The sequence below is a fragment of the Leptospira noguchii serovar Panama str. CZ214 genome, from assembly GCF_000306255.2.
Taxonomy (GTDB): Bacteria; Spirochaetota; Leptospiria; order Leptospirales; family Leptospiraceae; genus Leptospira; species Leptospira noguchii.
This window is the reverse complement of sequence record NZ_AKWY02000021.1, coordinates 205,343-320,685: the sequence shown is the minus strand read 5'-3', so window position 1 is coordinate 320,685 and position 115,343 is coordinate 205,343. Positions and strand designations below refer to the sequence as shown.

The window sequence follows — 115,343 nt, the reverse complement described above, 5'->3', positions numbered from 1 at the left end:
TGAAACACTTCGTTTAACAATAGATCCTTTCTTCCCGGTTGAATAGGAATTCTGGGACCGCCCGATTTTTCGATCGCAACCGCACCTGCGAGAGCTACAAAGTCAGCAAAGGAAAAAGAGTTTTGAAATTGTTCGTTAAACGTATCTTTGATTTGATAAAAATTTTGAACCAAATCTCCGTTTTCCGAAAGTTTGGAAAACTTTTGAAAAGAGTTTGCTGCAGAAAGTCCGATCCAGTTTTGATTTTCGTCAAAAAGGCAAGAAAGGTGATAAACAAGTTTCAGCCAACTTCCTACTTCTCGAACGAGTATAATTCTTCGGAGAGAATTTTTAGCTTGTTCCCAGAGATTTGTGTCTACTTTTTCCAGAATTTCTTGAATCTCGTAGAGTTTATGGTTCCCAGTTTTTCCTTTGAGTTGCGTGGAAAAAACTCTACCTTTGACTACTTTTTCTTTTACCTGTTTGTAGATAGATTCAGAAATCAAAACCGAAGCGCCCGATTTTTTAGTTTTAGATTCAATCCTACTCGCCATGTTTACGGAATCACCGATAGCCGTGTAAGACATGTTAGCGGGATGACCTAATTGTCCTAATATACAATTTCCATAATGTACTCCTACGCCGATACGAAACGAAGTATGAAAATGAGACTTTAGATATTCGTTAAGAGAATAAAGTTCTAACTCCATTTCCTTGGCGGCACGCAGAGCGGAGATACAGATTTCTTGAGGAGAGCCGCCGTCAACGCCGAATAGAGCCATAAGTCCGTCTCCGATGTATTTATCTATCTTACCTCCGTGTTTTAAAACTACGTCTCCCATTTTATAAAAATATCGGTTGAGTATATGAATGACATCGTAGGGAAGATGTGATTCGGAAAATAGAGTAAAGTCTCGAATATCGCTGAAAAGGATCGCGATTTCTTTTTCTTCTCCCGAAATTGTAACTGATCCTGGAATTGTAAGATTATAGTCTTCTTCGTCTAAAACGATTCTACGAATTCGAACGTCGCCTAAAACTTTTGCCTGGCACGCAAGTCGAACTGATTTAGGAAAACCTTTTTTTTGAGAGAGTTCTTTTTCTTTTTGCTCTGGAGGAGATAGATGAGAAGGGTTTTCCAAAACCAAAACTCGACAAGTGGAACATCGAGCGTTTCCGCCACAGGCGTGTGTATGTGGAATACCGTTGTTTAGACTGATTTCTAACAGGTTCTGAGGTTTGGGTAAACTAATTTCTTTTTCGTTTTCAAAATTTACAAGAATCATTAAAACCTACCGGATTTGATGGAGATATAAAAAAATAATTGGCGTCCTATATGGAATGGTAGAGAATTACAGACTTGGTTGTCAATAGAAGAACTCGGGTAGGTCAGGTTCTTAAAAAACGATTCGCTTGAACGAATCGTAAAAGTAACGTTAAACGAATTACCGTTTTAGGAAAATCGAATGGACGGAAATATAAATTCTCAGGAAGAAAATAAGGATTCTAGACCAATCATCTTATTGGTAGATGATGAGCCAATTATCTTGAGAGGACTCAAAGAACAACTCAAACTTGCGTTCGGTAAGGACTACGACATTGAAATCGCTGAAGACGCTGAAGCCGCCTGGGAAATTTTAGAAGAATACGTAGAGAAAGGGATCGATATTCCGGTTGTAGTATGTGATCAAGTGATGCCCGGAGTAAAAGGAGACGAGTTACTCATTCGGATTCACAATAAAAAACCGGACATACGAAAGATTATGCTTACTGGGCAGGCTTCTGCGGACGCGGTAGGTAACGCCTTAAATAACGCAAATTTATACAGATATTTATCCAAACCTTGGGATTCCAACGATTTGATCCTTACGATCAGAGAGGCGTTAAAATCGTATTTTTCAGATCTTTCCCTTGTAGAACTCAATCGAAAATTAGAAACTACTTTACTTTATAACCGGGAAACGGGTCGTCCTAATTTCGAAAGTTTAAGAAGAATGTTAGAAGAAAGAGAGGCTCAAGGAGCCCAGTCTACTCTTGCCGTAATTAGAATCGAATCCTCTACTGCTACAACTCATCATTTTGGAGTAGGAGTATATCATAAAGTACTAAATCAGCTTCTAGCGGCGCTTTCTTCATTTATGGGAGACTCTGGCAGTTTATTTCATCTTTATCAGGACGAGGTGGCCGTACTTTCCAACGTAGACGAGGATAGATTTCATTCTCTTTTGGTGGCGTTTAGAATACTTCTCAGATCGGAATATATTCAGGCGGACGGGGTTGCTTTTAGAGTAAACGTATCAATAGGAGTGGCGACCCATCAACATTCTCTCTATTATAAGGCCAGGATAGCGATGATGCACGCGGCTCAAAATGCCGAACTTGAACTGATGAATTATTCGCAGACAATGGAAGAGGGGGATCAGTATCAGATCAATCTTATTTTAGGAAGGAAGTTAAACGACGCCATACACGTAGGCAACGTAGTGCCTTATTTCCAGGGAATCTACGACAATCAATTGGAGAAGATTACAAAATTTGAATGTCTTGCGAGAATTCAGGACGGGGATAGGGTATATTCTCCGGCGAGTTTTATATCGATCGCAAGATCTACAGGGATCATTCGTCTTTTGACTCCGATTATGATCGAAAAATCGATCCGGTATTTTGCGCAATATCCTGAATATTCTTTTTCGGTGAATATATCGGAGTCGGATCTGGAAAAAAAAGGTTTTGCGTCTTGGGTTATTGGTCGTTTAGAACACTATGAGATTGTGCCGGAAAGATTTACTTTAGAAATTTTAGAAACGGACCGTTTACGGGGAGGGGAGAGAGGGCTTGAAACCTTAAAGGAATTGAAGGAATCCGGTTGTAAGATTGCGATAGATGACTTTGGAGTAGACCAATCTAATTTTGAGAGATTGATGGAAATCGATCCAGACTTTATCAAGATAGACGGTAAATTTATACAAGGAATTCATTTGAGTAGAACTCCTTATCTGCTTACTTCTGCGATGACGGAGATGGCACATCGTATCGGAGCAAAAGTAATTGCCGAATTTGTAGCTGGAAAAGGAGAATTTGACACGGTTCGTTCCTTAGGTGTAGAATATTGTCAGGGGTATTATATTATGCAACCTGCGCCTGAAATTTTTCCGGTTCCTCAGGTTTCTGTTTAAAGGATGAAAATGTTTTTTCTAAAATTCGCTTGTTATTATTTTTTTTCTAAATAATCTAATGCTTTGCGATTTTTGACGATTTGATGAGTCGAATGAATTAGGTGAGGGTGAGTACTTCAATTGGATAAAGCAATTCTTTTTGTAGATGATGAGGCTCTGATCCTAATGAGCATGAAGTCTCAGGTGAAACGTCACTTTGGAGAAGGTTATAGATATGAAACCGCGCTTGATGCAGGCGAGGCGTGGCAGATTATCGAAGAATTGGTTCATGAAGACGTTAGAATTTTAATTATCATCTCTGATTGGTTGATGCCTAACGTTAAAGGAGATGAATTTTTAAGACAGGTTCATCACAAGTATCCTGACATCCAAAAGGTGATCGTTACCGGTCATGCGGATGATTCTTCTATCGAAGCTCTTAAAAAAGAAATTAATCTCCGTTCTTATCTGAAAAAACCCTGGGACGAAAGAGAGTTGGTTTCCACGATTACCACGGCTTTGAGTAATTAAAACTTGAGACGTCAAAACATTACATTCATAAAATATTATATTTTATGAATGTAGATGGCTTTGTTTTTGTGGAACTAAAATATTTGCCCGGCTCTTCTTTTATTCAAAATTAACAACGATTTCATTTTTAGTAATAGAGTTTTTAAAAAATTAATATCCCCATCTGTTTTCATTACATTGAAATGGAAAATTGAAGTATTATTCCTAATCTCCATTTCCATTATGGATTTTTCAACAACTCTTTTATACGACTTAACCTGTGGGAACTACTGCAAATTGTGGATTTACCAGTTAAACTCTGAAAATTGTGGGAACTACTGCAAATTGTGGATTTACCAGTTAAACTCTGAAAATTGTGGGAACTATTACAAAAAGAGTCCATCGCCCATCCGATTTTTACATAAAATCGCTGTTTTGCGGCATCATCAAAATTTAAATCTCATTTTAACGTGAGTTCTGATTGAGAAAAATTTTCTAAAAGTATGAGTTCCTACAATTTTAGAATTTGTTTGTAAAATCGCGATCTGAGGTAGTTCCCACAGATTAAGTCACATTACAAATTTTTAAACAGTATGAGTTCCCACATTTTAGGAATTGATTCAGAAAGTTTAAGATCACAGCTTTTTTCAGAAAAATGAATTCTTTACGCTGAACTCACGTTATATAAATCCGCGTTCAGTTTCAGTTTACTTCCTCTAACAAGAAGAAGGAACAAAAATCAACTGAGGAATTTCCTCAGTTGATCCCACTTCCTCTAAAGTAAGAAGAAGAAACTCAAAGTTTTTAATTTCAGTTCTTTTTTTCCGTGTTTCAATCCACTTCCTCTAAAGTAAGAAGAAGAAACAAGCGGAGCGTTTGATCTCAGAGTCTGTTACGTTGTTTCAATCCACTCCTTCTAAAGTAAGAAGAAGAAACGACAATTTACAAAAAAATATTCTTACGATTGTCAAGTTTCAATCCACTTCCTCTAAAGTAAGAAGAAGAAACAGAACGGATGGCCGTATCTATGGGCGCGATGATGGTTTCAATCCACTTCCTCTAAAGTAAGAAGAAGAAACTTTAAAGTGAGGCGCATAAATCGAGATCCACTCACGGTTTCAATCCACTTCCTCTAAAGTAAGAAGAAGAAACGAGTTACGATATACATATATCCCTAGCCAAAAGAGTTTCAATCCACTTCCTCTAAAGTAAGAAGAAGAAACAATCTTCAAATTGAAATTAAGAATCTTGCAATTATTGTTTCAATCCACTTCCTCTAAAGTAAGAAGAAGAAACGCAAGAGGATAGATGTTTGTGGGGGATTTATAAAGGTTTCAATCCACTTCCTCTAAAGTAAGAAGAAGAAACAGCGGCTTAATAAGGTTGAAAATTATGTATTATAAAAAGCTCTATTAGGCTTTCTAGACATAATAATTGCGAACCTATTTTTAGCATGCTGAACAAATGCTAAGCAAAGCTGTCAAATCGCCAAACAACGAATCAATACAAGGGCGCGAAAGGTCTGCAAAGAATCGGGAGAAACAGGTTCGCAAAAAGCATTTCATTGTAAAGGATCGGCTACTCAAAGGAAAACTTATAGCAGGATTTAAAGAGTATATAAAATTTTTTTAAAATTGTATGAATTTAGAGATTTTGAATAATCTTGTAGTTGAACTTGACATTTAATAGAAAACTAAATTTTATATAAAAAATATAGAAACTACCACAAATTACGATTTAACAAATCAATTCTGAGAAACAACATACAAAAATTCGAAATATAGTTTTTAGCAGTTATTATAAGTGTATAGAGAAGCTACTACTTTTTATTAACTGATGTTAGGCGAAAAACTATATTTTTTCTTTGCTCTTTTAAGATAGATTTATTCCGATTAACTTACGACCAGCTTAAATTTTGTTTTAAAAGCAAAATTATACTATGGTTCTATTATATTTACAATCTATTGAAAAAAGGACTATAAAATCAAAAGATAAGATTTAAATTTTTCGTAAAACTACTATTAGGTGATTACAGCCAATAAAAATTTATTTTATAAAGATTCTCTCAAAGATGAACAAATTAGGTTTTCTGAAATTGATTCTAGGAACTACTACTATTCCTAAAAATTAAAAATAAAAACTATGGGCATTCTGTCTATAAGCCGGATTCTGTCCTCTCCGAAGAGATGGATGATCATTTATCTTGCTTCGAAAGTTACCGATCGAAGTCCTTGCTCTCTACCCGCAGCCCTGCGGAAACTACAAATAGGCTGCCTATTTGAGATTGCACCCGGGAGGGTTTGCCATTCCCGATTTCTCTCGAAACCGTAGGTGGGCTCTTACCCCACCATTTCACCCTTACCTTGAATCAAGGCGGTATCCTTTCTGTTGCACTTTCCATATTCTTTACCCCGAGATCACTCTCAAGATAAAGAATTCCGAGAATTACCCGGTCCCGCGTTTCCAGGTGTCCGGACTTTCCTCACCCTTTTTGTTTTCAAAAAGAAGCGCGATCATCCGACAGAATGCTTGATTTTAACTATTTTTTAAAAGCCCAAACAAAACGAGAAAAAAAGAAAGGATCTTTATAAATTTTGGCACGGGGTTTGCATATATTTATACAAGAACACTGGGATTGAGGTGATAAGATGAACAAGTTTGCGGCAATTGCTCTTTTTTTAAGCATTTTTACCGGACTTTATGCTACTCCAGAAGCCCTTAGGGTTGAGGAAGAGCTTAATAAGTTTGCACCTGAGAATGAAATCCAACTTGCAAATAAACTCAGCGCCTTGGGAACTTTGAAACAAAAAGTAAGAGATTATCATTCCGCAATCGATCTTTATAACCAATCCCTCCAGGTTCGTGAACAGATGGGAGAAAAAGAATCTTCCGGTTACGCCTTGGTACTCTATCTCAAATCTATTTCAGAGTTCCGCCAAGGAAAGTTTTGTCTCGCACTTGAGAATATCAAAAACGTAATTTCTATCTATCAAAAAATTGGAGACATCGATTCTGCTCTGAATGCTGAAGAAGAAGCTTATAAAAAATACCAAGAAGCGTGTTCTATCCACATGGAGAATGTCGCAAAAGCAGAATAATTTTAAGTCTCGAATTCATCCCATCTCTAGTTCTAACTGACTTGACCCGCCCTGAAAGGGGCGGGATTTTTTTTGATTTGACTCTCTTCATTTCAAGACTAACCTGAAATTCCAGATGCTGTTATTTCAATAGATCTAAATACAAAAATAATTCGGAGCAGCGTATGAAAATAAATTATAATTGGAAAAACGTAGATCATTCTAAAGCCGCAGAAAAATACGCAAATGACAAACTAGATCGAGTTTCAAAATATCTTCATACGGTTCAGTCCTTCGAAATTTCATTCGAAATGATTCACGGAGAAGTCACCGCAAACCTGAATCTACAAGGAGACGGTAATAAATTTAACGCACAAAATTCAGACAAGGATATATATGCTTGTATTGACGGTTTAGAAGATAAGATCGTTAAACAAGTTAGTAAACATCACGATAAAAAATCGAATCACTGATCCGTAGTTCGGCGAAACTTTCGCCGAACTCTAAGTTAAAAAATCCGAAGTTCAATGTCGTTTTCCAGAAAACTCGAAGAAGCCAATCAATATCTATTGGATGGAGATTTTAATAAGGCCAAAAAAGTTTTCGATTTACTTCTGGGAGAAGACCCAGAACACCCAGAAACGATCGCTGGTTATTTTATATCTTCCTATTGGGACAATCGTTTGGATCGGATTCATAACACAAAAGAAGGAAGAGATAGAAGTTATATTCTTGTTCAATATTTTTCGGAATTTCAAAACACGTTCGAATTAAAAAAATTCACTGGAACTTCTTCTTTTCGTGCGGTTTCAGAATCGGTTTTATCCGAAGCGGTAGATCAATTAAAAATATCGGTTCAAAGAGAAGGTCTTCACTTTCAAGATCCTTCCGCATTGTTGGGTTTGATACGAGAACTCATTCGTTTTAGAGATTATAAAAATGCGCTCGAAATCTTAAACTATTCTACTTCGGTAGAAAAAAATTCTCCTGAGTTTCTTTATTTAAGGGCAGAATCTCTTTTTCAAACCGGCGAAGAAAGAAAAGCACTCATTCTTTTTAGAGAAGCCTTTTTAAAAGATCCTTCCGTTGCCCCTCTGGCAGTTTTGAAATCTGGCCCGATTTCTTTTTGGGTCGAAAAACTAAAAGGTTCTTATCAGGATGAATCGGATCTAAAAGAGGTTTTGCCGGTCGTTTTGGCGGAGCGCGGAATTTTCGAGGAAACTAGAAACTATTCCGAAAAAGAAATTTTAGTATATTATAATAATTTAATTCGCTTGAAGGATACGCTAAACTCCAGAAAGGATTTATACGATTTTAAAATCCGCTGTAGAATCTTACAACACGCCTGTTTGGTTCTGGACGTATGTAGAGGAATGCAGTATGGAGAAATCTATCAGGAATCCAAAAGAATTTTGGATTCCGTGGATCCTGGTTTTTTTCAAAGGAGACAAAACGGAACTTAGGATTAAACTGAGTTCTTGTTGTTTCTTGAATATTCTTAAATCTTAAACTGATTGATAAGGCGTAACAATCCTTCCGATTGGGTATGCATGTTTTTGGAAAACCCGGTTAAATCGTCTGCACCGCTTGCGATCTCCTGAGTTCCTTCTGAAATGCTTAGGATCGTTTTTGCGATTTCGTCCGAAGCGCGTCTTTGTTCTTGTACGGCTTCTTCAATTTGAAGACTAAAACTCATAAGAGAACTAGCACTGCTATGAATTTTTTCAGTATTTTTTTCTTGAGTGTTTACCGAATCCAAAACGGTTTTTGCTGAAACTCCGAACATATCTACGGAACTTCTAAGTTTTGCAAGAATTTCAGAAGCTTCTTTTACTTTTCCGGTTCCGTTCATTACGGCCCGATTTGTGGATTCTACAAGTTGTCCGATTTCTTGAACACTATTGGAGGTTTGAGAGGCGAGTTTGGAAATTTCTTCCGCAACTACCGCAAAACCTTTTCCGGCTTCTCCCGCTCTGGCCGCTTCGATTGCGGCGTTTAACGCGAGTAAGTTGGTTTTTTCGGATATATCTGTAATGATCGATAAGATTTCGTTGATCCTAGAGGCGCTGTCTCCTATTTCGTCCATCGCTTTTGTGGATTGATTCATAGAACTTTCGCCCGTAACCGCTTGTTGTTGCGATTCGCTTGCGAGAAAGGAAAGTGATTTCATCTCTTCGTTGATTTTCGCGATTTGTTCTTTCAAAAGAATTACGTTTCCGTCTATATCTTTCATGTGAGAAATCGCTTTTTCCATAGAACTACCTACGTTTTCTGCGGAAGAGGCCAATTCTTCGATTGCTGCTGAAGATTCTTCCGACGCGGAAGCTTGCTCCTGGGCTACGTCATAAAAACTTTTAGAAGATTCCGCCATTTTATCTGAGGTAGAATTGAGGGATTCAGAAGAATCTTTGATTTCGAAAATGATTTTTTTGATATTATTCTTCATCTGATTGAGAGAAAGAAGAAGTTTTCCGATTTCGTCCTTACGTTCATATTGATTGGCTACCACTAAGTTTCCGGAAGAAATTTCTTCGGAAAAAGAGATTGCAGTGTTGATTCCATTTGTAATCAATTTTTGGAATATTACATTTAATACAAATAGGATCAAGATCATTGTAATTAATGAAGTAGTTATCGTTTCCAGAATGATCATAGATAGATTTTTCCAAAAAATACCATAAGGCACGCTTACTTCTAAAATCCATTTTTTATCGTAATTGCCCAAGTAAAAGGAATAGAAGAAATGTGTGGATTTATCTTTTTCGTAGATTTGGATTTCTTTTTTTTGACTACCTTCTAAGATTATTTTTTTCCATTCTGGGTCTTGAATTTCCTTTCCAACGAGTTCTGGTTGTAACCCGTTTGCCGCGTAGATTCCTCCCGGAGAAATTAAAGTTAAATAACCTTGTCCTTGATAAGGATGAATTGTAGCCAACATTTCTTGCATGTTTTTCATAGCAATATCCATGCCCACAACTCCTGCGAATTCTCCGTTTCTACGTAATGGTTTTGCCACCGAAATCATTAGAACTTCTTTTCCGGATACCGGATAGGCAAACGGTTCTGCAATATAATCCTTTCCTGTTTTTTTAGGAATATTATAAAAATACCCACTCATGTCTTGATTTTCGTAGTAGACTACCGGTTCCAATACGAGAGGTCGATCTGGTCCAGACGATTTATTTAAATAAGGTATAAATCTTCCTGTGGTATCGTAACCTTGTTTGTTTATATACTGCGAATCGTTAGAGTCATATTTTCCTGGTTCAAACACGGACCAGGCTCCAAAATAATTTGGATCTGAGTCTGCAAGGTCTTTTAGTGTTTCTATCGTTTCTTCTCGGCTTGGCTTTGAATGACTAAGTTGGAATTCTAATCCTCTCAATCCTCCCAGCGCTTTGTCAAAAAAGTCTTGGATTTCAAATGCGTATCTGGACGCTATTAAAGAGGAAGAATCATTAATATCCTGCGTAAGTTTAAAATAAGCTGATACTGCGTTGATGGATGTGATTGCGATGCTTCCTGCCATAAGTACAAGGGCAAGATACAGGGATATTCTAAATCGGATACTCATGAATTTCCTCCTCTCTTTGTGTATCTTAAAAACTGTGGGAAAAACCGATGCTAAACCAAAATAAATGTGCCGGTATTTTCTGCAATAAATACGATTCTCGAACCATCTGTCTGAGTGAACCGTCTCCTGCGTCCGGAATTAAAGGGCTACTCGCTATTTGATCCAATACAAATTGATTGAGAGGACCATTTACTTTAGAAGGATCTACGATCAATCCGTCTTTTGTATTTCGGTTAACGTATCCTCCTGTGGCTCCGTAATAGTTATCCGTATCGTACATATACAGATTGGGTCTATAAACGTGGTTCCCTTTGATGAAGAATTTTCCAAAATAAAAAGTTAAACTGCTAGTGATGTCCTGAATTCCGTATCGGTTATCTACGATATTATTGGACATTGCGTATCCTACATTTACCGCAGGAGTGATTCTAAAAAAATTCTCTTTAAAATATTCGTGGCTTATATAAAGAGAAAGATAATTTTTCCCCGCTGCCAAACCAGAGTTTTCCTGACTCATTTGAGTATAAAAAGAAATGGTAGGAGTTAAATAAGCAATAAAAGGAAGAAATGAAATTTCTGGGAGTTGCCAAAAGATATAGTATTCTTGCCAAGCGAGTCTTGTTATCTGATTAGAAGTATTGTTAGAACTTGTAATTCCCTGTGCGGCAAGAGAATTAAAACCTCCTAATGGAGTCGAAACATAAGCTGGGTTTTTGTGAAACGTATTGTAGAACCAAGTTCCGACGGTAAATTTTCCCCAACTCGTTTTTTCGAAAGTATAATAAAACGCATAGAATAAACCGTCTGCTCGTTTCATTCCGTTTTGTTCTTTATAAGGTTTTGGAGTTAATCCTCCGCAGGTTTGCCCAGTAGATACGTTTCCATTCATTAAATTATTTTGGGTATCATATACACAACTTTGATTGAGAAGATCTGGTCCGGTGCCGTAAATGGATTTCCTTGTCCAGGATAAGCAGGCCCCGGCCCGCCCGGAAACAATTGAATACGCCCGTCGTTATCTTTATCGTTTCTGTCTGTTAACTGAAAGTTACCCCAAAATTGAATCATAAATCCTTTGAGAGGTGTGTTGATATTGATGGTAGGTTGATAAGAAGGAATCACTGTCGTAGAAGGATAATTTTCGTTTCTACGACGATTGGCCATCTCACCTGAAAAACTGAGTCCTCTCCAAATGAAGTCTGTGACGATTTCGTGAGTAACGTCTATGGTTGTATCGGTTCCTTGAGGGTGCGAATGAGGTGGTTCTCTTTCTATTGGGGCAGCAATTCCAGAATACTGATTAGAACGTTCGGGTTTTGAAGTTGTCGTTGAAGATTTTTCTTTGTCGGAAGTGAAAATTGTATTTTTGTTTTTATCTTGCGGTTTCTCATACGTTACGTTTACTACATTTTCTTTGTTGATATAACGGATGAAATCGTCGTTCTCCGCTAAAAGCACTTTTTCTTCGTCTTCTAAAAGCACTTTACCTCGATAGATTAAACCATTTTTTAAACGTACTATGTCGGCTGCAATTAAGTGAGACTCAAAACAAAAGAACAAATAGAATAAAAATAGAATATAGGATTTAAGCTTCATACGTTAACCACTTTGTAAATTTTTTATTTCCTAATTTTTCGAATTTCAAGCAGAATTGAATATTTCCGAGTTTATGATTTTTTGACTCTCAATTCAAAACGACCCCGGAAAAAATAACAAAATAAAAGAGAAAGTTAGGAATCAACTCAGAAAAACTTTTTATTTTTTTGAATTGGATTGATAAAGTAAATCTTAAGAAACCTATTTTCTTTGAGCGTAAAGTATATCTTGACTTGGCTTTAAAACGTTTTTAATTTTTTTATTTTTGAAAATTTTTCGAAAATCTGAAGAGAAACGTTAAGTTTTAAATCGGCATTCCCTAGTAGTTTTTATAAAAAACAAATTTTGTAATCAAAGAATAGAATCTTTTCGATTTAACTTGTTTGGATGATGTATCTAAAAACCGAATTGAGACAAATTTGCGTTTTTTAAGAGGAGAGCCCATTTTGAAATTAGCTGCACTCTGTATAAGAAGACGATTTTTTTAATTTCTTAGAGTTTTTAATACTTATAAAAAAGTAAAATTTATAGTCTAAAAAAATCTTAGTATTGTTCAAAAGATCGTTTCTAAAAATATAAGTTATGTCTCTGGAATCGCTTTTAGAAATTAAGAATAAAATTATATTTGAGTATCCTTTTTTATAATTGCAAAATGAAATCCAAGAAAGGTTTTGAACGGACGTTTAAGTTTTGTTGTGAATTTTTAACCTAACGTGAATTTGGTGAAAAAACTAAAATCTTTTCATAAAAAAATTAAATGCAGTAGTTCCTAGAGATTCAACATTTATGAGTTTGAAACTATATTTTATTGTTAAACTCATAAATGAGTTCGTAACATTTTCAAAGTCTTTCCGAAAAAATATTGTCTAAATATTCTTTTTGTATTTTGCATCTGGGCTCTTGGATTCCGTTTTTCATCGTAAAAATTCTTTTTTTGTTTTGAAAGATTTCTAAGTTCCAGGTCTTCTTTTGTAACTTTGTATGAATGTAAGATACAAATGAGTCCGCAAAAAAATCATCAGCATTTGTAGCAGAATAAAGAGTAGGAAAAGGAGTTTGTTCTAATATAGGATAAATACGATCCCAGTTTTTAGAAAGTTCAATCGGTTTGGATGTATAAAATTTAATTTCTTTTCGAATTGGAAAAAACCAATCTAAGTAAGAAATGTCTTCGGTTTCCCAGATTCCTTTTGAAAATTCAAATTTGCTAAAGTCTCTATATTGTTCTCTAAAATCAGGCACGATTTTGTCTTGAACGGAGATGATATGCCCAACTTCGTGTAACAGTATGTATTCGATCGCTGTTTCAATTTTGTTTTTTGTGTCTGATTCAATTCTTACCTTAATTTGAATATTTTCGGAAGTAAAAGGTGAGTTTTCTTTTTGAGTGATCCATTCGTTTGCGGTTTGGTTCAATAGTCTTGTATCCAAAAAGACTACTCCACCTCTGGGTCCGGTGTTATCATAAACAAAGGAGCTAAGACCGCTACTTCCTAAATTTTTACAAAGGACCACTTTAAAAAGAGAACGATCGAGCAATGTATTTACCGAATTTGGAAGAGATTTTCTAACGGTGTTTAGGCGCTCTTTCCAAAGATTCAATTCGTTTTCAGCTTCCGGTAAATCGGAAATACCGTCGATTCGATTCATTTCCTGAATGAAGTTTTGTTCTTCCGAGTCTAGTCCAGAGATTCTTTGTTCCCAACCTTCTATTGATGAATAACGTTCTGCTTGGGTAATTGGATGTTCTCTAAATAGCCGATAATAAGGGTTGTTTCCCTGAGAAGGTTTGCAAAATAAAATTCCAAAAAAGACAAATACTTTCCAATTCGTTTGCAAATGTTTTACTAAGAGCATAGTTAAAGATTTTTCTAAAATCCCTAAAAGTAAACACGAATCGGATTTGGATTTTTGATTTTGAAAAAAAGATCGGAATGATTTGCGCTTATTTAGGATGCTTGTAAACTTGGACGACAAATTTCCCGAAGCGGAAATTTCTGAAATAAAGATGTTCTATTTTCTGTTGCCTACACTTTTTTTATTCTGTCGTCTGGAATCGGCTGAAACAAATCCTTGGAGTCTTCCCATTGGTGAAAGAATTATCAATCGAAAACACGTCACACATATTGTGATAGAGACCCGAGCCGATCATTTTAGAGTTTCCATTTTATTAAATGAACGTTTCCCTTATAACTATAAATCTAGATCCAGTTCTTTTTTTATCAGGGTAAATGATGAAAAAGAAGCGCTCAAAATTTCAGAAAAGCTGGATCAATATTTAGAATCGGGTTGGAATTTGAAAATTTATCTTTCCGGATCGGAAATTGTTCGTTATGACTTGGATAAAACGATTCAGTAAATTCAAATCCGGTTTTTTAAACCCTTTCACTTTTTTTGAAAGGGAATTTAATTATAGCGAAGCTCAGTCTTGGAAGGACCAGACTAGAATCGATCAGTCTTTTATACGACTCGCGTTTCTTCTTCATTTTATGATGTATTCTACGCTTGCGATTCCGGAGGTCAGAAGTTCACAAAGAGGAGGTCTTTATTTAGGGATTATCTTTCTGGTCAACGTAATGGGACTGGTTCTTTCTTTTCAAGAAAGGTTTCTTTCTTGGGTAATTCATATCTCGAACATAATCATCATTTTTCTGTTGATGAACTTGTTCCACGAATCCTTTTATCACTTTCGGGATTTGGAAAGTCTTCAGATCTATAATAATTACTTTTTATTAATATCGTTTATTGTAATATTCCAAATGTTTCGTTTAAAAAAAGGTTCTTGTTTTTTAACCGGAATGGTTGCTATTTGTCTGCATATCCTTTTCGTTTCTATCAAAAGAATAGAACTTGGATTGGACGATTTTTCTAGAATCCTTTTTGTGCCGGATGTGGTTTACATTCTTTGTATATTTATCGGTACTTCCTCTGTGATCATTGTAAAAAGACTGATTTCTATTTCGTCCGAGTTGGATCTGGAATATAAATACATTCAACAGGATCTTACTGTGGCAAAACAGGTTCAGGAGAATTTATTTCCTGGAAAACTGAGTATCAAAGGAATTCGTTACGAGGTGATGAGGATTGCTCCCAATCATATAGGCGGGGACTTTTTCGATTTTGTACAACTCCGGGAAGGAAACACTGGAATTTTTCTTACAGACATAGCGGGACACGGGATCGCCTCCGCTCTTGTCGCTTCGATGGTCAAGATCATCGTTTCTACAATGCCTTACATTTTGAAAGTACATCCTTCTCGTTTGATGGATTATATAGATGATTCTCTCCATAAACAATTTCAATCTTATCACGCGTCTGCGATTTATATGTTTTTAGATTTTATTTCTAGAGAAGTTACGTTTTCGAATGCGGGACATCCATATTTGATCCACGGTTCTTTTTCAAAAGAATTTCACGAGGTAGAAACGGAAGGCGCCATTTTAGGTTTTGGAATTAAAAAGCCAATTGCGGAACAAGTTAAATTTCCTCTTGTAGAAAAGGATCGTTTCTTTTTATATACGGACGGTTTGATAGAAAACAAAAATTGGGAAGGAAAACTTCTTGGAACAGAAGGGCTACTTGAAATATTGAATGCGAACCGATTTGAAAAAGATTTGAGCACCTTTAAAGCGAACGTACAAAAAACGGTCGAAGATTTTTTTGGAAATGTAGCTTTGGAAGACGATACACTTTTTTTGATCGTGGAAGTGGAGTAAAATAGTAATGAATGAAAAATTAATCAGTATCACTAAAGAAGGACAAATCGCAATTCTTACGATCCAAAGACCTTCCGCTTTGAATGCTCTCAATCGGGAAGTACTAACTCAAATTGGTCAGGAAGTGGATGTACTTGAAAAAGATAAAAATATAAGGGTTTTAATTGTGACAGGTGAAGGTAAGGCGTTTGTTGCCGGAGCTGATATTTCCGAGATGAAGGACTTAAACCTTTCTCAAGGAGAAGAATTTTCTAAATTAGGAAATTCTGTATTCCAAAAACTGCATCAATCTAGAATCGTTTCGATTGCTGCGATCAACGGTTTTTCTCTTGGCGGAGGGTTGGAGCTTGCTCTTGCCTGTGATATACGAGTTGGTTCTGAAAAAGCGAAGTTGGGTTTGCCGGAAGTTTCTCTGGGATTGATTCCAGGTTTTGGAGGTACACAAAGACTGGCCAGATTGATCGGTTATGCGAGAGCGATCGAGCTTGTAGTTACCGGAGAAATGATTTCTGCTGAAGAAGGTTATAGAATCGGAATTCTTAATAAACTCGTAAAAGAGGGAGAAAGTATATTAGATTTTTCTAAATCAATTGCAAACTCGATTCTCAAAAAGGGACCTCAGGCAATCGAAAGAGTCAAAAAGACGATCCAACAAGGTTTGGACGTTTCTTTAAAGGAAGGGATTTCTATCGAAGAAAAGGCGTTTGGCGCCTGTTTTGATGGCGGTCAGTCCAAAGAAGGAATGAACGCGTTTTTGGAAAAAAGATCGGCTCAATTTTAATTGCCAAGAAGTTGTGTTAGTTCCCACATTTTTGGATTTAAGCTGTAAAATCTCGACTTGTGCGTTAGTTCCCACATTTTTGGATTTAAGCTGTAAAATCTCGACTTGTGTGTTAGTTCCCACATTTTTGGATTTAAGCTGTAAAATCTTGATTTGTAATAGTTCCCACATTTTTGGATTTAAGCTGTAAAATCTCGACTTGTGTGTTAGTTCCCACATTTTTGGATTTAGGCTGTAAAACCTTGATTTGTAATAGTTCCCACATTTTCGAAGTTAGGCTGTAAAACCTCGACTGTGTTAGTTCCCACATTTTAGGAGTTAAGCTGTAAAATCTCGACTTGTGTATTAGTTCCTACAAAAAAATTTAAGGAAAAATCATTCCTTCAAGTAGTTTTCAGAACAAACGAGACGGCTTTTTTATAAAGAACCGGCTGTCATTTTTTGTAATCTGATAGGATTCAGAAATTTATAAAATTACATAAAAATATAAAGTTTTATAATTTTAATTCTGAAATTTTTAAAATGTGGAACTGCTGCAATTTGTAGAATGATAGAAACTCTACTTTGATGTTTTAAAATAGAGTTGTTGAAAATATACAAACGATTTTATCCATTCGTTTTAATGAAAAAAATGAAAGAAAATTAATTTTTCAACAACTCTAATCATGGATCATTCTTTTTTTGAAAAAATTTTTTATCAAAAAAAAGAATCGTTTTTACATCAAACACATGTTAATCCATAAAAACAAAAAAACTTTTACAATCGGATAAAAATGAAAGTGATCTTCTCCATGTTCAAGACGGGAATTAAATTATTTAAAATTAAAATTCTATTGATATTTAGTATCACCTTATCTGTTTCATACAACGTATACTCAAAGGATGTAGAAAAAATAACGATCTATGTGGATGAACATCCTCTACTTGTGGAAGTGGTAAATAATCCAGCGGACCGCGCTAAGGGGTTGATGTATCGAAAATCCATGGGGGAAAACGAAGGTATGCTTTTTGTTTTTGCAAAACCAGAATATTTGAGTTTTTGGATGAAAAATACTCAGATTCCTCTTAGTATCGCATATTTTAACATTGATCGAAGGATCACCGATATACACGATATGAAACCAAATCAAACGAAAGAATTGTATCATTCTAGCGAAAAAGCATTGTATGCCTTGGAAGTAAATCAGGGTTGGTTTACTAAAAGGAAAATAGGCAAATACGGAGTGTTGAAAATTCCGGAACGGGTAAGGGCGGTTCAATAATCGGTTAATACGTGTAAGTCGATAGCGATTTTAAATATTAAAAAATATGAATTGATAAACCCTAGGAGATTTCCTAGGGTTCAATGGTTTTTGTTTATAGAGATTCAGAAACTAATTTTGCTTCTAAGTCGTTTAATGTTTTTGTATCTACAACTTTAGTAGATTTTAGTTTGCCTTGTTCCGCCATTTTTAAAATGGTTTTTGATCCTACGGTTTCCGAAGATACTACGATCTCTTCTAATTTACCTTCTTTTTCAACAAAGAATTTTCCAGGTTCTGCGCGAAACACAATCAGATTTTGAGAGTTACCTTCTTTTTCAAATTGAATGTCCAATCTTTTTCCGAAATTGGAATAACTCAGTAAAAGTTTTTCTCCGTTTTCCTCGTAGGCCTTAACGTATTTTCCATTTTTATCATATTCATTGTAACCTATGGGGTTACTACCAGACCAGAATTCAATTAAGTTAAATAGTATTAAATCGAAGAAAAATCCTACGAAATAAAGAATGCTGAAAGGAAAATACATAACGAGAGTTTTAATGAATTTAGCCAATAAACCGCTGCCTATATTAAAACTATCGTTTACTTCATACACTTTTTTAACGATTGCAAACTTACCGAAACAGTTCCCAAAAGAAACGAAAAGAATCATCGGCATAAGAATCGCTATAATAGCCTTACGAAATTTGTTTTGTTGCATGGAAAGGACAACTCCTTGATCGAATTTTTGAAAATTGAATCCTCTCCTGAAAATTATGCAAGATTTTTCTTTTTTTAAAAAGGAAATTCGAATTAGAGCCTACGGATCATCGTGGCATATTTCCTTGACCGGAGTTAGGTTTGAAAAAAGATAGAGGGAACATCGGGAGCGAAGGATTTGCTTTTTCCTACTTTAGAATTTTTCGTATTTTTTATCTTCGTATTCCTGATTTATTGGTATTTCATTCCGTATTTCTTCGGAAAAGATACAAAGTCTCTTACTCTCACACATTTTTTTTTACTCATTGTCAGTTATTATTTTTACATGAGCTGGGACTGGAGATTCGGCGGTTTGATACTACTTTCCACGGTGATCGACTTTATACTTGCCGATAAAATCTATTCTTCCAAAAATCAAAGGATCAGATGGATACTGATTACTACCAGTTTGGTTTTGAATCTTGTATTCATCTTAGGTTTTTTCAAATATTATAATTTTTTTGCAGAATCTATCAATTTATTTCTTGGGAATTTTGGTGTAAAGAATGCACTTCCAGTTTTACACATCATTCTTCCTGTGGGAATTTCTTTTTATACGTTTCAGTCTTTGAGTTATACGATCGACGTTTATCGAGAACAGATTCTTCCCGAAAAAAGTTTTTTAAGATTTGCTTTGTTCGTTTCTTTTTTTCCTCAACTCGTTGCAGGTCCCATCGTAACTGCAAAAACTTTTTTACCTCAGTTGGATACGATTAAAAATCTGACCGAGATTCGGTTTAGAAAGGCGATTCGTTATTTTATGTTAGGTTATATTAAGAAAGTAGTGCTTTCGGATAACGCGGCTCCGATCGTGGAAAAAATTTTTGCAGATCCTACAAGTTTTGGAACCGTGGCCCTTTGGTTAGCGGTTACTTTATTTCTCATTCAAATTTATTGCGACTTCAGCGGTTATACCGATATGGCTTACGCTTCAGCGTTGTTGTTAGGTTACGAACTTCCTGAAAATTTCCGTATGCCTTTTATTGCAAGAAGTGTTACCGAACACTGGAGAAGATGGCATATCACTCTTTCTACTTGGCTTAGGGACTATGTATATATTTCTTTGGGAGGAAATCGAGCGGGAGCGTTTCGACATAGATTTAATCTTTGGTTTACTATGTTTATAGCCGGTTTTTGGCACGGGGCCGCTTGGACGTTTATCATCTGGGGAAGTTGTCAAGGAACGATCTTATTGATAGAAGCGATTTACGGAAGTCTCAAAGAAAAACACTTTCCAAATTTACAGATTCTTCCGGAAAGGATTTTGGCTCCGATCCAAATTTTTCTGACCTGTTTGATTTCGGTTACGGTAGCGACTTGGTTTAGAGCGGAATCCGTCACTAAAGGATGGGTTATGTGGAAGAAGATGTTCTTTTTTAACGAAGGAGGTTTACGACCTTATATGTTAAAGACAGGAATTCCGGTTATACTTTGTGTGATCGTAGGACATTGGTTAGGTTATCTGATCTTTGAAAAAAAGAAAGAATGGAACCTTCCCGTTTGGCTTGAGTTTTCCTTTTATCCTGTGATTGCGGTGGGTTTGGCTCTTTTGACTCCGGATCTGGAACTTCCTTTTATCTACTTTCAATTTTGATTGAGTTGTTTAAAAATTCCATAGTGGCGATTGACAAAACTGGACCGTTTCCATAAAACAAAAACAGATGGAGAATTCATTTTTCAACAATTCTAATTCGTCTTATGAATGTTAGACGTTAAAATTTTGAACTAATAATAAAAAGAAACTATATAAATATATTTGAAGTTTTGATTAAAGTTAGTTCATTATTAACTTTAATCATCGTATCAAGACGCTATTTTAAAAGCCAAGGAAAGTTATCACCGAGTTTTAAACAACAGAAAAAGTTAAGTGAGTTTCTTTCCGAATGTAATTGAGTTAAAGTTGATGAAGACATTGATCCATCGTAATGATAAAAAAATATTTCCAATTGTAGATCATTTATATCGTTACCGTCGCGTATTTTACGGTTTTCAAATTTTTCGCTTTATAGTTTCGACGATAGAGATCAGTAAAGTGGCTGAAAAGTTGGGATTAAAGCCGTACATCGTCTAACTTCGTTTTTTGGTTATGCTGCATGAACCAGCCTCGTGTTGCAGTCACGTAAGTGTTCATCCAGTTATTATTACACAAGTGTTTGCGAGTTAAGAAACATATTAATACGAAATATATCGGTAAGGACTTCAATTCAAAAAAAATCAAAATAAAATCCTTCTCGACAAACATTCATTCTACGTCGACTCTGATCCGGATATGTCCGGCAACCCAGACAAACAACCCAGAAGCCATCGATACCATCCTGGAGTTTATGCGGATTATATCATACAAATTGAATTTGGTTTGATTACTCTTCATGCAAAAATAGGAAACATTTCCGAAACCGGAATATGTCTGATTCTAAACGGAGAAGATTTAAATGTAACGGAATCGGTTTCAGGTTCGGTTATCGAAAAGAAATCCGAAAAACGTATCGAATTTGAAGGTGATATTGTATGGGCCAGCAAAGAAACGATTGATGATAAAATACGATTTGTCTACGGTCTTAAATTTAGAGAACCTTTGATTTTAACCGAGTCTCTGGTTTTGATCAATCTTTCCTTACAGGACCCGTAGCCCTTTAGCTTTTTACTTTAAGTTTCCGGATTGCCATATTCGCTTCCTTGAAGATCTTTGAATCATGGATTCTTCTACAAAAAAGGAACAAAAACAAATCGTTCCTAAAAAGCCTACTTTAAGAGAGATTGAAATTGGTCTACTCAAGAAGATCAAAGAAGGGGATGATGAGGCGTATATTCAACTTGTTAGTCCGTTTCGGGAAAGACTTTATCGTAAGGCGATTTCGATGGTAAAAGACGGAGACGACGCGGAAGACATTGTTCAAGACGCTCTCATTTCCGGTTACAGGTCCATTCGTAATTTTAGAGCGGATTCCGGAGTTTACACCTGGCTTTATCGGATTGTAGTTAACAAATCCAAGGATATGTTAGCGAAACGAAAACGGGCTAAAGAAAATTCTATGGATGATAAAGAATATCAGGTGACGGACGATCGATTGGGGTTCGAAAAAAAAATTGAACTTAGTGATGAGTCCAACTATCTAATTAGCAAAATCAACGACTTGGAAGATCTCTATAAAGAGGTAATCGAACTCAGATACTTTGAGGAAATGTCCTACGCACAAATTGCGGAAGTTCTGGGAACGAATGTAGGGACCGTAAAGAGCAGACTCTTTAAGGCAAAAGAATTCCTAAAACATTTGATTCTACAAGACGGTAAGGGTGAAGGATACTTTAGGTAAAAGAAAATGGAAAAATTACATTCAAAATTTAGAATTCCGCTTTTCCTTCGAAAGGAAGACGGAGATCTGCTTAAAATTGAAAATTCGCTTGTAAAAACTATGTCCGAACTTAGGGACAAGGAATTGAGCCATATTAATTTGAGTCAGGAGTTTTCAATTCGACTAAAAAATCAGCTCAAAACCGTTCAACTCGAACCTGAAAATGGATGGAAAAGGATTTGGGAAAACACTTTTTCTAATCGAGGTTTACAGTTTTCTTTTTCGGGTGTTTTGGTATTTGCAATTGTATTCGTAACTTATAATCGAATTCAAAGTTCTGGTGTAGAAAATCAATCGGAAAGGGCTGGTACTTTATTTGGACAATTGGAAACCGGAAATTTTCAGGACATTCCTTCTTCTGGTAAGTTTCAATCCGGGTTAAGTGAAGAACTTCTCAAACAAATCTCTTCTACTTCTGAATCTAGAAAAACGGTTTTATCTCTTCGAAAATATTTTTTTGAAAGAGGAGAGATCCGAATTGTAGAAGAATTGGATCGAATTTTAGAACAAACTAACAATCCATAAACGTGATCGAATATAATGACGTATAACTTTATTTTTTTAAAAATGAATCTAATATTAGATTTTTTTAAACTTATATTGAGTGAATGAGGAATCGATTCTTTTCAAAGATTCGAAACAATGAACTCTAATTTAGTTTTGTTCTTACATATTAGAATTTTTGAAAAACAATTCTCTATTCGTTTTATGGAAACGGTCGCTTGAAGTAGTTTTGTTGATCTGAACTATGAAATTTTTCAACAATTCTATTATTGTAATTTAAAGTGTTTAATTGGAACGAGGCGTAGTCTTGACGAGTTTGTTCCAAAATCAGAAATGTGAGACTTATATAAAACTTGCTACCTAATAAGAAACTCGAAACTGTAAAATTAATCAAATGTTGTTTGTATCTGAAAAATTGAAATCAATACATGTTTAAAATAGGATTTTAGTCGATGCCAAAACCGATCCGTTATTCTTACACTTATTTACAAAAAGTTGCTTGGGGAGATATGGATGCGTTTGGGCACGTCAATCATGTGATTTATGCAAAGTATTTTGAAAATGCAAGGGTAAATTATTTCACCGATTTAAAACTATGGGACACTCCGGATACGTTTGCTCAAGCGGGTCCGATTATTACACATATTCAAATAGAATATAGAAAACAAGTTCGTTATCCAGATACGTTGGATATTACGATGCAGGTAGATTCTATTTCTTCTCGTTCTTTTAAAATTTCATGTTCGATGTGGAATCAAGAAGGGGATTGTGTGGCGACTGCAAACGGAGAATTTCTTTGGTTGAACTTTGTTACTCAGAAGCCGATCCAACTTCCTGAAATCTACAAAAATTTATTTATTCAAAGTCGTGTTTGAATACTTGAAAAAGATCCATTTTCTAATTTGTAAGTGTTCCTATCGTTTCAGAACTGATCGTAAGATCTCCGAATCGTAATAGTTCCCACAGTTTTTTATAAAAACTTAGAACTTGTTCCAAAAAATGTAAAGCGCAATAGAAGCGAGACTTTTTCGTTCCATAAATGTGGCATCTACTACGAAAATTGAACGATGTTCGAAAATTTGCAAATTGCCAACGACTGAATCTGTAGAAACTACTGTATTTTATTAAAAATTTCTAAAGAATGATCGCGTAATATTCTTTGAGGTTTTCGGGAAGTTCTTATCACTGAGCTTACTTTACAACGCGAAAGAAATTGATTACGAAAGCGATTATTGTGCTTCGATATAGAGAGCAAAATTGAGTTTTTTATTCGCCCAGATTTTTTTACGTCGAATTCACATTATATTACGTTTCTTTCATGCAATTGATTGATCAGAGAGTCCGACCCAACTGTCTGTGGAGAGCTGGGATCTACCCAGATTTTCTTACGCCCAACTCACGTTAACCAGTAAAAAAACGACTTGCAAATCCGCTTTTACAGAAAAACTTCAAAATCCATGTGTGATACTTTTGTTGCAACTCCTTCTTTTACCGGCACTGGTGCCATGATTTTTGGAAAAAATTCAGACAGAGAACCAAACGAGGCACAGGCTCTATTGAGAGTTCCAGCCAGATCCAAAGAACCTAAGACGTTTTGTACTTATATCCAAGTTCCAGGAGTAAAACAAACACAGGAAGTAATTCTATCAAAACCATTTCAGATGTGGGGCGCTGAAATGGGAGCCAATGAGTCTGGAGTAGTGATCGGAAACGAAGCGGTTTTTACAAAAATTCCTTTTGAAAAGAAAAACCAAGGATTGACCGGTATGGATCTGCTCAGACTTGCATTGGAAAGAAGTAAGGACGCAGAAACTGCGAGAGAAACCATTCTTCAATTTTTAGAAAAATTTGGCCAAGACGCCTGTGGAGGTTATACAAATCCTTCTTTTTATTATCATAATAGTTTTATAATCGCCGATTTTAAAAACGCGTTCGTATTGGAAACCGCAGGAAAATTCTGGGCTTGGAAAAAAATAGAGGGTTTTTATTCCATTTCCAACGGGCTGACTCTTGAAGATAACTATGACGCGATTCATCCTAACGCAGTCGACTTCGCTTATCAAAATGGATGGACAAAAAAAGGAAAACCTTTCTCATTTCGAACCTCGTTTTCCGATTCCTTTTTTACTTTTTTCAGTAAGTGTAAGGTTCGAAGAAAAATTACCTCGGATTTGGGTGCGGATCAAAAAGGGAATTTAGGTCCACGAGAAGCAATGGAAATCCTGAGGCAAGAAGGAGAACCGGGAACTACTAAACCTTTTTTTCCTTCTGGATCGAATATGGGTTCGGTTTGTCTTCATGCTACTGGTCCAATTACGCCTAACGGAACCACCGGTTCTATGGTAGCCGAATTGAACCCAAACGTTTCCCAAAACCGTTTTTGGTTTACCGGAACTTCTATTCCTTCTATTTCGCTTTTTATTCCGGCTGGTTTTTTAGGAACGAGTTTTTTGGAAAAAAACTTTGAACAACCTGGAGCAAAGGTGGATTCTTCTCTTTGGTGGACTCACGAAAAATTTTACCGGGAAGTGCAGGGATTTTATCCGGAGGCAAAACGTGCGGTTCAACAAAGGATTCTGGATTTAGAAAATTTGTGGTTTGAGGAATCGAATCAAATTCTAAAAAAGAAGAAAGGTAAAAAAACTTTAGACACGTTAAGCGAAACCGCAATCCGCACAACGTTGCAGGAATATCATACTTGGAATAATTCTTTGTTAAACGAACTTAAAAGTAAAAATTTACAACGGACCTTTGCGCCTTTTTACAATTTGCAGTGGTCCGTTTGGAATCGGAAAGCGGATATCAATGTTTCTTAGAGTTTGCTTTTCGAATTCTCATATTGATTAGCTCCACTCCTAAAGAAAATGCCATAGAAAAATAAACATAACCTTTTGGAATATGGAAGTGAAGTCCGTCCGCGAATAACATCGCCCCGATCATAATCAAAAATGAAAGTGCTAAAATTTTCATAGAAGGATGTTCATTGATAAAATCGCTGACAGTTCCGGAAAATATAAGCATCACAATCATAGAAAGGATAACCGCTGCAACCATAACTTGAAACTGGCCCGAAAGTCCAACCGCGGTCACGATCGAATCTACAGAAAAGATAATATCTAGAAGAATCAATTGAACGATCACATTCCAAAAAGAAATTTTTTCCTTCTTAGATTTAGAATGATCCTCTTCGATACTTTCCACCTTACCGTGTATTTCACTAGTACTCTTTGCGATTAAAAACAAACCACCTCCGAGCATGATCAAGTCCCTGCCAGAGATTGCAAAGTTTGCAATTGTTAAAAATGGAGTTGTTAAAGATGCGATCCAACTAACCGCGAACAACAGGGCGATTCTAAAACCCAAGGCTAAAGTGAGGCCTAGACTTCTTGCTTGATTTTGTTTATTTTTAGGAAGTTTGCCGGAAACGATTGAAAGAAAAACAATATTGTCGATCCCTAAGACGATTTCCATGAGAGTAAGGGTAAGAATTGCAACAACTTTATCGAGAGAAAGTAATTCCATCCTTGCAGTTAATTTTTCGAAAAGGAATAAATCAATCGATTTACAAAGAAACTTAAGGAGGCATACTGTAGGTATGGAGTTTCTTCCGGAAAGTTTTAAAACGAGAGAAGCGTTCGGAATTCATTTGAGGGGAAAGAACATTCATTCTTATCTACCTCCTCGTCTTAGTCTTTTAGTTTTTTTAAGACATTCAGGATGTATTTTTGTTAGGGAGGCGATTGCTGATTTGAAAGAGATGTTTGAAAGTTCTCTTTCTTTTCCTTCGATCTTATTTTTTTTTCCTGAAGATTTAAAAAACTGCGAAAAATTTTTTAAAGAAGTTTGGAAGGATGCTTGTGTGGTTTCTGATCCAAATACGGAATTTTATCAAGACTTAGGATTACAAAATGCAAATTTAATCCAACTTGCTGGTCCTGAAGTATGGATGGGAGTTGCAAGGGCTACTCTCAAAGGACATTTTTATGGAATCCCCGGAAGTAATCCTTTACAAATGCCTGGAGCATTTCTTGTAGTTCAGGATCGTATCGTATGGGAACATAGATACAGGCATATAGGAGATCATCCCGATTGGAAAAATCTTCCCGGAATTACTCTTTTACCGGGACCGGAATTTGGACCTGGGGTTTTACCCGCTTAGTTTAACGAACGACTGTCACCGAACAACTAGCGTGATGAACAATTCGATCGGAAACGGAACCTACTAAAAATCTTCCTACTGCGGAAAGTCCTCTCGAACCGATTACAATCATATCATAATTTCCTTTTGTAGCTGTTTCTACGATTGTGTCTGCTGGATAACCTTCCAGAACCAATCGATCCCATTTGATTTCTGGGGATTCATCTAAAGGAGAATGAATTTTTTCGAATCTTTGTTCCGAAATCCATTTTACCCTGTCCTTTCCTTCGGGAGCTTTTTCGTAATAACCAGGAAGAGGGCCGAATTCTTCTATCACTTCTAAGATTGTAAGGTTTGCGTTTGCCGCTTTTGCGATCGCAATACCCATTTCCAAAGCTTTTTTAGAACTTTCCGAACCGTCTACTGGAACTAAAATCTTTTTGATAAATCTTTGCATGTTCTTTCTCTTTGCCAAAGAGTGTATCCTTCTCAAGTTCGTTTTCCAATCAAAAAAACTTAAAATTTAGGTTGGTACAATTTAATTTTGATTCATCGGAGAATTTTGATTTTATAAATGACTTAGACAAAAAAGTTGCAAATCAATTAGCTTGCGACCATGGAACAAAAAACAGAACTGGATCGTATATTCCTAAATTCTTATTTAAGATATAAGAATTTAGGAGATTCAAAAAATTTAATTGAACAGGCAGCGTTTTGGATTGGTAGGATTGCAGTACGTAAGTATTCTCTCGGCGAAGACGAGAGAAGTGAAGTTCTACTCAAGTTCATTCAAAAAATAGAATATTTTTCTAAATTATACGAAACTAAAAAATTCGATAATTTTTCGGCATTTGCGATCGTGTTTTTAAAACATCTCGTTTTAAATCAATGGAAAAAGGAAATTAATTCTTTAAAAAGAAATCCTATTTTTTTGGAACCGGATAGTTTACCTGGATCTGTGATTTATGAACCTGACTATGATTGTGAACCTTCTCCACATAAAATTTTCTTACAAGAAATTTTACAAAATTTAGATCCAAGAGGGGTTTTGATTTTTAAGCTCAAACACAATTTATTTTTGGAAAGAAAGGATATTCTACTTTTGAAAAGTATTCTTGCTTCGTCCGGAAATTCGATTCGAGATTTTTTAAAAGAGAGAGCGGAAAAAACATCTTCTGTTCGATGTAAAGAAATTACGATTTTAGAAAAGATGGAAGTCTCACATCAACTGATTTTTTCCAATCGAAAAAACGCAGCAAACTTTTCTTCTCAAAAGAAACTAAAACTCAGAAAAAAACTTTTAAGACCCGAAATCATTTATACTTACGAAGAGATTTCCAATTGGTTTGATTGGAAATCCTCCGTGATTAAAAAGTTATATTTACAAACCATGAATTCCTTGAAGAACTCCGGTAGAGATTTGGAATTCAATTTTAAAAGAAAATAAATTGACCGATTCCAATCAAATTGAATCACTTAACGTAAATTTGACGTAAGACGTCTAAGTGTGCGGACCGGCAGTTAATAAATTGTATGAAAAAAACGTAATACAAAATTGCGTTTTTTAGTTTCAATTTATTGTAGAACACAATCTGCCGAACGACCTATAAAAATCGATCCATTTCGCGTTGTATCGAACTGACGTTAACTTACTACTCGAACGTATAAATAAAATACTTGGGTTAAATTGTTTCAATAATTTGAATGTTTTGGTTCTGCTCTAAAATGTCGCAAATCCCGAATTTGCGTTATTTTTTAAGTATCTCTATTTTTTCCTAAATTCGGTCGTTAATAACTTGGTATCATTTTCATGCGTCTGAGTAGTAAGTTGGAATCAAAACTATTCATTTTTTAAAATGATGAGCATACTATCTTAAAAACTTCGTTTCAGAATTTTATATCTTAAACTCGGGCTCGATTTCAAAGTTTTTAGAAAAATTTTTCTAAAAGTAGTAATTTACTGAAAGAGAACTTTATGTTGGTCTTTGCATTTTTAAAGACTAAAAAACATAGAGTTCTTACGTTTTGCTTTTTTACGAAAAAATTAAGTCTTCTAAATAAAATTCTTAAACTTGAACTCGTTTCCATTTTATGGAGATAAAGTAAAAAATAATTTTCAGAAGATACTTTTCTTTCATAGCAGTATAAAAAAATGAGTTCAATAGATAGTTTGTAAATGAGAAACCATTTACATTCGAACTCGATTTAATCAGTAGAGTATATTATGAATCAATTTGAATCTAAAAAACTGCGATGGAAATTAACGATAGGTTTGGAATTACTGACTTCAATTTTGGCGGTTCCTCTGGCGGTTTTGTTTGTAATTTCTGCCGGAGGTTACGATTTTAACCAATCGATAGGTTTGATCATTTCTTCCACAATTTCTTTGACCACTTCGTTTGTGGTTCCTTCCGTTCGTTTTGTGATCCTTGGGAAACTTTTAAAAAACTTAGAAGATAAAAATTGGTTTGTTTTAAATTCTAAAGAAAAATCCGAAATTAAAATTAAAATTCTCAACTTTCCTCTTTATAATTCTTGGTTTTATATGATCCAGTGGAGTTACGGAATCTTTGCTGCTTGGAGAATTATGCATTTATTTTTTGTTCCAAAAACGATCGAATCTCTTCCGTTTGCTTTTTTGCCTGCAATCATTTATCCAGTTTTAGGAGTTTCTCATTTCTTTTTAACTGAGTCCACACTTGTAACTCTTTTAGAGTCTGATCGTTTGGGTGATGTTTATAGCGATCCCGAAAAGATAAAAACCGTTGGCATTCATACAAGAATTTTCAGTACGATTTCTGCGATTGCCATTCTTCCAATCGTAATTTTAGGTTATCTCCTATTTGAAGAAACTTCCGGTTGGATCAAGTTAGGCGATGTTACGATTCCATTGATTCTTACTTTGATGTTTATGCTGATTGCCGTTGGGGTTGCGTCTTTTCAACTTTCTTCTACGATTCGAAGAAATTCAGAAAACATGATTCAAATTTTTGCAAAGATGTCGGATGGAAATTTGACTCAGGTTCTTCCTACCGTTTCCAGTGACGAATTAGGTTCTAATACCAGAGCTTTAAGCGACTTTGTTAAGCGACTTCGTATTATTGTAAAAAGAGTTTCTAAGGAAGCAGTTAAACTTTCCGAAAGTTCTAAAACTTTAGGAGAAAATACGAACGAGTTATCTAAAAAGATGGAAGACCAGGCGGCTTCTTCCGAGGAGATGAGTTCGGCGGTTGAAGAAATTTCGGCTTCGATTCATTCTACTGCTTCTCGAGCAGAAAGCCAAACTCTGATTGCTAAAAAAGCGCAAACTTCTCTTGCTGAATTAGAAGGAAGGATTCGTCAGGTTCATTCTGCTCTTGTGGAAACCAAAGCGGACGCGGACCGAATGAGAGGTGAAACTAAAAGTGGTGCAGAAGCTTTGAAAGGAACTCAAAAAGCGATGGAAGCAATTGATGAAAGTACTGCAAAGATGGGCGCCACGGTAAACGTGATTAAAGAAATTACGGATCGAATTGGTCTTCTTTCTTTGAATGCTTCGATTGAAGCAGCGAGAGCGGGCGAAGCCGGAAAAGGTTTTGCGGTTGTGGCACAAGAGATTGCAAAATTAGGAGAGCAGACTCAAGAAAACGCTAAGAGAATTACTTCTGCAATTTCCGAAGCTTTGAACGCTACAAAAAGTGGTAGGGAAGTGATCGAATCTATGCAAACTGTTTTTCAAAGAATCGGAAGTACAGTTGGTACTACTCTGGATCGTATTTCGGAAGTTGCGTTACTTTCTGATTCTCAGTTAACCGCGAGTGAACAGGTAAGATCTGCGTTTACTGAATTTTCTATCTCTTCGGATGAAATTAGAAACCATACTCAAGAACAGACTAGAACTTCTGAAGAGTTTTCAAAAACGATTGTTTCGATTTCGGAAACGACAGAATTTTTAAGTAGTGTGGTTACTCAGATCGACGGACTGTCTGTCCGTTTAAATGAACAAGCGGATAAACTGAAATCGGAGATGGATTTCTTTGAAACTTGAGCGGACATGCGAAAATGAGCGGACATGCGAAAATGAGCGGACATGCGAAAAAGCCGCTTTCGTTTTCCTTCGGAAAATAGTTGTGAGTCAATAGTTTAGATAATTGGAATATAATGGATTTTTAGAATTATATTCTAAATTACGAATATAGATTTGTTTTTACAAGGTGTTTAGGTCTATTAAAATCCAAACTACAGTTATCTGTCAAAACTTGCACTGCAAGTTCGTCTGTTTTTCCACTCAGTCTTTAGTTTAACTTAAATTTTAAATGTGATCGGATGGTAGGCCATTCACTTGAAATGATACTGTAAACGGCAGTGTTTCTTAGGGTTCCGTTTGGCATGGTTCTGTGATTGCGTAAAATTCCGTCTAAATTCGCTCCTAATCTTTCTATGGCTCTTCTTGAATTTTGATTGAGTCTATGTGTTCTAAATTCAACTGCGATACAATTTAAATTTTCAAATGCATGTTCTAAAAGAAGAAATTTACATTCTGTATTTACAAATGTTTTTTGGTATTCTTTGGAATACCAAGTCGAACCTATTTCAAGTCGTCTATCCGTTTTTTCTATGTTCATATAACGTGTGCTTCCAATGATTTTTCCATCTGCTTTACTTTGTACTACAAAAGGGAGTGAGCTTTTTTCTTTTTCTTCTGTCAGAGCTTTTTCGATCCATTGTTTCATAACCTCGGGAGAAGGCACTAAAGTGAACCAGAGTTTCCAGAGTTCTCCGTCTAACACTGTTTTGGTTAATGCTTCACAATGTTTCATTTTTAGAGGATGAAGTTCCACATTGTTTCCGATTAGTGAAATAGGTTCAGGGGGAAAATGATGTTTCATTGTTGTAGTTTGTTTTCGATTTTGTTTTGAGTTTGTCTTAAAAACTTGAAAGCGCAAACGATAATCCTTTAGAAGTTTCTAATAAAATGCTGAAGCTCCATAGAAGTAGCCACATCTCTAAATTCTCAGTCGTTTTTCCCATCATCAGATTTTTATAATCTTTCGATTTGGGAACAAGCTATTTGTTCAAATTGAAGATTTATAAATATATATTTTAAACTTACAAGTAAATTTTGGTGAATCATAAAGGTGGAACGTTTTTACCGAGTTAGAATGTTTGAGATTTTCGTTTTACAAAACTGTGGGAACTACTGCAAACTTAAGACTTTACATTTGTATTTACAAAACTGTGGGAACTACTGCAAACTTAAGATTTTACATTTGTATTCACAAACTGTGGGAACTACTGCAAACTTAAGACTTTACATTTGTATTCACAAAACTGTGGGAACTACTACAAACTTAAGACTTTACATTTGTATTCACAAAACTGTGGGAACTACTGCAAACTTAAGATTTTACATTTGTATTCACAAACTGTGGGAACTACTGCAAACTTAAGACTTTACATTTGTATTCACAAAACTGTGGGAACTACTACAAACTTAAGACTTTACAGTTGTATTTACAAATTGTGGGAACTCTTACTTTTTCTTTGGATTTTATAGAGATGCCAATATCTAAATAACGAAAAAAATCAATCTTCCGAATAATACTTACTAGAAGCTTCTTTCAAAAATTTTTTTTCTTTTCTAGAAAGAGAATTCATACCGGATTTGGAAATTTTATCTAACAAATAGTCTACTTCCTCTCTAACGTGAATCTTACGATTCATTTCTTCTTGCCATTTTTTCATCTTTCTTTTTTGAAGATAGCGACTGAGAGACAAAGAAGGGGGAATTTTAGATTTTAGTTTATTATAATAAAAGAAATAAACCGCTCCACCGATTGCTCCGCCTAAATGTGCCATGTGCGCGATGTTACTACCCGAACCAGAAAACGCAATGATGAGCATAAGAATCACAACCATATACTTCGCTTTGAGAGGAAAAAAGCCCATAAAAAGAAGTTCCTGGTTAGGCCAAATCAAAGCAAAAGCGATCAAAAGACCGTAAATTCCTCCGGAGGCGCCGATGATAGTGCCTTGGTGAAATCCAACGTTATGCAAAATCCAAGGAAAAAAACCTCCCATGAAACAAGAGAATAGATAAAACTTTAAAAAATTCCTACTACCCCAGTAGTTTTCCAGAACTGAACCAAACATCCAAAGAGAAAACATATTGAATAAAATATGAAAGAAATTTTGAACAGAGTGTAGAAATGCGTATGTGAGAAGTTGCCAGACAAAAAAACGATGGGTGACCATATCGGAAGTCATTCCGAAATAAATAGTTAAGTAATCTCCTACCGTCCAGGAAAGTAGAAGTTGAACCGCAAAGATACTCCCGTTTAAAATCAATAAGGTGCGGGCTACTGGAGTCAGCTCTGGGCCGATTCGATTGTAGATTCCTGTCATAGAGGAACATGATTTCTCCTCGGAATTCAAAGACAACCGTAAAACGGAATTTCTTCTTTCTCTTATCTTTGACAGAAAATTTCGAAGGTTAAATACTGGGCCGGATATGATCGTTCAGTTATATGGAACCAGAGGTTCGATTCCTTCTCCTCTTCGCACCCGAGAATACATTCAAAAAGTAACTCAAATTTTGGAAATTGTTCGAGACAAGGATCCAGAAGTTCTTACCGATATTCAGAAATTTATTTCCAATTTACCCGCCTATTTATCCCGCGTAGTAGGCGGAAATACTACTTGCGTTTCGCTCACAACTTCTTCCGGAAAAAGATTCGTTTTTGATTGTGGAACCGGACTTAGAATTTTAGGGGACGAGTTGATGCGAAAAGAATTCCAGAACGGAGAAGGAAAACTCTCTTTATTTTTTTCGCATACTCACTGGGATCACATCCAAGGGATTCCATTTTTCAAGCCGATCTATATACCCGGAAATGAATTTCATTTTTATTCACCTTTTCCAGATCTACAAGAACGTTTAGAAAAACAACATTCTCCCGAATACTTTCCCATTCCATTTTCCGGACTTGCCTCTACGAAAATCTTTACCTGTTTGAATCCCGGCGAAATTTTGGATTTGGAAGGAGATTGTAAGGTCAGTTTTTATCCTCTCAAACACCCAGGCGGATCGTATGCCTACCGAGTGGAGGAAAACGGAAAGGTATTTATTTTTGCTACGGATGCTGAGTTTACCGGAGAGGATTTTGATTCTATTTCGGAAATGAAACCGTTTTTTGAAAATGCGGACTTACTCATTTTAGATGCCCAATATACCTTGGACGAATCCTTCCAAAAATTTGACTGGGGACATACATCCTACACAATGGCCGTAAACTGTGCAGTTGCCTGGAATATAAAAACTCTCGTATTGACCCATCACGAACCCGTTTATTCGGACGACGTGTTGGAACTCATTCTTGAGGAAGCTAGGGCGCACTCGGTTTCGCTCGGCAACTCTTCCATGAGGATTGAACTTGCTGTCGAAGGAAACGTATATAAATTAACATGAAAAGTATCGGACTTCATAGAACTTCTAAAACCCTGCTCGTCATAGCCCTCTTAGGAGGACTTTTTTTTGGTTATATTCTTTCGGAGGTGGACGAAGGAGGAGAGTTAGCGATGCTTGCTTCTTACCAGCCTACAACTCCTACTCGACTCTACGATATCAACGGAGTTGTATTCGCAGAACTTTATAAACACAAACAACAACTACTGAAATACCAAGATATTCCACCTCACGTGGTGCAGGCGTTTTTATCTGTAGAGGACAATAACTTTTTCAATCACTTTGGGATCGATTTTATGGCGATCCTTAGAGCCGGGATCGTAAACGTAATTTCGGGTAGAATCAAACAAGGAGGTTCCACACTTACACAGCAGCTTGCCAAGACGGTTTTACAAAATAGAAAAAGATCTTTTGCTAGAAAGTTTATAGAAGCGTTGTTTACCCTTCAGATAGAACAAGAATATTCAAAAGAAGAAATATTAGAAATTTATTTTAATCTAATTTATTTAGGACACGGAACTACTGGCCTTGCTTCTGCCGCGGATGTATATTTTCAAAAAGATGTAAGCGACTTGGACGTAGCCGAAGCGGCGCTTCTTGCTAGATTGCCTAAAGCTCCTGTAAAATATTCTCCCTTTAAAAATCCTGCCATTTCCAAAGGAGCACATTTAAGCGTTCTAAGGCTTATGGCGGAACAAGGTTATATCCCTGCAGATAAGGTTCAAACGATTCACGACGATTTTTGGAATAAATATTGGCCCGTAGTCATCACTCAATCTCCTTCTCAATCTACTTGGGGAAATCGTTTGAACAAGGCCCCTCACTTTACGGAGTATGTTCGTCAAAAATTAGAAAAAGAATTAGGCGAAGATAAGGTTTACACGGGAGGGTTGAAAGTATATACCACTCTTGACGCTCGTAAACAAGAGATTGCTCAAGAAGAACTATCCAAGGCGATTAAAAAACACGATGACCTTGTTTCTGGAATTACGGTCAATTATTCCGGAGGAGCCGATAGAGGTCTTGTAGGTTTGTATTATTTAATGGGCTCCGTGTTTCCGATTGGAATGCCTTTTATTAGTAAGTTAGACGACAAGGCAAATTACAGAGTGGCTCTGGAAAGAGAACTTATAGACGCGGTGGACATTCTTACGATTTTGACTCCTGGAGAAAACGAATCCGCTGCAATCTCAGAATTTCAAAAACAAACCGCGGTCTTCGGAAAAAACCTACACGTAGAAGGAGCCGCGATCACAATCGAACCTTCTACTGGATATATACAAACCATGGTAGGTGGTTACGAATTTACACCTAAGAATCAGTTCAATCGGGCTACGATGGCAAGACGTCAAACCGGCTCCGCGTTTAAACCATTCGTTTATGGAGCCGCAATTCAGGAAAGAGTGGTAGGAAGTGGAACCGGAATTATGGACGCACCTCTTACTACTTTGACGGAAGAAGGAGAAGGTTGGTCACCTCAGGATTTTGACGGAGACTTTTTAGGAATGGTTCCTCTTTCCAGAGCCTTGTCCTTGTCGCTTAACATCGTTTCGGTGCAGGTTTTTTTACGAACCGGTCCAGATGCGGTCATCGATTTCTCTTCCAGATTATTGGGAGCCAATCCGAATCGTTTTCCGCCTAGTCCTGCTCTTGCGCTTGGGATTGCAGAGCTGACTCCTCTAGAAATGGCGCTTGGATATGCTACCATCGCCAACAATGGTAGAAGGGTAATTCCGTTTTCTGTTCGTTATGTGATCGATCAAAGTGGAAATGTAGTTTATAACGAAGAAATAAAGGTGCAAGAAGAGTTACAAAGACAAGCAAAAGATGGAAGTATCCAAGTCATTTCGGAAGGAACCGCCTACATTCTGAAAAAAATGTTAACCAATGTGGCTATGGCAGGAACCGCCGCAATGGGACTTAGAGATCCGGAAAAAGGAAATTATAGAGGAACCGCCGCTGGAAAAACTGGTTCTACTTCTTCTTTTACAAACGCATGGTATTGTGGATTTGATCCAAATTATACGACTGTAATTTGGTTGGGATTTGATAAAAGTTCTATTTCTTTGGGAAGGGGGCAGGCTGCTTCTGTACTTGCGGTTCCAATTTGGGGAAGAATGTACAATCGATTTTACGGAGGACAAAACTATCCTTCGTTTGGCGAAGACATTCTGCCAGAGGAAGTACAAGGAGGAGGGACTTGTGCTTATAACGGACTTTCACCAAAACCGGGAGTATGTCCCGTAACTCAAAATCTGACACTCAAACCGATCACAGTAGCAGGAGTGACCAAGGCCGTGATGGGCAATCGTCAATGTGATGGAGAAAGAGATCATCATAAGTCTATGGATTTTAGAGAATTCTTACAGAAAGAATATCAAATTAGCGATGAAGAATTAGGAAAAACGGATCGAAAATTTAAACCTAGAACAGAATAATTTCGTTTTGGAGAATTTCGTTTACAGAATTTTTTCATTTAGAAGGATTGAAACCGAGACTTGCATTTAGATATTTCTAAATCTCTCGAAAGGAATCATTCATGTCTGTAGAAATTAAGGTCCCCGAAATGGGGGAATCGATTACGGAAGCTACGATTGCAAACTGGGTAAAGAAAGAAGGAGAGTCCGTAAAACAAGATGAGATCTTGTTAGAACTAGAAACGGATAAGGCGACTATGGAAGTTCCGGCTCCTTCTTCCGGTGTTCTTCAGAAAATTCATAAAAAAGCTGGAGAAACGGTAAAGGTAAAGGAGATCATCGGACTTATCGACGCCACAGCATCTGTCTCTTCTTCCCCATCTTCTCCTTCTACTACACAAACAGCACAACTTTCCGGAAACGGCAACATTAACGAAACTCTTCCACCTGCGGTCCGTAAGTTGATCGAAGACAACGGACTCAATCCTACTTCAATTTCCGGTTCCGGTAAAAACGGACAAATCACAAAAGAAGACGTATTAAAAGCAATTGAATCCAAATCGTCTGTTTCAAATCCTTCTGTAAATGTAGGAACTCCAGCAGCGGTCAAAACGGCGCTGACTTCTCCTGAAATTCCAAAAGCGGTTCCGGCTGCAAGAAGAACGGATCTACCAAGAGAAAATTCGGTTCCTATGACTCGACTTCGTAAGGTAATTGCAGAAAGACTTGTGTCTGCACAACACAACGCCGCAATACTTACCACGTTTAACGAAGTAGATATGAGCGCCGTTATGGAACTTAGAAACCGTTATAAGGATCGATTTAAAGAGACGCATAACGTAGGTCTTGGATTTATGAGTTTTTTTACCAAGGCTGCAATTCACGCACTCAAAACGATTCCAGCGATCAATGCAGAAATTCGTGGAAACGATATCGTATATAAAAACTACTACGATGTAGGAGTTGCTGTCGGAGGACCGAAAGGACTTGTAGTTCCGATCGTAAGAGACGCAGACTTACTTAGTTTTGCGGGAGTAGAACAAGAAATTGTAAGACTTGCCAACCGAGTCAAAGACGGAAAAATCGAACTCTCCGAAATGGAAGGTGGAACTTTTACGATTTCCAACGGAGGAATTTACGGTTCCATGATGTCCACTCCAATTCTCAATCCTCCACAAAGTGGAATTTTAGGACTTCATAATATAGTAAAACGTGCAGTGGTGGTAAACGATCAAATTGTGATCCGTCCGATGATGTATCTTGCACTTTCCTACGATCACCGGATCGTGGACGGAAAGGAAGCGGTTACTTTCCTCGTAAAGGTCAAAGAAGCGATCGAAGATCCGAGCCGGCTTTTGCTAGAACTTTAATGAAAGAGGAAGTATGTCAGCAGAATTTGACGTAGTCGTGATCGGCGCGGGACCGGGGGGCTACGTTTGTGCCATCCGCTGCGCACAACTCGGTTTTAAAACCGCAATTATCGAAAAAAGAAAAACCCTCGGAGGCACTTGTCTGAACGTGGGTTGTATTCCTTCTAAAGCGCTTTTAGATTCTTCCGAAGAATATCATAAAACTCTACACAAACTGGAAGTTCACGGAATCAGTGTCGGAAAAGTAGATCTGGATTTGAACAAACTTATGAATCGTAAGGATCAGATCGTAAAGGAGGTCACGGACGGAGTGGACTTCCTTATGAACAAAAATAAGATCAAACGTTACGAAGGTTTTGGAAAGGTATTGTCCGCTGGAAAAGTAGAAGTCGCTTTGAATGACGGAAAAAAAGAAACTATCTCCGCCAAACACATTGTAGTCGCTACTGGATCGGTGCCGATCGATATTCCAGGTTTAACCGTGGACGGAAAAAATATCATCACTTCCGATCATGCGATTGAACTTCGTAAACTTCCTAAAAAGATGATTATCATCGGAGCCGGAGTCATCGGACTCGAACTAGGATCCGTTTGGGGGAGACTCGGCACTTCTGTGACCGTGGTTGAATTTTTACCCGGGCTCATTTCCAATGTAGATCGTCAGATGGGTTCATTATTAGAACGTTCTCTTGCTTCTCAAGGAATGGAATTTTTATTTGAACATAAGGTCAAAGGTGCAACTACTACAAAGAACGGAGTAAAGGTTCAGATCGAAGATTCTAAAGGAGGGTCTAAAGACTTAGAGGCGGATCTAGTTCTTGTCGCGGTCGGACGAAGACCTTTTCTAGAAGGAGTGGGACTGGAAGAAGCAGGCGTAACGTTCACACAACGCAAACGAATCCAAGTAGATGCACATTTTAAAACATCCGTTCCTGGAATTTATGCAATCGGAGATGCGATCGATGGACCTATGCTCGCACACAAAGCGGAAGAAGAAGGAGTCGCTCTTGCGGAACTTCTTGCGGGTCAATCTGGTCACGTCAATTACAACGCAGTTCCTTACGTCATATATACTTGGCCGGAAATGGCTTGGGTGGGAAAGGGCGAAGAAGAATTGAAATCTGCAGGAATTGAATATAAAGTAGGAAAATCACTATTTCGACCCAATGCTCGTTCCAAAGCGATGAATGAAGCGGAAGGGCAAGTCAAAATACTCGCCGATAAAAAAACGGATAAACTTTTAGGAGCTTTTGTATTTGGCCCAAGGGCTTCGGATATGGTGGCAGAACTTGCAGTGGCTATGGAGTTCGGAGCTTCCGCGGAAGATATAGCGAGAAGTTTCCATGCACATCCGACCTTGTCGGAAGTGATTAAAGAAGCGGCAATGGCGGTGGATAAGTGGGCGATTCACGCGTGAATCGTATTAGGTAGGTTTCAAAAATGAAGATAGAAAAACTCATGGCGCTTTATGGAGAGAACGGCGCTCTCCTCGAAGAACTTTATAATCAATATAAACTCAATCCAGAAACTTTGGACAAAGAATGGAAGTCTTTCTTTCAAGAAGTAGACACCAATGGAAACGGAAGTGGATATACAAACGGCAATGGCAGATCCGCGGTGGCAACTTCTTTTACAGATGCACAGGCGGCTTCCATCCGAGAGATGGGGATTATCAACCTACTCAATGCTTATAGAAGACAGGGTCACCTTGCTGCTAAATTAGATCCACTTGGAATTCAAAAACCGAATCGTACTTTTATCGATTCTAAACTTCATAATATTTCTTCTACAGATATAGATACTGTTGTAGATAGTGAAACTCTCGGAAGAGTAAAACTTGCCGAGATTGTAGATCTTTATGAAAAAGTATATTGTAATACGATTGGAGCCGAACATTTCTATTTAGTAAATGATGAAGAAAGAGAATGGCTTCAAAAAAAGATGGAATCTCCTGAATTTTTGGCGCCTTTGCCTAGAGGAATTAAACTTAGACTTTTCGAAAAATTATTTCAGGCGGATTATTTTGAAACCTTCCTCGCTAAAAAGTATGTAGGTAAAAAAAGATTCTCTTTAGAAGGAGGGGAATCCTTCATTCCACTTTTAGATACGATTGTAGAAGAAGCGGGTTATCATCAGATGGATGGACTCGTGATCGGAATGGCGCATAGAGGAAGACTGAATGTTCTTGTGAATATTATTGAAAAACCTGCGTCACTCATCTTTGCAGAGTTCGAAGAAAAAACGGACAAAGATAACTTAAGTTATGCGGATGTAAAGTATCACTTGGGATATTCCAATAGCAGGATGACTACCGCCGGTAAAGAAGTGAAACTTTCACTCGCGTTCAACCCAAGCCACTTGGAATGTGTGGACCCTGTGGTAACCGGATCGGTTCGAGCCCGTCAGACTTTGATCGGAGACAAAGACCGTTCCAAATATATGCCGATTTTAATTCATGGAGACGCCGCGTTTGCTGGTCAGGGTGTAGTTGCAGAAACTCTCAACCTGATGAATTTAGAGGGTTATACTACCGGTGGGACGTTTCATATCGTTGTCAATAACCAGATCGGTTTTACTACTCTTCCGGATGAATCTAGATCCACGTTGTATGCAACCGATCTTGCAAAAGGTTTCCAAATTCCAATCATCCACGTAAACGGAGACGATCCAGAAGCAGTTTACAGAGTTGTAAAACTAGGAATGGAATACCGTCAAAAATTCAAAAAAGATTTTATTATAGATTTGGTTTGTTATAGAAGACTGGGTCACAATGAAACGGACGAACCAGCATTCACTCAACCGAAAATGTATGCCATCATTAAGAATCATCCGCCTACTGTAAAACTTTATGAAAAAAGACTTATAGAAGAAGGGGACATTCCACAAGAAGATATTGATTTTATCAAAAACGGATCGATGCACGGGTTGGAAGATTCTTTCCAAAGAGCCAAGGAACAGGACGTAAAAATTCGTGTGGATACAATGCAAGGAGTATGGTCTAAGTTTTCTAAGGATTCGTTAGATTCAGAACCAGCCACAAAACTTCTCGCAGAACAGATGCATGGAATCGTTCAAGCTTTGACTAGCGTACCTCAGGGTTTTACTCCCAATTCTAAACTCGTAAAACTTTTGCAGAGTAGAAAGGAAATGGCGGAAGGAAAAATTCCGGTGGATTGGGGATTTGCGGAAGCTCTTTCTTTTGGATCTATTTTAGAAAGTGGATTTAGAATCCGTCTTTCCGGTCAGGATTCTCAGAGAGGAACTTTCTCACATCGTCACGCAGTACTTGTAGATACAAATACAAACGAAAAATACATTCCTCTCAATCATATTTCGTCTAAACAGGCTAAGGCGGAAATTATCAATTCTTCGCTTTCTGAATTTTCAGTTTTAGGTTTTGAATATGGTTATTCTCTTTCGGATCCGAATGCCCTTGTGATGTGGGAAGCTCAGTTTGGAGATTTTGCGAACAGTGCCCAGGTGATCTTTGATCAGTTTATTTCCAGTTCGGAAGTAAAATGGCAAAGATTATCCGGTTTGATTATGCTTCTTCCTCACGGATATGAAGGTCAGGGACCGGAACATTCTTCCGCGAGATTGGAAAGATTTTTACAACTTTGTGCTCTTGACAATATGCAAGTTTGTAATCTAACAACCGCGGCCCAATATTTCCATTTGCTCCGAAGACAAATGCTTAGAAACTATCGTAAACCTTTAGTGATTGTAACCCCTAAAAGTTTACTACGTTTTCCTGCCTCACTTTCTCCGGTGGAAGATATTCTACAAGGCGCGTTTCGAGAAATATTAATTGATGATAGTGGGTCTAAACCGGATAAAATCGAAAAAGTGGTATTTTCAGCAGGTAAAGTATATTATGATTTAATGAAATACAAAGATGAAAATAAAATCAAAAACGTTGCTCTGGTTCGAGTGGAACAAATTTATCCTTTTCCTGCAAAAGAGATCCAAAATTCTCTTAAAACTTTCAAAAATGCTAAACAATTCGTTTGGTGCCAAGAAGAGCCAAAAAATCAAGGAGCTTGGTTTTTTGTTAGAGAAAGGATCGAAGGACTTCTTCCAGAAAATACTCGTCTTGTGTATGCGGGAAGACACGAATCTCCTAGTCCAGCCGCTGGCCATATGAAGTTACACCTTCAAGAACAGGATCAACTTGTTTTGGACGCATTTCAGGCGTAAGAGTTTTCGAGCATCAATTTTATAAAAAGAAAAACTTTTGTTTTAGAATTTTATAATTTTAGCATATACAATCGCGAAGAAACTTTAAAAGTAAAAAGCCCGGATGTAAATCTAGGGCTTTTTTGTTTTTAAACGAGGATTTTCTTATGGAATTCTCCAGGCGTCACTTCGCTCTATAAAAAAAGTAAACTCGGAGATTTTACGGAATTCTCATTGAAGAATGAAAACGAATCTATTTTTTAATAATAAGAATTCAGTAAAAAACTGAAAAGAACCTATCTAAAAAACAAAAAAACTTAATATTTTGAATTCGAGTTTTTGGATCGAATAAGATTTCTTTGAAAATGTGGGAACTTGCACATAAACAAAATCTGTAATAAAAATAATGCGACTTAATTTGTGGGAACTATCACGGAGTAAAATTTAAAAAATAAAGAGGAACACTTACTTTTAGAAAGTTATTCCTTTCTTTATGTCGAATTACGTTCAATAGTCTTAGAGTAAAACAATAAAAAGCGAGATTGACGAAACTCGAAAATTTCTTATTCTAGCTTACAATGCCGACTGTGACACTGAATCGTATTCTATTTGTATCTATTTTTTTCGGCTTTTCGCTCGTAGCAAATCCGATAACAAATGCGGATCATACAAACTTAGAAAGAAGATTTTATTCTCATTCTCTTCGTATAAAAATTGAATCTGCAAAGGTATCCATTTCTCGGGAAAAAATTCAAAATCTGATTCATCATTATAAAGGTTTTATCTTAAAAAGTACAAATTCGAATTTAAAATTTAAAATACCATTTGCCAGCCAAGATCATTTTTTGATCGAACTTAGAAATAAAGAACTCGTAGAAAAAGTGGATGAAACGATCAACGATGTTACCGATCCACTTGAAGAATATACGAAAAGGCTAGAGATTGATCATGAATTTCTTTTAAAATACAAAAAGTTATTTGAAGAAGATAAACTTCCCAAAAGGGAGAGAAGACACTTGCTGATAAAACAACACAAGGTTTCTTTGGACATACAAAGATTAGAAAAAAAGAAAAAGGATTTAATTTTAAGAACTAAGTTTTCCGATTTTACAGTTTCTTTTGTTCCGATCAAACAGGAGGAACATTAGTAAAATTGAATGCTCTGAACAAGGTTCAACTTTTAAATTTGGCTGATTTGTGTTAATTTACTGATTGTTTTCCTGTGAATGTTTTTGAGCCAGTTCGTGGAAGTGCTGTTAGGTTTAGGTTTTTCACGTAATAATCGTTACCGTTTCGACTATCAAATTGAGAAGCAAGTCTCGACCCTTCTTTACCGCACCAGGAATTCAGATCGGTTATGGTATAATTTCCACTTTCTTTGTATTCCGGAAACATTTTTGACATTCTGATTTTTATCGATTTTAGATTTGATAGTAGAAGACGTTCCATTAAAAATTTAGCAGCTTTATAAAACTGAAAACGAGGGCGCTCTCAAAGCGGATGTGAAATGTTTCTCTAATAGTTTAATTACTTTGGCAATTTCTCCGGTGATTTCTAAAAATAAGAGATGATCCGAAATTGTTCCCAGTAAGGCTGTCGAATTTGAAATCAGTTTATATCCTATCTTATGAAGTCGAGCTGCTTCTTCCGTTTGGTTGAGACGAAGCAGGGGCAAAAGTAAAGTACCATGTACCTTGCCTGTGTCGGAAGTCAACGGGATTGCTTCTAAAAATGAAGTTTCAAATAACTTCTTTCCGAAATCAAGAAATGTATTTCGTTCTTGTGTTTTGCTTTTATACACGCGGTTCCAGGGAGCAGGTTCTGGATTTAAAAGCTCGGTGGATTCTCCTTCTAAAAATCGAAGCGGTACAGGTAGCAGACCGCCGAATTTTTTTACAAGATCGCATAACGTTTCTCGTTCGAAGTATTCTTCAAAACCCGGCTTACAAAGAAGATAGACCTGTGTCCCGAAGGGTAAATCGCTTCCGAGGGTTTTGACTGAGTAGGTTCCGTCTTGTTTCCCGCGCCATTCGAAAGCGGGTTGTGTTTTGTTTTTGTAGGAACGAGTTACGAGCACGACTTCATCGCTGACGATAAAACACGCGAGTAAGCCGACTCCGAATTGACCGATAAATCCTTTCGGAGATTGGAATTCTCCACCTTTTGAACTTTGTCCTATGGTCGCCAAAAACTCATGGATTTCCGATTCCACTAATCTGACTCCGTTATCCGTAAAGATAAGAGTTGGAAATCGCCAGGAACGATTTCAAGATGGCTCTCTCCTTCGTTTTCCGGTTCGAGATAGACGCGGGCTTGGATCGCATCTACTCCGTTTTGTAAAAGTTCGCGGACGAATACTTGAGGTCCGCTGTAAAGATGTTCCGAAAGTAGATTGATGATCCACGTAAGTTGAATTAAACTTTTGCTAATATGAAACCTTTGTAGAACGACAAATTTAAATTTGCTGTCTTATTTAATAATCCTTTGGGATATAAGTTAGAATTAGATTAATATCTTTTCGACATTTGAATTAAACAAAACATTGGTTTTAGTTTATTTATAATATTCAAAAAAATGAATTTATCTACTCAGAGTCAGGGGCAAAAGCTGTTGGGCCATTATCGAAGCAGGATGTTTTAGTCGGAACTATAAAATACACAATCGTTTACACTTCAATCATATAAATTCTGCATAAAAAAGTTTGGGACCTGGCCCTCAGCTATGGTCAATCAATTGCATGCAGAAAACGTTATACGGCATATCGTTTTTAGTTCCAATATAGAAGTGAGACGTTGAGTTTGAGAGAGCGTTCTGCTAAGTTACCTCGCATCGATCCTTTTCGCGTTAATTCACGTTAAATTATACAATACAACAGCTTTTGCGCGAACTGCCACATTGAATTGAAGATTCAAAAATGATTCATCCTAAGGTTTAAGACAGACGATGGCTCAAAACGAAAATTTTAAATGTTCTAATTTTTTGGTCGGTAGTCCGGCCCTTTATGTCTTATTTTTTGCAGGACTATAACTTCGTTACTTTCGAGAACCAAATTTTTCTACGTTCCAATTCGTTTTTTCGAAAATTATTTTCTATTCTTTTTAGGAATTTTTCTTCGTTTCTCGAAAAATCGTTTCCACGATTTCCGATTTATTCCCCAAACTTTTGGCCTTTTTAGCATATCGGTTGGCGGATGTTTTATCTCCTAATTTCCAAAAAATTTCTCCTAGGTTTGCCGGATAAATAGATTCTTGAGGAGATAAACGTTCTGCTTCTTGAAACGACGGAATTGCTTCTTCCCATTTTCCAATTTCGTCTAATGCGCAACCAATCAAATTGTGAAGCTTGTTTCTTCCCGATTTGTCTCCTGTGGATGCTAAGAATAAATTCTTTTCGGCTCTTTTTATACCTTCTTCCGCCGAGCTGGTTTTTAACTAAAAAAGTTTTGCATCCAAAAAAAGCGCTTCTCCATCCTTTTCATATTCCGAGAATATAGCACTTAACAATTCTTCTACTTTAGAATATTCTTTTTTATTTAAATATTCCCAACCTTGGGCGATACGATCTACTACCTTTTTGTGTAAAATTTTATGAATTTCCAATTCGGGAAATTCTCCTGAAGGACAAATTCTTCGATCTGAGCCAGAAGTTTGGAAATTGAATCCATAGTATTTGGATTTTGTTTGAGTTTGGTAGCAAGAGGTTCATTGACTACATTGATAGCCCAAATTCTTGCGGTTATAGCACACCAATCGTATTCACTTTAGAAATTTCTAAAATAGATTAGAAATGCAGAAACAAGACTGGCTCCTCCTGCATACTCCGGTTGTCTTTTATCCTTTTCCAGAAGATTTATAAAAGTCTTAAGTCCAAAAATTCAACAGAGACCCACACACAAATTTCGGCAGCTTCTCATTCTCGATGAAACGAATCTTTAGGATAATAATTCAAAATTTGCAAGCATTTTTCTTTCCAAATACTTTCTTGGTTCGAATCTTTTTGTCCCAGGTGAAAATAAATTTTTGCTAATGCGAAATAGACCTCATCTAAGTCGGAAACATTGGGGATGTCGAAGGATTATAATTTCGTATCGGTCTAAAAACTCGGGAAGTTGTTTGTCGAGGAGTTTTTCCGCCATTTCTTCTAAGCGGTATGGTATAAAGTCGAAAGCATCTAGATAATCATCCGGACTTTCTAAAGTCAAATGAACAATCTTATTGTCTCCCTCGTAACTTTCCCACTGAGCTTCTATAAAAGGAACTAAGTCTGATTTCAGGTCTGATCGGAAATATATGTAGTTCGTCGCGGCTCGAATCCCAGGTCCCATAGTGTTGCAAACGAGGAAGCCATACGAGTAGTTCGCGACTTTCACCATAGTCCTCCGAGTTCAGTATGAGACCGACAGAATTTGTATAATATTGACCTTCTTCTTCTGTCTTAAACGGGGCGATTTTTATGGAGCTGAATTGGATTTCTCAAATGGAAGCCAGATCGAACCAGTCTTGAGAATCAGTTTCGATTCGTTTCACCGCAGTCAGGTCTTGAACTAGATCTTGTGGAAGATTGAGTATATTATAATTTTCTTTCATGTTTATGGTGTGCTTCCGATAAAATCGTTTTTTTGGTTTATCGAAAGAATTGAATTACAAGGATTCTATGTCGATTTTGGATCGGAATCTTATATTTTGTTTTATGATCCCCGCAATAGCGATTGAAACGGAAGAGCGTTGTCCAATCCGAAAAATGCGGAAAGAAGTTTCGCGTTTCGACTTCGGCTTACTTCGGGTATTTCCGAGGAAAGAGTTTGTTGCCGCACCGAGATGCAAGCGCCGCAAAGAATCAGAACGGTTAAAAGGAACGTTTTTCGTTTTTTCATGAGAACTTCGTTTTTTCGCCATTGGTTCTAAACTGAAACTGAGTCGATCCGCGCTCTCGAATTTTCAATCGTAAATTTTTCCGCGATCGGTTCGAACTTTTGGACGAAGGTTTTAGAACTTATAAGAAGAATAAAATACGATCCGAATTTATTCCGTTCGGGTTATAAAAAAAAATTCCCAAAAGGAGAATCGTCTTTCCGATCGTTTTGTGTTCAAACCAGGCGACTTCATTATAAAGAAGGATAATAAATTGGTCTTAAAATTATAACTTTAAAAAGCATCACTTACCGGACTTTTCGTTTTTGATTGCATTCTATTTTTCAATTTTCTAATTTGCAGAGCATGTTATCAAAGAACGCTCGGAAAAATATAACGTTAGGATCGATCGGAGTATTTTTCTTCCTTTGTTTCGGATGCAAACAGGATCCGATCGAATACAATCATAGAATGTTGTTGGTGATAGACGGGATTTTTGAGGACGCTAAGTCGATCGATTCTTCCTTGGAAAAAAAAAGATTACGCGGAAGCGGAGAATAAAACTCGGATTTGGGAAAAGAAAATCTTGAGTGCGAAAATAAACATACACAAAATCGGAAATTTTAGAGGGGATTCTTCTTTTAGGGATTCGAACGAATATGTCCTGGCTATTTTTTCGGATCACGTGATTATATATTATAAAAGATTAATGTTATTGTTGAGATCGGAAAAGGCGGAGGAGTCCCAGAAAATCCGCGATACTTACTATAAGATTCATCTAAGAATGGACGAGGCGGATAAAATTCTTAAGGCCGCTTCCGAAAAATTTCAAATGGAATTCGATCGTTCGCCTTGATAAAATCGGAATTAATCCGAACGTAAAACTTTAAAATCGAGATTAACGAAACATTCTTGATTTTGTAAACTGCGATCGGTTGTTCAACAAAAAATAGGAAACTTTCCGAATGAATCTATTTACGAAAACGATGTCCGAACATTTGGAAAAGGCAAAAGAAAATCCTTTATCTCGGTCTTATACGGAACGTCTCGAACGGATTGATTGGAACGAAAGTGTCGAATACGGTGACGAAAAGTCTTCGGGTGTTTTAGTTTATACGCCTGTAACCACCAAAAGCGGATTTAGCATTTCCGAATCTACTAGTATCACGGTTGGTATAGATCAAGATTACAACGAAGTCAATTTCAATATCGAAGAGTTGAGTGAGATTTTGAACGAAGCTGGTTCTGCTTTTTTGGATAAAAATTGGGATGTATATTACCTTGTTTCGGACGTTGCAGTAAAGTCTGTTCACATACTATGTAGGAATTGCCGCAGAAAAGACAAAACACTTTGAAGAATTTGAAACATTAAAGAAAAGGAATGGGTTCAAGGTGGTCGTTCAATTTAAAAATCCGTGGATATCCACCGATTTGGTTACCATTTTGTTTCATAATTTTTGGGCAAGTGACATAGGAAAGGACGAAAGACTTGTATGGATATCGGATTAAAAATTGATTCACTCCGAATCAATATATTTGATACCGGGAAAAAGGATTTTTTTAGCGAGAATTTTATTCGAAAAGTAGGTTCCGATCATTCACAAATATTGATTGGAACCTTGGAGACATCGTTAAAGCAATTGTCCTATAGCTTCTTTAAAAGGTATCCACGTGCGGATCCTTACAGGATTAACTTTTTATAGCCGTGTCCTTTAGGATCGTTTCCACGATCGGCGATTTGTCTCCCATATTCTTTGCCTTTTTCGCGTAACGGACCGCCAATGTTTTGTTTTCCAGTTTCCAATGGATTTCCGCGAGGTTTGCGGAATAGATCGAATCTTTCGGAGACAATTCTTCCGCCTTTTTGAAAGGTTCGATCGCTTCCTTTAGTTTACCCATTTCGTCTAACGCGCATCCGATCAGATTGTGAAGTCTGCTTCTTCCAACGAGATCGCCTTTCGCGGCTAAGAGGAGATTCTTTTCGGCTCGTTTCATTCCTTCTTCGGGAGAATCGGACCTCAGCCAAAAGAATCTCGCTTCCAAGAAAAGCGCTTCCGCGTCGTGTTCGTAATCCGCAAATATGGAGCCGAGCAATTCTTCGACTTTTGAATATTTTTTTTTCCTTAAGTATTCCCAGCCTTGAGCGATCCGATCGGCCACTTTTTTGTGTCGTGAGATATGAACGTCTTGATCGGAGAATTCTCCGGACGCCACGGAAAGAACGATCTCGTCGATCTGAGAGATCAGTTCCGTGACGGCTTCCATCGCTTTGGCGTTTTGTTTGAGTTTGACGTTGAGAGAGTCGCCTGAAGTGAGCGCCCGTCGTTTTGCTACTTCCGAGGAACGAAGAACTCCGATCGTATTCTCTTTTACTTTAGAAAGTTCTAAAATGGATTTTCGCCAATCCGGGTGATGGATCAAAAGCGCCGAAACCAAATCCGCGCCGCCCGCGTATTCCGGTTGTCTTTTATCCTTTTCGAGTAGATTCTTAAAAACTTCCAATCCGAATTCCGGGGAGGCCCAAACATACATTTCCGCGGCGGCTCTTTCATGATGAAATCTGCCTTCCGGATAATAACTCAAAATTTGCAGGAATTTTTCTTTCCAGTTTTTTTCTCCTTCGGAATCGTTTTGGCCCAGACGAAAATAGCTTTCTGCTAATGCGAAATACGCGTCGTCTAAAGCGTAAATATCGGGATGACGAAGAATTGCGGTTTCGTATTTTTTAAGAAATTCGGTTAACCTTTTGTCCGGAATATTCTTTACCGTTTCTTTTAGGTTGTAAGGTATAAAGTCGAAGGCTTCTGCATAAGTGTTTGCGCTTTCCAGGGTTTCATGCTTGACCTTGTTATTCCCTTTGTAACTTCCCCATTGCGCTTCTATAAAAGGAACCAAATTCGATTTCATGCTCGTCCAAGTTTGATTCGGGAATGTATGAAGTTCGTCGTGACTGGAATCCCAGGTTCCATAAAGTCCCAAACGTGGAAGCCATACGAGTATCTCCGGACAGTCATCGTAAGCCTCGGAATTTTTGATAAGACCGACCGAGTTCGTGTAATACTGACCGTCTTCTTTTGTCGTAAACGGTCCGATTTTGACGGAGCGCCATTGGACTTCTTCGATCGACGCGATATCGAACCAACCTTGGGACTTGGTTTTGATTCTTCGTCCCGTTTGCAGATCCTCGACAAGATCCCGAGGAAGATTTAGAATATTATGATTTTCTTTCATGGACATTCTCCGAATCCAAAAATCCGTTTTGATAACCTAAAACGTTATACACGCTTTCGATTCTTTTTACGAAAACGAAACCAAGCCCATGCAAGAACGAGCGCTCAGAAAATCTTATAGAAGTCCGGTCTTTCTAGCAATTGCGTAGAAGTTCAAACCGTAACCAACACCTAAAAAATTTTTTGGAGGGAATAGATCGTCCGTTTCCGGATTCCAAACGTCTTTGACCAAGGCTTCGATTGAAAAATCTTTACCAATGGGAAGTCCTAAAATTCTGTCGGGGAGTTGTGGAAATTCTGTCATAAGTCTTTAGCCTCTTTTTGTTTTTTCTACTAGATCGTAAAATTTTTGAAATAGATACCTTGAATCGTTTGGACCAGGAGCGCTTTCTGGATGATACTGAACGGTCAATAAAGGATAACCGGATTTTAAAATTCCTTCTACAGTATGATCGTTCAAGTTCAGAAAGGAAATCGGTTCATCCGATTTCTGGTCGTCTATTACCGCAAAACCGTGATTTTGCGAAGTAATTTCCACCTGACCAGTCTCAAGATTTTTGACTGGTTGGTTCCCACCTCTATGACCGAATTTCATTTTTTCCGTTTTTTTTCCTAAAGAAAGTCCGATGATTTGATGGCCCAGGCAGATTCCAAAAAGTGGGTATCCTTTTTCCATAATCTTTTGAGTAGCAGTGATTGCATAGTTTAGAGGAGCGGGATCCCCAGGACCGTTCGAAAGAAAAAATGCATCGGTTCCTTCTTTCATAATTTCTTCTGCGGACGTTTGAGCCGGATAAACCGTTACAGCAAAACCGCTCGCGTCTAAAAGACGTAGTATGTTTGTTTTTACACCATAGTCATATACTGCGAGTTTGAATTTTTTACCGGTATGAGTTCCAAAAATATATTTACTGGAAGTAGTTACTACCTTCGCCAGATCTGCATTTATGATTCCGGGAAATGATTTTACCTTTTCTAAAAAAGAAGGAGAATATTCTGGAGCCACAAAAATTCCACCATTGGGTGAACCATTTGTACGGATATATCGGGTCAATTTACGAGTATCAATTCCCTGGATGGCTGGAATTTTATATTCTTTTAGAAACTGAGATAAAGTTTTTTCGGATTTAAAGTTAGAAGGCAGATCCACGTATTCTTTAACGATCAGACCGCTCGCTTGAATTTTAGAAGATTCCATATTATCGGGATGGATTCCGTAGTTTCCGATCATAGGATAAGTCAGTGTAATGATCTGATTACAATAAGAAGGGTCCGTTAGAATCTCTTGATAACCCGCCATAGAAGTGTTAAAAACAATTTCTCCAACGGATTCAGTTTCGTAGCCGAAGGATTCACCTTCGAAGGTTGTTCCATTATCAAGAACTAAGAACGCTTTCATCAATTACAAACTCGATGAGGTATTGAGTACAGTCAACACAGGTTTTTCTTGGGTTCCTACAAATCGGTTGAAAAATACCTACGATTTTTGCGAATGGAGAGGAAAAACCTGATCCTGTTGCTTTAGTTCAGGAAGCGCTTTGTTGAGTTCTTAGGTGGGATTTTCACTGGAATCACTTTTGCATTGGTTATATTGAACTCACGTTTTTTAAGAACCTGAACTTGGTAAACGTTTCCGAGATTATAGGATCGGTGGCAAAAAAATTTTAAGTTTATGCCAAATTCTTTCTCACAAGAAAAAAATAGAATCTTAGGATAAGTTTATGTACCAGCTAACTCTGCCGGACAAATCAGTAAAGGAAGTCGCGTCCGGTTTCACATACCGCGACTTTATCGAAAAAGAATTACCCTTTTTAAAAAACAAAGCTCTTGCAGTGCGATTGAATGGTGAAGAAATTTTAGATTTGTCCAGGGCTGTGGAAAAAAGCTCAAACGTAGAAGTATTGACCTATTCTGAAAAAGTAGGTTGGGAAACGTTTCAACATTCCGCAGCGCATTTGCTTGGAATGGCGGTTCAGAATTTATATAAAAATGCAAATCTCACCGTAGGCCCTGTGATCGATAACGGTCCCGGATTTTTTTATTACGACATAGACTTTCAAGGAATAATTGTTACTCCGGAAGACTTTCCTAAAATCGAAGCGGAGATGGAGAAGATCGTAAAGGCGGATCATCCAGTTTGGAGAAAGGTGGTTTCTAAAAAAGAGGCAATCGAAACTTTTCAAAAATTAGGAGAAAAATATAAAATAGAAATCATAGGTGGAATACCAAGTGAGGAAGTTTCCATTTATGGAATGGGAGAATGGTTCGATCTTTGTCGCGGGCCTCACGTTCCTAATTCTGGAATATTAAAATCTTTTAAACTAACTGCAATTTCGGGTGCGTATTGGAAGGCGGACAAAAACAATTCGATGCTCACTCGAATCTACGGAGTTGCATTTCCGACAAAAAAAGAATTGGATCAGTATCTTTTTCAAATTGAGGAAGCTAAGAAAAGAGATCATAGAAAGATCGGAAAAGAAATGGATCTATTCTCTTTTCAAAAGGAAGGTCCAGGTTTTCCTTTTTGGCATCCAAAAGGAACGATTCTTTGGAATTCACTTGCGGAATATCTTCGATCCGAATGTAACAAAAGAGGGTATCAGGAAATCAAAACTCCTGCGGTACTTTCTTCCGAACTTTGGAAGAAGTCCGGTCATTGGGATAACTTCCACGAAAATATGTATTTTACGGACATAGACGAAGAGGATTATGCACTTAAGCCGATGAATTGTCCGGGTTGTTCTTTGATTTATAAACATCATCTACATTCTTATCGGGAACTTCCGCTTCGATTTGCTGAATTTGGAAGTGTACATCGACACGAATTACACGGTGTATTACACGGACTTTTTAGAGTGAGGGCGTTTACTCAAGATGATTCTCATATCTATGCTCCTTTGGATTATTTAGAGTCTGAGGTGATGGGCATCATAGACTTTACGTTTACAGTATATAAGAAATTTGGATTTTCCGAATTTAAAACTTTTATAGCAACCCGTCCAGAAAAATCACAAGGAAAAGACGAGGATTGGGAGTTTGCTACAAACACTTTAAAACAATCTTTGGAAAAAAAAGGAATTCCATACGGAATTAAAGAAGGGGAAGGGGCGTTCTACGGACCAAAAATAGAGTTCAATATTAAGGATTCAATTGGAAGGCTTTGGCAATGTGGAACGATTCAAGTAGATTTTTCTATGCCGGAACGATTTGATTTGGATTATACGGATAGTAACGGTCAGAAAAAAAGACCAGTGATGATTCATAGAGCGATTTACGGTTCCTTAGAAAGATTTATAGGAATTTTAATTGAGCACTACGAAGGAAAATTTCCTCTTTGGATTTCTCCAAATCAGATCCGAATTTTAACCGTAACCGAAAAAGTAACCGATTACGCTAAAGGCGTCTATCGAGAGTTAGTCGACTCTGGTTTTAGAGTGGAGTTGGATACTCGAAACGAAAAAATCGGAGCTAAAATCAGAGATTCTATATTAAAAAAAGCGAATTATCTTTTGATATTGGGAGAAAAAGAAATGGAATCAAACACACTCGCGGTGAGAATGCGAGGTCAAGAAGAGACCAAAACTTTAACCTGGACGGGGTTTATTTCTAATCTTCAAGATGAAATCAAAACGAGTTGAAATAACTTTGGGTTTTCTGACCAAAGGCAAAGTTTTGTTAGAATCGTTTTGAGAAATTTGTTTCTATCTAGGAACTCCTCCAAATTTTGTTCCCAATTTTCGAAAACAAATGATTTTTTCGATTAAAAACTTTCAGAATGTGAGGTGTGAGAGTTCCCACGTTCTGAAAAGTTGAACAGTGAAATCATTCAGTTTTGTGAGAGTTCCCGCATGTTGAAAGTTGAGTATTAAAAAAATGGAGCATCCCGATGCTAAAGCTTCATCAAATTTTGCATAAAAATAGCCATTTTGCGGCCATCATAAAATGAAAAAATTATTTTATAGAAATTCCTTTAAACTGACGCGGGTTCGGTCATAACTTATTTTTCTGAAAAAATTTGGGATCTGAATTTTACGATCGACTCCTAAAATGTGGGAATTACCCCAAATCATGATTTTACAAACAAATTCTAAAATTGTAGAAACTCATACTTTTAGAAAATTCTTTCTCATTTTCTTCCTCCGAACTTGTTGTCACTAAATTATAGTGGTCGTAAGAACAGCCAGATCAATTCCATTTGACTTTAAAATTTGAATCCCTAATAGATAGGAGACTTTGTAAGTCATAAAAATATAATATATTCGTTCACTGAAGTAGTAATGTAAAATCGACTTGCAATAAAGCTTCCTTTCACCGAAATGGAGTCAAAAATCGCTTGAAAACGCGCTTAGGGATAAAATCTTGGAAATCTAGCCGGAGAATGAATGCAGAGGAAACCGAGTCAAAAATCAGCAACTGATAAGCTTTTTAACCATAGGGTCAATGAGAAAATAACAGGCGTTTCCAGAGTTCGGCTAGTGTCGGATGACGGCGTAGCGATCGTATCTTTTGAAGAAGCACTCAGAAAAGCAAAAGAGGAAAATTTAGATCTAGTAGAAGTATCAGCAGATCAAGAACTTCACGTTTGTAAGATTATAGACTATGGAAAGTATAAATTCGAGTTACTTAAAAAAAGTAAAGAGGCAAAGAAAAAACAACACGTAATCAATGTGAAAGAGATTAAGATTCGTCCTCGAATTGAAAGTCATGATTACGAAATCAAAAAGAAACACGCGCAAGAGTTTCTAGGAAAAGGAGACAAGGTAAAAGTCAGTCTCCGGTTTCGAGGTAGAGAAATGATGCATTCCGACCTCGGAATGAAAGTAGTTTATAGAATGATAGAAGACCTGAAAGAACACGGAACCGCCGAAAGGGATCCGATTCAAGACGGAAAACAGATTGTAGTAATTATTAATCCGAAATAATTTCCGAAAAAAAGGAACCCAAGATGCCAAAGTTGAAAACGAACAGAGCCGCTGCAAAGCGTTTCAAGTTCACAAAAAACAACAAAATCAAACGCAAAAGTATGAATACCCGTCACATCTTGACCAAAAAAGGACCTAAAAGAAGAAGACGTCTTCGTGGTTTGACTTTGGTTCATAACTCTGACTGGAAATCTATTGTCAGATTAATGCCTTATGGAGTAAGATAATGCCTAGAGCGGTCAATGGAACCATCCACAAAAATAGAAGAAAAAAGATCTTAAAAGACGCAAAAGGATTCCGCGGAGCTCGTTCTAAACTTTATAGAACGGCCAAAAGTGCGGTGATGAAAGCGGGTCAGTGGGCCTACAGAGATCGCAGAGCAAAAAAAAGAGATTTTCGTAAACTTTGGATTATCAGAATTAACGCCGCTGCGAGAGAAAATGGTTTGTCTTATTCTGTATTTATGAATTCCCTTAAGAAATTGGGAATTCATATGGATCGTAAGTCTTTGGCAGAGCTGGCTTTCAACGATAGAGAAGTATTTAATTCCTTGGTTGAAAAAATCAAAGTAGCTGGATAACAAATCAGCTTTACTAAAATTGACGGCTCTGTAATTTACAGGGCCTTTTTTCGTTTTCAGAGAATGTTTTTTAAGGGAGAATCAGGTTATGCTTACCATGGAGACCATTGAAGAATTAGAAAGCAAGGTCGTAAAAGCCCTCGAACTCATCGCTGATCTTCGCGTTGAAAATGGTCGATTAGAATCCGAAAACGAAGCTCTCCGAGCGGAAAACGACCAGATGAAACTGGCAATGGAGGAGAAAGAAAAAGAACTTTCTTCTCTTAGGGAACAATTACAAAAGACTACAAACGAATTAAATGATCTTAAAGAAAGAGAACGAAAACTAGAAGGAAAAATCAATCAACTCTTGGGAAGATTGGATTCCTTGCCTGCAACCTCTGCTTCGACTTCACCCCATTATGGCGGTGGTGCTCCTGCTGCAGCGGCGACTACGGCTGCTGCTTCCAATGTAGTGAAAGAAACGGCTTCCGCTGAGGATGAATTTGGCGAAGATGATGAAATCATTCTTCTGGATGAAGATGATGACGACATTTCTTTGATCACAGAAGTCCCTGAAAAAGATGAAGAGGCACTTGAAATTTCCGATGACCAGGAATCCGAATTAGCCTTGGATGAAGATGATGATATTATCATAGAAGACGATGAAGATTCAATCAGCGTATTTGATGCGGATGAAGACGATGATTTTCTAATCATCGAGGACGATCCTAAAGCTTGAGTTTATAAATGGACCTCCGTAGGGTAAAAGTCAGAATCCTCGGAGAGGAATATACGATCCTCAGCGAAGCCGAAGAAGACTATATTTATTCTCTGTCGGAAGAGGTAGATCGTAAACTCAGAGAACTAGGAGCAGGAATGCCGGGAGCTTCTAGACAGAAACTTGCTATTTTAGCCGCACTCAACTTTGCAGATGAATTACACCAGGCAAAAGAAATTAAAAATGAACCTACTTCCGTTTCTACCAAAATTGGAGAGATAGAAATAGAAGAAAAAACCCGTAAACTCATTATGATGTTAGAAGAAGGAATCATTGGAGATCTTTGATTTTCCTTTTGTTTGAAAAGGAATCCTCTTTGAAACTTCAATCTAGAAATGCACTTCGAACTTTACTTACCTTATTGGAAGAAAGAGAAAAAAAAGACCTCTCTATTCTCGGATTTTTAAAAGAAATTACGTTCCATGCTCGAAAGATCATCGCTTATTCTCCCGATAAATGGGAAGTAAAGGTGGATCCAAAAGTTTTGGGTTGGGATCATTCTGGAAAAGAAATTTATTTTCCAAAGATCCAAGGCGAAAAATTGGAATTCATTCTTCCTGAAGCCTGGGAAAGCGGGCCCTTCGGAATTTTAGAACCTAAAGGTACTAAAACTCTGAATTTTAAAGATGCGGAATGGATCATCGTACCTGCCTTAGGTTATGATCAGTTTGGTTATCGCCTAGGACGTGGTGGAGGTTTTTATGATAGAACCCTTTGCGAAATGGATTCTGCAAAATTGATCGGACTTACTTATGAGGAACTTTTTCCGGCAAGTTTTGCAAAGGAAGATCATGATATAAGAGTAGGTCAGGTAGTTACAGAGAAAAAAATTTATCAAATCGTCTGAAAAAACGCTAAAATCTTGTCTATTTATATCTGCAGCAGTTCAGTAACAAATGTCAGTCGAGTATAAAACCGAATATGGCTTTTAGGAGGTGAAAGAATGTGTTCGAAAGATTCCTGAGTAAAAAGAATAGGATCTATCTTTTCATTTTTGGAGTTTTGCGATTTGCTTTCTTTAATTTATTCTTTTTTTAAGATTTAAAAAATAGAGTAGGTGAAATCTGAGTGTTTACTTTGGTTTAGTCGGATTTCTTCGTCTCAAAGGTTGCTTCTTTTTGAAAAATCTTTAGGTGGACTAAAACAAACGTGAAAGTATGGCTCCCAAAAGATTTATACCTTATACTGTCTCTTGAGTTTGGCACTTTAATTTTTAACGACAGATTTTATGAGCATCCGTTAAAGTTTTTAGAACTGTTGGACGTAAGTTCGATTTTTGGGTTATGTTAACAATTGTGTGTGTAACTCAAGTTCTATTGAAAAAAGAGTTTCGCTTGTGAAAAAATGTAAGAATTTGTAGGTTTAGTAAGCTCTTTCTTTCGATTGTTCTTGAAAAACAGATTACGATCCGTTTTATAGATTGATTCTGGATTTTATGGAGAACCGCTAGGTAACATTATGGCCTCATTCGATAATAGACAATATCTTGAATCCTTAGAAGCAGATAAAACTACGGAATCTCAAAAGGAATACTTAACTTTCAACGTGCAAGAAGAGATTTTTGGAATCGATATTCTGAAAATCCACGAAATTCTAAAACCGGTTCCGATCACTAGAATTCCAAACGGAGATGATTATATTTTAGGAGTGATTAATCTTAGGGGGGAGATCATTCCGATCTTAGATTTAAAGCAGGTTTTCGGAATCGGATATAGCGACATTATGCCTTCTACTCGAATTATCGTAGTGGTTCACGAGGATAAACGCGCCGGGATTTTAGTCGATACAGTGAGACAAGTTATAAAAATTCAATTCGATAAAGTTAGTAAAGCTACGGATGATCTTTCTCTCAATTATAGTTCTTTGATAGAATCTGTCAGCCAGGCGGACGAAACGTTGATACTCAATTTAAATTTATCCGTCCTGATCAACTTTGAACAGGAGGTTATCTAAAATGGCTGGAATTTTAGGGGAATATACCGAACTATTTTTAGAGGAATCCGAAGATCAGATCGAGGAACTAAACGCAAACTTACTCAAGCTCGAAGCAGATCATAAAAATCTTTCTATTATCAACGATATTTTTCGTGCGGCACATTCCTTAAAAAGTTCAGCGGCCTTTGTCGGTTTATACAATCTTTCGGATCTTGCTCATAAAATGGAGAATCTTCTTCAATTGATCCGGGACGGCAAGCTGGACGTTAAACTTCCTCTCGTCAATCTTCTATTTCAATGTTTTGACCTGATCAAATACATTATCCGAAATGTGGCCGAAGGAAAAAAAATCGATACTCCTTTTACGGAAATGATTCAAAAGCTGGACTCTTACGAAAAAGATTCTTCTTCGGGTGTTGCAGCGACCCCATCACAACCAACTGCAGTATCTAAACCCGCTGAGGTTTCAAATCAGGCCTCTCCTGTAATTAAATCTACAGAAGTTACAAATGTTGTGGCTCCGGTGGCTTATAGCGGATTGGAAATTCGTCTTGAAGCGGAAGAAGTGAAAGAGTTAGAGGAAGAAATTCGTAAGTCTGGTATGTGTTGGAAAATTTCCGTAACTCTTGGAAAAGATTCTCCAATGAAAGGACTTCGTTTTTCTTTGATCGTCCAGAATCTGAAGAATTTAGGAGTCGTTTATAAATCCATTCCAGATTTAGAAGAATTGGAAAAAGGAGCGGATGTTTCTTCTGTTGTATTTTTGTTTCTTTCTTCCGAGTCTTTAGAACAAATCAGAATCGCAACTAACGTGGATATGGTGGAATTTTTGGACGTACAAGAATACGTTCCAGTTGTTCAGGAAGTGGCCGCCGCAAATTTTAAGATCGAAGACGATATGGCCGCTTCGGAATCTAAGGTTACATTAAAAAGTATTAAAGTATCTTCCGACAAACTAGACCAGTTGATGAATAACGTGGGAGAACTCATCATTACAAATTCTGGTTTTCAAAGAATCTACGACGATCTGATTCGTATTTTTGGAGAAGATCAACTATTCAACGATCTCAAATCCAGAATTGATCTTATCAATCGTATTTCCAAAGAACTTCAATCCGGAATTATGAATATACGGATGGTTCAAATTTCCACCGTGTTTAGAAGATTCTCCAGACTTGTAAGAGATCTTTCTTTAGAAACTGGCAAAAAAGTAAATTTAGTTCTTTCGGGAGAATCTACCGAACTCGATAAAAAAGTCATAGACGCGTTAGGCGAACCTTTGCTTCATCTCATCCGCAACTCGGTAGATCACGGAATTGAAATTCCTGCGGAAAGATTGAGTGCCGGAAAACCGGAAACCGGAACGTTGGAATTGAATTCTTATCAGGGTGGAAGTAATATTATGGTGGAGATCCGAGACGACGGACGCGGTCTTGACTCGGAAAAAATTCTCGCTAAGGCGATTGAAAAGGGACTCGTAAATCCAACAGAGGCTTCTAATCTTTCCGAGCAGGAAATCTTTCAATTTATCTTTCAAGCTGGATTTTCCACTGCCGAGAAAATTACGGATATTTCTGGCCGAGGCGTTGGGATGAACGTAGTAAACAATCTTATTCAGGAATTTAAAGGAAAGATTATCATCAATAGTGTTCGAGGACAGGGAACTTCTTTTGTATTGTCTTTTCCGCAAGCTCTTGCGATCATTCCTTCGATTCTGGTTCTTATGGAAGAAGAAGTATATGCCTTTCCTCTTTCCGAAGTCAACGAGACGATTAAAATTCACAACGATCAAATTACAACTCTTGAAGGAAACGAAATCATCAATCTTCGAGGAGAGGTTCTTCCGATTTATAGACTCAATCGGATCATAGGCCTTCAAGATAAAACGGATCGGGAGGAATTTCCGGTCGTAATCGTTCAGTATAAGGGTCGTAAGATTGGATTTATGGTGGATGAGCTCGTAGGTAAACACGAAACGGTGATCAAATCTTTGGAAAAAAATTTCAGAAATATCCGAGGTCTTACCGGGGCTTCCATTATGGGAGACGGAACCATCATTATGGTTTTAGATATTCCTGGAATTGTAGAAATCGCTTCCGAGCTGGAAGATATGGGCACAGTAGTTCACTATCATCTGGAAACGATGAGAAGAATCGGTTCGATTCATTCTGCAGAAAGAGAAGAAGAACGTTATATTCAAAAAACTACAAATCCTACAAACGTCTATAATCACAAGTTACACGACATCACGAACCGAGAACGTCTGAAAAAGAAAAAGACAGAAAGGTCTCGAGATTTAAAACGGATCGTTGCAGAAAAAGAAGAGGTTTTCAGAGAACAAGAATTAGCCGCCGCTGTGGCTCTTAGTGTTGAAATGAAAGCCCCTCAAGAAAAACAACTTCCTCTTCCCGTAGAATCGGAAACTCAAGATCCGCAAACTGCGATTACTTCGTATTCTTCCGAAGATCCTAAAAAACCGTTCGTTTCTTCAGAAGAAGAATATCGTTCTCATATTACGGAAATTGCATTGGATCAGAGCGCGAGCGAAGACGAACAAAAACGTGCTAAAGCGATCATAGAAAGTTTTTTGACTCAAAAGAAAGAAAGAACTATGTCCGTGGCTCCTTCTAAAGATTTTAAAGGCGCATTGTCCAAAGAGGAACTCAAAAAATTGGAGAACGTAGTCAATACTGGTATGATGAATGCCGGTATGGTTCTTTCTCAGCTTTTGAAAAAGAACATCGATCTATTTATTCCGGAAATTATTATGAACGACAGAGACGGTCTCGCAGAAGAGATTCGTTTTTCGGAAAATCATTTTTATGGTTTAAGAATTCGAATGAACGGAGATCTGAACGGAAACCTTTTGATGATGTTTTCTCGTGAAAACGCTGCAAATCTTGCCAAAGAACTTTTGGGTTCTGAAACTTCTCCGGGGGAAAATTTGACCGAAGACGCCAAATCAGTGTTAAGTGAAATTTCAAATATAGTTTGTTCTTCCGTAATGAATTCTATATCGAATAAGGCGAAGGCTAGTGTTACACCTTCTGTTCCAGAATTTTTGGAAGGAACTTTTATGCAGGTTTTGGACGTAGTCAAACCAGAACGGACCAAGTTTTTAAGTATGCTTACCGAATTCAATCACGAGGGTAACGATCTATTAGGTGTGTTATTATTCCTTCCGGATTTTGACGAACTGCTTCAACTAATTCCGAGGTTTTAATTCCGATGGTTCCGAATCCGGTTCGAGCGGTTATTATCGATGATTCTTTATTAGTCAGAAATATCATTTCTGACCAGATCCAAAAAGATTCCAAAATTCACGTTGTCGCGACCGGTAAAACCGGAATGGATTGTATCGATCTTGCTCAGAAAATGAATCCTGACGTGATTATACTCGATGTGGAAATGCCCGTTATGGATGGTCTTACCGCACTTCATGAACTTCAAAAAAAGAAGTTAGGAATTCCTGTTATTATGCTTTCCGTTTTGACCCAGAACGGGGCCGAAGCAACTTTCAAAGCTTTGGAATACGGAGCTATCGATTTTGTACCTAAACCTTCCAGTGTTTTTCAATTTGATCCGGAAGAAATTGGTAACATTTTAAAATCTAAAATTTTAGCCTACTTCGAAAGTAAAGTACAGATTCCTTCCCAAGATCTTTTAAAAAGGGTTCCTGCTTATTCAAAGGTTCCAGCCGGAACAAATTTAAAAAAATCTCCGATCCATGCGATTTGTATCGGTACTTCCACCGGAGGACCTAGAGCGCTTCAAGAAGTGTTTTCTAGAATTCCAGCGGACATTTCTTTGCCGATTTTAGTTGTTCAACATATGCCCGCAGGTTTTACAAAAGCGTTTGCGACTCGATTGAACGATCACGCAAAGATCAAAGTAAAAGAAGCAGAGGACGGTGAACCGATAGAACCGAACACCGGTTATGTGGCTCCAGGTGACGCACATCTTTCCATTCAATCTAAAGGAGGGAGGAAATGGATTGCCCTGAACAGGGAAGCCCCTGTAAATGGACACAGACCTTCCATCGAAGTTCTTCTAAACAGCGCGATTGAAGAATATAAAAGCGGAATTATAGGCGTGATTATGACTGGGATGGGTAAAGACGGATCTGCGGCCATCGTAAGAGTCAGAGAAGTAGGCGGCTCTACGATTGCACAAGACGAACAAACCTCTGTTATTTATGGGATGAATCGTCAAGCCGTAGAGATGGGAGGCGTCGAATATATTGAGCCTGTTACAGAAATCATCAATAGGATCCAAATCATTTTGAAAGAGAGAGGAATTTAATATGGCCAGAATTCTCGTTGTGGATGACGCAAAATTTATGAGAACCATGGTAAAAGATGCACTGACCCAAACAGGTCACGAAATCGTGGGAGAAGCAGAAAACGGAAATATTGCTGTAGAACAATATAAAACTCTAAAACCGGATCTGGTCACTATGGATATTACCATGAGAGAAAAAGATGGGATCGAAGCTGCTCAGGAAATTTTTAAGATGGACTCGAAGGCTAGAATCATCATGGTAACGGCGCTCGGTCAGGAAGATCTACTAGCGAAAGCGATCAAAATGGGCGTTAAGGATTTCGTAGTAAAACCGTTTTCTCCGGAAAGGTTACAACAAGCTGCGGACAAGGCGCTCAGTTCGTAAAGGTAGATTTCTTTTGAATGGAGAATGAAGAATCCGGTAAGTCCTTTGTAGTTCAATGGAATAATTCGGAAGGCGGTTTGTCAGAAGGCCCATTATCTGTCCTTTGGAGTTTGATTGAAAGTTACAAGGTTGACATCTTTGATGTTTCTCTCTCTCGCATCACCCGGGATTTTTTAAGTTTTCTCAGAATTTCAGAAACTCTTTCTTTGGAACTCAGCGCAGAATACGCCTTAATGGCCGCCAATCTAATCTATCTAAAATCCAAAGCTTTATTGCCTGATCCAGGATTTGAAGAAGAAGATTACGAACCTCCTCTTCCTCCTGAACTTGTAGAAAAACTTTTAGAACATAAAAAGTTTCAACTTACGGCTAAAAAACTTTCGGAAATAGATCAGACTCAGATTGGAGTTTTTAGAAGGGAATCTAATGTCACTTTGGATGAAGAAGACAATTGGCTGGACGTTTCTCTTTTAGATTTGATTTCTGCATTTCACGAAATTTTAGAATCTCAATCGGTTGAAGCGGAAATTCCTACCTTACTCACTGCACCTCATCGTTTTACCGTAGAAGAAAAAATGGAAAAAATACTTTCTACTCTTCGGGAAAAAAAAGAAGTCTCTTTCCCGGAATTATTTGAGCGGGAACGACCGGAAAAAGCAGAAATCGTTGCCACTTTTCTGGCATTGCTGGAACTAAGTAAGCAGAGGATTTTACGTGCCAAACAACACAAATTGTTTGGAGAGATCCGTTTATTTCTGGTAGAGGGACATTGGAACGGGAAAGAACAACAATCAAAGGATTGATCGAGGCCTTACTATTTGTTTCCGGTGAACCCCTAAAATTGGCGAGTATCGCCAAATCTGCGGAAATTGAAAAAACAGAGGCCCGTGAAATTTTAGACGAACTCGTTTTGGATTATTCCGAAAAGAACGGTGGATTTCTACTAAAAGAAATTGCTGGAGCCTATCAGTTTGTAACTAACGAAGGTTTTGCGGAACTACTCGGAAATATTTTTAAAGAAAAAAGAAGGGAACAACTTTCTAAGTCTAGTTTAGACACACTGGCTATCATCGCTTACAAACAACCGATCACACTTCCAGAAATAGACGAGATTCGAGGAGTTTCTTCTCGTGCTATGGTTACGTCTCTCATTTCTAAAAAGTTGGTCAAACCGGTCGGAAATAAAGAAGTTCCCGGACGACCCGCTTTGTATGGAACTACGAAAGAGTTCTTGATTCATTTTGGATTGAATAAACTATCGGATCTTCCCGCTCCCGTGGAAGTAAAAGAATTGAAATTCGAAAATTTGGACGATCTACTCGAAGATGAGTGATTTAGATCAACAGTTAAAAATTTTTAGAGACCAGATCGATTCTTTGGATCGAGAAATCGTAAAGTCTATCCAGGCTCGTGCAGAGTTTGCTTCTAAGATTGGTGAAATCAAAAGAGAAAGAAACGAGCCGGTCTTCCGACCAGATCGAGAAAAGGAAGTTTACGAAAAGATAAAGTCTTTTAGTTCCGGTTTACTTCCAGATAAAGTGTTACTTGCAATTTATCGCGAAATCATGTCCGGCTCTATTTCCGTAGAAAAAGGATTAGAAGTTGGTTATTTAGGACCTGCGGGTTCTTTTTCTAACCAAGCCGTTCGTTCTCGTTTTGGAGCTTCGATCAATGCTTTGGAATTCAATTCGATTCCGGATGTTTTTCGCGCCGTAGAAACTGATAAGATCGATTACGGAGTTGTGCCTGTGGAAAATTCCAGCGAAGGTTTGGTCAATTCTACTCTGGATCAATTTTTAGTTTCGGATCTTCTTATCTACTCGGAGCACTATTTAAGAATTAACATTAGTCTGCTTGGATTCGAACACGATCTTTCCAAAATCAAAACGTTATACGGAATCAAAATCGCCAACTCTCAGTGTAAAAATTGGATCGCCGCCAATCTTCCTCACGTAGAAATTGCAGAAACTTCTTCCACTGCCAAAGCGGCTCAGATCGTAGCGGAAAAAAAAGACTCTTGTGCCGCGGTTGCTTCTTCTATTGCTGCGGAAATTTACGGACTGAGTTTGATTCGTGAATCCATTGAAGACCTTCCAGACAATACTACCCGCTTTTTGATCATAGGAAAAAACCAATGTCCTCCTACAGGAAACGATAAAACTTCGATCGTTTTTTCCTGCCCCGATAAACCGGGAGCACTTTATCGTGTATTAAAACCTTTTTTTGATCATCAGCTCAATCTGAGTAAAATAGAATCTAGACCTACAAGAAGAAATTCCTGGGAATATAACTTTTTTATAGACTTTTACGGTCATCAAAAAGATCCATCGATCCAAAACGTTCTCGCCGGTCTGAAAGAAAATACTATTTTTCTGAGAATACTCGGTTCTTATCCGATGTCCCCACAAAGCCTGTGAAATTAGAATTTTCTAATATTTTAATTTATGGATTAGGCTTGATGGGAGCCTCACTTTCTTTGGCGCTTAAAAAAAAGGGGATTTCCGCGAATATTACTGGAGTGGTGGGATCTGCTAAAAGCAAAACAAAGGGGCAATCCTTAAAATCTGCGGATCAAATTTTAACCTCGGAAGAATTTAGTTCTACTATAGGTTGGAAGAATTACGATTTTATCATATTTGGAGTTCCGGTCGATCTTACTGTAAAATTGATTTCAGAATTACCCGCCGATTTTTCTGGGGTCATCACCGATTTAGGTTCTACTAAAAAAGAAATTATTCGTGCGGTGGAGACTCGTTTCCCGTCTGAACACAATTATATTTCTTCTCATCCAATGTGTGGTTCCGAGGAATCAGGGCTTGAATTCGCAAATTCGTCGTTATACGAAGGACGACTGTGTATTTTGACTTCTCCCAAAAATGCAAAACCGGAAATTTTAGATCGTTTAAAAAACTTCTGGAAATTTGTTGGAACCGAAACGATAGAAATTCCAGCGGAGGAACACGATTCTATTTTATCGTATCTATCACATTCTCCTCATATACTTTCCTCGATTATGGCGGATTGGGCAGCTAATCAAAAAACGGTAAAACGTTATACAGATTTTTCTCCAATTCCTTTAAACGGAGGAGGATTTCGAGATATGACTCGAATTGCAGGTTCCAATCCAAAGATGTGGGCCGCTATTTTTGGTTCTAATCAAGAGGAAATTTTTCGTTCGTTATCCGATTTTAGAGATAGGCTTGATATTATATTAGAAAAATTGAATCCAAAAAATACTCTAGATCCGAAAGAATGGGAAAGATTTATGGAAATTTCTCGTAGATCTAGGGATTTTATTTTGAAGAACCAGGATGATTCCAAAAAAAACTAAACTCAAATCTAGAGAAATAGAAGTTCCGGGAGATAAATCACTTTCTCACCGTTCCGTTTTGTTTGCGGCACTTTCCAAGGGAAGATCTAAGGTGACCGGATTTTTAGAAGCAGAAGATCCTTTGAACACAATGTCTGCGTTCACCAAACTAGGATTAAAGGTTCAAAAGGTCAAACCGGGAGAATACGAATTTGAAAGTCCTGGAAAAAATTCTCTTATTTCGCCTAACGTAGAGTTGGATTTTGGAAACGCAGGTACAGGAATTCGATTGTCTGCGGGACTTATCTGCGGACTACCCGGTGTAAACGCTACTTTAACCGGAGACGATTCCTTAAAAAAACGTCCAATGGTAAGAATTATAAAACCCTTAAGCTCGATGGGGGCTTTGATCACAGGGCTTGGAGAAAAAGAAACTGCTCCTTTAAAAATTGAAGGAAAAAAATTAAAAGGATTTCGGTACGAAAGTCCGATTGCAAGCGCACAAATCAAATCTTGTTTGATGTTGGCTGCGATTTCGTCTGAAACAGATTTGGAATATTCGGAAAATATATTATCCAGAAATCATACCGAAAACATGTTTCGGTTTTTAGGAAACAAGATCGAACAAATATCTCCTCTTCATTTTAAAATTCGACCTCCCTACGTTTTGAACGGTGGAGAATTTAAAGTGCCGGGTGATATTTCCTCGGCAGCTTTTTTTTTAGTTCTCGGAGTTTTGGCAAAAGAGGGAAATTTACTCATTAAAAACATAGGGCTCAATCCGGCTAGGACAGGGATTTTAACCGCTCTCCAATCGATGGGAGCAAAAATAGAAATCCAAAACGAACGTATCGAATGTGGCGAGCCTGTGGGAGACTTAAAAACGTATCCTTCTCATTTAAAAAAAACGAATATTCCAAAATCCTTAATTCCTTCTATTATAGACGAGATACCGATCCTTTCTGTTGCTGGACTTTTTGCGGAAGGTGGTTTTGAAATCCGTCACGCGGAAGAACTTAGGGCAAAAGAATCCGATCGGATTTATACAATGGTTTCCAATTTTCGTGAGCTTGGTATTGAGGTAGAAGAATATCCGGACGGATATTCGTTTGATGGTACTTCTAAAAAATCCTCGGAAACATGGACTCGACTCTCCGATGGAAAAAAAGTTCCGATTCGATCCTATATGGATCATAGAATTGCAATGAGTTTTTTGATACTCAAAACACTTTCCGGTTTAGATCTTCAAATCGACGAAACCTCTTGGATCGAAACTTCGTTTCCCGGTTTTGAAAAATTACTCGAGAGTTGTTTGTATGAATGAAAACGTAATCGCTTTGGACGGCCCCGCAGGTTCTGGCAAAAGTACGGTAGCAAGACAAATCGCCGAAAAAATAGGATTTAATTATCTAGATACGGGTGCTTTTTACAGAGCCTTGACCTTGTATCTTTTTCGGTTGTATCAAACTTCGCCTAACAATCGTTTTGAGGATTGGGTAAAGACTCCGGAAGCGGAACGCAGTTTGTCAGAAATTCAAATTGTATGCGAATTTTCAGCCGGAAATGAAAATCGAATTTTACTGGGCGGAGAAGATGTTTCTTTGGCGATACGAACTCCGGAAATTACAAGAGAAATCAAACATATAGCAAACCGCAGAATTTACAGAGACTTCGTAAATAAAGAACTACATTCCCTAGCAAAACTTCATAAATTGATTATGGACGGGAGGGATATTGGAACCGAAGTATTTCCAGATGCAAAATTTAAATTTTATCTGACTGCTTCTTCGAAAGTAAGAGCGGAACGTAGATTTTTACAATTGCAAGAACAGGGAATCTCCGCCGATCGGGACGAGATTGAAAGAGAAATTGTCTTAAGAGATAAATCGGATATGGAACGAGAAATTGCTCCTCTTTATCAAGCAAAGGATGCAATCCTAATTGACACTGATATTCTCTCTAAAAATAGTGTAATCAGCAAGATCCTTGAAATTCTGGATCAATGACCCCTAATTTTTCAGACGGATCCAATACCATTAGCCGAGTAACCTACGCCCCATGACAAACAAGGAAGAGAAGTCCACTTTTGCAGAAGTATTCAAACAGTGGGAACAATCAATACACGAAGAACCGGAACTCCGGAAAGATCAAGTCGTTGAAGGAAAAATCGTCTCCGTAGATAACGACTACGTTTATGTGGCGATAGAAGGGCTCAAACAAGAAGGTCGTATTCCAAGGGGAGATTTCGATGAAGCCCCAGAAAGAGGGAATTACGTTTCTGCAATTGTAAAAAGAAAAGAATCTCAGGACTCTGGTTGTATTCTTTCCAAAAAAGAGGCTGATCAAAGAAAAGGCTGGGAAATTGTAAAAGAAGCTTTTAAAAACGGTTATCAAGTTACCGGTCGTTTAGTAAACGAAATCAAAGGTAAAGGTTATATCGTAAATGTAGAAGGTGTTGAACTTTTTCTTCCGGCTTCTCAACTCAGTTATAAATTTAAAGAAGGGGAAACCTTCAAAAATAAAGAACTCGAATTTAAGATTATAGAACTTAACGATCGAACTCGTTCCGGAGTTGTTTCTAGAAAAAAACTTCTAGACGAAGTGAACGAGGAAAAATGGGACGCTCTTCTTTTAAAATTGAAAGTAGGCGACAAGGTTAAATCCGTAGTCAGCAAGATCGCTTCTTTCGGAGTTTTCTGCGAAGTGGACGGAGTTACAGGACTTCTTCGTCAGAGAGATATTTCTTATAAAAAATACGCTCCTTTTAAACAATACTTTCAAGTCGGTCAAGAAGTGGAACTTGTAGTTCTTGAACTCGATAAGGAAAACAACAAACTCGCGTTAGGTTTAAAACAACTCTACGAAGATCCTTGGGTTTGGGCAGAACGTTCTTTAGAAAAAGAAATGGTAATCCGAGGAACCGTTACTTCTCTTACTAAGTTCGGGGCGTTTGTAGAATTGAAAGAAGGTTTGGAAGGTTTAATTCATACTTCTGAACTTGCTTGGTCTAAAAAACCACCACAACCGAAAGATATATTAAAAAAAGGTCAAGAAGTGGAAGCTCTGGTTTTAGATATAGATTTCAAAAACAGAAGACTTTCTTTAGGACTCAAACAACTACAGCCAAATCCTTGGGACCAACTTGGTCCTGAAATCCGCAGAGGAAATGTTTTAGAAGGTGTGATTACCGGAATAACTAAATACGGCGCCTTTGTGGAAGTGGAAAATGGAATCGAAGGTCTCATACACATCAGCGATATTACCTGGGATGAAAAGGTGTCAAATCCTACTTCTCAACTTAAAAAAGGTGATACTGTAAGATATATGATTTTAGACGTGAACTTGGATGCTCAGAGAATTTCCTGTGGCCTCAAACAGTTGATGGAAAATCCGTATGATGTGTTTAGAAATGAACATCCTGTTGGCACGATCGTAGAAGGAAAAGTAAAGTCTATTAAGGAATTTGGTATTTTTGTGGAAGTGGCTCCTGGGATTGAAGGGTTAGTACATATTTCCGAAATACCAAATGGAAAAGAAGTCAATCTCGCAGAGTTATATAAGTCGGATGAAATCGTAAAAACCGCAGTGATTAAGGTGGATGTGAAAAACAAAAAGATTTCGCTTTCCATTAAGGATTTTGATAAGGCTTTGGAAAGAGAGGAAATGTCTAAATATCTGAAAACTTCGGATGCACCTTCTCGAGAAAGTTTAGGAAGTTTCTTAAACACTTCTCTCAGATAAAAAATCTTAGAATGAAGGATTGATATGAAACGGTACGAGATCGGTCAGACAGCCAAAGAAGTAAAAGTCGATCCATATGCAGATTTTCAAGGAAGCAAAATGGAATTGGCTTTCGCCAAATTTTTCAGAGCAATTTCTTTTCGAATCAAGGAAGTATTGATTGGCGTAGGGGCAATTTTAGTAATTGTTCTTGCGGTAGTCATTTATGTTCAATATCAGGATTCTCAATTTGAAAAGGGAACCATTGCTCTGGAGATTCTGGAAAAAAAATTCCGTACTAATCCAACAACTGATTTGAAAGAAAAGATCAAGGCCTACGAAGAAATTTCTGCTCAGTATTCTTCTAAAAAATTAGAACTCAGGCTCGCAAAAACTCTTTCCGATTTGTATTCCCGTAACGGAGAATTTCAAAAAGCCGCAGATAAATTGGAATGGGCTGGTAAAAAAATCGAAGAGCCTACAGAAGTAAAGGCGTACTATTTTTATCTTGCGGGTAATCTCCGAGAAAGAGAAGGAAATTTGGCGTTAGCCGAAACAGACTTTAGCGTTTCCGCAAATCTTCTTGCAAATACAAGAGAAGCCAACGGATTTTTAGCTTGGAGTTTGTATCAAACCGGCAGACTTCAAGTAAAGAACGGTAAAAAGGCGGAAGCGACCGAATCTCTAAAAAAGGTTTTGGATCAGGAAATTAAAACTCCTGCTACGGATTATAATACCGTAAAACAATACGCTACGTTTTTACTCATACAACTCAACCAAAAGGGTTGATGTTAACTCTGGCTTTGCCTAAAGGAAGATTGGCCGAGGAGAGCATCGATCTGATGATCTCCAGAGGTTGGCTTTCTTCTAAACCTGATCCTAATTCTAAAGAACTGATCTACAACGACCCAAAGGGAAAAGTTCGAATTTTACTTGTACGTTCTCAAGATGTTGCTACTTATGTGGAACAATGTGCAGCGGATGCTGGGATCAGTGGGTGGGACGTTTTAAAAGAAGGAGGTTATGATCTAGCGACTCCTTTGGATTTAAAAATTGGAAAGTGTAGGCTTTCTCTTGCGGCTCCGAGTGGATTTACTTTAGAAGCAAATCATCGTAAAATTCGAGTGGCTACTAAATATCCAAACTTAGCCAGAGAGTTTTTCTTTTTGAAAGGACTTTCCTGTGAAATTTTTAAACTCTATGGAAGTATAGAACTCGCACCTCTCGTTGGTCTTTCCGATTGTATCGTAGATTTAGTTTCTACTGGAGGAACACTTAAGGCAAACGGACTTCAAGAACTGGATGTAATTTTAGAATCTTCCGCTCGTCTTGTTTTCAATCGTTCTTCTCTTTATGGAAAACGAAAAGAAGCGGTTGAATTTATGGATTCTCTTTCTAAAATCTAAAACGCGGAATTGATAAGAAGTGTTTGTTTGAGTTGTTCAAAGCAATCCGGAGAAATTTAACAAATACTTTAACTTCTATGAATGAAGTGAAGACCTTAACGAATGCTTTTCTACTCAAAATGCTACCATCGTGTTCTTGGATACTGTTCCAGAGGTATTCTGATCGTTTTTGCAGTAATCTATAAGTGTTTGTGTTTTTGGAGTTGTCCATTTTTGTTTCCAAAAGAGATTCTTATTCGTATTGAATCGAAATAATTGTTGAGGATTACCGACCTCCAAAAAGGATAGTCTAACAATTCAATTTCCCAAGAGGAAAGCAATGGCAGTTCCCAAAAGACGAAAATCGAAATCAAAAGTTAGAACAAAACGTGCTCATCATGCGATCGGGAAACCGAATTTGGTGCCTTGTCCCAATTGTAATTCGTATAGACTTTCACATAGAATTTGTCCTACTTGCGGATTTTATAAAACTGGAATCGTTTTAGAACCGAAAGTTAAGAAGCCTAAAGAAGAAAATTAATTTCTATGATGTGGGTCGCCGTCGATGTAATGAGCGGCGATTACGGGCCGGAAAAAATCATTGAAGGTGCCGTAAATGCCGTAAATCAAGACGGAGCCAATGTAGTTTTAGTTGGCAAAGAAGAAGAAATCGGGGAAATACTCCTTAAATTCGAATACGACACAAATAAAGTAAGAATCCAACACGCTTCGGAGATCATCGACATGAACGATTCTCCTTCTATCGCTGTGCGCACTCTTCAGGATTCTTCCGTTGTTCAAGCCACACAAATTGTAGCAGATAAGACCTGCGTGGGAATGTTTTCTCCCGGAAATACGGGGGCCACTATGGCCTCAGCTCTTTTGTATTTAGGGAGAATTCCGGGAGTTCTGCGTCCTCCGATCGCGGCACCAATTCCTCAGGAAAACGGTCCGCCCATGTTGCTTGTCGATGCGGGTGCGAACGTGGATTGTAAACCCGATTATTTGGCTCAGTTTGCAGTGATGGGCGAAATTTATTCAAAGCTAATATTCAATATTTTGAATCCAAAGGTCGGTATTCTTTCCAATGGAGAAGAAGATAAAAAGGGAAATACGGTTTCCTTAAAAGCTTTTGAAATGATCAAAAAACTTCCTATCAACTTTGTGGGCAATGTGGAAGGAAGAGATTTATATGGTAGCGGCAAGGACGTAGACGTAGTAGTTTGCGACGGTTTTATTGGAAATATCGTTTTGAAGGCAACCGAAGGTCTTTCTAAATCTATCTTTAACGTTTTACGAGAAGGTATCAAACAATCTAGTCTTGCACAAACCGGAGCCTTACTGTTAAAACCTACGTTAGGCGCTATTAAAAAACGCCTGGATTACGCCGAATACGGCGGCGCACTTTTATTAGGAGTGGATGGAATTTGTTTGATTGGACACGGTTCGTCTAATGCGCTTGCGGTTCAGAGTGCAATTCGGGTTGCGGTTGAATGTGCACAACATCAGATCAACGATCGAATTGCGGCTGATCTTAAAAAATATAATATTTAATTTTGCAAAAAGGATTAAAAACTAAATTCTTTGTTTGTAAAATGGATTTCTTTAACACAGCACAAACACAAAATTTGGGATGTTAGAAAAGAGGTGCTTAAAAAATTATAGTTTCCTTTTAGATCTAAAGATTAAGAAATTTTTAATACAAGGTTATAATTTATGGAATATTATAAGAAAAGGTTTTCCAGGTAAAAGTATACGGTATGTTTTCGGATTTGTCTTCTAAATTTAAAAAGATCTTAGCTATAGCGACTATTTTTGGAAACTGCAACGATCATCTGATAAATTAAACTACGGGTTTCATTTGGAATGTCATCGTAGAAAGAAATCAGAATGTCTTCCGCTTTATCGTTGGATATTTTATTCCAAAGGTAATCCCTTTTTTTCATTTTTTTGACGGTGCCTGAATTTTCGTTTAGGGAAGAATTTACTTCGGGACTTCCCTGTCCTTTAATTAACCATAGACCCGAAATACCGTGTGTAGTTTCAATATCAGCCGCGAGTTTATCTAATAAGGGACGTTTATCATTACAAATGTAACTGATGTAATTTTGGGATTTGCCGATCGAAGTTGCAAAATCTTCATCATTCATCGCTAATATATTTTTTATAGCGTAGCGAAGTCGCTTTCCCGGCGAAGAAAAATCTATATTTTCCAAAGGGATTGTGATAATTTTATTTGCCATACTCAACGTTGACTCAATTTTTAAATAGAGATCCTTTTTTATAAATTTACTAAAATATGTAATGAACGCCCTTTTTATTACAACCTTAAAAATGAATTTGGTTGTTAGAAATATGCATTTTTTGGAAAATTTCAGTAAGTCCTAATATCTTTGAATTTTAATATCTGATAGCAATCAATCACCATATAAAATGATACGTATACAAAAACTAATCGTTGTTTTGTTTTCTATAAATAAGATTTAGTGTGAATTCAAGACGATAGTCGTAATTCCTCCAATAAAATATATCAAAAGAAACGTCTTTTTAGACAAAATGTTAGGTTTTTTAAAAATGAAATAAAATAAACACATACAACTCGGACGAATGAAAATAGTACCAAAAATTAACGGCGATTTTGCGGAGATGTAGAAGTTCTCAAAAATTGCGCCTAACCTGGAATTCATAGTTTTTTGAAGGAAATCCCACATTCTAATTTTTTTAGAAGAAACAATTTATAGTATTTATCTTCATGCGCTCGAGTGTAAGACACTAAAGAAACTATTTCTAAATTTTAAAAATAAAAAAGTTAGATCAATTGATGATGAAAAAATATAACAAGTGGAACCGTTCTTTTTTTCGTGATCTATTTTTATGATTTAGTTTTATTTTCAAAATATCTGATAGAAAACTATAGAAGAGAAATTCATAGCCGATTTTAGATATGATGTTTCCATATAAAAGAGGATTATAAATATCAAATATTATAGGTTTTGATTTGGTTTATTATGTGCAGACGTTATTGTAATGTTTGGTGTTCAAATCGATTTTGAATGTTACTCAATTCTGATTCTTTTACTTAAGTATTTTGTAAGAACTTTCTGTGCCTCAAAAAACGTTACTTCTGTTTTAATGATTCAGGTAAACAGTAGAAATCCGTTTTATAGTGAAAAAGTAAAATAAATGTGGGAATTACCACAGTCACGATTTTACGAACAAATTGTAGAAACTCGTATTTTTGGAAAATTACCCCGACTTACGTTAATAAATCTTCTCAGCCCCGCTCGTCGATTTGGATTTTAATTGGAAAAATGTTAGGCGGTAAAAAAATTCAGAGTGGCGATTTTGTTAAGTTTTTACTCATAATTAGAGTTGTTGAAAAATGGAATCGTCACTTTTAGTTTCTGTTTCATGGAAACGGTCGATTGAAGTAGTTTTATTGATCGTCACTATGAAATTTTTCAACAACTCTATTATATGACAAAATACATAATATTTTGTTTTAGAATAGGGTTTTACAATAAAAATTTAAAATACTTAGTCTTATAAGGCAATCAAAGATTATTTTTTAAAAATGATTTGGGTTTGAAAATAAATTTTTCATTTAATTTCTAGGTTTTCAATTCCAGATTCTGTAAAAATTTCTTCATACTTTGAAATGAAAGGGGCTTCTTTTTCGATTCTTTCTTCGATTGCCATTGCTTTGATTTCGGATTCGTCGTAGATTCTTAAAAAGTCTCTTACGGCTAGTCTTTGAATGAGTTCATCCCAAAAAATACTATCCTGATATTCTGTGATGAGATCAGAAATATCCGTTTTTTCTTCAAATTCTCTGGTAAGATAATGAAGTTCTTCTTCCTTATCATATGCTACCAAATGAGAAGCTTCTACTGCTTTTGCATAAGATAAAATTTGTTGTTCCATATCTTCGAATGTATCGTAAGAATCCAATCTATCCGCGGCTGGTTCCTCTTCATCCAGAATGGAATGATATAAAAATCGTGTGATCGCTAGAGATTTTAATAGAGCTTGGTATTGGTCCCGAGTGAGTTCAATATTCATTACAATTCCCATTTCAGTAAGTAAGGCTTGAATTGCCAAATCTATTTCTCCATAACCGGCGTGAATCTTGATTATTCTTGCTTATATTCGGATGATATAAGTTTTTCGGATCTGCTCAAAGTTAAAATTAGAATGTAGCTTATGGATATTTTTTCAGTTTATTGATTCGTATAGAAATAGGGTATCATAAATTTTGAGTTGAACCCCAGTTTTAGAGGCAGAATTCCAATACTTTATTGTATTAGTTTTGAATAGAATAAATTCTGAGCGCTGGAAATTTCAAACCCAGTTTTAGAATATCAGATTTCTTTAAATCGTTTTCAAAATACTCAAATTTTTATAGATCCAAAATAGATTTTTCTAAATTCTTTTCGAAAAAAACTTGATTTTCTAATACATTCCTCTTAATAAACATGTAAGTTATTGCTTACCTGAGGAGGTTTCTTTCCGTTCGATTTATGATTTGAATGAAAAATTAATCCTCCTCACGAGGTAAAATTCTCTTATTTTCCAGCAAAGATGTGGAGTGTTTTTTTGGTTTTTTTCTTTTTACAGAACTTAAATTCTTTCGTTTTCAATCCAAGATTTAGATTTTTCTCTCTTTTTTTTGTGCCGTCTTTGATTCTATTTTTAGATTTAGGGCTGCGTTGGAAGATTTTGAGTCACATGGAAACCTTGCAGGTATATTATTATCTTCTTTCTTTCTTTTATTCGATTTTGATCTATTTTTTGCTCCTTTTTTCTCTTTCTCTACTGGATTCTGTTTCGAAAAAAAAGGTATATTGGATTCTTTTAATATTATCTTCTTTGTGTTATTCGGTTTGTATGATTGGTTCTTACGGTTATTTTATATATACCGGAATCATGCCGAATTTTTTTGTTTTTTCATATATCTTTCAAGAACCTTTTAATAGCTGGACGCTCCTCAGTGCTGGGCTTACGGTTTGGGTTTGGATCGTTTTCTTTTTTCTTTGGATTTTGTTGTTAGTGAGTTTAAGAATTGCTTCACAAAATTTTAAACCGGTTCGATTTGCAAAAAGTATTTATTGTAGTTTAGTTGTTGGGGTTCTTGTTCTCTCTGCTTTTTTTCATAACAATACCCGTTTTAACGATCAGATTTATGTTTCGGATGTGAATTCGATTTCATTTATCAATCGAAATTTATACAACTTAATTACCGGAGATCGACTCGGTTCTGCAGGACTGCAATCTAGAAATAGGCCTAATTTAAAAAGAGGGGCGGTTCCCTTTCGAAAAAACGTTTTGATCATTTTAAGTGAAAGTCTTCGTAGAAAGAATATGGCTCTTTACGGTTATCATAAAGATACTACTCCTTTTCTAAGTCATTGGACTCAAAACGTTTCGAAAGGTTCTGTTGTGGTTTTTCAAAAAGCTTTTTCAAATTCGAGTTCTACTTTAATTTCCGTTCCAAGTTTGTTGTCCGGCGTTTCTCCGATTCAACCTATTTCTATGACTCATAGTTTTCCTTTGTTTTGGGAATATGGTAAGGCTGCTAGTCTTTCTACTTTTTATATTTCGAGTCATAGTTTTCGTTGGAATAATTTTTCCGGTTTTTTTAGAAACGCGGGGATCGATTTTTTATGGAATAAAGAAATCAGTGGACTTAGAGTTTTCAATGATATTGGAATCGATGATCGTAAAACGATTGCCGAATTTCAAAATCACGTCAGGTCTCTTAAAAATAAAGATTCCAGATTTGCAGGAGTTTTACATTTAAATACAAACCACTTTCCGTATATCGTCCCAGAAGAGTTCGTTCATTTTCCGATTGGTAAGGATACACAAGCTCCCTATGATAATTCTGTTCGTTATCTAGATTTTCTTCTGAAAGAAGTATTCAATTTTTTGAATCAAGAAAACTTAATGGAAAATACTCTTGTAATTTTTACTTCCGATCACGGAGAAGCCCTTTTTGAACACGATTATATTGGCCATATAGAAAGTAATCATATAGAAACTTTGGCGATTCCTATGTTTTTTTTCGTGCCTAACTCTTTAAAAAATCATTTCGGAGATCGTTTAAAAAAGAATCTAAATAAGAATGTTTCTAATGCGGATTTAATCCCGACCGTTGTGGAATTGTTAGGTGTTTCCAATCAATCAGATGTAAAAGGTTATCTTTCTAAATTAGAAGGACGTTCTCTTTTTTCCGATTTGACCGAGGACCGTCGTATTTTTATCGCAAATAATAACGAAACTTCTCTTTATCGAGTTGGGATGAGTTATATCAAAGGGAACTTACATTATATGCTTCGTCTCAATTCGTTTCCTCCCGATGAAGAGGCCTATAATATTCAAACAGATCCTTATGAGAAAGAGAATCTCTGGCCTGTTCTGAATTTAGAAAAAAAGAGAGAAATTCGTAAACAGTTAGATGAATGTAGTCTTTGTTACGACTTATATTCTGCTTCCGGAATTAAACTCTAAAGATTAAAAATACATCCAGAGGTTGGCCGAACCAGTGGAAGTTGAAATTGTAAATTAGAGTTGTTGAAAAATGAATCTCCATCGGTTCCCGTTTTATAGAAACGGTCGACTGAAGTAATTTTGTTAATCTGAACTATGGAATTATTTAACAACTTTATTTATGTTCTCGTAAAATATAATATTTGTATTATTTTAAAACATTCAATAAACATTGTATTTTGAAAATTTGATGTATCAAATGATTATGTAGGGACGTTTGTTGATATTCGTTTTGAACATATATATGAATTTATTTTCGCGCAAATGATTTGAATTTTGTCTGTATGGATCCAAGTGACGGCCTTCTGTTTTGTGCAGTGGCTTTAGGGGAATAGGCTTTTTGTAGTTAATGATTTTTATATATTCTGTTTTTATTTTTTATAAAACTTATCTGAAATTAGGATCTTTACTTTAATAATTCAAAGTGACATGAAGTAATGTAGTAAAACAGAATATTTTATTTATTGTATGTTGTATTGAATCCAATGTTGCTTTTACGGTTGCAGCATATTACTTTGATCCTGCCGTTTTTATTTTCTTTCGGGAATTGTTTTGGAAGTGGTATATTCTAAAAACTTGATGCACTGAGTGGGCTTTATGGTTTTAGGCTGTATTTCTGAATTCTATAAAATTAAATATTTAAACGTTTATCACAAAGTGCTGTTTTAAGTAAGTTCGGTATAATCTGCTTCGAAAGCGATTGAAGCGTGGGAAAACTCAGCGTCCCACTTTCCTGAACTCAATGCATCGCTTCCTGGATGCCGATCCTTAGAGAGGCATTTGCTGAGTTTCCTGGGTCGCTCTGCAGGTCGTTCGAAGTAACTCGTGTTCTATAATAGAGTTGTTGAAAAATTAGTAATTAAAACGTTTATTAAAAAATAAATGAAGGTTCCAAAGCCCTGCGGCTAAAACAAAAACGAGATGTTTAAAGTCTTTTCTAAAACATCTAATGACATCCGATGTAATTCTAAATCTTTTAATACCGGCAAAAGCATTTTCTACGAAAATCCTTTTTTTACTAATTCTTGTATTCTTTGCTTTTTGTGTAGCGGTAAGTTCTCTTTTCTTAGGTTTCTTTTTCGGTTTGATAATATTCACTTTTTTTGATGTCTTTTCAATTCCTTCAAAACCGGAGTCAAGGATACATACCACATCTTTAGGAATCGCAGAAGTAATCATCGTATTCTCCGCAACTTTAAGATCGTGCGTTTTACCAGATATCGTGTTCGATAAGAATAAGATTGCTTTATCTTTATTTGTCAAAATTAAGTTTTTAATCGTATGTCTTTTCTTTTTCCAGAGTAGAATTCTTTTTGTAAATCCTTACCTGTTGGCCTTCTGATGGGCCTTTCTGTTCCATCTATGATTACATACTTCAGTTTTTTTAACTTCTTCAACTTTTTTTTGAGATCGGAAATTTCATTTGCGGGAAGAGTATTCATTGAACCAAGTGAAAGAAATAAAACTTCCGCCAAAAGCTTTACCAACTTACAAGCAGTAGTCCTATCCATTTTAAATACCGCTCCCAAGACGTCGTAGGTCGGATAAGTTTTTAGATAAAAAAGAATAAAAAATAAATTCTCTTCTATATCCTGTAAGATTGATTTTCTACCTTTGGTAAAATTATGTTTTATTTCTTCTTTCAAAGATAAATACGCAAGGCCAAAGGGTACGCAGAGTGTTTTGAATTCTTGATGGGAGACACCAAGCAAGGCTTGCGACATTCTAAGATTCTTTAAAACTTTTTCTTTCGATATCATTACACATAGAGTTGTATCTTCAGGTATCGGTACAAGAATTTTACCAATTTTTCAACAACTCTAATGAATTATAACTAAAGACGAAACATTACGTTTTTTTCATGCAATTTATTAACTGTGACTGAAAGCGCGGTTGGGATACTGATTTCCCCGGTTTTTTACGCTGAATTTACAGGATTGATTGGATTTGGTTTTTTATTATGTAGTTCTGAGTAAAAGTAAGAGTTCCCTATCAGTTTAATATGCTAATATTCAAGAAAATAGATTTTAAATTGTGGGGAACCTTATAAATCAATGTCTTTTATAAATCGATTGGTTTAGGTTTTACTCATGGAATTGTGTTAGGAGATATTATTTTTTGTAGTTCTGTATCCGAAGGAAAAACTATATTTCGATTTAATAATTCGTAGCTTAGATTCAAGTAAGCTTTTGCTTTTTTACTCATTTCTTCACAAACTGCGGGGGCCTTATCGCAGAAATTATTTTTTTCTCTAGGAGGATTGATATTGTAAGAAAGATCTTCCTTTCCATCAAAAAATCTGAGATAAAAAAGTTCTTTTTCGATCCACCCAAATAAGTTTCCGTATGCGAAATAAGCGGTTTGAGTTCTTTCCGGGGCTAACAGGTTTCTGCCCATCGCAGAAAAATAGGCTTTTTTTCCTACAAGTCCTAAAATTGTCGGGATAATGTCTAATTGAGAAGCTATGGTTTCGTCTAATGCTGGTTCTATTTTTCCGGGAGCATAGATTAAAAAAGGTACATTTCTATCTTCGTAGTAATCTAAATATCTATGGTGAGTATGATCCGCCACAAAAACGAAAATTGTATTTTTGAAATATCCAGATTTTTCTGCCTGAGTGATAAAGTTATGAACGGCCCAATCCGCATAGTTGTAGACGTTTAAGAAATCATAGTCTCTTGTAGAAGGATCAAAAATTCTAAATTTTTCCGAAGGGGTTCTATAAGGATAATGAGTAGTTAGCGTCAGAGCTAAACCTAAGATTGGTTTTTTGGAAGTTGAAATCCGCTCATGCAATAATTGTAATACATCTGCGTCGTCGTACCCCCAAGCCCCTAATTTAAATCTTCCTAATTTTGTAATTTCCTTTTCTCCGAGTACTGTATCAAAACCCCAATGAGGCATTAACGTGCTTTTATTATCAAAACTCAGATCACCTCCCGTCACAAAATACGTATCATAACCCATTCTTTTGAATATGTTTCCGATTCCGGAAAAATTTCCTAAAACCTGATGTGTTCTTACAACGGTCAATCCGGGTCGATCTGGAATTCCGGTAAGTATAGACATCATTCCGTTAGTTGTTCTTCCTCCCGAAGCGATGAAACGATTATAAAATCTTCCTTTTTTTAAAAGTTGGTTGAAATACGGAGTGATCTCTTTTCCTTCCACGAGTCCGTTCGAAATGGGGTTGATAAATTTTCCAGTCCAGTTTTCCAACATAATTAATACTACGTTAGGCGGTGTTCCTGGATTGGTTTCTTTTTGAACTCGTAAAATCGGATATTTATCGCTGATAAATTCCGCGCTCGCATAGGCGGTTTCTTTTCGTACAATTGCGATCGCTTCTTGTGTTTCCAACTTGAGGAATTTAGGAATTGACTGGCTTTTTAAATCCATGATCGAAGTAAATACTCCGTTCAATGCAATGTTGTTTACAAAGTTATTTCCGGAAACAATTGCGTTAGTTGCTCTTATAGGTGATTCTTGGATTCCTCCTCGGATTGCAATGATCGTTATAATCAATACGAGTACAATTTGGATGGTTGTAGATTTCCAGGATTCTTTTTGATAGCGATACGGATTGTATTTGAGAAATAACCAAGTAGATAACGGAAGAAAGACGAGTAGAAATACAACCCCTATTAAAAATGTAATCGTGTTTTGTTCTAATGCAGATTTAAGAATTACGCCCAGGTCCTTTCCGAGAAATACAAATCCTTCGTAACCTATATGTTTGTTTGCGTTTTCAAAATAGATGATGTCTGCAATCAGATGTGCTATCATCCAAATTCCTAAAAGTAGAGGAGTGTATCCCCAAAAAAAACGATATAACTTAAATCGATTGAAGTAGGGCAAGACGGAAAGGAATGCAAATAATCCGAGTATCATTCCGATTACTACTAGATCAAAACGAAAACCTAATAGAAATGCATATGCAAACTCTTGAAAAGGAACTCCTTGAAGTCTATAAGAGTAGACCACAAGAAACGAGATCTTATAAACTAGAAGTATAAAAGCAAAGTAGAGAACATAACCTAAGATAAGTTTAAAGTGGGATGGCAAACGTTGAAACATTCTGACTCTTTTTTAAATAGGATAGGAATTAAAAATTTGAACTCTCAAAACTATACTAGGCTGAAATGAAGCCGAAGGCTCAAGTCAAAAATAATTAAAAATAAGGTTTAGTTTTATAAAGTTATCGTTTTGATTTTTAATTTAAAAATTTAGTAAGATTGAAAATTTCAAAGTAAAAGTAAAACTTAAGTTTTGCAATTCAGTTTCAGTAATTGTAGTATTGTATTATGAATTGTGTGATTTAAGTGAGTTGGTTATATTCAATTAGAATGTGGTAAATGTTTTTAAAGATTTTTGATTCGTTTGTCTGGAACTTTGTTGGGATTGTAAGAAGTGAGCTTGAGTTGATCAAAAGTGGTTTGTCTTTTAAAAATTCAATGACGCAAGTATCATTTGCGGTAGATTCACGTTATCTAAAAAATTAAAAAATTTGAATCTTGACAAATTTCCTGGTGTAAAATTATAAGTGAGTGATCACTCACTATGAACTCACCAAATCAAGAAATACATGAAAGTATCGAGTTGGATTCAAACTGGCCCGAAGGACAAAAGAAAATCTTTTTTGCGGCGATTGAAATTTTCGCCCAAAAAGGTTTTTCTGCAGCGACCACGATAGAAATTTCTAAAAAAGCAGGCGTTGCGGAAGGACTGATCTTTAAACACTTTAAAAGTAAAAAAGAACTTCTTTTAAGATTGGTTTCCCCTATTTTAGAAAAGTTTTTTGCCCCGCTTACTCTCAAAAGACTACAAACAATGGTCTTTTCACAAAAGTTTACTTCTCTTGAACAATTTTTAACGGCTATTTTTGAAGAAAGAATTGGGTTTGTTCGAAGTAATAAAAATCTAATGCGAATTATTCTTCAAGAAGCTTTTGTCACTTTAGAAGTTCGAAGTCTTTTAGAACGAGTCTTTAGACAGAGGCTGGCCCCTTTGGTTCAAGAACATCTTAAAAAATTTCAAGACGCAGGAATGATTTCCAAAGAAATTCCGATCAGTAGCGCGTTTCGTTTGGTTGCGGTGAATCTCGCTGGATTTGTTTTACTTACGGAAATTTTTTATCCACCTAAACCAGAAGAAGACGGCTGGGATCAAGAAGTAGAATTAAAAAGAACAATTGAGTTTATTGCAAATGGACTGGCTCCTAAAATTCAAGAGGCCGCTCCGGTTTTAAAATCTCAACCTAAGAAAAAACAAACCGTTCGTAAAACTAAAACTACGACTAAGGTAAAAAAGAAAAAGAAGAGATCTTAAAATCGCAATCGATTTTGATCGGGAGTTTTTATGAATGTTTTTATCAGTAAAATAAAATATTGGTTTGCGGTTTATAGATCTCTACGTCTTGTGTTTCGGATTCTTTTACCTTTGATTCCGTTTTTAGTTTTGTTTTTATCTTTATCTATGAAAGGTAAAAAGAAAGTGGATGATGTAGCGGTTATCGGTCCGATTGCGGAGAAAGCCTACGGACTTGGAACCGTTCATTCCTTAGATACGTTTCGATTTAGAGTCGGAGTTCCTACTAAAATTACAAAGGTTTACGTTTTAGAAGGAGATGAAGTCCTTCCTAATCAGAGTTTACTTCAGTTAGAAGGATCTACGATCGTTCGTTCTCCAATTCACGGGATCGTTTCCGAAGTCGGTTATCATGAAGGAGAAGTTGCGTTTCAAAATTTTCTAGCAATTGAAGTTTTAGGAGTTGGTTCTAAATATCTAATTGTTGCTCTTGACGAACAAATTCTTCTTTCGATTCGTAAAGACCAAAACGCATTGATTCGTTTTGAAGGAAAACCGAACGAAATAATTCAAGGACGGGTTCGAGGAACTTTTTCCCACGCAGGACAATTTTTTGCGAGGATCGAAGTGACTCATTTTCCCGAAGGGGTTTTGCCCGGAATGACCGCTGACGTGGCGATAGAAATTGGCAAAAAAGAAAATGTGGTTCTGATTCCTAGAAAATACGAAAAGAAACAGAAAGTTATAATATTCAGAAATGGTAAATCAGTTTCAGTTCCCTTTAAACCTGGATTAAAATCGGAACAGTTTGTAGAGGTAAGGGACGGAGATATACAAGCCGGGGATAAACTTTCGGAGGTTCCGTAATGTGGTTTATCGCGATCAGACAAATGTTAGTCAGAGGAAAACAAACTCTGACTACACTTTCCGGAATTGTTTTGGGAACGGCAGCTTTTATCATCATATCCGGAGTTCTTCTTGGATTTAGAGGTTATCTAGTCGATCAGTTGATCAATTCTGATTGCCACATTCGGATTAGTTCCAGACAGGAAATCATTCAACCCGATTCTATGGACGATTTATTTCCTGGGGAAAATGTGTTTTGGATTTCTCCACCTTCTGGAAAACGAGGTTCTAATCATTTAAACAACGCAAGCCTTTGGTATGAAAAATTAGAACAAGATAAAGAAGTAGAAGCGTATTCTCCTCAAGTGAGCGGAAGAATTTTTCTTTTTTCTGGTTCTAATCAAGAGGCGGGAAAAATTATAGGGATCATTCCATCCAGACAAACTTTAATTACTCCTCTTTCGGATTATATCATCGAGGGAAGTGTAGAATCTCTTTCGGCGGGAAATCGAATTGTTTTAGGAGACGGACTTGCAAAACTTCTCGGACTTGGATTGAATAAAACGGTCTGGTTGACTTCGGGACTTCAGGAGAAAACTCCGTTTCGAATTTCTGGAATTTTTCGTTCCGGAAATAAGGCTTTGGATGACGGAATCGCCTACGGACTGTTATCCGAAGTTCAACTTTTGACGACTCAGTCTGGGATGATTACCGATATAGCCGTTCGTCTTAAGGACGTAAATCTTTCTCTTCAAAAAGCAGGAGAATGGAAAAGTATCAGCGACGATAAAATTCTAAGTTGGGAAGAGGCAAATTCCAATTTTTTTGCGATCTTTAAGTTACAGGATGCGATCCGTTACTCTATGACCGCTGCGATTTTAACAGTTGCAGGATTTGGAATATATAATATTTTGAATGTAATTATTAATCAGAAAAAAAGAGAGATAGCGATCCTTCGTTCTATAGGTTATAGGCCGAACGAAGTTTTGACTATTTTCCTTTTGCAAGGGTTGATTCTTGGAATTTCAGGCGGTTTGATTGGATTGTTGGTGGGTTTTTTAGTCTGTTTAAGAATTGAATCTCTTCCTTTTACTAACCCTCTTTTTTCGGCAGGCGCCGGAAATATGGTAATTTCTTTTGCTCCGGCGATTTATATACAGGCGTTTACACAATCTATGGCAGCTACCTTGATTGCTAGTTGGATTCCAGCACGATCCGCCGGAAAACTTTCTCCGATCGAAATTATACGTGGAGAATAAGATGCAAGCCGTAATCAATGATTCCGGAATTTCCGTAAGTGATCTTAGAAAAACTTTTGGTAATTCCGAAATTATCAAAGGTGTTACACTTGATATAGAGGACGGGGATTATGTTTCTCTTACTGGAAAATCAGGTTCTGGAAAAAGTACTTTATTGTATATGATCAGTTCTCTAGATCCTCCTACTTCCGGGACGATCGAAATAGACGGAAAAAATATTTATAGAATGAATGAAGAGGAAATCCACGAGTTTAGAAATAAAAGGATGGGTTTTATATTCCAATTTCATTATCTATTACCTGAATTTACTGCGATCGAAAACGTATTGATGCCTGCAAGAAAAGCAGGACTTTTAAAAGAATATCAGAGTTACGCGGAACATCTTTTAGAAGAATTTGATTTAAAAGACCGGATGAATTATAGGATCAATCGTTTGTCCGGAGGTCAGGCGCAGAGAGTAGCAATTGCACGCGCGCTTGTAATGAATCCTAAATATATTTTTGCGGATGAACCAACCGGAGCCTTGGATTCAACAAATACAAAAGTAGTTATGAATATTCTCGAAAAAGTAAATCGGGAAATCAAAACTACCATCCTTGTGGTAACTCACGATCCAGACTTTGCTTCTAAAACAAAAAGACAGATTCATCTTGTGGACGGAAGGGTCGTTTCTTTAAAAGAGTTTGAAACGATTAAAAAAAGCACAAAGACGGCTCGTTAGAATCCTACAATAGAAAAAATTTTCAGATAGGCTTTCTAAGTCTAACCTTTGATTCTATGTTTTATGCGTTGGAATTTTCCAAAGTTTAAAGCTGGTCTGCCTAGAAGGTGGGAATATATACTTCCGACTGGGTCTTTTAAAGAAACCGATAGAATTACTAAAGAAATTATTTCCAATTCTTATCTTCCCAAAACTCAAATTCCTCTTTTGAAAACTCAACACGGAAAAATTTTACTCGAAAACGCTAACTTCAGACAAGCACTTGAACTTTTAGTGAGAATTCCTTGGGTGAGAGATTTTCGATTGAATTTGGGAATGTTCCCGTTTAAAAAATCTTTTAATTTTGAAGGGTTTGAAAACGCATTAAGAAAATCGAATATTCTTCCGGAAGAGTGGGGACTTCGATTTCGTTCCCAAGTTAAAGTACAAAATCAATGGGCTTCTGGAGATGATTTACGAGCGCTTTGGGAATCAAGTTTTCCATTGTCTTCCGGAATTTCAACGACGGAACTGAGCGCACTTCTTATAGAAAACGAAATTGTTTTGAATATCAGCCTTTCTGGAGAACCTCTTAATCAAAGGGGAAATTTTATACCTCTTTCTAAATCCGCTCCGATTCGGGAAGATCTTGCCAGATTTATAATCCAAAAACTGCATTCTATTCTTCCCAATCCGGATGGGATTTTTGTTCCGTTTGCTGGAACTGGAACTTTTGTACGCGAGGCTGTGGATTCTGTTTTGGGAATTGGTTTTACTCATTATATTAGAAATTATTTATTTCAAGACATGGAGGAATTTCCAAGTGCGACTTGGGATTTTTTAAAAAAGAAAACTCTAAAAAATTCTTTGGAAAGTCCAATCGGGGTCTGGTGGAACGAGTTAGAAGATGATATTTTTGAATATTCTAAAAATAGAATAAAACAGTATCAAGATTTTTTAAATAATTTAGGTTTTGCTGATTCTTTTCGTTTTACCCAAAATAAAGGTGATTTTTTTAGTTTTTCTGCCGAAGATATTTGGAAAGTTTCTGGAAAGTGTAGGCGAGTTTGGATGTTACTGAATCCTCCATATGGACTTAGATTAGAAAAAGGTTCTTCGATCGGATTTTATAGAAAATTGGGGGAAAGGCTCAAACATTGGTGGGAACTTCCCTGTGAATTAAGCGGTTTAATACTTTGTCCAGATGAAGATTGTTGGTCCGTTTTGATTCGTAATATGGGAATTAAGACGGATACGATTCATGTAACTCATGGTGGTTTAGATCTTAGAGTTGTTTATTTTTAAAGACTCTGGTTGATTGTAAAAAGGATTTCTAAATAAATGAATATTAGAGTTGTTTAAAAATTCCATAGTCTAGATAAACAAACTTCTTCAATTGAACGCTTCCATAAAACAAAGATGAGTGGAGAATTAATTTTTCAACAATTCTATTAAAATTCAATATACTGCTGAACTCTATAAAATTGAGTGTCATAATTTTTTGATACAAAATCCTACTTAATGCGAGTTCGGCGTAAAAAATAGAGATTCGCTCGCGATCAAACTCAATTCTGCTTTTTGAATTTAATGGAACGAATTGTTTGAGTAACTAAATCTTAATAATTGCTTTTGTATTGGTAATTACGTTATTTAGGTTAAAATATTAGTATTATTTAATATATTTCTTAAGTAAAAAATTGAAGAATCAATCAGGATTTGAATATTCTGAAAATAGAGTAAACGGGGCAAGATCAGATTCAAAAAAAATTCTGCTCAAAAAAGTAAAAAACAATCCGATCCCGAAATATAATCCCATTGGAATTGGAGTTTTACGAATACTTTTTCCTTTTTCTCTGAGTATAACTGTGAATAAAATTGCAGGAATGTAAGAAGCGTTTAAAAAAAACATCCACCAGGGGTGACCCGCAAGAAAAGCATAAACGGGTGCAAATAAAACGTCTCCGAATCCGATTCCTCCCGGAAAGAAAAAAAATAAAACCAAAAACGTAAATAAAAAACCGACTAACACAAATAAGCTGTTTATTCCAGGAAGTTTACCGTCCAAAAGAAAAATAGACATAACTCCAAAACATAAAATCCAGGGAAGATTTTCGTAATCCAAGGAAAAGTGAAATGCGTCTGTCAAACAAGAGATCAGAAGATGCCCACATAAAAAAAGAAATATAAAACTAAATGGAATATTTTTTGTTATAATAAAACAAAAGACAAAAATACAAACGAATAAAAATTCGATCAAAGGAAACAAAATAGGGATTTTTACATTACAATACTTGCATGTACCTTTGGAGATAAAAAAGCCAATTACCGGAAGTAATTCCGGATAACGTATTATATTACCACAGTGGTCGCAAGAACTAGGTCTGGTAAAGATGTATTTCCATTTTTTGGAAAATGAAAATGATTTTCTTGTTTTTCCATAATATATTTCTAAAATTCTAAAACCTAAAGTAACATAAAAACTTCCCAGGGAAGCCGCTCCTAAACTTCCGAAACCAAGAATGGTCCAAAAGAATATATAATCAGGCAAGATCGACAAGTGCCGAGATTCCTCGTTTTAGATTTTCCCATTCGGATGCAAAACTGATTCGGATGTAATTTTTAGAATTGGTAAAAATATAACCGGGAACTAAAATCAATTCTTTCTCTTTGACCGCTTTTAGTATAAAGTCTTCGTCCTTTTCCTTGATTTTGATAAAAAAGTAGAACGCACCTTCACTTTTTGCGACTTCGTAATGGTCTTTTAAAGATTCAAAAACGAAATCTCTTTTTTCTTTGTAGTCTGCAATGTAGGAATTCATATCGGTTTTTAGGGCTTCAATTCCCATCCACTGAGTTACAGAAGGAGCACATACTAAAGTGTATTGTTGTAGAGTAGTTAATATTTTTGTAATATATTCTGGAGCGAGTATAGAAGCCAAACGAAGTCCGGTCATACTGTATGTTTTAGAAAAACCCGAAAGTGTAATTGTCTTTTCGTAAAAAGATCCGACCGAAATAAATTTTTTATCATAGTCGAATTTTTCGTAAATTTCGTCCGAAATCAGATAAGCCCCCGTTTTTTCGGCAAGTTCAGCGAGAGCTTCTAGTTGTTTTTTAGAAAGAATTTTTCCAGTAGGATTGGAAGGAGAAGAATAGATAATGATCTTAAGTTTTTTATTTGCAAATTCCTTTAACTCTTCCGGTTCAAAGGACTCGTGAATCGAATTCATCTTACCTCCGTAAATTTTAATGTAGGCAGGATACATCAAAAAGTGAGGAGTTACTACCAAACATTCATCTCCTTCGTTTAACAATGCGTTGAATAAAAGAAGAAACGCAGAGCTGATTCCAGATGTGACTAAAATTCTTTCGGGCTTTGCGTAGGAAATCCCATTTTCATTTTTATATTTTTCGGAAAGTGCACTTTTTAATTCCGGAATTCCTCCGGTAAGAGTGTAGGCGGTTTTACCTTCTTTCAAAGCCTTTGATCCGGCCTCTATGATATTAGAAGGACAGGGAAAATGAGGTTGTCCTATGGAAAGATTGATTGGGTTTTTCAGTGTTCCTGCAAGTTCAAAAGCTTTGCGAATTGCGGAAGTATCCAGACCTTGGATACGATTAGCTAAAATATATTCTAACATACGAATAACTGATAACAGAAGATAGGTCTGGTAGTCAATGTTTTATATAAAATTAGAGATCTAAGTGTAGTTTAACGATATTACTTTTGAGAATCGATAAACTCTAGAATTACCTTATATTCAGATTTTTACAGAAGACTAAATTTGAATCAAATTCATAAAAATATATCTGTTGAAATTTTTATTTATAGTAGAACTCAAAAATAAAAATCATTTACACTTTTGCAGATCATAAGATATAACTTAATAATAAAATTGGAATGTATTTTTTCTGTTTGTAGTCTGTATGGATCATCAATTAGAAGTTATTCTAAAAATACTGAATTTTTGTTTAAAAAGTGATAGAGTGTTATTTGGAATATTTTTGAGAAAAATCTTTTTTAGTTATGATACCGATTTTAAATTTATCCTTTAAATTGTTTAATAGAATGTGATCATAGGGCATAACTTTCCCGTCTGTTCTTTATGTTTGGTTTTTTAATTACTAAGAATTCCGGTTGCCAGAGACTCCTGTAGAAGAATACTTGAGTTATGGAAACCGTAAAAATCGCCGGACTGAATATTCCGGTTTCAAAATCTGGAATTAAAGTAGCTGGTCTCGGATCGGATCTAGTCGAGACCGACTCTACCGTTCGTAATTTGAACAATATACTTTATCCTTTGTTGGAGGGTAAACCGATCCTTCTCATTGGAGACGCGGGTGTAGGAAAGAACGCTCTTATCTATTACATTAACCACAAAAGAAAACATCCCACCTCAAGATTTAGTTTTAACGAAGACACACTTCCAGAAGATCTTATCGGTTCGTATAGAATTCTGATGGATGGAAGAGGATTTGTTTGGTCGGACGGACCTTTGACTTCTGCGATTCGCTCTGGTCATAGTTTTGTAGCCGACGAGATGAATCTTTGTCCTCCTCATATCATCAAAAGATTTTCTACGGTTTATGAGTCCGCCTATTTAGAGTTAATCGAAGGGGATGGTTCTAAAATTTATTGCGGGGACGGTTTTAATTTTATAGGAACTCAGAATCCTTCGGAAGGTTTTGAAGGAAGAAAACCTCTTCCGTTTGACATTACTCGTTTTTTCTCAGTCGTTTTTATAGATCCTCATACTCCTGATGAAATTTTGTTTATCTTGAAAAAATTATATCCGGTTTTAAGCGAGTCTTTGCTTCGATCTTGTATTAGAATTTCTTTAGAAACGGAAAGTCGTGTCGTAACCGGTAAACTCGGAAAAGGCGACCTCGAAAAATATCATTTTAATATTCGAAATTTAAAAAAACTTTGTAACCGTCTCATCGGCTTAAAAGCGGATACGAGCGAACTTCAATTTAGAGAATTCTGGAATTTTTATGTGGAACCATTTCGTAAGAAGGAAGACAGAGAATTTCAGATTGAATTATTGTTAGGCGAATCTGGTTTAAAAGTGGTTCCAGAATTTTCAGAGCCTAGTTTTCAGGTTCATAAAGGATTTCTTTATTGTAACGATAAAATGATTCCTGTCGCTGATGAAAACAAAGCAAAAAAATTGTTAAGCGAAGTCCCCCTTCCTTTGAAACTCAGAGCGTTTTCCGAGAAAATTTTTACTGCGGTTCAATTTCAGGAAAATGTGTTAATCGAATATTCGGAGGAGCAGGACCCTCAGATTCTTCTTCCTTTGTTTGCGGAGATGTCGGGACTTCCTCTTGAAACGGTAAGTCTTTGTAAAGGAATTCATACTTCCGACATCATAGGAGCTTTGAAACCTATCGATGGTTCTAAGGTGGATTGGGTGGACGGTCCGCTTACTCGTGGAATTCGGGAAGGTGGAAATATACTCATTACCAATTTAGAGGCGGCCGGTGCGGAACTAGTAGAAAAATTGAATATGTTAACCGACGACGCTCGCTCGCTTACTCTTCCTCCAGAAAGCGGGAGTAACGAACCGGTTCAGCTGACGGATCATTCTAGGATTTTTGCTCTAAAACTTTTCCGTAAATCCAAATCCACCGCTACAATTTCCAGAGCATTTAGGAATCGTTTTACGAGTGTATTGTTCCCGGATCTTGAGGATGAATTAACGTTAACCGAAATATTATCTTTTTATCTTCCGGGCAACAGTTTGATTTTGAAGATGGTGAACTTTCACATGAAGATCCGAGATCTCGCCAAAAAAAGAACGATTGGTTCCGCCAATTTATTACCGTATTTATTTGGACTTTCTAATCTTCTTTTTTGGAAAGATCATATTTTACGTTATGCGGAAGAGAAGGGCGGAGAAGTTGGTTTGAAAGAAACCGCGGTTCGAGGTGGAAAGATCGCTTATACAAATCAGATTGCAGATCCAAAGGAAAGAATGGAACTCGAAAAAATTCTAGATTTCCAAATTTCTGGAATTGAGGTAGAATCCGATTTCTTCAAGGTTCTTGAAGATAAGAAAAAAAAAACTCTGACAACGGCCACAGACATTGAAAAAAAAAGTTGGTGGGATCCGGAACTTCATAAAAGAGAAGCCTTAACCGGAAAAGCAAAACTTCTCAACTCTGGTAATCCACTTAAAAGAGGAATCGAGATCGATACTCCTCCGACGGGAGGGCAAATTAAAGAAGGAGCAGACGCTTGGTACGGGCAAGATACTCGAGGTAATCAGGGGCAAGGAGAGCCCGCAGGAGGTGGAGGCGCTTGGGGTTATCGCACGGAAGAACTTTATAAACAATTTCTTGCAAAACGTAAAATACTTTGGGAGTACACGATCCAAGTTTCTTTAAAAGAGTTTAAAGAAGTATTCGGACAAAGTCTCGAAGATATAGAACTCAATTTAGACCGACTTTTTGATCCAGAGATAGACATTACTAGAATGTATCGAAACGAAGGAAACCGAATCGATAGTAGAAAATATATTTCCTTCTTATCCGGTAGAGGGGATTCAAAAGTATTTGATCGTACGATCATAGACAAGAACGAAGAAAAACTAAAAGGTGTGGAAGTAGCCTTTCTTGTTTCTAAATCCAGAAGGATCTTTAACTTTGAATATGCGGTCGCGGTGATTTCTGCGATGCTTTCTTCGGCTTATATTTTGGCTGAACACGAAGTGGATTTTTCGATTCACGCGTATTCGGATCGAAACAATAAAAAAGATAGAATTGATCTGATTCCGATCAAACGTTTGGATGAAGTTTACGACGAAGCCAAAGAAGAAGAGATGTTCAATTATCTTAGAACCGATTGGCAAGGCGATTCCGTAGAAGAATATCAGCTTCTCGAAAAAGTAGAATCGTATTTTTCTCCGGAAGCACAAACTAAAATTGTAGTAATGATTTCTGATTTTAGAGGACAAAGAGGAAAGGCGGAAGTGTCAGACGAAATCAATTCCAGAGACAACCGCAAATTACATGCAGAAATTCTAAAAAACCAAAACCGCAACTACGTATTTTTGGGAGTGGGCCTCGGTAGAAGATACATTGCGGAACATCTGTTCCAGGATTCCATTCAGATCACTTCGGATAATTTTTACAATATGCCAAACCTCATCGGAACAGAATTAGGTCGATTGATTTTGACTCATCATAGTATGAGAAATTAATACGACTTTGAAGTTGGTTTTCTGCGGGACTTTAAATTTTAAAGATAAAGAAACGAGAGGGAATGTTTTTTTAATTCGTATTTAAAAAAACTCGTTCTTTCATTTGTATTCTATACTTGTATTTTTTCTTTTCTATATTTGATATTTCGAATTTCATAATTACCGGACAGCAGCCACAAGCCGCGTAGCCGTCACTGAATGTGTTGTAAAGTAAGTTGATTGAATTGCCGATTTCTTTGTAGTCCCCCACCCAATCGTAATCCCCGCAGTTAGAACAGACTTTTGCTTTAACATGAACCGTATGCGGGTTTATCCAGTCCACCGATTCTATTCGGTCTTCAAAAATACGTCCTCCATTAGTATTACAAATTTGGAAAGAAAAATTGAGATTAGAAGCGGATCGATAATTTCTTTTAAGGTTTTCTTTTTGAAATTCTTTATATGCAAAAAATAAGACGATGGATAGCGCAAAAAGTAGAATCAGAGAAACAATCAATTTGGTAATGATAAAGAGTATTCTTTTCATTTTTGGTGAACTAGAACGTTATTTCATCTGAGGAATCGAGTTTGTCGACTTTTTCTTTTGATAAAGACGGACGAAAAAGGCAATGAAATTGTGGCGGAACCCAGACGGATGATTTCAGTAGGAACTGCCAGGTATACTTTGTATTTGGAATGAATAACGTCTCGGACGTGTGAACTGGATTGGGCCACTATTCCGGAGTTTCAAGACCAAAAGAGGATAAAGAACCATCAACTACGGCACATACAAACGAACTAGATTGAGTCCGGAGCAGTACCTGTGATCGTCGCCAAACTACGATTTTACTCAGGCGCTTTTGGATTGAACAGATAGGATTCTTCCCAAAGGTCCGGAAAAACGGATTCTATTTTTAGCGCTTTGATTTTTGTTTTGATTTTCTCGCGCGACCATGAACTCGGAATGGACGGGTGAAGCCACTTATGAAAATCGAGATTGAATCCTCTACAAGAATATCCGGCGAAAAGTTCCGGTCGTAATAAGGACTGCAAAATATTAGAATTAGATAATATGATTCCTGCGATCGCACAATCCTTTCTACCTTGGTATGCGCCTTTGGATTCTGTTTCTACAGAAAGGACCTTGAGAGAAAATCCTTTTTGAATCAAAAGAGATAAAAGTGTCTCTGCTTCTTTCTCTTTGAAGTGATCGATTAAATCGAATACAGGAGGGGAATCGAAAGAGTTGTATTCTTCCAAAAGATAGGAAAGTAGTTTCGGATTTTTTTGTGCCAGCTTTAATACTTCCACGTTAATGATTGCACCTTGTTCGAGTAAATTTTGAATTTTATTTCGATCTCCCGCGACAATTGCTTTTTGGAGCGGAATCTTTTGTGGATCTTTTGCATGGAAAGAAATAATGATTTTTTCCAAATCCTTAAGTTTGTACTTTCGTACTGTTGTCAAGGCTGCGGATAAAATTGGTTTATGGTGGCGCGAACTCTCGTAACGACAATCTGGTTTGGCGCCCATTTTCACAAAGTTTAAAATTCGTTTTCTACTTCGTTCAATTTCTTTCGCGACTTCCACCGAGCGTCCCCACAAGAGATGAATTTGTTTTTGACGTTCTTCGTTTTTTTCTTCGTCGGCAAATATTCCAAGAATGTCTATCTCGTTACACAAAGGAGAGACGATTTTTTCCGAAGGTGTCGATTGAAACAATCGATATACGATTTTTTCATCCTTCTCTCCGGTCATACAAGGAGGCCAATATTTTTTCCAAAATGTATTTGGATCTACAAATTTCCAATCCTTTTTGAATCGAGCGTACCCAGAGATCGGAACCTTCAGGATTGGAAGACGAATCCGGAAGCTCGAGCCACTTCCAAAAACCCGCAGGAGGGTCTTTCAATCGAGAGAGTAACTTTTTTTTCAGATCGGGATCTTTCATGGCAAATATTTGTTCCCAAAGCTCCAGCTCCAAATTTTTTAAATCTGGAAGTTTGGGGTTGGAAAGAAGGGAATTATAAATTTTCTGGAGTGTGGCATCTTGAACGCCGTCAAAACCAAAGTGGACTTCTAAAAGATACACATAATAGAAAGAGAATATAGGATTTTCCGAATTTCGTTCCAAAAGAAAACGGTTGATTCGATTTTTTATTTCATCGTCTTATTGTTTATAGCTGAACAATTCTAATTCTTGATTCATCTGACAATATTGAGGTGGAGTGTGAAGTGGAACGACATCCTTAAATTTTTTTCTTATTTCATCGTCTTCTTGTTTATAGTAGAACAATTCTAATTCTCTATTCATCCAGCAATATTTAAGCGGAGTGACTCCGAAACGATTGGGTACATTCAGGTCGATTTGATGGTTCTTAAAATAGTCGAAAAAAAATTTTTCTAAATATTCATCTTCCATCGTTAAAATTAAAAAAAGTGGGGTTGTTCCGTCCTCATATTCTCGATAAAGAGGAGCTCCTTTTTCAATCAACCGTAAGATGACGTCCTTCCTCCTTCCTTTGTTTTTGAGATATAGATCCCAAGACCTTAGATACGGATTTTTTCTACTAAATAGATAAAACATAGAGTCATGTCCGTATTGATCCGTCGAAGAAACGGAAACATTTTGCTCCAATAAAAAATGAATCGCGTCTAAGAGCCGGTCTCAAAACTGTTTGTAGAGAGAAAGGGTAATAATATCAATGTGAAATGGACAAATATTATTCAGAGATACCGGATGCACTTTGGAAACAAATAGCCCCATTAATCCCGAAAGAAAATGTAAATCCGAAAGGAGGTCGCAATCGAGTACCAACACGAGTAGTAATGTCAGGTATCATCTATCGAATGAAAACAGGCTGTCAGTGGCGTGCCATTCCGAATGAGTTTGGATCAGGCCAAACTTGTCACAGAAGATTTCAAGAATGGGAACGAGCAGGAGTATTCAAAAAGATTTATAAATCTATTTTAAAATATTATGATGTAAAGAATCAAATAGCATGGGACTGGGCTTCGATGGATTCGGCAATGGTTAAAGCTCCCAAAGGGGGAGCTTAACTGGGAAAAACCCTACAGACCGTGCCAAATTAGGGGTTAAACGGCATATTCTTACAGATGGAAATGGAATTCCTTTGGCAATTACATTGACTGGAGCTAACGTTCATGACAAACACGGTGTAAAAGATACGTTGAATTCAATCCTAATATTTTCCGGAAAAAGAAGAAAGAAGCCAAAACATATTTGTTTAGATAAAGGTTATGATTTCAAAGATATAGAAGTTTTAATCAAAAGAAGAAACATTCAATCTCATATTCGGAAAAAAGGTGAAAAGCCTCTCATCGGTAAATATAAAGGAAAACCTAGACGTTGTCGTTGAAAGAACTAACAGTTGGCACAATCGATTCAGGGCTAACCTAATTCGTTGGGAAAGAAAATCTGAAAATTATCTTGCATCTCTTTATCTCGCAAGCTCTATCATTGCTTTTAACTTTTTTGATAGGTAGTTTTGAGACCGGCTCTAAGTTTCCGAGTTTAATCGCTTGCATCAAAGGAGTCGTTCCAATTTTTGTAGTGGCTTCTGGATCGGCTCCGGATTCGATTAGAAATTGTAGAAATTTTCCATTACATCTTCCCGCCGCGGTGTGGATGGGCAAAAAACCTTTTTTCGAATGTCGGTTTAAATCTACATTATAATTTCTTAATATTTTTAAGATAGGAAGAGAACAAAGATCTGTGGCCAAAACAGCCGCGTTAATTCCAGATGTTGTTTCTAGATAAGGATCTGCTTTTGCACCTAACAATGCAGATACGGATTCTAAACTGAGGCCGTAAACGGGATGAGAGGCGTTTCTCCTCTTTCGTCTGAAATATTCGGATCCGCTCCTTTACTCAAAAGAAATCGTATCAAAGAAACGTCGTTGTTGTAAGAAGCTTTGTGGAGAGGCGTTTCTCCAAAATTTTCCTCAAGCGGATCTCTCGCATGAACAGATGCGCCTTGTTGTAGAGCCTTTTTTGCCAGTCTAGTGTTTCCGTTGATCGCGGCGGAAAGGATCTTTCGATCCGCATTGGAAATGATGGGAGTTCCGAATATTTGTTCGGAAATAAAAATCGCAAGGATCCAAAGGAATAAGAATCGATTTTTTTTATACAAAAGGCGGGCGAAAAACGACATAGTAACCTTATCGACAGGATCGGTTAAAATATAAGATCTAAAGTGGACGTATTTTTGTCGAACCGCTATGAATCAAAAAAGGACTCGGCTAAAAAACGAAGATCATTTACGAGCTGAGATTCTTTGAATTAGAAATAATTTCCCGAATTTCACCCTCCGTAATCGTAAAAAAAGGATGCGACTGTGGGAACTCTCACGATAAGGTTTTATTAGCGAAGATTTAAAATAACTGACAGAAACAAGGAAATTGAATCAACCGAAATTGTTTCAAGATCGAGAACTTCAATTTTTTACGAGTTTTTATAAAGGTTATGTAACGATACATTGGAAAGAATTTCTTTCCTGAAATTGATACAAATTAAACCGCCGGTTTCATAAAAAAGATATGGCAAAGAAAAAAGAAGAATCTGGGCATTCCCCTCTGGTCAATAAAAAGGCAAAGTTCAACTTCGAATTGATTTCGTTCCTCGAAACGGGGATCGTATTGTCTGGATCCGAAGTTAAAAGTCTACGAGATAAAAAAGGAAATCTAACGGACGCATTTGCAAAGATCAAAAACGGAGAAGTATTTTTAGAAAATTTTTCCATTGCTCCGTATAAAAACGGAGGATATGCAAATCATCCAGAGATCAGACCTAGAAAGCTTCTACTTCATAAGAAGGAAATTGAAAAGCTGGAACGTCAAGTAAAGGAGAAGGGTTTGGTATTAGTTGCGACTAAAGTTTATTTTAAAAATAATCTTAGGGTCAAAGTGGAAATTGCAGTGGGTAAACCTAAAAAGTTACACGATAAACGAGACGATCTGCAGAAAAAAGACGCACAACAAGAAATTGCTCGAGCGTTAAAGTCATCCAATCGTTACGAGTGATACACGATTTAAAGTTAGGAACACAATGGCTAAAGCCGTAAAAAAAGAAACTTCCGAAGAAGTTGTAACTATCAAAGCTCCCCGAAAAAAACCAGGAGAAAAAATACCCGTTGTGTCGATCGTGGGAAGACAGAACGTAGGTAAGTCCACTTTATTCAATTCTCTCTTAAAGAAAAAACTAGCGATTACAGAAGACTATCCAGGTGTTACGCGTGACGTTCTTTCTGCTAGGATTTATCAAGAAGACAAGGATCTAGATTTTTATCTCTGTGATACCCCTGGACTTGACATAGAAAATCCGGATTTGCTTTCTCAATCTATATTAGAATCTGCTTATAGACAATTAAGAGAATCAGATGTGATTGTGTTTTTACTGGATAAGAATTTGATTACATCTGCCGATCATAGCCTTCTTAATTATTTAAGAAGAGAAGATAAAGTAGCGGGTAAACCGATCATTTATTGTGTTAATAAAGCGGATAAGGAACTGGATGAGTTCGATCTAGAAGAATTTTATAGGATGGGGCTTTCGGAAGTGCTACCTATTTCTGCGATCGGTAGAAAAAATCTAGGACTTCTACTTGAGAAAATTAAATTTTTCTTAAATGAAAAACCAGGAAAGGTCTGGATCGAAAAAATTTCGGCTTCCAAAAAAAAAGATACACAACCCCTTCCGTTGGCGGAAGAAGATTACGAATTTAGACTTGCGATTGTTGGAAAACCCAATTCTGGAAAATCCAGTCTTTTAAACGCTATCTGCGGTTACGAACGTGCGGTGGTAAGCGAAGTCGCTGGAACTACTCGGGATTCGGTGGACACTCTATTAGAATTTGGTGATAGACGTTTGTTGTTAACCGATACGGCCGGAATCAGAAGACAAAGCAAGTCTGCGGAAGCTTTGGAGTTTTATTCCTATCAAAGAACGCTAAAGGCGATCGAGTCTAGCGATCTGGTAATTCATCTTTTGGACGCAAAAAAAGGGTTTGGGGATTTTGATAAAAAGATCACCTCGCTCCTTCAAGAAAAAGGAAAACCCTTTTTGATTGCAGTTAACAAATGGGATTCGATCGAAGACAAAACTGATAAAACTTTTAAAGAATACAAAGAAAAATTATACAGTCGTTTCCCGTTGTTAAACGAAGTACCCATTCTTACGATCAGTGCTACCGAAAAACTCAGGGTTCATAAACTTTTGGATCTTGCGTTTGATTTGGCTTCCAGATCGCATAGAAAGGTAAGCACTTCCGAACTTAATAAAAATCTAAAAAACTGGATGGGACTTGCAGGAAGATCTTTCTCCGCACATCAACCTCCTAAGATGTTATATTGTACACAAGTGTCCACTTCTCCTTTTCATCTCATTTTGTTTGTAAATCACGTAGAATACTTTAAATCGAATTTGGTTTCGTTTCTAAAAAAGAAACTTACAGAAACCTACGACCTTCAAGGAATTCCGGTTCGATTGGAGTTTCGATCGGATCGAAAATGAATTTTCCAATTTTTGTATTGTTAAGTTTTATTTCAGGTTCGGTTCCTTTCGGATATTGGATTGCACTTCAATTTGCAGGAGTGGATATTCGCAAATTAGGAAGTAAGAATATAGGAGCGACTAACGTAGGTCGTTTGATCGGATGGAAGTTCGGTTTTATAGTTTTGGCTTTGGACATAACAAAAGGAATGCTTCCGGTATATCTTTCCGGTGTTTATGCTTCGGAAGGAGGGATACCATTCCAATTACTCTGTGGAGTTTTTGCAGTCTTAGGACATATGTTTTCTCCTTTTTTGGGATTTAGAGGAGGCAAAGGTGTTGCGACTACGTTCGGAGTTTTTTTAGTACTAACCCCGATTGCTTGTTTAGGAGCGGTTTTAGTTTTTTGGGTAATATATAAATTTTTTAAATTTGTATCTCTCGGATCGATTTTTGCTTCCATTACTCTTCCACTCGTTTATGCTTTTTCCACGATCCTATTCTTACACGAAGAAGTTTCGTATTGGATTTTAGGAACTATGGTGTTTATCTCGTTAGGGATTATACTGACTCATCGAGAAAATATCATTCGGATCTTAAACAGGTCAGAACTGTTCGCGGTCAAAGGTGAGGGGCAAGACGGTGATTCAGAGAGAAATCGACGATAACAAAACCAAAGAAGAAAAGATAGGATTTTTAGAACAGTATCTTGAATATCATCCGGTATTTGAAATCGCTGATTTATATAAATGGCTTTATTACGGAGAATTTGGAGAAGCTGAAAAACAAGAATTTTATTCCGATCGAACCGAAGTAGTTCCGGAGTTACAATCCATTTTGGACGATTTAAAATCGGAGGAAGGAAAACCTTATCCGGATCGTATTTGGGAACCTCTCGGATTTTCCCAAAGGTATTTACTCGTTTATCTTAGTCCTTATGCACAAAGAGATTATCCACTCAAACGATTGGTCAATTTGATTCAAAGGTCTTCGGCGTTTCAAGGATATAGGATGAGATTTAAGTTAGATTGGATCATCCTTAAGGATTTAATTACAGAAAGAATGCCTGTCTTCACCAAACAAGAATTTAACGATTTTGAAGATCGGATCGGGTTTCAACAGTTGCCAGATGTGGAAGTTTCTGGTTCTTATAAGAACGCGTATCCTGCAAGTTTTAGGGTCGTATCTGCGAAATTATTTTACGAATATTTTCCGGAGTTTGTAAGAGAACCAAAAGGTTTTTCGCTTTTGACAGATGTAAAAGAAGACAACGAATCGGATTCTAAACAGAAACAAACTTTTGTAACTGAAGCAGAAGAGCCTATCATTCAGAAAAAACATTCTAGAGAAGGGCACCATGTCCGTTTTGATAATATAGAAATGGACGAAGACGAAGTGGTAGTCATTCCTGAAAATTTCAATTTTGACGGACTTTAGAAATAAATTTGAATTTGGTTTGAACGGATTCAAATTTGATTTTGCTTTACAAGGTTTTAAATTTAGTGTTCAGTTGAACAAAAAGGAAATTCGCAGCCATGCTCAAAGAAATTAACTTCGCACTTCAGAGTTCTACCGGGGCCAGACAATTTTCAAAGTCTGAATTTACGATTAGAAACATGCCAGATCGTTTACATCCACTTTCCGAGTTAGAAAGCGTAAACTCTGGAGCAAGAAATATCGCGAAGGTAGGAGTGAATACGGACGATCAAGCGGTTCGTCGTGGTTATCTGATCGATTTAAACGCCTAATTGTTCATTTTTTCAAATAAAGGAAATTTGCTGTTAGGTTTATAATAAAAATAAAGTAGTCTTATATTTATAGTGGTTAGGTTCTAAGGACAATAGGGGTCTCCTATTGTCCAAAAAAATCTTCTTCCAGTTAAATTTTTACATTCAATTGTCGTTTGGTGCTATCACAAAAATGAGAAAACTATTTTATATAGGTTTTATAAATTCATCCTTAGCTTTTATTATTACAAATCTTTATAAAATTGAGTATCTTAAATTTTTATCGCGACCTTATTCAAAACAAATAAAGCGGAAGAGACAAGACAGTGTCATTTTCCTTATCGAACTTGCCAAGCAATGACACAGGATTTTTAAACTGTGGGAACTTTCACAAGTTCGAGATTTAACAGACTTTTTTCTAAATTGTGGGAACTCTTACAAGTTCAAAAAAATTACTGTCTTTAACAGCTCATCTTTAAATTACAATATCTGATAATTGTACTAAAACCATCTCAAAAATATCTTAGGATCATCGGCATTTTAAACAAAGTTAAAGTATTTTTGAGATAGCTTTTACTAACTCACTTGTATTTTATAATTCGCTCCAAAGCCTGAAAAAAATTATCATAGATTTTTAAATCAAATGTGGTAGTTCCCATAGATTACGTTTCTTTTTTGCGATTTTAAATTATACCTTTCCGAACGAAATTTTGTAGTAGTTCTCACATTTAAGGAATCGATCTATAAAGTTCAGATTTCAACTTTTTTCAGAATCATAGGTTCCTTACGTCCTGTTCACGTTAATATAGAAATAGGCATCATTTTTCGCAGAAAGATTAAACTATAAAAAGGATTTAAGTTAATTATATATTACTAATATAAATGATTTATGAACGATTTCCGGACAAAAGTTTCCGTTTTAATCCTGAAAATTCTTTTAGAACGGCGCCTAAAAATAAGTTTTTCTTTCTGGTTTCGTCTAATGTATCTCGATGGCGTAAAATGTAAATTTCGGTTTTGCGAATTAAAAAGTTAAGATCTTCCCAGTTGTAGGTAGCAATTTTAAATTTAGAAAGAACTGAATCGTAGGAAACTTCCCGAATAGAAGGATCGGAAAATTCTTCCAAAATCTTTTGAATCTTTAGCAAAAGATTAGAACGAAAATCCTCTGCGGCTTCTAAACTGATTTCGGGAGAATTGTAGCCGTTCCAGGGAATCCATTCTTTCCAAAAAAAATTATGGTTTGGAAACGAAGAAAGAATTTGATCCGCTTCTTCCAAAGAAACGTTTTCGCAGTTTGCAATTTTGGCACCGCGAGAATTTACATTGTAGACTGGAAAGTCTAAAGTTTTAAACGATTCTTCAAACCAATGTCTATAAAGATCTAAAACGTAATCGGTCAGAACTGTTCCACCTTTTGCGGACGGAACAAAACGAGTATCCCTTTTTCGAATGATCATTTCGTTGATTTTTTCTAAACCTTGTGTTCTTCGAATTAAAGTGAGCCATTTTTCATTATGATGAGTACCCGTAGAATGAATTTCTCTTCCGGAATAAGCGAGGTCTTGACCCACTAAAAAAATAGGTTTACATCCAAGATTTCGTAAAAGATCAAATGCAGTGGTAGCTACACTTCCGCCAGATTGAATATCTCCGATTGTGCCTAAAAGTTTTTCCGCGGTTTTAGAACCGGCCGTTACTTCTCGTTTAAGTTCACCGCTTGCGTCTATGACGTATTTGGCGGTTAAAGAATGTACAATTTTAGTAAATTTTTGAGATCTCAAAATGGAAGGGGAACTTACTAAGTCCGCGAACAAAGGCACGTTAGACGATTCTGCTCCCATAAAATGAAAGAAAGAATGAGTTTGTGCGTCCAAGGTGATTACGCCATCTGGGACAATACCAAATTTCAAAAGGGCTTTAAAGGAAGTATCGCAGGAAAATAAAAAAACTCTATCTCTCACTTTAGAAATCCATTCGCACTGACTTCTAAGAGAAGGGCCCGCGGAAACAAGCATAGCAGGAGTATTTAAAAACTTTCCTTTTAAAGATTCGATTCTAGTTCTTGGATTTTTAGAATTTGGAAAATTTGCGGTGTTAACGAAAGTATTCCGAACCCAAATTCTTTCGAACTCAAACTTAGTCAAAAGGTCGCTCATTTTAGAAGAAAGAATTTTACGAATTTTAATTTCCAAATCACCGTAATAGGCTTCGTTGAGAGAGGTGCTTGCCGCGTTTCTAAAAATACGAATTCCAGAAACTCGTTCGACCGGAAGAGATTCCAAATAATTCCAAAGAAGATTGAGAGCAGAATGGCCTAAAAACAAATGTCTGCCAGGAACGTCCATCACTGGTTCTAAAATTCCATTCCAAAGAGGAAAGATAAGTTCCGGATGTTCGTCCACCAAAAGTAGAACCTGTCCGGGTTCCAGGTTTTTATGAACCTCAAAGATAAGATGTGGATTTCCTAAACCGATTACTGCAACTAAATCCGTAGAAGAAATTTTTTGAGTTTGTAGAATTCTTTGTGCTTGGGTTCGAGGAGCGATTGTGCTGGAAAGTGCTCGTCCGTTGAGTTCTAAAAACCATTCTTCCTGATTTTTAGCTGGTTTGAGGTCGAAGTTACGACCCGGATCTATGGGTCTTTGGAAATACAGAGATAAGTACGGCTTTTTACCGAATATTTCTCTTGTTTTTTCAGAGAGATTGTGAGACATAATAATCCAGGGTGCATTCTATTCCCTGCCCAAATCTGGTCAATTGGAAACGATTTTCTGGAATGATCCAGAAATGAAAAACACAAAAACTATGTATTTAAAAAGTCTGAATATTGTTGGATTCAAAACGTTCGCGGACGAAACCGAAATTTTACTCGATCCAGGATTTACGGCGGTCGTAGGTCCAAACGGAAGTGGTAAATCGAATATCGTAGATGCAGTAAAATGGGTTTTCGGAGAAAAATCCGCAAAAGGTCTTCGAGGAGACAAAATGGACGATGTGATTTTTCACGGGTCCGAAGCTCGTAAACCGGCCGGTTACGCAGAAGTATCTGTTATCTTCGATAATTCTTCCAAACTCATCAAGATGGATTATCCGACTGTAAAGATGACCCGTCGTCTTTACATGGACGGAAACAATGAATATTGTATCAACGACTCTCGTGTTCAAAGAAAGGACGTAGAAAAACTTCTGATGGATACTGGGATCGGTAAGTCTTCTTATTCGATTATGGAACAAGGTAAAGTGGATCGGATTTTACATTCCAAACCGGAAGAAAGAAGACTTATCTTTGAAGAAGCCGCTGGGATTTCCAGATTTAAAATGGAACGTCAAGAAGCGCTCAAACGTTTGGAAGATACAAAACAAAATCTACTGCGTATTCAAGACATCATGAGTTCCATGAAAAAAGAAATGGAAATCAAGGAGAAACAAGCGGAGAAGGCGGAAGCCTATTTTAAACTGAAATCTGAGTTAGACGAAACCGATAAAATTATACGTTATTTGAAATTTTCAACTCTTACTAAAAAGTTAAAAGCTTCCGAAGAAGAACTTCAGGGGATCAAAGATAAAAATCAAATTTTACTCGATACGATCGGAGAAGAAACTAGTAGAATTGAAGTATTAGAAAAAGATAAATCGGAAATTGAAAAGAGAGTTTCCGAAATAGATAAAAAATTATACGATCATTTATCTCAGACAAAAATCCAAAAAGAGAAAATAGAAAAAAATAAACAGATCATTTTAGAATATGAAGAAAGAATTTCGGAAATGATCGAGACCTTGAACGGAGAAGAATCTTCTTTAAGTTTACTCGTTATCGATTTAGAAAGAATTCAAAAAGAATGTTTCGAATTGGAAGGGGAAATAGAACTTCTTCAAGAAGAAATCCAAAAATTAAAAGATTCTAAATCTGGACTTGAAAAACAGATTGATGACGAAAACCTTTCCGTTCTTGAAAAAGAATCCAAGATCGCAAACAACGATAAGTCTCACAATGAACTTCGTGAAAAACTCAAAGAGGTTATCTTTGAACTGATCAGCCAACTAGAATCCAGAAAAAAGGAAGCGATCGATACAGAAAATAGAAGAAAAGAACTAAAAGAATTCTTACTTTCTAAAATATCCGAATGTTCTATTCAAATAGAAGAATTGAAAAAGAATTTAGAATTTTCCGAAAAATCTAAGATTGCCATCGTTTTAGAAACCCTACAATTAGGCGAAGTTCAATCTAAACTAGAAGAATTTGTTCATCTAGAAGATATGATTCGAAACATTCTTTTTGATCGAGACGGATTTTTATCTAGAAAGGAAACCTTGGATCAACAAATCGAAGATTTAATTTTAGAAAATGAAAATCTGACTAGAAGTATTAAGGATTCCGGTTTTAAAATAGAATCTTTGAGAGAAAGTTTAGAAGCCAATAAGGAACAAACCGTATTTCTAGAAAAAAAAGTTTTAGAACTTAGTTCGGAGAAAAATTCTAGATTAGAAATTTGTAAATCGATTCAACTTAGAAAAGAAGAGATCGAAAAAAGAATTCAAAATGCAAAGGATTCTATTCAGAATGTAATTTCTAAAAAACAAGAATTTGAAAAAGAAGTTTTCGAATTAGAACAACAGATCGAATCCAGTTACAACGAATTTTTAGATATGAGTCGTGCTTTGGAATCCGAAAAAGAGTCTCTTAGAAATATTTTAAAAGAGATTCAAAATCTGAAACACGACATTCAAAAAAATCAGGACGATTTTAAAAATCTGATCCCGGTCTTAACAGAAAAAGAAAGGACTGTTTCTGGTTTAAAGGTGCAGATAGATTCTTTTAACGAAGAACTTTATAACGATTATTCTATTTCTGAACAAGAACTCGTTTCCGAATTTCAAAATCGAAACTTGGAAAGAACAAAAGAAGAAGTAAAATTAAAAAAACTAAAATCCGATATTCAAATGCTTGGTTCGATTAATCCTCTTTCGATCGAAGAATATAGAAGTGTAAAAGAAATTTACGAACACCATCGTGTGCAAAAAGAAGATATAGAAAAATCCAAAGCGGACGTGGAAGAGGTTCTAGGTAGAATCAACGAAGAATCTGAAAAGTTATTTCGTGAGACGTTTGAAAAGATTCGAGAAAATTTTCAGGAAACATTTTCCACACTTTTCAATGGAGGACGCGCTATACTAGAACTGACTGAAAACGAAGATAGCCTCAATGCCGGTATTGAAATTATGGCCGAACCTCCCGGAAAACACGTTCAAAATCTGAGACTTTTATCTGGTGGTGAAAAATCAATGACAGCGATCGCGTTACTATTTGCGATTTATATGGTCAAACCTTCTCCATTTTGTTTTCTAGACGAGATAGATGCTGCGTTAGACGAAGCGAATAAACTTAGGTTTTGTCAGATCTTAGATAAGTTCAAGGACAAGTCTCAGTTCATAGTTATTACTCACGCTCAGTCTACGATCAATAGAGCTAATTCTCTTTTTGGTGTTACAAATGAAGAGCCGGGGATTTCTAGGATTCTTTCTTTGAAACTGGACGAGGCAGCAACGATTGCCGAGAAAGTAGCAGAGGCTGTGGTTTAGATTTCGTTTTTTGTACGATAATTTTTTTCTTACATCGAACTCAACTTTAGATAGTATGGGTATTTATCTGTCATTGGGTTCGGTTCAAATTGTAATTCTCTTGAAATGAGATTTTGTCTCCTGTTGATCTTCCAAGTCATTTTGTAAGTCCAGTGAAAGCTAGGAACTCCCCGGTTTAAACTTTTCACAAAAAAATCCTCCTTTCCACCAAGGTCCTCCAGCCAAAGCATGTAATTAAAAAGATAACACCTCGAAACCCCATGGGCCGCCGCCAACACGCCTAAAGTCGCCCAAACACCAGTATGAACCCGAATACTAAACTTTTTCATTTTACCAACGTCCCGATTGTATTTGATTTTACCCGCCCGGTTATGAAGACGTTTCATAGAAACGATCTGCTTAGAATATTTTCTCAGTAAAAGAGGGAGTTTGTCCCGAAGTGCTTTTCTTTCTTGAAGATTCAAACGATTCCAATAAACATCTGGAACCAAAAGAGAATCTGTACCAACAGAATCTTCTACCAAAGCAGATTCAATTTTTTGACTATCGTCCAATAAAAGAATGTCCATATTAGAAAACGGTTCTGCGAACTTTCCAAGCGGAACGATTTATAGAAAAAATTTTTGAAAGAAACAAAAAAATTTCTGTGTGCGTTCACACGTTCTTAAGTTTAGGACAGATTCTTTATAAAAATTTTCTAAACTAACGTGAGTTCGGTATAACTAATGCGAAAGCGATTATTATGTTGTGACTCATAAGAGTACATTTAAGTTTAAATTTCGAAGAAATTGGAGTGAAAAGAACTCAATGAAACGCTTTTTACGAAAGTGTTTTAGGTCGCTCGACAAGTCGTGAGCCATTTTAGCTTTGAAATTTGCGAACTGCAGCGACGCTCCAAAATGCGATCCATAGCGAGCGTTTTGTTGAGTTCCGGAAGTTGCTGTATTGAGTTTTTATTTACCCAGATTTCTTTACGCCAAACTCACGTTAAACTAAAATTTTCCATAAAAAGTAAAATGTGGGAATTACCACAAATTGCGATTTTACAGATAAATCTTCAGGATATAAAAACTGACATTTTAAAAAAATTCTACTGACCTCAGATTATTTTAAAGTAACGTGAGTTCGGCGTAAGGTGGGAAAAAAGAGAAAGATCTTGTACTCAAAAGCGCCAGATCCATATTGAACCAAACTTTCAGCAAAAAGGAGTTCAATATGGATCTGACATCAATATTTTGTGCAATAGACGATTATTGTACACAACAAAAAATAAATTGGAACGGGAAAATATTGAGTCCCGTGGCAGGAAAAAGAAATCGTAAATTTCAGCTCAGCCTGAGTGAGGTAGCAACAATCGTAGTTTATTTTCATCTTTCTCATTATAGAGAATTTAAAAATTTTTATTTGATAGAAATAAAAAAGAATCTGAAATCCGAATTCCCAAAAGCGGTAAGTTACAATCGTTTCGTTGAACTGATGCCTAACGTGTTAGCTGTTATAGCTTCCTTTCTATCCAACACTTGTATGGGAAAATGTTCCGGAATATCGTTCATTGATTCTACAATTCTCAAAGTATGCGACAACAGAAGAATCCATTCTCATAAAGTATTTAAAAACATTGCACAACGAGGGAAATCAAGCACAGGCTGGTTTTACGGCTTTAAATTACATTTAATCGTAAATGATCAAGGTGAAATATTATCATTTATGGTCACTCCTGGAAACGTCGACGACAGAAACTCGAAAGTGACTTTCCCACTTGTTAAAAAGATTTACGATAAACTTTTCGGAGATAGAGGATACATCAGTCAATCTCTATTTGAAAGTCTTTATGAAAAGGGAATTCAACTCATTACAAAACTTAAAAAGAATATGAAAAATAAATTAATGCCCTTGGTTGATAAAATTCTTCTAAGAAAAAGAGCTATCATTGAATCGGTTAACGATGAACTTAAAAATATCTGCCAAATTCAACATACTAGACATCGGAGTTTTTGCAATTGGGCTGTTAATCTTTTAAGTGGTTTAGTTGCATTTTCATTCTTTCCAAAAAAACCGTCTTTGAATTTGAGATCTAAAGACAATTTACAACTTTTAATCTCTCCTTAGACCGAATTCACGTTAAAGTATTACAAAAAAGTTCTGATCAGTTCGTAATAAAAAACGAGAGGATTAAAATCTAAATCGATAGTCTTTTGTAAATTTTTCTCTGTTTAATGATTGTAAAAGCCCTACACTTGTAAGTTTTGCAATTGATCGATTAACAAGCAGATCGTTGTTGATAAACTTTAACGATACTACTTTTCTATGGGAGTGTTAAATTCAGTGATGGATGACGACTGTAAAGAAGAGGTGCGGCATTCGCAGAGTTTCCTGGGTCGCGCTCCGCAGGTCGTTCGAAGTAACTAAAGCGTCTCACTCCCTATCATGACCAACCCCACAAGTTGAATAGGATTTTAGAATCAAAATTGAACTCAGCAAAACGCTTTTTACGAAAGCGTTTTAGGTCGTTCGACAGGTCGCGTTTGAAACTAAAGCACAACGCTCTCTATGAATCGCGTTGTGGGGTGGGAACTCAGTTTTACAGAGGATTTGTCGTAATTCCCACAGATTTAATATTGAGATCCAAATACTTGTGGGGTTGGTTATGAACTCCCTATGGGTCGCTCGACAGATCGCGTTTTAGGATAAAAAAAGAGCGGAAGATCCGCTCTTTTTAGGAAAATCAAAAACTTATTATATTCTAAAAGTTTTATGAAAGGTTGAGATTTATTTTTTATTCGTGTTGTAAGTGCTTACGATACACTCGTTGAACGGTTTACACTGACTCTTGTGGTTTTCAAAACAAGCAGCAACGGCGGCGCTGTGTTTTTTACAGGAATTGAGACAGCCGGTTTTCACTTTGTTTTTTTCTTCGGCGCTGAGTTTTCTAGGCGCGTTTTGATCTACACAACCAGAATAAAAACCGCAAATCTCATTACAAGACGCGGATTGAGCAGATAGAGAACCTGCCAAAATTAGAAAAGAAAGAATCAATAGAAAAAAATATTTCAACGTCATTCTCCTTTGAAACGATTAGCGACGCAGGGATTCGAACCCCGGACCTGCGGATTATGATTCCGTTGCTCTAACCAGCTGAGCTACGTCGCCGCTTTGATAAGACCCGATCTAATCGGTTCCAGTGCTATTTTTTTCAAGGGAATTGCACTGTCAAGGTTTCCTTCCGTCCAGATTTCAAACAGAATTTTCCAAGCGGATACCGAAAAAGTTTCACCTATGTTTTTGTTTTCTAATTCCTTTTTTTCTTTCCACTTTTCCAAAAGTGAATTTGAGATTTCGGTTTGAATCGATTCCCAGTCATTTTGAATGTTTGTATCCAAAGAGATTCTTAGTAATTCCTGGATCGATTTCAAACGATTTAATAATTCCGGAATATCAAATTCTTCCAATTCTTTCTTTTTATTTTCTAAAATAGAAAGAAGGGCGTTTCTGGCGACATTGTATTCACTTTGTAGAATAGAATGAAAAAAGGATTCTTCTTCCCCTACGTGTCTAGAAATTCGGGACGCAAACCTATGTTCGGTGAGTTCTCTCCAAGATTCGTTTCTTTGGAAACTAGGGAAAAAAGTAGGAATTTTTAGATTCAGATCTAAATTCTCCCAAACATCTAAAAGAGTAGAATCTAAAACCAAAAATAAAAACGAAGGACTCAACCAAGGTGGAACAGAGATCTCTAAAGAAGAAAAATTTCCGTTTTCGTCTTTGATAAAATTAGGAGAATTTTTGAAGTCTATTGCAGAAATAACTGCACCAGAGCGAGAAAATAAAGTAGGTAGAATTTCACTGTTTTCGGAAAGATCGATAATTAGTTTAGAAAAATTGAATTTGATTTTCCTCGAAACATTGGAGAATAGATAGATTGCAAAAAGGCTTTGAACTCCGTTTAATTTAGGAGTGACTAAAAAAAGTCCTTCTTGTTTTTCTAATATCTTTTCCGTAAAATTTTCTGGGATCGGAAATTCTAATATCTTTTCCAGATCTAAAATATCTTCGGATAAAATTTGAAATTCAAGTTTGAATGTGTTTCTTATTTTTTGATTCTTTTTTTTACAAACTTGTTCTATGGTTTCTTCTATTTTTGCTATTTTAGAAACTATTGTAGGTTCGTTCGAAACAAATGGAAAATGAAGTGATTCTTCCCAAACGTAGGCCGGAAAAATTTTAGATGGAAACTTAGATGTGGTTTCTCCAAGTCGGGAGATAGAACGAAAAAACGTTTTTTCGGACTTCTCAAGTTGTATCTTATCAAAAATAGAATCTGGGAATTCGATCCAATATTTTGCATTTCTTTCTTGAGCCCAAACTTCTAATTGAATTGAAAATTCTTTCAAAGCAGACGGGTGAGAATTTTCAAATAAAGACTCGAGAGTTTCTGGATTGAATCTTTGTTTTAATTCCGTTTCGGTTAAAAGATGAATTTGTCTCATGAGTTTCTCAAATGCTGAATAATATTTATGCAGAATGTAAATTATCGGTACGGACTCTGTACGAAATTTATGCTAGTTGCCAATGGAACTGGAAAAACGATAAAATCTGCAACCGTAGTGTATTTTAGAGCTTGCCTGTCTTTCAAGGAATTTTACTTTGATTTCGAATTCGATCTTGAAACAGAGTTTCTTTCTTTTTCTTGAAAAACATCGAATTTCAGTTCATTGGTACAATATTTGCAAAAAAAGTGTAAATTACTCTACGCTTGAATTAGAGATTCATGATTATAATCGAAAACAATTAGGAGAACAGAATGTCCAGAACACCTAGTGAAGTTATTGCCTATGCAAAGGCGAATAACGTTCTATTCTATGATTTCCGCTTTACGGATATCAAAGGAGCTTGGCACCACGTATCGTATCACGCCGGTTCCATTAACGAAGATTCTTTCAAAGGCTTACCGTTTGACGGAAGTTCCATTCCAGCTTGGCAACCGATCGATAGATCCGATATGCAACTGATTCCGGATACAAGCGCGATCTTTTTAGATCCTTTTACTGCCGATTCTACACTTGTAGTTTTCTGCGACGTATTCGATATTTATAAAGGTACACTTTACGAAAAATGCCCTAGATCCATCGCAAAAAAAGCACTCAAATATCTTGAGTCTTCTGGTCTTGCGGATACCGCTTATTTCGGACCTGAAAATGAATTTTTCATCTTTGATAATATCAAAGTAAGAGATGCGATCAATGTTCAATATTATGAAATTGATTCTTCCGAAGGGATTTGGAATTCTCATACTGATTTTCCTGGTTCTACCAATACGGGTCACCGCCCTGGTACTAAAGGAGGTTATTTTCCGGTAGCTCCCGTTGATTCTCAAGTGGATTTGAGAGCGGATATTGTAAAAACTCTTCATCAGATTGGAATGGAAACTTTCGTAGTTCACCACGAAGTGGCTCAGGGTCAGGGTGAGATTGGTGTAAAGTTCGGCACTTTAATTGAAGCAGCGGATAACGTTCAAAAATTAAAATACATCGTAAAGATGGTTGCTCACAAATACGGAAAAACCGCAACCTTCATGCCAAAACCTCTTTATGGAGATAACGGTAACGGTATGCACTGTCACCAATCCATCTGGAAAAACGGTGTGAACCTTTTTGCAGGTAAAGGTTATCAAAATTTAAGCGATACTGCAATGCATTATATCGGTGGAGTTCTTTCTCACGCTAAGTCTTGTGCTGCGTTTACAAACGCTTCTACAAATTCTTACAAAAGACTTCTTCCTGGTTTTGAAGCTCCTTCTATTTTAGCTTATTCGGCTCAGAACCGTTCCGCTTCTTGTAGAATTCCTTTTGTAAACGGAGACAAGGCAAGAAGGGTCGAATTCCGCTTTCCGGATTCTTCCGCAAATCCTTATCTTGCTTTTGCTGCGATGCTAATGGCGGGTATCGATGGGGTTCAAAAGAAAATGGATCCGGGACCTCCTCGGGAGGAAGATCTTTTTGAACTTTCTTTGGATGAAATTCGCGAAAAAGGAATTCAACAAATGCCTCATACTCTCAGGGAATCCGTCGAGCACATGCTTCTTGATAAAGAGTTTCTGAAAAAAGGTGATGTGTTTACGGAAGAGTTCATTCAAACTTACAAAGCATATAAGTTTGAAACAGAAATTTGGCCTTGGGAAGGTAGACCTCATCCGTTTGAATTTTTGACTACTTATTCCTGCTGATTCAAGTCAATTTTTAGAACGCTCCTTTTGGGGAGTGTTCTAAAAAATTTTCGAATTGGAATGGAATTTAAAAAAGCTCGGTTTTTTTAACTCGGGCTTTTTTTATGCGCTCTGGTTTTTTCGGAGATACGACAAGGTTTCGTCTTACTGTTCTAAAAGCGGTTTGTTCGCGTCGGGATGTTTGGCTAAATATTCCCGAACCGTGTTTCTTTTTTTGTCCAAGCGAGAAAGATGATCCTCTATGATCGTTCCGAAATCCAATTTGCCTGTGATGATTTCATAACGTTCCGTTTCTATTGTTCCTAGATCCAGATCAGAATCGATTTCGGAAGAACGATCGGCGTATTTTTGGGCTTCTTTCCAATAGGGAATTGCCTCTTTATAAAAACCATCGGCCACTTCGAAAGAACGGTTTAAGTCGTATGCAAAATCCAGATTATAAAAATATAAATGTCGCTTATCAAATTGAGAGGCGATCCTCATATAAGAACGCATAATCTGAAGATTAATGTGCATAAAAAGAAGATTGCGATATTTATAATATTCGTCTTCGTCTTTAACTGGACAAAGAGCGTTTTTAGGATGTCTGAACCGTTTCTTAAGTCCTATCTTTAAAAAGTAAATGTTTCTTTTAAGTTCGTTTTCGCCGTAGTGAAGTTTGAGGCCGTAGAGTTGGTAATAGTCTTCTAAAAATTTGGGTTCCCATTTATGAAGTTTATAAGGCACCCAATCGGAAAATTTAGTATAAGGACCGTTTTTTTCGTACTCGTAGTTGTAATCTAAGTCTATTTCTGGTGAAATCGGAAAACTCAAAAGGATTCCGAATAAAATACAATAGATTGGTTTGATTATCCCCACTCGCATTCAAAATAATTTTCGGCAAATTTCGATTTTTAGGTGAGAACGGAATCTTGAAAAAGTAATAGAGTTTTGGATCGAATTTTCTTCAATTAACGTGAATGAACTCATGGTTCTGAAAAAAGTTAGAGATCGATTCCTGAAATTGTAGGAACTCATACTTTTAGAAAATTTTTACTCGCGTCGAACTCACGTTAAAATAGGATTTAAATTTTGATGACGGCCGCAAAACTGCGATTTTGTGCAACAAACGATGATTTTTTTTGTAGTAGTTTCCCAATTTTCAAAGTTTAACTGGTAAATCCACGATTTGTGAGAGTTCCCACATCTATTTTTTTACGAAAAAATTGACCTATGATAAAACGGATTTCTTCCTCCGAATTTGCGCTAAATATCGGGATCGATGTAATTTATAAGAACTTCTATATTTTTTTGTTTTGAGGTCATTGGTCGTGGCGAATTCTATAGGATTCGCCGACTAAAAAAATAATTTTTTAAAATTAGTTCCAAGTCTAAACTACGAGTTCGAAAATTACTTTGATGGGAATGAGGTTGACCTCAGTTTTTTTAATTGAAGCATAGTTCTCGGAACCAGATTTCTTTTTTGGTCTTTTTATTTGTGTTATCTAAAATTTTAATATATAAAAATTCTCTAATACGTTTTGTAGTTTTGAACATCTGCTTTTTTGTATTTCCTGTTTCTGCGGAGGCCGTATCTGAGTCTCTTAGAAAAACAGTTTTAGAAGGTATTTCTGGCGAAGGCCCAACAACCGGATTGATTTTGGTAATGGGTGGAATTTTGGCAAGTCTATTGCCATGTGTTTACCCTTTATATCCGATTACAGTGGGAATCGTAAGAGCCAGGGGAGAGGGTTCTCCAAAAATTCTCCATCCTGCGATTTATTATCTTGGTTTGGTTGTAACTTATTCTTGTTTTGGATTGATTGCAGGTTTTAGCGGAGGAGCGTTTAACGTTGTTCTGCGTTATCCTATCGTGAACCTAGGGCTTTCCATTTTGATTTTTTTATTGGCATTGGGATCATTGGACCTGATTCATCTTCCTCTTTTTAAATCTAAAGAAGTAAAAACAGTACAAGGTTGTGGTGGAACTTTCTTACTGGGAATGGGAGCGGGGCTTCTTTCTTCTCCTTGCGTAGGGCCGGTTGTTGTGGCGATTCTTTTGCAAATCACCGCGGGGGCTGGAGCGATTTCGATTGGTTCTGTGTTTCTTGCTTCTTTTAAGATGTTTTTGTTTGGAATCGGTTTAGGTTTTCCTTTTTTAATGATAGGCGTTTTTGGTTTGAGTCTGCCAAAATCAGGAAAGTGGATGCGTTGGGTCCAGTGGATTTTAGGAATATTTGTATTATACTTTTCTTATACGTATTTTCAAAAATCTCTTTCGAGTTGGGGAATTCCGGATTCTTTCATTCCTTTGGTGGCGTTTGGAA

General features: G+C 36.7%; 90 protein-coding genes, 1 tRNA gene, 1 other RNA gene, 7 pseudogenes and 1 CRISPR repeat array (2 of these 100 running past the window's edge). Of the genes and pseudogenes, 67 read left to right on the top strand and 32 right to left on the bottom strand.

What is annotated here, in order from left to right; genetic code table 11:
- Window positions 1-1,265: the 5' portion of a peroxidase family protein gene (locus LEP1GSC059_RS11755; RefSeq protein WP_017215825.1), read on the bottom strand. 328 nt of this gene lie to the left of the window's left edge; 1,265 of the gene's 1,593 nt are visible here — the first part of the coding sequence; its start codon is at window positions 1,263-1,265; its stop codon lies off the left edge, out of view.
- A gap of 180 nt (window positions 1,266-1,445) precedes the next feature.
- Here LEP1GSC059_RS11755 and LEP1GSC059_RS11750 point away from each other — a divergent pair, with 180 nt between their 5' ends.
- Both LEP1GSC059_RS11750 and LEP1GSC059_RS11745 read left to right on the top strand, forming a co-directional pair.
- Complete coding sequence (locus tag LEP1GSC059_RS11750) at window positions 1,446-3,155, top strand: EAL domain-containing response regulator (RefSeq protein ID WP_017215824.1); 1,710 nt, start codon at window positions 1,446-1,448, stop codon at window positions 3,153-3,155.
- A gap of 120 nt (window positions 3,156-3,275) precedes the next feature.
- Window positions 3,276-3,665, top strand: a complete 390-nt coding sequence (locus tag LEP1GSC059_RS11745; RefSeq protein WP_000356374.1) for a response regulator — start codon at window positions 3,276-3,278, stop codon at window positions 3,663-3,665.
- 737 nt (window positions 3,666-4,402) lie between these two features.
- A CRISPR array of direct repeats spans window positions 4,403-5,012; the repeat unit is 37 nt; unit sequence GTTTCAATCCACTTCCTCTAAAGTAAGAAGAAGAAAC.
- A 774-nt stretch (window positions 5,013-5,786) separates the two neighbouring features.
- Here the strand turns inward: LEP1GSC059_RS11745 and rnpB are convergent.
- An RNA gene (rnpB, locus tag LEP1GSC059_RS20820) (RNase P RNA component class A) lies at window positions 5,787-6,173 on the bottom strand.
- Between the two features lie 119 nt (window positions 6,174-6,292).
- Between rnpB and LEP1GSC059_RS11740 the strand changes: the two genes are divergently transcribed.
- From LEP1GSC059_RS11740 to LEP1GSC059_RS11730, 3 genes are all read left to right on the top strand, one after another.
- Window positions 6,293-6,742, top strand: a complete 450-nt coding sequence (locus LEP1GSC059_RS11740; protein ID WP_002180307.1) for a tetratricopeptide repeat protein — start codon at window positions 6,293-6,295, stop codon at window positions 6,740-6,742.
- A gap of 164 nt (window positions 6,743-6,906) precedes the next feature.
- On the top strand, window positions 6,907-7,194 hold the full coding sequence (gene hpf, locus LEP1GSC059_RS11735) for a ribosome hibernation-promoting factor, HPF/YfiA family (protein WP_002180274.1): 288 nt from the start codon (window positions 6,907-6,909) through the stop codon (window positions 7,192-7,194).
- A gap of 54 nt (window positions 7,195-7,248) precedes the next feature.
- Complete coding sequence (locus LEP1GSC059_RS11730; protein ID WP_017215821.1) at window positions 7,249-8,184, top strand: tetratricopeptide repeat protein; 936 nt, start codon at window positions 7,249-7,251, stop codon at window positions 8,182-8,184.
- 35 nt (window positions 8,185-8,219) lie between these two features.
- Here LEP1GSC059_RS11730 and LEP1GSC059_RS11725 read toward each other — a convergent pair whose 3' ends face one another.
- From LEP1GSC059_RS11725 to LEP1GSC059_RS11715, 3 genes and pseudogenes are all read right to left on the bottom strand, one after another.
- Window positions 8,220-10,295 (bottom strand): methyl-accepting chemotaxis protein, encoded by a 2,076-nt coding sequence (locus LEP1GSC059_RS11725; protein WP_004428716.1) that lies wholly within the window; start codon window positions 10,293-10,295, stop codon window positions 8,220-8,222.
- A gap of 25 nt (window positions 10,296-10,320) precedes the next feature.
- Window positions 10,321-11,891 (bottom strand): annotated as a pseudogene (locus LEP1GSC059_RS11720) (LA_0442/LA_0875 N-terminal domain-containing protein).
- A gap of 840 nt (window positions 11,892-12,731) precedes the next feature.
- Window positions 12,732-13,748 (bottom strand): hypothetical protein, encoded by a 1,017-nt coding sequence (locus LEP1GSC059_RS11715; RefSeq protein ID WP_002180304.1) that lies wholly within the window; start codon window positions 13,746-13,748, stop codon window positions 12,732-12,734.
- Between the two features lie 151 nt (window positions 13,749-13,899).
- Here LEP1GSC059_RS11715 and LEP1GSC059_RS11710 point away from each other — a divergent pair, with 151 nt between their 5' ends.
- The 4 genes from LEP1GSC059_RS11710 to LEP1GSC059_RS11690 all read left to right on the top strand — a co-directional run bounded on the left by LEP1GSC059_RS11710 (window position 13,900) and on the right by LEP1GSC059_RS11690 (window position 17,650).
- Window positions 13,900-14,250: a hypothetical protein gene (locus LEP1GSC059_RS11710; protein ID WP_036027213.1), complete on the top strand. Its 351-nt coding sequence runs from the start codon at window positions 13,900-13,902 to the stop codon at window positions 14,248-14,250.
- A complete protein-coding gene (locus LEP1GSC059_RS11705) occupies window positions 14,225-15,607 on the top strand; it encodes a PP2C family protein-serine/threonine phosphatase (protein ID WP_017215816.1) in 1,383 nt (460 codons plus the stop codon). Before LEP1GSC059_RS11710 ends, LEP1GSC059_RS11705 begins: the two co-directional genes overlap by 26 nt.
- Before the next feature lie 7 nt (window positions 15,608-15,614).
- Window positions 15,615-16,388 (top strand): enoyl-CoA hydratase-related protein, encoded by a 774-nt coding sequence (locus tag LEP1GSC059_RS11700; RefSeq protein WP_002180356.1) that lies wholly within the window; start codon window positions 15,615-15,617, stop codon window positions 16,386-16,388.
- Between the two features lie 773 nt (window positions 16,389-17,161).
- The gene (locus LEP1GSC059_RS11690; protein WP_002180343.1) at window positions 17,162-17,650 is read left to right on the top strand and encodes a DUF192 domain-containing protein; all 489 of its coding nucleotides are present in this window, start codon (window positions 17,162-17,164) and stop codon (window positions 17,648-17,650) included.
- A gap of 94 nt (window positions 17,651-17,744) precedes the next feature.
- On the opposite strand, the gene LEP1GSC059_RS11685 is transcribed toward LEP1GSC059_RS11690, so the two are convergent.
- The gene (locus LEP1GSC059_RS11685; protein WP_002180337.1) at window positions 17,745-18,350 is read right to left on the bottom strand and encodes a DUF3332 domain-containing protein; all 606 of its coding nucleotides are present in this window, start codon (window positions 18,348-18,350) and stop codon (window positions 17,745-17,747) included.
- Window positions 18,351-18,527: 177 nt separating this feature from the next.
- Here LEP1GSC059_RS11685 and LEP1GSC059_RS11680 point away from each other — a divergent pair, with 177 nt between their 5' ends.
- From LEP1GSC059_RS11680 to LEP1GSC059_RS11655, 6 genes are all read left to right on the top strand, one after another.
- Window positions 18,528-19,982, top strand: a complete 1,455-nt coding sequence (locus LEP1GSC059_RS11680) for an MBOAT family O-acyltransferase (RefSeq protein WP_017215812.1) — start codon at window positions 18,528-18,530, stop codon at window positions 19,980-19,982.
- 675 nt (window positions 19,983-20,657) lie between these two features.
- Complete coding sequence (locus LEP1GSC059_RS11675) at window positions 20,658-21,017, top strand: PilZ domain-containing protein (protein WP_002180359.1); 360 nt, start codon at window positions 20,658-20,660, stop codon at window positions 21,015-21,017.
- Between the two features lie 64 nt (window positions 21,018-21,081).
- Entirely contained in the window at window positions 21,082-21,702 is a 621-nt protein-coding gene (locus tag LEP1GSC059_RS11670; protein ID WP_002180329.1) for an RNA polymerase sigma factor, read from the top strand.
- Window positions 21,703-21,708: 6 nt separating this feature from the next.
- Window positions 21,709-22,266 (top strand): LIMLP_12425 family protein, encoded by a 558-nt coding sequence (locus LEP1GSC059_RS11665; protein WP_002180315.1) that lies wholly within the window; start codon window positions 21,709-21,711, stop codon window positions 22,264-22,266.
- A gap of 431 nt (window positions 22,267-22,697) precedes the next feature.
- Window positions 22,698-23,120, top strand: a complete 423-nt coding sequence (locus LEP1GSC059_RS11660; protein ID WP_002180331.1) for an acyl-CoA thioesterase — start codon at window positions 22,698-22,700, stop codon at window positions 23,118-23,120.
- A gap of 582 nt (window positions 23,121-23,702) precedes the next feature.
- Window positions 23,703-25,061 (top strand): acyl-CoA--6-aminopenicillanic acid acyltransferase, encoded by a 1,359-nt coding sequence (locus LEP1GSC059_RS11655; RefSeq protein WP_017215810.1) that lies wholly within the window; start codon window positions 23,703-23,705, stop codon window positions 25,059-25,061.
- On the opposite strand, the gene LEP1GSC059_RS11650 is transcribed toward LEP1GSC059_RS11655, so the two are convergent.
- Window positions 25,048-25,767, bottom strand: a complete 720-nt coding sequence (locus LEP1GSC059_RS11650) for a TerC family protein (protein ID WP_002180358.1) — start codon at window positions 25,765-25,767, stop codon at window positions 25,048-25,050. The two genes, LEP1GSC059_RS11655 and LEP1GSC059_RS11650, sit on opposite strands and share 14 nt — an antisense overlap.
- A 73-nt stretch (window positions 25,768-25,840) precedes the next feature.
- Between LEP1GSC059_RS11650 and LEP1GSC059_RS11645 the strand changes: the two genes are divergently transcribed.
- Complete coding sequence (locus LEP1GSC059_RS11645) at window positions 25,841-26,404, top strand: peroxiredoxin-like family protein (RefSeq protein ID WP_002180287.1); 564 nt, start codon at window positions 25,841-25,843, stop codon at window positions 26,402-26,404.
- Window position 26,405: 1 nt separating this feature from the next.
- On the opposite strand, the gene LEP1GSC059_RS11640 is transcribed toward LEP1GSC059_RS11645, so the two are convergent.
- Complete coding sequence (locus LEP1GSC059_RS11640; protein ID WP_002180346.1) at window positions 26,406-26,840, bottom strand: universal stress protein; 435 nt, start codon at window positions 26,838-26,840, stop codon at window positions 26,406-26,408.
- A gap of 159 nt (window positions 26,841-26,999) precedes the next feature.
- Between LEP1GSC059_RS11640 and LEP1GSC059_RS11635 the strand changes: the two genes are divergently transcribed.
- Window positions 27,000-27,830: a hypothetical protein gene (locus tag LEP1GSC059_RS11635; protein ID WP_017215809.1), complete on the top strand. Its 831-nt coding sequence runs from the start codon at window positions 27,000-27,002 to the stop codon at window positions 27,828-27,830.
- A 777-nt stretch (window positions 27,831-28,607) separates the two neighbouring features.
- On the top strand, window positions 28,608-30,410 hold the full coding sequence (locus LEP1GSC059_RS11630; protein ID WP_017215808.1) for a methyl-accepting chemotaxis protein: 1,803 nt from the start codon (window positions 28,608-28,610) through the stop codon (window positions 30,408-30,410).
- A gap of 247 nt (window positions 30,411-30,657) precedes the next feature.
- Here LEP1GSC059_RS11630 and LEP1GSC059_RS11625 read toward each other — a convergent pair whose 3' ends face one another.
- Both LEP1GSC059_RS11625 and LEP1GSC059_RS11620 read right to left on the bottom strand, forming a co-directional pair.
- Window positions 30,658-31,251 carry a GNAT family N-acetyltransferase gene (locus LEP1GSC059_RS11625; protein ID WP_017215807.1) on the bottom strand — a complete coding sequence of 198 codons (594 nt, stop codon included), beginning with the start codon at window positions 31,249-31,251 and terminating at the stop codon, window positions 30,658-30,660.
- A 697-nt stretch (window positions 31,252-31,948) separates the two neighbouring features.
- The gene (locus LEP1GSC059_RS11620) at window positions 31,949-32,767 is read right to left on the bottom strand and encodes a rhomboid family intramembrane serine protease (protein WP_020980743.1); all 819 of its coding nucleotides are present in this window, start codon (window positions 32,765-32,767) and stop codon (window positions 31,949-31,951) included.
- Window positions 32,768-32,873: 106 nt separating this feature from the next.
- Here LEP1GSC059_RS11620 and LEP1GSC059_RS11615 point away from each other — a divergent pair, with 106 nt between their 5' ends.
- The 6 genes from LEP1GSC059_RS11615 (at window position 32,874) to LEP1GSC059_RS11590 (ending at window position 42,938) form a co-directional block, all read left to right on the top strand.
- Window positions 32,874-33,830, top strand: a complete 957-nt coding sequence (locus LEP1GSC059_RS11615; protein WP_002177178.1) for an MBL fold metallo-hydrolase — start codon at window positions 32,874-32,876, stop codon at window positions 33,828-33,830.
- A complete protein-coding gene (locus tag LEP1GSC059_RS11610; protein WP_020980862.1) occupies window positions 33,827-36,265 on the top strand; it encodes a penicillin-binding protein 1A in 2,439 nt (812 codons plus the stop codon). The genes LEP1GSC059_RS11615 and LEP1GSC059_RS11610 overlap by 4 nt, the downstream gene beginning before the upstream one ends.
- 101 nt (window positions 36,266-36,366) lie before the next feature.
- Window positions 36,367-37,614: a 2-oxoglutarate dehydrogenase complex dihydrolipoyllysine-residue succinyltransferase gene (gene odhB, locus LEP1GSC059_RS11605; protein WP_017215804.1), complete on the top strand. Its 1,248-nt coding sequence runs from the start codon at window positions 36,367-36,369 to the stop codon at window positions 37,612-37,614.
- Between the two features lie 13 nt (window positions 37,615-37,627).
- Window positions 37,628-39,031 (top strand): dihydrolipoyl dehydrogenase, encoded by a 1,404-nt coding sequence (gene lpdA, locus LEP1GSC059_RS11600; RefSeq protein WP_017215803.1) that lies wholly within the window; start codon window positions 37,628-37,630, stop codon window positions 39,029-39,031.
- Window positions 39,032-39,054: 23 nt separating this feature from the next.
- Window positions 39,055-41,811: a 2-oxoglutarate dehydrogenase E1 component gene (locus tag LEP1GSC059_RS11595; protein ID WP_020980761.1), complete on the top strand. Its 2,757-nt coding sequence runs from the start codon at window positions 39,055-39,057 to the stop codon at window positions 41,809-41,811.
- A gap of 557 nt (window positions 41,812-42,368) precedes the next feature.
- Entirely contained in the window at window positions 42,369-42,938 is a 570-nt protein-coding gene (locus LEP1GSC059_RS11590; RefSeq protein WP_002177221.1) for a DUF4349 domain-containing protein, read from the top strand.
- A 52-nt stretch (window positions 42,939-42,990) separates the two neighbouring features.
- Here the strand turns inward: LEP1GSC059_RS11590 and LEP1GSC059_RS23415 are convergent, their stop codons facing one another.
- The 3 genes and pseudogenes from LEP1GSC059_RS23415 to LEP1GSC059_RS24220 form a co-directional block, all read right to left on the bottom strand.
- Window positions 42,991-43,185 carry a hypothetical protein gene (locus LEP1GSC059_RS23415; protein ID WP_020980835.1) on the bottom strand — a complete coding sequence of 65 codons (195 nt, stop codon included), beginning with the start codon at window positions 43,183-43,185 and terminating at the stop codon, window positions 42,991-42,993.
- A 288-nt stretch (window positions 43,186-43,473) separates the two neighbouring features.
- Window positions 43,474-44,220, bottom strand: a pseudogene (locus tag LEP1GSC059_RS23060) (HSP90 family protein); the annotation flags it as partial.
- Between the two features lie 668 nt (window positions 44,221-44,888).
- A pseudogene (locus LEP1GSC059_RS24220) lies at window positions 44,889-46,376 on the bottom strand (tetratricopeptide repeat protein).
- A gap of 630 nt (window positions 46,377-47,006) precedes the next feature.
- Here LEP1GSC059_RS24220 and LEP1GSC059_RS23045 point away from each other — a divergent pair.
- The 3 genes from LEP1GSC059_RS23045 to LEP1GSC059_RS11555 all read left to right on the top strand — a co-directional run bounded on the left by LEP1GSC059_RS23045 (window position 47,007) and on the right by LEP1GSC059_RS11555 (window position 47,995).
- Window positions 47,007-47,201 (top strand): hypothetical protein, encoded by a 195-nt coding sequence (locus tag LEP1GSC059_RS23045; RefSeq protein WP_155243435.1) that lies wholly within the window; start codon window positions 47,007-47,009, stop codon window positions 47,199-47,201.
- 25 nt (window positions 47,202-47,226) lie between these two features.
- Entirely contained in the window at window positions 47,227-47,496 is a 270-nt protein-coding gene (locus LEP1GSC059_RS11560; protein ID WP_020980863.1) for an LIC11966 family surface protein, read from the top strand.
- A 109-nt stretch (window positions 47,497-47,605) separates the two neighbouring features.
- Window positions 47,606-47,995, top strand: coding sequence for a hypothetical protein (locus LEP1GSC059_RS11555; protein WP_020980830.1), 390 nt, complete (start codon window positions 47,606-47,608; stop codon window positions 47,993-47,995).
- 334 nt (window positions 47,996-48,329) lie between these two features.
- On the opposite strand, the gene LEP1GSC059_RS11545 is transcribed toward LEP1GSC059_RS11555, so the two are convergent.
- The 3 genes from LEP1GSC059_RS11545 to carA all read right to left on the bottom strand — a co-directional run bounded on the left by LEP1GSC059_RS11545 (window position 48,330) and on the right by carA (window position 51,269).
- Entirely contained in the window at window positions 48,330-49,871 is a 1,542-nt protein-coding gene (locus tag LEP1GSC059_RS11545) for a tetratricopeptide repeat protein (protein ID WP_020980777.1), read from the bottom strand.
- A gap of 114 nt (window positions 49,872-49,985) precedes the next feature.
- Window positions 49,986-50,174: a hypothetical protein gene (locus LEP1GSC059_RS11540; protein WP_002177239.1), complete on the bottom strand. Its 189-nt coding sequence runs from the start codon at window positions 50,172-50,174 to the stop codon at window positions 49,986-49,988.
- A 6-nt stretch (window positions 50,175-50,180) separates the two neighbouring features.
- Window positions 50,181-51,269, bottom strand: coding sequence for a glutamine-hydrolyzing carbamoyl-phosphate synthase small subunit (gene carA / locus LEP1GSC059_RS11535; protein ID WP_002177245.1), 1,089 nt, complete (start codon window positions 51,267-51,269; stop codon window positions 50,181-50,183).
- Window positions 51,270-51,591: 322 nt separating this feature from the next.
- Between carA and thrS the strand changes: the two genes are divergently transcribed.
- The 22 genes from thrS to plsX all read left to right on the top strand — a co-directional run bounded on the left by thrS (window position 51,592) and on the right by plsX (window position 72,702).
- Window positions 51,592-53,508: a threonine--tRNA ligase gene (thrS, locus tag LEP1GSC059_RS11530; RefSeq protein WP_002177161.1), complete on the top strand. Its 1,917-nt coding sequence runs from the start codon at window positions 51,592-51,594 to the stop codon at window positions 53,506-53,508.
- Between the two features lie 744 nt (window positions 53,509-54,252).
- Window positions 54,253-54,792, top strand: coding sequence for a translation initiation factor IF-3 (infC, locus tag LEP1GSC059_RS11525; RefSeq protein WP_001189133.1), 540 nt, complete (start codon window positions 54,253-54,255; stop codon window positions 54,790-54,792).
- Between the two features lie 23 nt (window positions 54,793-54,815).
- The gene (gene rpmI / locus LEP1GSC059_RS11520) at window positions 54,816-55,019 is read left to right on the top strand and encodes a 50S ribosomal protein L35 (protein WP_001125262.1); all 204 of its coding nucleotides are present in this window, start codon (window positions 54,816-54,818) and stop codon (window positions 55,017-55,019) included.
- Entirely contained in the window at window positions 55,019-55,372 is a 354-nt protein-coding gene (gene rplT, locus LEP1GSC059_RS11515; protein ID WP_002177199.1) for a 50S ribosomal protein L20, read from the top strand. The genes rpmI and rplT overlap by 1 nt, the downstream gene beginning before the upstream one ends.
- Before the next feature lie 88 nt (window positions 55,373-55,460).
- On the top strand, window positions 55,461-56,093 hold the full coding sequence (locus LEP1GSC059_RS11510) for a hypothetical protein (RefSeq protein ID WP_017215789.1): 633 nt from the start codon (window positions 55,461-55,463) through the stop codon (window positions 56,091-56,093).
- A gap of 8 nt (window positions 56,094-56,101) precedes the next feature.
- Window positions 56,102-56,419, top strand: a complete 318-nt coding sequence (locus LEP1GSC059_RS11505) for a cell division protein ZapA (RefSeq protein WP_002177176.1) — start codon at window positions 56,102-56,104, stop codon at window positions 56,417-56,419.
- A gap of 29 nt (window positions 56,420-56,448) precedes the next feature.
- Window positions 56,449-56,979, top strand: a complete 531-nt coding sequence (locus LEP1GSC059_RS11500; protein ID WP_036025609.1) for a 5-formyltetrahydrofolate cyclo-ligase — start codon at window positions 56,449-56,451, stop codon at window positions 56,977-56,979.
- A 611-nt stretch (window positions 56,980-57,590) separates the two neighbouring features.
- Window positions 57,591-58,085, top strand: coding sequence for a chemotaxis protein CheW (locus LEP1GSC059_RS11495; RefSeq protein WP_002177148.1), 495 nt, complete (start codon window positions 57,591-57,593; stop codon window positions 58,083-58,085).
- A 1-nt stretch (window position 58,086) separates the two neighbouring features.
- Window positions 58,087-61,290, top strand: a complete 3,204-nt coding sequence (locus LEP1GSC059_RS11490) for a chemotaxis protein CheW (protein ID WP_002177137.1) — start codon at window positions 58,087-58,089, stop codon at window positions 61,288-61,290.
- A gap of 5 nt (window positions 61,291-61,295) precedes the next feature.
- Entirely contained in the window at window positions 61,296-62,369 is a 1,074-nt protein-coding gene (locus LEP1GSC059_RS11485; protein ID WP_002177149.1) for a protein-glutamate methylesterase/protein-glutamine glutaminase, read from the top strand.
- 1 nt (window position 62,370) lies between these two features.
- A complete protein-coding gene (locus tag LEP1GSC059_RS11480; protein ID WP_002154845.1) occupies window positions 62,371-62,733 on the top strand; it encodes a response regulator in 363 nt (120 codons plus the stop codon).
- Window positions 62,734-62,750: 17 nt separating this feature from the next.
- The gene (locus LEP1GSC059_RS11475) at window positions 62,751-63,536 is read left to right on the top strand and encodes a segregation and condensation protein A (RefSeq protein ID WP_020980758.1); all 786 of its coding nucleotides are present in this window, start codon (window positions 62,751-62,753) and stop codon (window positions 63,534-63,536) included.
- Entirely contained in the window at window positions 63,503-64,066 is a 564-nt protein-coding gene (gene scpB, locus LEP1GSC059_RS11470; protein ID WP_017215788.1) for an SMC-Scp complex subunit ScpB, read from the top strand. Before LEP1GSC059_RS11475 ends, scpB begins: the two co-directional genes overlap by 34 nt.
- On the top strand, window positions 64,059-65,150 hold the full coding sequence (gene pheA, locus LEP1GSC059_RS11465; RefSeq protein ID WP_002177248.1) for a prephenate dehydratase: 1,092 nt from the start codon (window positions 64,059-64,061) through the stop codon (window positions 65,148-65,150). The genes scpB and pheA overlap by 8 nt, the downstream gene beginning before the upstream one ends.
- Window positions 65,147-66,064: a prephenate dehydrogenase gene (locus LEP1GSC059_RS11460; RefSeq protein WP_017215787.1), complete on the top strand. Its 918-nt coding sequence runs from the start codon at window positions 65,147-65,149 to the stop codon at window positions 66,062-66,064. The genes pheA and LEP1GSC059_RS11460 overlap by 4 nt, the downstream gene beginning before the upstream one ends.
- The gene (gene aroA, locus LEP1GSC059_RS11455) at window positions 66,045-67,367 is read left to right on the top strand and encodes a 3-phosphoshikimate 1-carboxyvinyltransferase (protein ID WP_020980735.1); all 1,323 of its coding nucleotides are present in this window, start codon (window positions 66,045-66,047) and stop codon (window positions 67,365-67,367) included. Before LEP1GSC059_RS11460 ends, aroA begins: the two co-directional genes overlap by 20 nt.
- Window positions 67,360-68,049, top strand: a complete 690-nt coding sequence (gene cmk, locus LEP1GSC059_RS11450; RefSeq protein ID WP_002177234.1) for a (d)CMP kinase — start codon at window positions 67,360-67,362, stop codon at window positions 68,047-68,049. The genes aroA and cmk overlap by 8 nt, the downstream gene beginning before the upstream one ends.
- Before the next feature lie 52 nt (window positions 68,050-68,101).
- The gene (locus tag LEP1GSC059_RS11445; protein ID WP_002177169.1) at window positions 68,102-69,784 is read left to right on the top strand and encodes a 30S ribosomal protein S1; all 1,683 of its coding nucleotides are present in this window, start codon (window positions 68,102-68,104) and stop codon (window positions 69,782-69,784) included.
- A gap of 24 nt (window positions 69,785-69,808) precedes the next feature.
- On the top strand, window positions 69,809-70,552 hold the full coding sequence (locus LEP1GSC059_RS11440; RefSeq protein ID WP_017215786.1) for a YfgM family protein: 744 nt from the start codon (window positions 69,809-69,811) through the stop codon (window positions 70,550-70,552).
- The gene (gene hisG / locus LEP1GSC059_RS11435; protein ID WP_017215785.1) at window positions 70,552-71,169 is read left to right on the top strand and encodes an ATP phosphoribosyltransferase; all 618 of its coding nucleotides are present in this window, start codon (window positions 70,552-70,554) and stop codon (window positions 71,167-71,169) included. Before LEP1GSC059_RS11440 ends, hisG begins: the two co-directional genes overlap by 1 nt.
- Window positions 71,170-71,488: 319 nt before the next feature.
- A complete protein-coding gene (gene rpmF, locus LEP1GSC059_RS11430) occupies window positions 71,489-71,689 on the top strand; it encodes a 50S ribosomal protein L32 (RefSeq protein WP_002151486.1) in 201 nt (66 codons plus the stop codon).
- A gap of 5 nt (window positions 71,690-71,694) precedes the next feature.
- Complete coding sequence (gene plsX, locus LEP1GSC059_RS11425; protein WP_020980753.1) at window positions 71,695-72,702, top strand: phosphate acyltransferase PlsX; 1,008 nt, start codon at window positions 71,695-71,697, stop codon at window positions 72,700-72,702.
- A 242-nt stretch (window positions 72,703-72,944) separates the two neighbouring features.
- Here plsX and LEP1GSC059_RS11420 read toward each other — a convergent pair whose 3' ends face one another.
- The gene (locus LEP1GSC059_RS11420) at window positions 72,945-73,391 is read right to left on the bottom strand and encodes a transcriptional regulator (RefSeq protein WP_001284494.1); all 447 of its coding nucleotides are present in this window, start codon (window positions 73,389-73,391) and stop codon (window positions 72,945-72,947) included.
- 1,357 nt (window positions 73,392-74,748) lie between these two features.
- Entirely contained in the window at window positions 74,749-75,249 is a 501-nt protein-coding gene (locus LEP1GSC059_RS11405) for a hypothetical protein (RefSeq protein WP_002177196.1), read from the bottom strand.
- 495 nt (window positions 75,250-75,744) lie between these two features.
- Between LEP1GSC059_RS11405 and LEP1GSC059_RS11400 the strand changes: the two genes are divergently transcribed.
- Window positions 75,745-77,658, top strand: a complete 1,914-nt coding sequence (locus LEP1GSC059_RS11400) for a phosphoethanolamine transferase family protein (protein WP_020980814.1) — start codon at window positions 75,745-75,747, stop codon at window positions 77,656-77,658.
- An 891-nt stretch (window positions 77,659-78,549) separates the two neighbouring features.
- On the opposite strand, the gene LEP1GSC059_RS11390 is transcribed toward LEP1GSC059_RS11400, so the two are convergent.
- The 3 genes from LEP1GSC059_RS11390 to LEP1GSC059_RS11380 form a co-directional block, all read right to left on the bottom strand.
- Window positions 78,550-78,960 carry a transposase family protein gene (locus LEP1GSC059_RS11390; RefSeq protein WP_017214311.1) on the bottom strand — a complete coding sequence of 137 codons (411 nt, stop codon included), beginning with the start codon at window positions 78,958-78,960 and terminating at the stop codon, window positions 78,550-78,552.
- Between the two features lie 2 nt (window positions 78,961-78,962).
- The gene (locus LEP1GSC059_RS23040; protein ID WP_020980745.1) at window positions 78,963-79,457 is read right to left on the bottom strand and encodes a helix-turn-helix domain-containing protein; all 495 of its coding nucleotides are present in this window, start codon (window positions 79,455-79,457) and stop codon (window positions 78,963-78,965) included.
- A 328-nt stretch (window positions 79,458-79,785) separates the two neighbouring features.
- Window positions 79,786-81,774 carry an LTA synthase family protein gene (locus LEP1GSC059_RS11380; protein ID WP_020980840.1) on the bottom strand — a complete coding sequence of 663 codons (1,989 nt, stop codon included), beginning with the start codon at window positions 81,772-81,774 and terminating at the stop codon, window positions 79,786-79,788.
- A 483-nt stretch (window positions 81,775-82,257) separates the two neighbouring features.
- Between LEP1GSC059_RS11380 and LEP1GSC059_RS11375 the strand changes: the two genes are divergently transcribed.
- The 5 genes from LEP1GSC059_RS11375 (at window position 82,258) to LEP1GSC059_RS11355 (ending at window position 87,114) form a co-directional block, all read left to right on the top strand.
- A complete protein-coding gene (locus LEP1GSC059_RS11375) occupies window positions 82,258-83,025 on the top strand; it encodes a TetR/AcrR family transcriptional regulator (protein ID WP_002177223.1) in 768 nt (255 codons plus the stop codon).
- 30 nt (window positions 83,026-83,055) lie between these two features.
- Window positions 83,056-83,871 carry an efflux RND transporter periplasmic adaptor subunit gene (locus LEP1GSC059_RS11370; protein WP_017215777.1) on the top strand — a complete coding sequence of 272 codons (816 nt, stop codon included), beginning with the start codon at window positions 83,056-83,058 and terminating at the stop codon, window positions 83,869-83,871.
- Entirely contained in the window at window positions 83,871-85,109 is a 1,239-nt protein-coding gene (locus LEP1GSC059_RS11365) for an ABC transporter permease (protein ID WP_002177162.1), read from the top strand. Before LEP1GSC059_RS11370 ends, LEP1GSC059_RS11365 begins: the two co-directional genes overlap by 1 nt.
- A 1-nt stretch (window position 85,110) precedes the next feature.
- On the top strand, window positions 85,111-85,830 hold the full coding sequence (locus tag LEP1GSC059_RS11360) for an ABC transporter ATP-binding protein (protein WP_002177150.1): 720 nt from the start codon (window positions 85,111-85,113) through the stop codon (window positions 85,828-85,830).
- Window positions 85,831-85,893: 63 nt separating this feature from the next.
- The gene (locus tag LEP1GSC059_RS11355; protein WP_002177141.1) at window positions 85,894-87,114 is read left to right on the top strand and encodes a hypothetical protein; all 1,221 of its coding nucleotides are present in this window, start codon (window positions 85,894-85,896) and stop codon (window positions 87,112-87,114) included.
- Between the two features lie 400 nt (window positions 87,115-87,514).
- Here the strand turns inward: LEP1GSC059_RS11355 and LEP1GSC059_RS11350 are convergent, their stop codons facing one another.
- Window positions 87,515-88,366: an A24 family peptidase gene (locus LEP1GSC059_RS11350; RefSeq protein WP_020980845.1), complete on the bottom strand. Its 852-nt coding sequence runs from the start codon at window positions 88,364-88,366 to the stop codon at window positions 87,515-87,517.
- Entirely contained in the window at window positions 88,350-89,450 is a 1,101-nt protein-coding gene (locus tag LEP1GSC059_RS11345) for a pyridoxal phosphate-dependent aminotransferase (RefSeq protein WP_017215776.1), read from the bottom strand. The genes LEP1GSC059_RS11350 and LEP1GSC059_RS11345 overlap by 17 nt, the downstream gene beginning before the upstream one ends.
- Before the next feature lie 531 nt (window positions 89,451-89,981).
- On the opposite strand from LEP1GSC059_RS11345, the gene LEP1GSC059_RS11340 reads away from it, so the two are divergent.
- Window positions 89,982-93,014: an AAA family ATPase gene (locus LEP1GSC059_RS11340; RefSeq protein ID WP_020980822.1), complete on the top strand. Its 3,033-nt coding sequence runs from the start codon at window positions 89,982-89,984 to the stop codon at window positions 93,012-93,014.
- A 70-nt stretch (window positions 93,015-93,084) separates the two neighbouring features.
- Here LEP1GSC059_RS11340 and LEP1GSC059_RS11335 read toward each other — a convergent pair whose 3' ends face one another.
- Together LEP1GSC059_RS11335 and LEP1GSC059_RS11330 are read right to left on the bottom strand one after the other, a co-directional pair.
- A complete protein-coding gene (locus LEP1GSC059_RS11335; RefSeq protein WP_017215775.1) occupies window positions 93,085-93,540 on the bottom strand; it encodes a hypothetical protein in 456 nt (151 codons plus the stop codon).
- A 299-nt stretch (window positions 93,541-93,839) separates the two neighbouring features.
- Window positions 93,840-95,652: pseudogene (locus LEP1GSC059_RS11330) on the bottom strand (ankyrin repeat domain-containing protein); the annotation flags it as partial.
- A 74-nt stretch (window positions 95,653-95,726) separates the two neighbouring features.
- Between LEP1GSC059_RS11330 and LEP1GSC059_RS23035 the strand changes: the two are divergent.
- Window positions 95,727-96,500: pseudogene (locus LEP1GSC059_RS23035) on the top strand (IS5 family transposase).
- Here LEP1GSC059_RS23035 and LEP1GSC059_RS21925 read toward each other — a convergent pair.
- A pseudogene (locus LEP1GSC059_RS21925) lies at window positions 96,411-97,168 on the bottom strand (ankyrin repeat domain-containing protein). The pseudogenes LEP1GSC059_RS23035 and LEP1GSC059_RS21925 sit on opposite strands and share 90 nt — an antisense overlap.
- Before the next feature lie 385 nt (window positions 97,169-97,553).
- Here LEP1GSC059_RS21925 and smpB point away from each other — a divergent pair.
- The 6 genes from smpB to LEP1GSC059_RS24880 all read left to right on the top strand — a co-directional run bounded on the left by smpB (window position 97,554) and on the right by LEP1GSC059_RS24880 (window position 102,078).
- The gene (smpB, locus tag LEP1GSC059_RS11305; RefSeq protein WP_002177224.1) at window positions 97,554-98,036 is read left to right on the top strand and encodes an SsrA-binding protein; all 483 of its coding nucleotides are present in this window, start codon (window positions 97,554-97,556) and stop codon (window positions 98,034-98,036) included.
- A 25-nt stretch (window positions 98,037-98,061) separates the two neighbouring features.
- Window positions 98,062-99,525 (top strand): ribosome biogenesis GTPase Der, encoded by a 1,464-nt coding sequence (gene der, locus LEP1GSC059_RS11300; RefSeq protein ID WP_002177204.1) that lies wholly within the window; start codon window positions 98,062-98,064, stop codon window positions 99,523-99,525.
- Window positions 99,522-100,172, top strand: coding sequence for a glycerol-3-phosphate 1-O-acyltransferase PlsY (plsY, locus tag LEP1GSC059_RS11295; protein ID WP_004438433.1), 651 nt, complete (start codon window positions 99,522-99,524; stop codon window positions 100,170-100,172). Before der ends, plsY begins: the two co-directional genes overlap by 4 nt.
- Window positions 100,147-100,941 (top strand): hypothetical protein, encoded by a 795-nt coding sequence (locus LEP1GSC059_RS11290; protein WP_002177171.1) that lies wholly within the window; start codon window positions 100,147-100,149, stop codon window positions 100,939-100,941. Before plsY ends, LEP1GSC059_RS11290 begins: the two co-directional genes overlap by 26 nt.
- 98 nt (window positions 100,942-101,039) lie before the next feature.
- Entirely contained in the window at window positions 101,040-101,252 is a 213-nt protein-coding gene (locus LEP1GSC059_RS11285) for a hypothetical protein (protein ID WP_002177134.1), read from the top strand.
- Window positions 101,253-101,892: 640 nt separating this feature from the next.
- Window positions 101,893-102,078: a hypothetical protein gene (locus tag LEP1GSC059_RS24880; protein ID WP_420323976.1), complete on the top strand. Its 186-nt coding sequence runs from the start codon at window positions 101,893-101,895 to the stop codon at window positions 102,076-102,078.
- A 40-nt stretch (window positions 102,079-102,118) separates the two neighbouring features.
- Here the strand turns inward: LEP1GSC059_RS24880 and LEP1GSC059_RS11280 are convergent, their stop codons facing one another.
- Window positions 102,119-103,948, bottom strand: coding sequence for a motility associated factor glycosyltransferase family protein (locus LEP1GSC059_RS11280; protein WP_017215772.1), 1,830 nt, complete (start codon window positions 103,946-103,948; stop codon window positions 102,119-102,121).
- A 91-nt stretch (window positions 103,949-104,039) separates the two neighbouring features.
- On the opposite strand from LEP1GSC059_RS11280, the gene LEP1GSC059_RS11275 reads away from it, so the two are divergent.
- A complete protein-coding gene (locus LEP1GSC059_RS11275) occupies window positions 104,040-106,814 on the top strand; it encodes a chromosome segregation SMC family protein (protein WP_036057510.1) in 2,775 nt (924 codons plus the stop codon).
- Between the two features lie 29 nt (window positions 106,815-106,843).
- On the opposite strand, the gene LEP1GSC059_RS11270 is transcribed toward LEP1GSC059_RS11275, so the two are convergent.
- Entirely contained in the window at window positions 106,844-107,383 is a 540-nt protein-coding gene (locus LEP1GSC059_RS11270) for a DUF1564 domain-containing protein (RefSeq protein ID WP_020980752.1), read from the bottom strand.
- A gap of 646 nt (window positions 107,384-108,029) precedes the next feature.
- On the opposite strand from LEP1GSC059_RS11270, the gene LEP1GSC059_RS11260 reads away from it, so the two are divergent.
- Window positions 108,030-108,923 (top strand): IS982 family transposase, encoded by an 894-nt coding sequence (locus LEP1GSC059_RS11260; RefSeq protein WP_017215770.1) that lies wholly within the window; start codon window positions 108,030-108,032, stop codon window positions 108,921-108,923.
- A gap of 660 nt (window positions 108,924-109,583) precedes the next feature.
- Here LEP1GSC059_RS11260 and LEP1GSC059_RS11255 read toward each other — a convergent pair.
- The 3 genes and pseudogenes from LEP1GSC059_RS11255 to LEP1GSC059_RS20795 form a co-directional block, all read right to left on the bottom strand.
- Window positions 109,584-109,874, bottom strand: coding sequence for a Cys-rich protein (locus tag LEP1GSC059_RS11255; protein WP_017215769.1), 291 nt, complete (start codon window positions 109,872-109,874; stop codon window positions 109,584-109,586).
- A gap of 16 nt (window positions 109,875-109,890) precedes the next feature.
- Window positions 109,891-109,964 (bottom strand) — tRNA-Met (locus tag LEP1GSC059_RS11250).
- Window positions 109,965-110,041: 77 nt separating this feature from the next.
- A pseudogene (locus LEP1GSC059_RS20795) lies at window positions 110,042-111,301 on the bottom strand (hypothetical protein); the annotation flags it as partial.
- A 314-nt stretch (window positions 111,302-111,615) separates the two neighbouring features.
- On the opposite strand from LEP1GSC059_RS20795, the gene glnA reads away from it, so the two are divergent.
- Complete coding sequence (gene glnA, locus LEP1GSC059_RS11235) at window positions 111,616-113,037, top strand: type I glutamate--ammonia ligase (protein WP_002177188.1); 1,422 nt, start codon at window positions 111,616-111,618, stop codon at window positions 113,035-113,037.
- A gap of 144 nt (window positions 113,038-113,181) precedes the next feature.
- Here the strand turns inward: glnA and LEP1GSC059_RS11230 are convergent, their stop codons facing one another.
- Window positions 113,182-113,901: a hypothetical protein gene (locus LEP1GSC059_RS11230; protein ID WP_017215768.1), complete on the bottom strand. Its 720-nt coding sequence runs from the start codon at window positions 113,899-113,901 to the stop codon at window positions 113,182-113,184.
- Window positions 113,902-114,499: 598 nt separating this feature from the next.
- Here LEP1GSC059_RS11230 and LEP1GSC059_RS11225 point away from each other — a divergent pair.
- Window positions 114,500-115,343, top strand: partial view of a protein-disulfide reductase DsbD family protein gene (locus LEP1GSC059_RS11225; RefSeq protein ID WP_020980792.1) — the 5' portion only. The gene runs 527 nt beyond the window's last position; 844 of the gene's 1,371 nt are visible here — the first part of the coding sequence; the start codon lies at window positions 114,500-114,502; its stop codon lies beyond the right edge, outside the window.

What these genes read in the sequence shown, in the direction of transcription:
- LEP1GSC059_RS11750 (WP_017215824.1), top strand. Translation starts at nt 1,446, where the DNA reads ATGGACGGAAATATAAATTCTCAGGAAGAAAATAAGGATTCTAGACCA.
- LEP1GSC059_RS11740 (WP_002180307.1), top strand. Translation starts at nt 6,293, where the DNA reads ATGAACAAGTTTGCGGCAATTGCTCTTTTTTTAAGCATTTTTACCGGA.
- hpf (WP_002180274.1), top strand. Translation starts at nt 6,907, where the DNA reads ATGAAAATAAATTATAATTGGAAAAACGTAGATCATTCTAAAGCCGCA.
- LEP1GSC059_RS11730 (WP_017215821.1), top strand. Translation starts at nt 7,249, where the DNA reads ATGTCGTTTTCCAGAAAACTCGAAGAAGCCAATCAATATCTATTGGAT.
- LEP1GSC059_RS11725 (WP_004428716.1), bottom strand. Translation starts at nt 10,295, where the DNA reads ATGAGTATCCGATTTAGAATATCCCTGTATCTTGCCCTTGTACTTATG.
- LEP1GSC059_RS11715 (WP_002180304.1), bottom strand. Translation starts at nt 13,748, where the DNA reads ATGCTCTTAGTAAAACATTTGCAAACGAATTGGAAAGTATTTGTCTTT.
- LEP1GSC059_RS11710 (WP_036027213.1), top strand. Translation starts at nt 13,900, where the DNA reads ATGTTCTATTTTCTGTTGCCTACACTTTTTTTATTCTGTCGTCTGGAA.
- LEP1GSC059_RS11705 (WP_017215816.1), top strand. Translation starts at nt 14,225, where the DNA reads ATGACTTGGATAAAACGATTCAGTAAATTCAAATCCGGTTTTTTAAAC.
- LEP1GSC059_RS11700 (WP_002180356.1), top strand. Translation starts at nt 15,615, where the DNA reads ATGAATGAAAAATTAATCAGTATCACTAAAGAAGGACAAATCGCAATT.
- LEP1GSC059_RS11690 (WP_002180343.1), top strand. Translation starts at nt 17,162, where the DNA reads ATGAAAGTGATCTTCTCCATGTTCAAGACGGGAATTAAATTATTTAAA.
- LEP1GSC059_RS11685 (WP_002180337.1), bottom strand. Translation starts at nt 18,350, where the DNA reads ATGCAACAAAACAAATTTCGTAAGGCTATTATAGCGATTCTTATGCCG.
- LEP1GSC059_RS11675 (WP_002180359.1), top strand. Translation starts at nt 20,658, where the DNA reads ATGTCCGGCAACCCAGACAAACAACCCAGAAGCCATCGATACCATCCT.
- LEP1GSC059_RS11670 (WP_002180329.1), top strand. Translation starts at nt 21,082, where the DNA reads ATGGATTCTTCTACAAAAAAGGAACAAAAACAAATCGTTCCTAAAAAG.
- LEP1GSC059_RS11665 (WP_002180315.1), top strand. Translation starts at nt 21,709, where the DNA reads ATGGAAAAATTACATTCAAAATTTAGAATTCCGCTTTTCCTTCGAAAG.
- LEP1GSC059_RS11660 (WP_002180331.1), top strand. Translation starts at nt 22,698, where the DNA reads ATGCCAAAACCGATCCGTTATTCTTACACTTATTTACAAAAAGTTGCT.
- LEP1GSC059_RS11655 (WP_017215810.1), top strand. Translation starts at nt 23,703, where the DNA reads ATGTGTGATACTTTTGTTGCAACTCCTTCTTTTACCGGCACTGGTGCC.
- LEP1GSC059_RS11650 (WP_002180358.1), bottom strand. Translation starts at nt 25,767, where the DNA reads ATGGAATTACTTTCTCTCGATAAAGTTGTTGCAATTCTTACCCTTACT.
- LEP1GSC059_RS11645 (WP_002180287.1), top strand. Translation starts at nt 25,841, where the DNA reads ATGGAGTTTCTTCCGGAAAGTTTTAAAACGAGAGAAGCGTTCGGAATT.
- LEP1GSC059_RS11640 (WP_002180346.1), bottom strand. Translation starts at nt 26,840, where the DNA reads ATGCAAAGATTTATCAAAAAGATTTTAGTTCCAGTAGACGGTTCGGAA.
- LEP1GSC059_RS11635 (WP_017215809.1), top strand. Translation starts at nt 27,000, where the DNA reads ATGGAACAAAAAACAGAACTGGATCGTATATTCCTAAATTCTTATTTA.
- LEP1GSC059_RS11630 (WP_017215808.1), top strand. Translation starts at nt 28,608, where the DNA reads ATGAATCAATTTGAATCTAAAAAACTGCGATGGAAATTAACGATAGGT.
- LEP1GSC059_RS11625 (WP_017215807.1), bottom strand. Translation starts at nt 31,251, where the DNA reads ATGAAACATCATTTTCCCCCTGAACCTATTTCACTAATCGGAAACAAT.
- LEP1GSC059_RS11620 (WP_020980743.1), bottom strand. Translation starts at nt 32,767, where the DNA reads ATGACAGGAATCTACAATCGAATCGGCCCAGAGCTGACTCCAGTAGCC.
- LEP1GSC059_RS11615 (WP_002177178.1), top strand. Translation starts at nt 32,874, where the DNA reads ATGATCGTTCAGTTATATGGAACCAGAGGTTCGATTCCTTCTCCTCTT.
- LEP1GSC059_RS11610 (WP_020980862.1), top strand. Translation starts at nt 33,827, where the DNA reads ATGAAAAGTATCGGACTTCATAGAACTTCTAAAACCCTGCTCGTCATA.
- odhB (WP_017215804.1), top strand. Translation starts at nt 36,367, where the DNA reads ATGTCTGTAGAAATTAAGGTCCCCGAAATGGGGGAATCGATTACGGAA.
- lpdA (WP_017215803.1), top strand. Translation starts at nt 37,628, where the DNA reads ATGTCAGCAGAATTTGACGTAGTCGTGATCGGCGCGGGACCGGGGGGC.
- LEP1GSC059_RS11595 (WP_020980761.1), top strand. Translation starts at nt 39,055, where the DNA reads ATGAAGATAGAAAAACTCATGGCGCTTTATGGAGAGAACGGCGCTCTC.
- LEP1GSC059_RS11590 (WP_002177221.1), top strand. Translation starts at nt 42,369, where the DNA reads ATGCCGACTGTGACACTGAATCGTATTCTATTTGTATCTATTTTTTTC.
- LEP1GSC059_RS23415 (WP_020980835.1), bottom strand. Translation starts at nt 43,185, where the DNA reads ATGTTTCCGGAATACAAAGAAAGTGGAAATTATACCATAACCGATCTG.
- LEP1GSC059_RS23045 (WP_155243435.1), top strand. Translation starts at nt 47,007, where the DNA reads ATGTTATCAAAGAACGCTCGGAAAAATATAACGTTAGGATCGATCGGA.
- LEP1GSC059_RS11555 (WP_020980830.1), top strand. Translation starts at nt 47,606, where the DNA reads ATGAATCTATTTACGAAAACGATGTCCGAACATTTGGAAAAGGCAAAA.
- LEP1GSC059_RS11545 (WP_020980777.1), bottom strand. Translation starts at nt 49,871, where the DNA reads ATGAAAGAAAATCATAATATTCTAAATCTTCCTCGGGATCTTGTCGAG.
- LEP1GSC059_RS11540 (WP_002177239.1), bottom strand. Translation starts at nt 50,174, where the DNA reads ATGACAGAATTTCCACAACTCCCCGACAGAATTTTAGGACTTCCCATT.
- carA (WP_002177245.1), bottom strand. Translation starts at nt 51,269, where the DNA reads ATGAAAGCGTTCTTAGTTCTTGATAATGGAACAACCTTCGAAGGTGAA.
- thrS (WP_002177161.1), top strand. Translation starts at nt 51,592, where the DNA reads ATGTACCAGCTAACTCTGCCGGACAAATCAGTAAAGGAAGTCGCGTCC.
- infC (WP_001189133.1), top strand. Translation starts at nt 54,253, where the DNA reads ATGCAGAGGAAACCGAGTCAAAAATCAGCAACTGATAAGCTTTTTAAC.
- rpmI (WP_001125262.1), top strand. Translation starts at nt 54,816, where the DNA reads ATGCCAAAGTTGAAAACGAACAGAGCCGCTGCAAAGCGTTTCAAGTTC.
- rplT (WP_002177199.1), top strand. Translation starts at nt 55,019, where the DNA reads ATGCCTAGAGCGGTCAATGGAACCATCCACAAAAATAGAAGAAAAAAG.
- LEP1GSC059_RS11510 (WP_017215789.1), top strand. Translation starts at nt 55,461, where the DNA reads ATGCTTACCATGGAGACCATTGAAGAATTAGAAAGCAAGGTCGTAAAA.
- LEP1GSC059_RS11505 (WP_002177176.1), top strand. Translation starts at nt 56,102, where the DNA reads ATGGACCTCCGTAGGGTAAAAGTCAGAATCCTCGGAGAGGAATATACG.
- LEP1GSC059_RS11495 (WP_002177148.1), top strand. Translation starts at nt 57,591, where the DNA reads ATGGCCTCATTCGATAATAGACAATATCTTGAATCCTTAGAAGCAGAT.
- LEP1GSC059_RS11490 (WP_002177137.1), top strand. Translation starts at nt 58,087, where the DNA reads ATGGCTGGAATTTTAGGGGAATATACCGAACTATTTTTAGAGGAATCC.
- LEP1GSC059_RS11485 (WP_002177149.1), top strand. Translation starts at nt 61,296, where the DNA reads ATGGTTCCGAATCCGGTTCGAGCGGTTATTATCGATGATTCTTTATTA.
- LEP1GSC059_RS11480 (WP_002154845.1), top strand. Translation starts at nt 62,371, where the DNA reads ATGGCCAGAATTCTCGTTGTGGATGACGCAAAATTTATGAGAACCATG.
- LEP1GSC059_RS11475 (WP_020980758.1), top strand. Translation starts at nt 62,751, where the DNA reads ATGGAGAATGAAGAATCCGGTAAGTCCTTTGTAGTTCAATGGAATAAT.
- pheA (WP_002177248.1), top strand. Translation starts at nt 64,059, where the DNA reads ATGAGTGATTTAGATCAACAGTTAAAAATTTTTAGAGACCAGATCGAT.
- aroA (WP_020980735.1), top strand. Translation starts at nt 66,045, where the DNA reads ATGATTCCAAAAAAAACTAAACTCAAATCTAGAGAAATAGAAGTTCCG.
- cmk (WP_002177234.1), top strand. Translation starts at nt 67,360, where the DNA reads ATGAATGAAAACGTAATCGCTTTGGACGGCCCCGCAGGTTCTGGCAAA.
- LEP1GSC059_RS11445 (WP_002177169.1), top strand. Translation starts at nt 68,102, where the DNA reads ATGACAAACAAGGAAGAGAAGTCCACTTTTGCAGAAGTATTCAAACAG.
- LEP1GSC059_RS11440 (WP_017215786.1), top strand. Translation starts at nt 69,809, where the DNA reads ATGAAACGGTACGAGATCGGTCAGACAGCCAAAGAAGTAAAAGTCGAT.
- hisG (WP_017215785.1), top strand. Translation starts at nt 70,552, where the DNA reads ATGTTAACTCTGGCTTTGCCTAAAGGAAGATTGGCCGAGGAGAGCATC.
- rpmF (WP_002151486.1), top strand. Translation starts at nt 71,489, where the DNA reads ATGGCAGTTCCCAAAAGACGAAAATCGAAATCAAAAGTTAGAACAAAA.
- plsX (WP_020980753.1), top strand. Translation starts at nt 71,695, where the DNA reads ATGATGTGGGTCGCCGTCGATGTAATGAGCGGCGATTACGGGCCGGAA.
- LEP1GSC059_RS11420 (WP_001284494.1), bottom strand. Translation starts at nt 73,391, where the DNA reads ATGGCAAATAAAATTATCACAATCCCTTTGGAAAATATAGATTTTTCT.
- LEP1GSC059_RS23040 (WP_020980745.1), bottom strand. Translation starts at nt 79,457, where the DNA reads ATGATATCGAAAGAAAAAGTTTTAAAGAATCTTAGAATGTCGCAAGCC.
- LEP1GSC059_RS11380 (WP_020980840.1), bottom strand. Translation starts at nt 81,774, where the DNA reads ATGTTTCAACGTTTGCCATCCCACTTTAAACTTATCTTAGGTTATGTT.
- LEP1GSC059_RS11375 (WP_002177223.1), top strand. Translation starts at nt 82,258, where the DNA reads ATGAACTCACCAAATCAAGAAATACATGAAAGTATCGAGTTGGATTCA.
- LEP1GSC059_RS11370 (WP_017215777.1), top strand. Translation starts at nt 83,056, where the DNA reads ATGAATGTTTTTATCAGTAAAATAAAATATTGGTTTGCGGTTTATAGA.
- LEP1GSC059_RS11365 (WP_002177162.1), top strand. Translation starts at nt 83,871, where the DNA reads ATGTGGTTTATCGCGATCAGACAAATGTTAGTCAGAGGAAAACAAACT.
- LEP1GSC059_RS11360 (WP_002177150.1), top strand. Translation starts at nt 85,111, where the DNA reads ATGCAAGCCGTAATCAATGATTCCGGAATTTCCGTAAGTGATCTTAGA.
- LEP1GSC059_RS11355 (WP_002177141.1), top strand. Translation starts at nt 85,894, where the DNA reads ATGCGTTGGAATTTTCCAAAGTTTAAAGCTGGTCTGCCTAGAAGGTGG.
- LEP1GSC059_RS11345 (WP_017215776.1), bottom strand. Translation starts at nt 89,450, where the DNA reads ATGTTAGAATATATTTTAGCTAATCGTATCCAAGGTCTGGATACTTCC.
- LEP1GSC059_RS11340 (WP_020980822.1), top strand. Translation starts at nt 89,982, where the DNA reads ATGGAAACCGTAAAAATCGCCGGACTGAATATTCCGGTTTCAAAATCT.
- LEP1GSC059_RS11335 (WP_017215775.1), bottom strand. Translation starts at nt 93,540, where the DNA reads ATGAAAAGAATACTCTTTATCATTACCAAATTGATTGTTTCTCTGATT.
- smpB (WP_002177224.1), top strand. Translation starts at nt 97,554, where the DNA reads ATGGCAAAGAAAAAAGAAGAATCTGGGCATTCCCCTCTGGTCAATAAA.
- der (WP_002177204.1), top strand. Translation starts at nt 98,062, where the DNA reads ATGGCTAAAGCCGTAAAAAAAGAAACTTCCGAAGAAGTTGTAACTATC.
- plsY (WP_004438433.1), top strand. Translation starts at nt 99,522, where the DNA reads ATGAATTTTCCAATTTTTGTATTGTTAAGTTTTATTTCAGGTTCGGTT.
- LEP1GSC059_RS11285 (WP_002177134.1), top strand. Translation starts at nt 101,040, where the DNA reads ATGCTCAAAGAAATTAACTTCGCACTTCAGAGTTCTACCGGGGCCAGA.
- LEP1GSC059_RS11280 (WP_017215772.1), bottom strand. Translation starts at nt 103,948, where the DNA reads ATGTCTCACAATCTCTCTGAAAAAACAAGAGAAATATTCGGTAAAAAG.
- LEP1GSC059_RS11275 (WP_036057510.1), top strand. Translation starts at nt 104,040, where the DNA reads ATGTATTTAAAAAGTCTGAATATTGTTGGATTCAAAACGTTCGCGGAC.
- LEP1GSC059_RS11270 (WP_020980752.1), bottom strand. Translation starts at nt 107,383, where the DNA reads ATGGACATTCTTTTATTGGACGATAGTCAAAAAATTGAATCTGCTTTG.
- LEP1GSC059_RS11260 (WP_017215770.1), top strand. Translation starts at nt 108,030, where the DNA reads ATGGATCTGACATCAATATTTTGTGCAATAGACGATTATTGTACACAA.
- LEP1GSC059_RS11255 (WP_017215769.1), bottom strand. Translation starts at nt 109,874, where the DNA reads ATGACGTTGAAATATTTTTTTCTATTGATTCTTTCTTTTCTAATTTTG.
- glnA (WP_002177188.1), top strand. Translation starts at nt 111,616, where the DNA reads ATGTCCAGAACACCTAGTGAAGTTATTGCCTATGCAAAGGCGAATAAC.
- LEP1GSC059_RS11230 (WP_017215768.1), bottom strand. Translation starts at nt 113,901, where the DNA reads ATGCGAGTGGGGATAATCAAACCAATCTATTGTATTTTATTCGGAATC.